Origin of the sequence: Algoriphagus alkaliphilus (assembly GCF_900103735.1) — a bacterium.
GTDB classification, from domain to species: domain Bacteria; phylum Bacteroidota; class Bacteroidia; order Cytophagales; family Cyclobacteriaceae; genus Algoriphagus; species Algoriphagus alkaliphilus.
On sequence record NZ_FMXE01000004.1, the window covers coordinates 1 to 115,343 of the forward strand.

Annotated in this window: 94 protein-coding genes, 1 other RNA gene and 1 pseudogene (1 of these 96 running past the window's edge); 52 read left to right on the forward strand and 44 right to left on the reverse strand. The window is 43.1% G+C overall.

The annotated features are described in order from the left end of the window. Positions 1-744: 744 nt before the first annotated feature. Positions 745-1,785, reverse strand: a complete 1,041-nt coding sequence (locus BLQ81_RS02565) for an NHL repeat-containing protein (protein ID WP_092728591.1) — start codon at positions 1,783-1,785, stop codon at positions 745-747. Between the two features lie 150 nt (positions 1,786-1,935). Between BLQ81_RS02565 and BLQ81_RS02570 the strand changes: the two genes are divergently transcribed. Together BLQ81_RS02570 and BLQ81_RS02575 are read left to right on the forward strand one after the other, a co-directional pair. Then, positions 1,936-2,763: a sugar phosphate isomerase/epimerase family protein gene (locus BLQ81_RS02570; protein ID WP_092728399.1), complete on the forward strand. Its 828-nt coding sequence runs from the start codon at positions 1,936-1,938 to the stop codon at positions 2,761-2,763. Positions 2,764-2,899: 136 nt separating this feature from the next. Next, a complete protein-coding gene (locus BLQ81_RS02575; protein WP_092728400.1) occupies positions 2,900-3,493 on the forward strand; it encodes a DUF2911 domain-containing protein in 594 nt (197 codons plus the stop codon). A 243-nt stretch (positions 3,494-3,736) separates the two neighbouring features. Here the strand turns inward: BLQ81_RS02575 and BLQ81_RS02580 are convergent, their stop codons facing one another. Next, positions 3,737-5,401, reverse strand: coding sequence for a M28 family metallopeptidase (locus BLQ81_RS02580; protein ID WP_092728401.1), 1,665 nt, complete (start codon positions 5,399-5,401; stop codon positions 3,737-3,739). A 138-nt stretch (positions 5,402-5,539) separates the two neighbouring features. Here BLQ81_RS02580 and ffs point away from each other — a divergent pair. The 5 genes from ffs (at position 5,540) to BLQ81_RS02605 (ending at position 8,768) form a co-directional block, all read left to right on the forward strand. Then, positions 5,540-5,626: signal recognition particle sRNA small type (ffs, locus tag BLQ81_RS02585), an RNA gene on the forward strand. Positions 5,627-5,764: 138 nt separating this feature from the next. Continuing rightward, a complete protein-coding gene (gene fsa / locus BLQ81_RS02590; RefSeq protein ID WP_092728402.1) occupies positions 5,765-6,424 on the forward strand; it encodes a fructose-6-phosphate aldolase in 660 nt (219 codons plus the stop codon). Positions 6,425-6,478: 54 nt separating this feature from the next. Beyond that, a complete protein-coding gene (locus BLQ81_RS02595; RefSeq protein WP_092728403.1) occupies positions 6,479-6,682 on the forward strand; it encodes a fructose-6-phosphate aldolase in 204 nt (67 codons plus the stop codon). Positions 6,683-6,685: 3 nt separating this feature from the next. After that, positions 6,686-7,396, forward strand: coding sequence for a cell division ATP-binding protein FtsE (locus BLQ81_RS02600; protein ID WP_092728404.1), 711 nt, complete (start codon positions 6,686-6,688; stop codon positions 7,394-7,396). Between the two features lie 151 nt (positions 7,397-7,547). After that, positions 7,548-8,768 carry a S8 family serine peptidase gene (locus tag BLQ81_RS02605; RefSeq protein WP_245693144.1) on the forward strand — a complete coding sequence of 407 codons (1,221 nt, stop codon included), beginning with the start codon at positions 7,548-7,550 and terminating at the stop codon, positions 8,766-8,768. A 336-nt stretch (positions 8,769-9,104) separates the two neighbouring features. On the opposite strand, the gene BLQ81_RS02615 is transcribed toward BLQ81_RS02605, so the two are convergent. From BLQ81_RS02615 to BLQ81_RS02630, 4 genes are all read right to left on the reverse strand, one after another. Further along, the gene (locus BLQ81_RS02615; protein ID WP_092728406.1) at positions 9,105-10,493 is read right to left on the reverse strand and encodes a purple acid phosphatase family protein; all 1,389 of its coding nucleotides are present in this window, start codon (positions 10,491-10,493) and stop codon (positions 9,105-9,107) included. Positions 10,494-10,774: 281 nt separating this feature from the next. After that, a complete protein-coding gene (locus tag BLQ81_RS02620; protein ID WP_092728407.1) occupies positions 10,775-11,482 on the reverse strand; it encodes a tetratricopeptide repeat protein in 708 nt (235 codons plus the stop codon). A 6-nt stretch (positions 11,483-11,488) separates the two neighbouring features. Beyond that, positions 11,489-12,934: a CCA tRNA nucleotidyltransferase gene (locus tag BLQ81_RS02625; protein WP_092728408.1), complete on the reverse strand. Its 1,446-nt coding sequence runs from the start codon at positions 12,932-12,934 to the stop codon at positions 11,489-11,491. After that, the gene (locus BLQ81_RS02630) at positions 12,931-13,404 is read right to left on the reverse strand and encodes a hypothetical protein (RefSeq protein ID WP_092728409.1); all 474 of its coding nucleotides are present in this window, start codon (positions 13,402-13,404) and stop codon (positions 12,931-12,933) included. The genes BLQ81_RS02625 and BLQ81_RS02630 overlap by 4 nt, the downstream gene beginning before the upstream one ends. 580 nt (positions 13,405-13,984) lie before the next feature. On the opposite strand from BLQ81_RS02630, the gene BLQ81_RS02640 reads away from it, so the two are divergent. The 3 genes from BLQ81_RS02640 to BLQ81_RS02650 all read left to right on the forward strand — a co-directional run bounded on the left by BLQ81_RS02640 (position 13,985) and on the right by BLQ81_RS02650 (position 18,165). Further along, on the forward strand, positions 13,985-16,945 hold the full coding sequence (locus BLQ81_RS02640) for a DNA polymerase III subunit alpha (protein WP_092728411.1): 2,961 nt from the start codon (positions 13,985-13,987) through the stop codon (positions 16,943-16,945). 297 nt (positions 16,946-17,242) lie between these two features. Further along, positions 17,243-17,704, forward strand: coding sequence for an antitoxin Xre/MbcA/ParS toxin-binding domain-containing protein (locus tag BLQ81_RS02645; protein ID WP_092728412.1), 462 nt, complete (start codon positions 17,243-17,245; stop codon positions 17,702-17,704). Between the two features lie 5 nt (positions 17,705-17,709). Then, complete coding sequence (locus BLQ81_RS02650) at positions 17,710-18,165, forward strand: RES family NAD+ phosphorylase (protein WP_092728413.1); 456 nt, start codon at positions 17,710-17,712, stop codon at positions 18,163-18,165. A gap of 197 nt (positions 18,166-18,362) precedes the next feature. Here the strand turns inward: BLQ81_RS02650 and BLQ81_RS02655 are convergent, their stop codons facing one another. The 5 genes from BLQ81_RS02655 to BLQ81_RS02675 form a co-directional block, all read right to left on the reverse strand. Further along, complete coding sequence (locus tag BLQ81_RS02655; RefSeq protein ID WP_092728414.1) at positions 18,363-19,034, reverse strand: 3-keto-disaccharide hydrolase; 672 nt, start codon at positions 19,032-19,034, stop codon at positions 18,363-18,365. Positions 19,035-19,087: 53 nt separating this feature from the next. Next, positions 19,088-19,333 carry a hypothetical protein gene (locus BLQ81_RS02660; RefSeq protein WP_092728415.1) on the reverse strand — a complete coding sequence of 82 codons (246 nt, stop codon included), beginning with the start codon at positions 19,331-19,333 and terminating at the stop codon, positions 19,088-19,090. 374 nt (positions 19,334-19,707) lie between these two features. Beyond that, entirely contained in the window at positions 19,708-20,640 is a 933-nt protein-coding gene (locus BLQ81_RS02665; protein ID WP_139183551.1) for a hypothetical protein, read from the reverse strand. Positions 20,641-20,881: 241 nt separating this feature from the next. Beyond that, positions 20,882-21,277 carry a group III truncated hemoglobin gene (locus tag BLQ81_RS02670; RefSeq protein ID WP_092728417.1) on the reverse strand — a complete coding sequence of 132 codons (396 nt, stop codon included), beginning with the start codon at positions 21,275-21,277 and terminating at the stop codon, positions 20,882-20,884. 1 nt (position 21,278) lies between these two features. Continuing rightward, positions 21,279-22,520, reverse strand: a complete 1,242-nt coding sequence (locus BLQ81_RS02675) for an alkaline phosphatase family protein (RefSeq protein WP_092728418.1) — start codon at positions 22,518-22,520, stop codon at positions 21,279-21,281. 225 nt (positions 22,521-22,745) lie between these two features. On the opposite strand from BLQ81_RS02675, the gene BLQ81_RS02685 reads away from it, so the two are divergent. Continuing rightward, the gene (locus BLQ81_RS02685) at positions 22,746-23,426 is read left to right on the forward strand and encodes an OmpA family protein (protein WP_092728420.1); all 681 of its coding nucleotides are present in this window, start codon (positions 22,746-22,748) and stop codon (positions 23,424-23,426) included. 180 nt (positions 23,427-23,606) lie between these two features. Next, positions 23,607-24,278 (forward strand): OmpA family protein, encoded by a 672-nt coding sequence (locus BLQ81_RS02690; protein ID WP_092728421.1) that lies wholly within the window; start codon positions 23,607-23,609, stop codon positions 24,276-24,278. 177 nt (positions 24,279-24,455) lie between these two features. On the opposite strand, the gene BLQ81_RS02695 is transcribed toward BLQ81_RS02690, so the two are convergent. The 3 genes from BLQ81_RS02695 to BLQ81_RS02705 are packed head-to-tail and all read right to left on the reverse strand — an operon-like array spanning position 24,456 to position 28,037. Beyond that, positions 24,456-26,837 carry a tetratricopeptide repeat protein gene (locus tag BLQ81_RS02695; RefSeq protein WP_092728422.1) on the reverse strand — a complete coding sequence of 794 codons (2,382 nt, stop codon included), beginning with the start codon at positions 26,835-26,837 and terminating at the stop codon, positions 24,456-24,458. A 53-nt stretch (positions 26,838-26,890) separates the two neighbouring features. Beyond that, entirely contained in the window at positions 26,891-27,433 is a 543-nt protein-coding gene (locus tag BLQ81_RS02700; RefSeq protein WP_092728423.1) for a GNAT family N-acetyltransferase, read from the reverse strand. Between the two features lies 1 nt (position 27,434). Continuing rightward, positions 27,435-28,037 carry a hypothetical protein gene (locus BLQ81_RS02705; RefSeq protein ID WP_092728424.1) on the reverse strand — a complete coding sequence of 201 codons (603 nt, stop codon included), beginning with the start codon at positions 28,035-28,037 and terminating at the stop codon, positions 27,435-27,437. 97 nt (positions 28,038-28,134) lie between these two features. Between BLQ81_RS02705 and BLQ81_RS02710 the strand changes: the two genes are divergently transcribed. Genes BLQ81_RS02710 through BLQ81_RS02730 form a run of 5 tightly spaced genes read left to right on the forward strand, consistent with a single transcriptional unit; the run spans position 28,135 to position 31,150 of the window. Continuing rightward, the gene (locus BLQ81_RS02710; RefSeq protein ID WP_092728425.1) at positions 28,135-28,482 is read left to right on the forward strand and encodes a PadR family transcriptional regulator; all 348 of its coding nucleotides are present in this window, start codon (positions 28,135-28,137) and stop codon (positions 28,480-28,482) included. Positions 28,483-28,492: 10 nt separating this feature from the next. Further along, positions 28,493-29,176: a hypothetical protein gene (locus BLQ81_RS02715; RefSeq protein WP_092728426.1), complete on the forward strand. Its 684-nt coding sequence runs from the start codon at positions 28,493-28,495 to the stop codon at positions 29,174-29,176. Next, positions 29,173-29,835 carry a hypothetical protein gene (locus BLQ81_RS02720; RefSeq protein WP_092728427.1) on the forward strand — a complete coding sequence of 221 codons (663 nt, stop codon included), beginning with the start codon at positions 29,173-29,175 and terminating at the stop codon, positions 29,833-29,835. The genes BLQ81_RS02715 and BLQ81_RS02720 overlap by 4 nt, the downstream gene beginning before the upstream one ends. Beyond that, a complete protein-coding gene (locus tag BLQ81_RS02725; protein WP_175454156.1) occupies positions 29,835-30,455 on the forward strand; it encodes a hypothetical protein in 621 nt (206 codons plus the stop codon). Before BLQ81_RS02720 ends, BLQ81_RS02725 begins: the two co-directional genes overlap by 1 nt. Further along, complete coding sequence (locus BLQ81_RS02730; protein ID WP_092728429.1) at positions 30,452-31,150, forward strand: hypothetical protein; 699 nt, start codon at positions 30,452-30,454, stop codon at positions 31,148-31,150. The genes BLQ81_RS02725 and BLQ81_RS02730 overlap by 4 nt, the downstream gene beginning before the upstream one ends. Positions 31,151-31,352: 202 nt before the next feature. Here BLQ81_RS02730 and BLQ81_RS02735 read toward each other — a convergent pair whose 3' ends face one another. The 6 genes from BLQ81_RS02735 to BLQ81_RS02760 all read right to left on the reverse strand — a co-directional run bounded on the left by BLQ81_RS02735 (position 31,353) and on the right by BLQ81_RS02760 (position 40,055). Next, entirely contained in the window at positions 31,353-32,216 is an 864-nt protein-coding gene (locus BLQ81_RS02735) for a bile acid:sodium symporter family protein (RefSeq protein ID WP_092728430.1), read from the reverse strand. Between the two features lie 149 nt (positions 32,217-32,365). After that, a complete protein-coding gene (locus BLQ81_RS02740) occupies positions 32,366-33,499 on the reverse strand; it encodes a DUF819 family protein (protein WP_092728431.1) in 1,134 nt (377 codons plus the stop codon). 51 nt (positions 33,500-33,550) lie between these two features. Next, a complete protein-coding gene (locus tag BLQ81_RS02745; RefSeq protein WP_092728432.1) occupies positions 33,551-35,995 on the reverse strand; it encodes an outer membrane beta-barrel family protein in 2,445 nt (814 codons plus the stop codon). A 92-nt stretch (positions 35,996-36,087) separates the two neighbouring features. Continuing rightward, positions 36,088-37,173, reverse strand: coding sequence for a DegT/DnrJ/EryC1/StrS family aminotransferase (locus BLQ81_RS02750; RefSeq protein ID WP_092728433.1), 1,086 nt, complete (start codon positions 37,171-37,173; stop codon positions 36,088-36,090). Continuing rightward, a complete protein-coding gene (locus BLQ81_RS02755; protein ID WP_092728593.1) occupies positions 37,154-38,443 on the reverse strand; it encodes a glycosyltransferase family 4 protein in 1,290 nt (429 codons plus the stop codon). The genes BLQ81_RS02750 and BLQ81_RS02755 overlap by 20 nt, the downstream gene beginning before the upstream one ends. 157 nt (positions 38,444-38,600) lie before the next feature. After that, complete coding sequence (locus BLQ81_RS02760) at positions 38,601-40,055, reverse strand: NADP-dependent isocitrate dehydrogenase (RefSeq protein WP_092728434.1); 1,455 nt, start codon at positions 40,053-40,055, stop codon at positions 38,601-38,603. Between the two features lie 210 nt (positions 40,056-40,265). On the opposite strand from BLQ81_RS02760, the gene BLQ81_RS02765 reads away from it, so the two are divergent. From BLQ81_RS02765 to BLQ81_RS02840, 16 genes are all read left to right on the forward strand, one after another. Continuing rightward, positions 40,266-41,048, forward strand: a complete 783-nt coding sequence (locus BLQ81_RS02765) for an enoyl-CoA hydratase/isomerase family protein (protein WP_092728435.1) — start codon at positions 40,266-40,268, stop codon at positions 41,046-41,048. Between the two features lie 15 nt (positions 41,049-41,063). Then, a complete protein-coding gene (locus tag BLQ81_RS02770; protein WP_092728436.1) occupies positions 41,064-42,569 on the forward strand; it encodes a lipopolysaccharide biosynthesis protein in 1,506 nt (501 codons plus the stop codon). 96 nt (positions 42,570-42,665) lie between these two features. After that, a complete protein-coding gene (locus tag BLQ81_RS02775; protein WP_245693145.1) occupies positions 42,666-44,393 on the forward strand; it encodes a tetratricopeptide repeat protein in 1,728 nt (575 codons plus the stop codon). A gap of 61 nt (positions 44,394-44,454) precedes the next feature. Beyond that, positions 44,455-45,123 carry a DUF4292 domain-containing protein gene (locus BLQ81_RS02780; protein WP_245693146.1) on the forward strand — a complete coding sequence of 223 codons (669 nt, stop codon included), beginning with the start codon at positions 44,455-44,457 and terminating at the stop codon, positions 45,121-45,123. 11 nt (positions 45,124-45,134) lie between these two features. Beyond that, positions 45,135-46,370, forward strand: coding sequence for a murein hydrolase activator EnvC family protein (locus BLQ81_RS02785; protein WP_092728438.1), 1,236 nt, complete (start codon positions 45,135-45,137; stop codon positions 46,368-46,370). Positions 46,371-46,482: 112 nt separating this feature from the next. Beyond that, complete coding sequence (tatA, locus tag BLQ81_RS02790; RefSeq protein ID WP_077353614.1) at positions 46,483-46,680, forward strand: twin-arginine translocase TatA/TatE family subunit; 198 nt, start codon at positions 46,483-46,485, stop codon at positions 46,678-46,680. 18 nt (positions 46,681-46,698) lie between these two features. Continuing rightward, on the forward strand, positions 46,699-48,126 hold the full coding sequence (gene gatA / locus BLQ81_RS02795; RefSeq protein WP_092728439.1) for an Asp-tRNA(Asn)/Glu-tRNA(Gln) amidotransferase subunit GatA: 1,428 nt from the start codon (positions 46,699-46,701) through the stop codon (positions 48,124-48,126). Between the two features lie 11 nt (positions 48,127-48,137). Beyond that, positions 48,138-49,532 carry a LysM peptidoglycan-binding domain-containing protein gene (locus BLQ81_RS02800; protein WP_092728595.1) on the forward strand — a complete coding sequence of 465 codons (1,395 nt, stop codon included), beginning with the start codon at positions 48,138-48,140 and terminating at the stop codon, positions 49,530-49,532. A 112-nt stretch (positions 49,533-49,644) separates the two neighbouring features. Continuing rightward, positions 49,645-50,739: a DUF4837 family protein gene (locus BLQ81_RS02805; RefSeq protein WP_092728596.1), complete on the forward strand. Its 1,095-nt coding sequence runs from the start codon at positions 49,645-49,647 to the stop codon at positions 50,737-50,739. A 20-nt stretch (positions 50,740-50,759) separates the two neighbouring features. Next, positions 50,760-53,033, forward strand: a complete 2,274-nt coding sequence (locus tag BLQ81_RS02810; RefSeq protein WP_092728440.1) for an NADP-dependent malic enzyme — start codon at positions 50,760-50,762, stop codon at positions 53,031-53,033. Further along, a complete protein-coding gene (gene ruvA / locus BLQ81_RS02815; protein ID WP_092728441.1) occupies positions 53,030-53,626 on the forward strand; it encodes a Holliday junction branch migration protein RuvA in 597 nt (198 codons plus the stop codon). Before BLQ81_RS02810 ends, ruvA begins: the two co-directional genes overlap by 4 nt. Positions 53,627-53,833: 207 nt before the next feature. Then, positions 53,834-60,769, forward strand: a complete 6,936-nt coding sequence (sov, locus tag BLQ81_RS02820; protein ID WP_245693147.1) for a T9SS outer membrane translocon Sov/SprA — start codon at positions 53,834-53,836, stop codon at positions 60,767-60,769. A 52-nt stretch (positions 60,770-60,821) separates the two neighbouring features. Then, a complete protein-coding gene (gene gcvH, locus BLQ81_RS02825) occupies positions 60,822-61,199 on the forward strand; it encodes a glycine cleavage system protein GcvH (protein ID WP_092728598.1) in 378 nt (125 codons plus the stop codon). A gap of 11 nt (positions 61,200-61,210) precedes the next feature. After that, positions 61,211-61,582 (forward strand): VanZ family protein, encoded by a 372-nt coding sequence (locus BLQ81_RS02830; RefSeq protein ID WP_139183552.1) that lies wholly within the window; start codon positions 61,211-61,213, stop codon positions 61,580-61,582. A 71-nt stretch (positions 61,583-61,653) separates the two neighbouring features. Next, complete coding sequence (locus tag BLQ81_RS02835; RefSeq protein ID WP_092728443.1) at positions 61,654-62,334, forward strand: energy transducer TonB; 681 nt, start codon at positions 61,654-61,656, stop codon at positions 62,332-62,334. A 135-nt stretch (positions 62,335-62,469) separates the two neighbouring features. Next, positions 62,470-63,138: an energy transducer TonB gene (locus BLQ81_RS02840; RefSeq protein WP_092728444.1), complete on the forward strand. Its 669-nt coding sequence runs from the start codon at positions 62,470-62,472 to the stop codon at positions 63,136-63,138. Between the two features lie 315 nt (positions 63,139-63,453). Here the strand turns inward: BLQ81_RS02840 and BLQ81_RS02845 are convergent, their stop codons facing one another. After that, entirely contained in the window at positions 63,454-63,945 is a 492-nt protein-coding gene (locus BLQ81_RS02845; protein ID WP_092728445.1) for a DUF4494 domain-containing protein, read from the reverse strand. A gap of 198 nt (positions 63,946-64,143) precedes the next feature. On the opposite strand from BLQ81_RS02845, the gene BLQ81_RS02850 reads away from it, so the two are divergent. Further along, positions 64,144-66,411, forward strand: a complete 2,268-nt coding sequence (locus BLQ81_RS02850; RefSeq protein WP_092728446.1) for a patatin-like phospholipase family protein — start codon at positions 64,144-64,146, stop codon at positions 66,409-66,411. 6 nt (positions 66,412-66,417) lie between these two features. On the opposite strand, the gene BLQ81_RS02855 is transcribed toward BLQ81_RS02850, so the two are convergent. Beyond that, the gene (locus BLQ81_RS02855) at positions 66,418-66,897 is read right to left on the reverse strand and encodes an Mpo1 family 2-hydroxy fatty acid dioxygenase (RefSeq protein ID WP_092728447.1); all 480 of its coding nucleotides are present in this window, start codon (positions 66,895-66,897) and stop codon (positions 66,418-66,420) included. A gap of 77 nt (positions 66,898-66,974) precedes the next feature. Between BLQ81_RS02855 and BLQ81_RS02860 the strand changes: the two genes are divergently transcribed. From BLQ81_RS02860 to BLQ81_RS02870, 3 genes are read left to right on the forward strand one after another with little or no spacing between them, the layout of a single operon-like run. Continuing rightward, a complete protein-coding gene (locus tag BLQ81_RS02860; protein WP_092728448.1) occupies positions 66,975-68,102 on the forward strand; it encodes an NAD(P)/FAD-dependent oxidoreductase in 1,128 nt (375 codons plus the stop codon). Positions 68,103-68,152: 50 nt separating this feature from the next. After that, entirely contained in the window at positions 68,153-69,610 is a 1,458-nt protein-coding gene (gene nhaC / locus BLQ81_RS02865; RefSeq protein ID WP_092728449.1) for a Na+/H+ antiporter NhaC, read from the forward strand. Continuing rightward, a complete protein-coding gene (locus BLQ81_RS02870) occupies positions 69,607-70,212 on the forward strand; it encodes a 3'-5' exonuclease (protein WP_092728450.1) in 606 nt (201 codons plus the stop codon). Before nhaC ends, BLQ81_RS02870 begins: the two co-directional genes overlap by 4 nt. Here BLQ81_RS02870 and BLQ81_RS22180 read toward each other — a convergent pair. Continuing rightward, the gene (locus BLQ81_RS22180) at positions 70,199-70,369 is read right to left on the reverse strand and encodes a hypothetical protein (protein ID WP_175454157.1); all 171 of its coding nucleotides are present in this window, start codon (positions 70,367-70,369) and stop codon (positions 70,199-70,201) included. The two genes, BLQ81_RS02870 and BLQ81_RS22180, sit on opposite strands and share 14 nt — an antisense overlap. Positions 70,370-70,445: 76 nt before the next feature. On the opposite strand from BLQ81_RS22180, the gene BLQ81_RS02875 reads away from it, so the two are divergent. From BLQ81_RS02875 to BLQ81_RS02885, 3 genes are read left to right on the forward strand one after another with little or no spacing between them, the layout of a single operon-like run. Further along, positions 70,446-70,877, forward strand: a complete 432-nt coding sequence (locus tag BLQ81_RS02875) for a sugar 3,4-ketoisomerase (RefSeq protein WP_092728451.1) — start codon at positions 70,446-70,448, stop codon at positions 70,875-70,877. Continuing rightward, entirely contained in the window at positions 70,792-71,790 is a 999-nt protein-coding gene (locus BLQ81_RS02880) for a hypothetical protein (protein WP_175454158.1), read from the forward strand. Before BLQ81_RS02875 ends, BLQ81_RS02880 begins: the two co-directional genes overlap by 86 nt. Before the next feature lie 2 nt (positions 71,791-71,792). After that, positions 71,793-72,743 (forward strand): glycosyltransferase family 2 protein, encoded by a 951-nt coding sequence (locus tag BLQ81_RS02885; protein ID WP_139183553.1) that lies wholly within the window; start codon positions 71,793-71,795, stop codon positions 72,741-72,743. Here the strand turns inward: BLQ81_RS02885 and BLQ81_RS02890 are convergent, their stop codons facing one another. The 5 genes from BLQ81_RS02890 to BLQ81_RS02910 are packed head-to-tail and all read right to left on the reverse strand — an operon-like array spanning position 72,744 to position 79,816. Beyond that, complete coding sequence (locus tag BLQ81_RS02890) at positions 72,744-74,015, reverse strand: M16 family metallopeptidase (protein WP_092728453.1); 1,272 nt, start codon at positions 74,013-74,015, stop codon at positions 72,744-72,746. After that, positions 74,015-75,229 (reverse strand): type IX secretion system outer membrane channel protein PorV, encoded by a 1,215-nt coding sequence (gene porV, locus BLQ81_RS02895; protein WP_092728454.1) that lies wholly within the window; start codon positions 75,227-75,229, stop codon positions 74,015-74,017. The genes BLQ81_RS02890 and porV overlap by 1 nt, the downstream gene beginning before the upstream one ends. Continuing rightward, positions 75,226-78,474, reverse strand: a complete 3,249-nt coding sequence (gene porU, locus BLQ81_RS02900) for a type IX secretion system sortase PorU (protein WP_092728455.1) — start codon at positions 78,472-78,474, stop codon at positions 75,226-75,228. Before porU ends, porV begins: the two co-directional genes overlap by 4 nt. Continuing rightward, a complete protein-coding gene (gene pssA / locus BLQ81_RS02905) occupies positions 78,471-79,166 on the reverse strand; it encodes a CDP-diacylglycerol--serine O-phosphatidyltransferase (protein ID WP_092728456.1) in 696 nt (231 codons plus the stop codon). The genes porU and pssA overlap by 4 nt, the downstream gene beginning before the upstream one ends. After that, a complete protein-coding gene (locus tag BLQ81_RS02910) occupies positions 79,163-79,816 on the reverse strand; it encodes an MBL fold metallo-hydrolase (RefSeq protein WP_092728599.1) in 654 nt (217 codons plus the stop codon). The genes pssA and BLQ81_RS02910 overlap by 4 nt, the downstream gene beginning before the upstream one ends. A gap of 55 nt (positions 79,817-79,871) precedes the next feature. On the opposite strand from BLQ81_RS02910, the gene BLQ81_RS02915 reads away from it, so the two are divergent. The 5 genes from BLQ81_RS02915 (at position 79,872) to BLQ81_RS02935 (ending at position 87,359) form a co-directional block, all read left to right on the forward strand. Next, positions 79,872-80,918, forward strand: coding sequence for an NAD(P)/FAD-dependent oxidoreductase (locus tag BLQ81_RS02915; protein WP_092728457.1), 1,047 nt, complete (start codon positions 79,872-79,874; stop codon positions 80,916-80,918). Positions 80,919-80,939: 21 nt separating this feature from the next. After that, complete coding sequence (locus BLQ81_RS02920; RefSeq protein ID WP_092728458.1) at positions 80,940-84,227, forward strand: BamA/TamA family outer membrane protein; 3,288 nt, start codon at positions 80,940-80,942, stop codon at positions 84,225-84,227. Positions 84,228-84,240: 13 nt separating this feature from the next. After that, positions 84,241-85,119, forward strand: coding sequence for a YicC/YloC family endoribonuclease (locus BLQ81_RS02925; protein WP_092728459.1), 879 nt, complete (start codon positions 84,241-84,243; stop codon positions 85,117-85,119). A 487-nt stretch (positions 85,120-85,606) separates the two neighbouring features. After that, a complete protein-coding gene (locus BLQ81_RS02930; protein WP_092728460.1) occupies positions 85,607-87,007 on the forward strand; it encodes an aminopeptidase P family protein in 1,401 nt (466 codons plus the stop codon). A gap of 160 nt (positions 87,008-87,167) precedes the next feature. Beyond that, positions 87,168-87,359 (forward strand): hypothetical protein, encoded by a 192-nt coding sequence (locus tag BLQ81_RS02935; protein ID WP_092728461.1) that lies wholly within the window; start codon positions 87,168-87,170, stop codon positions 87,357-87,359. Positions 87,360-87,574: 215 nt separating this feature from the next. Here the strand turns inward: BLQ81_RS02935 and BLQ81_RS02940 are convergent, their stop codons facing one another. Further along, the gene (locus BLQ81_RS02940) at positions 87,575-89,143 is read right to left on the reverse strand and encodes a sulfatase family protein (protein ID WP_092728462.1); all 1,569 of its coding nucleotides are present in this window, start codon (positions 89,141-89,143) and stop codon (positions 87,575-87,577) included. Between the two features lie 244 nt (positions 89,144-89,387). Between BLQ81_RS02940 and BLQ81_RS02950 the strand changes: the two genes are divergently transcribed. Both BLQ81_RS02950 and BLQ81_RS02955 read left to right on the forward strand, forming a co-directional pair. Then, positions 89,388-90,263: a PIG-L deacetylase family protein gene (locus BLQ81_RS02950; protein ID WP_092728464.1), complete on the forward strand. Its 876-nt coding sequence runs from the start codon at positions 89,388-89,390 to the stop codon at positions 90,261-90,263. 78 nt (positions 90,264-90,341) lie between these two features. Next, the gene (locus BLQ81_RS02955) at positions 90,342-91,682 is read left to right on the forward strand and encodes a hypothetical protein (RefSeq protein ID WP_245693148.1); all 1,341 of its coding nucleotides are present in this window, start codon (positions 90,342-90,344) and stop codon (positions 91,680-91,682) included. A 1,122-nt stretch (positions 91,683-92,804) separates the two neighbouring features. Here the strand turns inward: BLQ81_RS02955 and BLQ81_RS02960 are convergent. From BLQ81_RS02960 to BLQ81_RS02980, 6 genes and pseudogenes are all read right to left on the reverse strand, one after another. Then, entirely contained in the window at positions 92,805-94,274 is a 1,470-nt protein-coding gene (locus BLQ81_RS02960; protein WP_092728465.1) for a CotH kinase family protein, read from the reverse strand. 221 nt (positions 94,275-94,495) lie between these two features. Further along, positions 94,496-94,885, reverse strand: a complete 390-nt coding sequence (locus BLQ81_RS02965) for a DUF302 domain-containing protein (protein WP_092728466.1) — start codon at positions 94,883-94,885, stop codon at positions 94,496-94,498. A gap of 112 nt (positions 94,886-94,997) precedes the next feature. Next, positions 94,998-95,174 (reverse strand): hypothetical protein, encoded by a 177-nt coding sequence (locus tag BLQ81_RS22185; RefSeq protein WP_175454159.1) that lies wholly within the window; start codon positions 95,172-95,174, stop codon positions 94,998-95,000. A gap of 206 nt (positions 95,175-95,380) precedes the next feature. Next, a complete protein-coding gene (locus tag BLQ81_RS02970; RefSeq protein WP_092728467.1) occupies positions 95,381-97,069 on the reverse strand; it encodes a SusD/RagB family nutrient-binding outer membrane lipoprotein in 1,689 nt (562 codons plus the stop codon). A 21-nt stretch (positions 97,070-97,090) separates the two neighbouring features. Further along, positions 97,091-99,118: a SusC/RagA family TonB-linked outer membrane protein gene (locus BLQ81_RS02975; RefSeq protein ID WP_092728468.1), complete on the reverse strand. Its 2,028-nt coding sequence runs from the start codon at positions 99,116-99,118 to the stop codon at positions 97,091-97,093. 7 nt (positions 99,119-99,125) lie between these two features. Then, positions 99,126-99,449: pseudogene (locus tag BLQ81_RS02980) on the reverse strand (MFS transporter); the annotation flags it as partial. 176 nt (positions 99,450-99,625) lie between these two features. Here BLQ81_RS02980 and BLQ81_RS02985 point away from each other — a divergent pair. The 5 genes from BLQ81_RS02985 to BLQ81_RS03005 all read left to right on the forward strand — a co-directional run bounded on the left by BLQ81_RS02985 (position 99,626) and on the right by BLQ81_RS03005 (position 106,301). Continuing rightward, the gene (locus tag BLQ81_RS02985; RefSeq protein ID WP_092728469.1) at positions 99,626-100,720 is read left to right on the forward strand and encodes a sialidase family protein; all 1,095 of its coding nucleotides are present in this window, start codon (positions 99,626-99,628) and stop codon (positions 100,718-100,720) included. Between the two features lie 12 nt (positions 100,721-100,732). Then, on the forward strand, positions 100,733-101,794 hold the full coding sequence (locus BLQ81_RS02990) for a polysaccharide deacetylase family protein (protein WP_092728470.1): 1,062 nt from the start codon (positions 100,733-100,735) through the stop codon (positions 101,792-101,794). Further along, positions 101,791-102,990, forward strand: a complete 1,200-nt coding sequence (locus BLQ81_RS02995; protein WP_245693149.1) for a sialidase family protein — start codon at positions 101,791-101,793, stop codon at positions 102,988-102,990. Before BLQ81_RS02990 ends, BLQ81_RS02995 begins: the two co-directional genes overlap by 4 nt. 2 nt (positions 102,991-102,992) lie before the next feature. Beyond that, positions 102,993-105,191 carry a hypothetical protein gene (locus BLQ81_RS03000; RefSeq protein ID WP_092728471.1) on the forward strand — a complete coding sequence of 733 codons (2,199 nt, stop codon included), beginning with the start codon at positions 102,993-102,995 and terminating at the stop codon, positions 105,189-105,191. A 579-nt stretch (positions 105,192-105,770) separates the two neighbouring features. Continuing rightward, positions 105,771-106,301, forward strand: a complete 531-nt coding sequence (locus BLQ81_RS03005) for an RNA polymerase sigma factor (protein ID WP_092728472.1) — start codon at positions 105,771-105,773, stop codon at positions 106,299-106,301. Positions 106,302-106,550: 249 nt separating this feature from the next. Here BLQ81_RS03005 and BLQ81_RS03010 read toward each other — a convergent pair whose 3' ends face one another. The 9 genes in view from BLQ81_RS03010 to BLQ81_RS03050 are tightly spaced (at most 57 nt apart) and all read right to left on the reverse strand, a layout consistent with a single transcriptional unit that may run on beyond the window. Beyond that, complete coding sequence (locus BLQ81_RS03010; RefSeq protein ID WP_092728473.1) at positions 106,551-107,318, reverse strand: ABC transporter permease; 768 nt, start codon at positions 107,316-107,318, stop codon at positions 106,551-106,553. After that, positions 107,311-108,054, reverse strand: a complete 744-nt coding sequence (locus BLQ81_RS03015) for an ABC transporter ATP-binding protein (RefSeq protein ID WP_092728474.1) — start codon at positions 108,052-108,054, stop codon at positions 107,311-107,313. Before BLQ81_RS03015 ends, BLQ81_RS03010 begins: the two co-directional genes overlap by 8 nt. Beyond that, positions 108,041-109,282 (reverse strand): nitrous oxide reductase family maturation protein NosD, encoded by a 1,242-nt coding sequence (locus tag BLQ81_RS03020; RefSeq protein WP_092728475.1) that lies wholly within the window; start codon positions 109,280-109,282, stop codon positions 108,041-108,043. Before BLQ81_RS03020 ends, BLQ81_RS03015 begins: the two co-directional genes overlap by 14 nt. A 24-nt stretch (positions 109,283-109,306) precedes the next feature. Next, positions 109,307-109,741, reverse strand: a complete 435-nt coding sequence (locus BLQ81_RS03025) for a nitrous oxide reductase accessory protein NosL (RefSeq protein ID WP_092728476.1) — start codon at positions 109,739-109,741, stop codon at positions 109,307-109,309. A 27-nt stretch (positions 109,742-109,768) separates the two neighbouring features. Continuing rightward, on the reverse strand, positions 109,769-110,350 hold the full coding sequence (locus BLQ81_RS03030; RefSeq protein ID WP_092728477.1) for a hypothetical protein: 582 nt from the start codon (positions 110,348-110,350) through the stop codon (positions 109,769-109,771). A 57-nt stretch (positions 110,351-110,407) separates the two neighbouring features. Then, positions 110,408-112,366, reverse strand: coding sequence for a Sec-dependent nitrous-oxide reductase (gene nosZ, locus BLQ81_RS03035; RefSeq protein WP_092728478.1), 1,959 nt, complete (start codon positions 112,364-112,366; stop codon positions 110,408-110,410). A 26-nt stretch (positions 112,367-112,392) separates the two neighbouring features. Then, positions 112,393-114,189 carry a c-type cytochrome gene (locus BLQ81_RS22605; RefSeq protein ID WP_245693150.1) on the reverse strand — a complete coding sequence of 599 codons (1,797 nt, stop codon included), beginning with the start codon at positions 114,187-114,189 and terminating at the stop codon, positions 112,393-112,395. A gap of 3 nt (positions 114,190-114,192) precedes the next feature. Beyond that, positions 114,193-114,912, reverse strand: a complete 720-nt coding sequence (gene ric, locus BLQ81_RS03045; protein ID WP_175454160.1) for an iron-sulfur cluster repair di-iron protein — start codon at positions 114,910-114,912, stop codon at positions 114,193-114,195. A gap of 50 nt (positions 114,913-114,962) precedes the next feature. After that, a protein-coding gene (locus BLQ81_RS03050) for an RrF2 family transcriptional regulator (protein ID WP_092728479.1) crosses the window boundary here: on the reverse strand, positions 114,963-115,343 show its 3' portion. Its footprint extends 51 nt past the window's final position; 381 of the gene's 432 nt are visible here — the last part of the coding sequence; the start codon falls outside the window, past its right edge; the stop codon is at positions 114,963-114,965.

The following is a 115,343-nucleotide window of genomic DNA, read 5'->3' on the forward strand; positions in this document are numbered from 1 at the left end:
TACGTTCCAGATAGGTTTTGACCACCTATGGAATCCGCCCCCTTTCAGTATTTCGGTATTCGCCTTACAGGTTCTCTGCTCGTACTTTCCCTTAGCACTGCTGAAAGAGTTCCCTTGTTCCGTTGAAAAGCCTGTAACGGGTTCCTGCCTCCTTTACACCGCATACTGTCCGGCCGGTAACAGCTTACTTCTGCCGAACTTTATTCCTGAGGACTCATATACCCCCTCAGTTTCAGTATGAGCTATGAATATATCGATGTTTTACTATGGAGGTTCACTTTCGTTCAGCTCCCCGTTACCCACCTGACAGATGACCTCTGCTTTTTCTTTATCGCTCAATACGAATGCCTTTCGGTCAAACGCACCATAAAGTGGTTTGTGAAGTCTGGATGACAGCTTTCACGATGGGCCTTCCACCATCTTTTCAACAGCATGCGTTGGACTTATTCCTCCGCTTCAAGGCAAACTTATGATTATACGCAATGATGCCAGTTTGCTAAAATTGAAATTGCAAAAAGCGGATAATCGTCGACAGACGACCGTCCACAGTCCACAGCTCGTCTCATCGGACTTCTATCCTTATTTCCTATGGCTACTGGTAAGAAAGCGGATATACAGATTTGGTTATTTTAAATAATCAATTCTCAAACTCATCCCGATAACTATCGGGACAATTTTCAAGGATTCCTGGAATCCGAGCCATACTTGAGAATTGTAAATTGATCATTGTCCATTGATCATTTTTTAAACTCTGGTGAGCCTAACAGGATACGTTTTCCCTGCATTCCACTGACAGACGTAGATATTTTCATCCTGATCAATACACACATCGTGGCAATGCTTGAACACCGGCTCTTTTTGCACCATCAGTTGAAGTTCCCCATTTCGGTATTCAGGGGCTGTTCCACCCGGATTGGAGACTACTTTGTTGTCTTTGTCCAAAATCGTCACAAAGCCGGAATTGTCCGTCTGCTCCAGGTATCTCAATCTCGACCAACATACCCCTGCATAGAGATTCTCACCATGGATCACCGGACGGCAAACGAATGCCCCGGGAAGAAAAATCGTCTCCAGATATTCTCCATCCATGGTAAACCGCTTGAAGGAATTGTGTCCTCGAGAGGTGCAGAGCAAAGTTGGAGCTTTCCTCCCACGCTGATCGATTGCTATGCCATGCGCTGTGCTAAACTGTGCATCGCCTTTCCCACTTCCCCCAAATTTGCGAATGAAATTCCCGTTTTTATCGTACTGAAGGAAATATTGAGAACCATATCCATCTGCGATGTAGAGGTCTCCATTTGGCCCAACAGCTGTTTCTGTTGGAACCCAAGGCATTTTTTCAGTATAAATCCCGGAAGTCAGAGGAGACGGGATTTCAGTGACGACTTTTCCATCGAGCGTAGTTTTCACCACTTTCCCACCATTATCCACTACCCAGAGATACTCCGAGTCGCCTTCATCTACCAAAGAAAGCCCGTGAGCCCGATCCAGGTTGAGTGTCCAAGTCGCCAAAAGTTTCCCCGATTGATCATAGATGATGATGTTGTTTTTCACCTCATCCGTCACCATAATCATTCGGCCTTTTCGGTCCATGACCATTTCGTGGCAGTTGACCACAGGCACTTTTGCAGGATCGAGATTGCCCCAAGTGGGATCAATTTTATATTTGAAATCACCGTGTCCGAGAATGGTTTCCCGAGCGGCGAAAAGTGAAACATTAGGGTTGATGCTCATAGCTAATCCTAAAAAGGAGGTATTTTGGATGAATTTTCTTCGTGAGTTCATGGGCAAATTGATTAGCATAAGGTAATCTTTTCTGGAAAGATTGAAAAATTGGAAGCGCATAAATTCAACATGTCCGAAGCCCTGATTAGAAAAATTTTGCATTTGGCATATGGAAATGCCTAAATTGGATCAACTCAAAATCAACCTACTATGAAGACCAAACACCTGTTGATAGGACTTTTGCTCATAAGCCCAATGGGCCTAAGCGCTCAGGAAATTGCGCTGCAACTCTACTCCCTCAGAAACGAAATGAAAGTCGATCCGGTCAAATACCATCAAATGATCGCCGAATGGGGAATCTCTGCCCTCGAAGGTGGAGGAGGATACGGAATGTCGGATGCAGAGTACCAAAAACTCCTAGCTGATAATAACCTGAAAATCGTCGGAGTAGGTGCGGATTATAATCGATTAAAGACAGATCCTGCAGGTATCATCGCTGATGCCAAAAAGTACGGCGCAAAATACGCAACCTGCTATTGGATTCCTCACGCAGAAGGCCCAATCTCTATGGAGGAGATGAAAGCAGCCACGGATCTTTTCAATCAGACCGGAGAAATGCTGGCAAAAGAAGGTATTACACTGACTTATCATCCGCATGGCTACGAGTTTTCCAACTCGGGGAGTGTAACTCCAATGGATTATATGCTGAAAAATGCAAATCACTTTAAATTTAACATGGATGTCTTTTGGGTAAAAATGGGCGGAGGAGATCCTTTGGACATCATGAAGGCTCATCCGGGTAAATTTCCTCAACTCCACCTCAAAGACCGAAAGATAGGGACTCCGGGTTCGCCTGACGGACGAGGGGACGTAGAAGCAAATGTTGTCTTGGGCACAGGCGACATCGATATTGCAGGCTTGATACAGGAAGCCAAAAAACAGGGAACTAAGTATCTGGTGATTGAGGATGAGAGTTCGAGATCTGTTGCCCAAATTCCACAAAGCGTGGCATTTATAAGAAGCGAGTTGAAAAAGTGATTTTGCTAAACAACGTAATTTAGCTAAACTCAGCGTAACGAGCCCTTTCAGAGAATTATCCTGAAAGGGTTTTTATTTGAACATTCAACCTGTTTTTTGATTAGCTTTAAATCTAAATCCAAATACAAAAAAACTTATGAAAAATTCAAAACACCTTTTACTAGCTTTAGCCCTATTTATTTCTTCTACATTTGCAGCTTTTGCGCAGCTACAAACCCCTGCTGCCAGCCCTGCTGCCTTCGTTTCCCAAGTTGTTGGCTTTACCAAAATCAGCATTGATTACTCATCGCCTGCCGTGAAAGGCAGAAAAATCTTCGGTGAAATCGAAAAATACGGTGTGACCTGGAGAGCAGGAGCAAATGCTCAAACGATTATCGAATTCAGTACTCCTGTAAGTGTGGGTGGCAAAAACCTTCGTGCTGGAAAGTATTCCATCTTCATGACACCAGCTGCTTCGGGTGAGTGGACTGTACATTTGAACAGCAAAGCTGCATCTGTATTTGCCTACATGAAAGAAGGTGCAATCGACGAGGAAGCTGTGGCAGCTGATAACGCGGTATCCTTCAAAGTAGCTCCTTCTGCCGGAAATACCGAGCGACTACAGTATCACATCTCTGCCGAAAACAACAAAGTAGCGAAAGTGACTATGGCATGGGAAAAAGTTGTGATCTCATTCATGGTTGACACGCAAGTGGATCAGAAAATGGAAGGCTTTAAGTCTGCTTTTTAATCAATTAAAATTAGTCTAAAGGCTAGTCCCTACTCAAACAAAACACAAAGCCCATGGAGAAATCCATGGGCTTTTTTGGTGCTTCTTTTTCTGTATATCCGTTTTCTTTCCGATAGCCTAAGAAAATAAGGTAGGAAGTTCGATAAAACGTGCCTTGCATCGTGGACAGTCTATTGTCGAGGATAATCCGCCGTATCCAAGATCATATTTGACCTACAGGCAGAATTTCAGCTAATCCTAGAATCATTTATCTGTTGATTGAGTCGGACTCGATTTCATATACCTATCCCTAACAGACTTAAATTCTGAGCTTGCCTTCCATTGAGGCCAATTGCCTGAATTGGCTAAGCTTTTTCCCACATTATAAAGGAGCTGCACATCATCCACCGCTCCGGCAAGATTCCATCGAGAGGCATCGTATTCATCAGAGGGTTTATGGTAATAATTAGCTGTGTAGTCGTCCTGGAGCTGCTTCCCAAACACTTTTCCCTTTTCGGCATGGTCAATACCTGTCCCGAAGTAAAGGGCAGGAATTCCAATTTTTGCAAAATTGAAGTGATCAGACCGATAGTAGTACCCTGCAACAGGATTAGGTTCCGGAGCACTATATCGCCCCAGTTTTTCGAGTTCCACATTGAGTAAATCCTCCATTTCAGATTGTCCCGCACCAATGATGGATACGTCCTTCATTTTTCCGTATGGGTTGATTCCATCCATATTAATGTTTGCAACGGTTTTTTCTTTGGGGAAAATCGGATTTTGGGCATAGTAAGCAGAACCCCAAAGCCCTTGTTCTTCGGCTGTCACTGCAAGAAATACCACCGTTCGGTTCGGTTGAGCGTCAGATTTAAAGGCTTTAGCCAATGCCAATAATGCAGCTGTACCGGATGCATTATCCAGGGCACCGTTGTAGATACTGTCCCCAGTCTCATCTGGTTTGCCAATCCCCAAATGATCCCAATGCGCTGAATAAATGATCACTTCCTCGGGATTGGTTTTTCCAGTTACCTTAGCCACGAGATTTTGAGAAACATTATACTTGGCCTCCACCCGGATTGAAGCACTAGCAGCCACTCCCAAGGACAATGCTTGAAAGTCAGCTTTTCGGGCTTTGGCAAGCAATTCGGAATCTTTCATTCCTGCCAATTCAAATAATTTATTTGCCGAAGGCAAAGTAATCCAGCCCTCAAAACCCAATTTATAAGGCTCCTTTCCACGGTCATCCAAGTAAAGCTTAGAGGAATTCCAGCTATTTTGGATCACGTTAAATCCATATCCAGCCGGAATTGTATTGTGGACGATCAGGCAACCCAAAGCTCCTTGCCTCGCCGCTTCCTCATATTTATAGGTCCAGCGCCCGTAATAGGTCATGGTGTTTCCCTTGAAAAGCGAGACATCCTCTGTCCCGAAGCCTGGATCGTTGACTAGGAGGACGACGATTTTTCCTTTGACGTCAATATTTTTATAATCGTTCCATCCGTACTCAGGTGCGACTATCCCAAAGCCTGCAAATATCAACTCGGCATCTTTGACCTCCACCACTGAATCTGTTCGTTGGGTCCAAATAACGAAATCCTTTAATCCATCGAGGATTAGATTCCCTTTTGAAGATTTCATTTCCATGGATTGGGAAGGCTGACTGGATATGGAAACCATGGGAACATTCTGAAAGAAGGAATCACCATTTCCAGGTTCAAGACCTAATTTCTTGAATTCTGATTCTAAAAAAGCGGTGGTTATTTTTTCTCCTTCGGTAAATGGCATCCTGCCCATAAATTTGTCGGAAGAGAGCGTGATTAGATTTGGCTCCAAATCTGAAACCTGAAATTGGTAAGTTGGACTTTTTGGAGCTTGGCAAGCCGAAAGCCAGAAAGCAGTCAGAAAACCTATAAGATGCGATTTTTTCATGTTCTAAATTGAAATTGGAGGGTAGACAAATGGGTATTCTTGCCTAAGTTAAAACATTTAGCAGTTGATTTCCTGAGGTATAGGTTGAATTTAGAAATGACTTGTTGCTTGGAGTGAATTTTGCCTTAACTTTGTGACCTAGCGGCACGACCAGCTCCTGCTGAATCCCCCAGGTCCGGAAGGAAGCAAGGGTAAGCAGTTGTAGCGGTGCGATGCCGCTTCTTTTTTGCCTTAAATTTTCCAAATTGGCTACTTTTAAGAATTCCTAATCCTGATTTAAATCCTAACTTTGTTCGTTAGCCTATTGTAAATCAAAAATCCGCTTGGGTATTTTACTCAAGCATTCAACAAAAACCTATTCCTATGAAATTCTTTATTGATACAGCCAATTTGGACGAAATCCGCGAAGCCTATGATCTTGGCGTTTTGGATGGTGTGACTACTAATCCCTCACTTATGGCCAAAGAAGGCATCAGCGGTGAAGCCAACGTTAGAGCTCACTACAAGGCGATCTGTGATATAGTGGACGACAAAGTCTCCGCTGAAGTAATCGCTACAGACTACGCAGGCATGATCAGCGAAGGAAAAGAACTGGCGAAAATCGATGACAAAATAGTAGTGAAGATCCCGATGATCAAAGACGGGATCAAAGCGATCAAATACTTCCACAGCGAGGGAATCCGCACCAATTGTACCCTGGTTTTTTCCGCAGGTCAAGCTATCCTTGCCGCCAAAGCTGGGGCTTCTTACCTCTCTCCTTTTATCGGAAGACTGGACGATATTTCTTACGACGGCCTGGAGCTGATCGGTCAGATCGTTCATATCTACCAGAATTACGGATTCGAAACAGAAATTCTTGCTGCATCTGTCCGTCACAGCATGCACCTCATCAAATGCGCCGAGCTTGGTGCTGACGTGGTGACATGTCCACTAAAAGTAATCACCGGATTGCTCAAGCATCCACTTACAGACTCGGGTCTTGCACAGTTTCTGGCTGATCATGCTAAAGCGGCCGGAAAATAAAACACCAAAGAGGCTGTTTCTACAAGGATGCAGCCTCTTTTTCAATCCCAACGTATGTATATCATTAAAGTAAAAGGAAAAGCTAAGATTCCGGATTACATTCAGATCCGAGACGAAAACTTTGTTTTGGTCGCTTATTTCCGGGCAGACAGGCCGCTTAAAAACATTGAAAAGTTTGGTTTGGAAGGAAAAGAAACACAACTGGAAGAAGTGATTAAAAATTTAGCCTTCGGAAAACTTCAAAAACTAGATCTCTAAATAATGGATTTCAGCACCAAACCAGTGCTTCAGGTCATTCAGGCCACAATTTTCCAAGGAGAAACGCCTGTATTGTCCGATGTCAACTTTTCTGTCGAACAGCATGAATTTGTATTCCTTATCGGTCGGACAGGAAGTGGTAAAAGCTCCCTTCTCAAAACACTCTACGCAGATCTAAAACTTCAATCTGGTCTTGCCGAAATTGTAGGCTATTCACTCACCAAAATTAAAAATAGTGAAGTCCCTTTTCTCCGCCGCAAAATCGGGATTATTTTTCAGGACTTTCAGCTTTTTAGTGACCGCACAGTCTGGGAGAATCTCTTGTTCGTTCTAAAAGCCACAGGCTGGACTGATCCAGTTAAAATCAAAGAACGAATCAGTGAGGTATTGATACAGGTAGGCTTGACGGACTCATTGCAAAAAATGCCCCATCAGCTGTCAGGCGGGGAGCAGCAGCGGGTGGTGATTGCAAGGGCACTACTCAACAAACCATCTATTTTATTGGCTGATGAACCTACAGGAAATCTTGACCCTGACGTGGCCGATGGGATTTTTAAACTTTTTCAGGATATCAACAAAAAAGGAACAGCCATTCTTATGGCAACACATAATCATGAGTTGTTGCGTAAATTTCCTTATCGGGTTTTGAAATGTGAAAAAGGAAGATTACTGGACAGTCAGCTGCATGATGTATCCTTTGGATCTTCTTTTTGACAGATTAAAAACTAAAAAAACAATTGACACTAGCCTATCGGCAAGAACGGTTGACCCCTAAATTTTGATTTTTTTCTAGGATATATGACGTGATTTAGGAATATTAAGAATGCAAATGACTTAATATCAACCACTATCAAAACCTTATCCTATGAAAAAGCTGTTTTACTCGACCACTTTCCGGGGAATTGCACTCGCAATTTCCATGGGAGTAGCATTAGTAGCTTGTCAATCCGAACAAGATTTATCGCTACCTGATTCACAGGAATTGGAAATCATCAAGTATCAAAATGGTGATATCATTCCGGGAAAATACATCGTAACGCTGAATCCCACCGGCCTCAATTTACGGAAAGACATGAGCTATGAGTCTGTCCAGTCGTCCATGAGAAAATCAGGAACTACGATTTTAGCTAAGTACCGAATCGCTGATGCCAATATCGAGCATGTCTACGGCAGTACAATTGAGGGTTTTTCTGTAAGCTTAACGGATGAACAATATCAATTGCTTGTAAAAGATCCTTCTGTAAAATATATCGAACCTGACCGGATTATTTCCATTGCCCAAGGAAAAGGTAAGCCCGGAGGTGGAGGCGGAGGTAGCACCGGACAAACTACTCCATGGGGAATCACAAGAGTGGGCGGAGCGGCAAACTACACTGGTTCAGGCAAAGCTTATATAGTAGATACCGGAATTGACTTGGATCATCCGGACTTGAATGTATCAAATGAAGGTTTCAATGCCTTTACTTCTGGCCGAGATGCCGGTTCACTCGATGATGGCAATGGCCATGGAACGCATGTAGCGGGTGCCGTAGCCGCCATCAACAATACTGAAGGCGTCGTGGGTGTAGCAGCCGGGGCTCTTGTCGTCCCTGTAAAAGTTCTTGATTCAAGAGGTTCCGGATCTTATTCAGGTGTCATTGCCGGTGTTAATTATGTTGGTGCAAATGGCGGCACAGGAGATGTTGCAAATATGAGTTTAGGCGGTCCTGTTTCACAAGCTTTGGATGATGCGGTCTTAGCCGCTTCCTCCAAAGTGAAATTTGCAATTGCGGCAGGAAATAGCTCAGCTAATGCAGCCAATTATTCTCCTGCACGGGTAAATGGGACAAATATTTACACCGTCTCATCAATGGCACAAGGGGATAAATGGTCTTCATTTTCAAACTTTGGAAATCCTCCGATAGATTATTGCGCTCCAGGCTCTTCGATTCTTTCAACATGGAAAGGAGGAGGATACAATACCATCAGTGGCACCTCAATGGCGGCACCCCATGTTGCCGGAATTTTATTACTGGGCACGGTTAAATCAGGCGGAACAGTTTCCGGTGATCCAGATGGAAATCCTGACACAATCGCGGTCAGGTAACACTGCAATCCCATTATAATTAAAGGCGACCCTAACAGTCGCCTTTAATTATTTCAGGTTAAGAAAATGTTAAACCTGTCTAAAATTATTTTTCTTTTTCAATGCTAAGCTTACTTTGGGATGATGGAAGCGATCGCCTCTTTTTTAATCCTCTTTATTATCTATTTCCTCGGCATTCTCGCAATAGTTCAATTAGCTATTAGGCCGATGAAGCGAATGGTTGATAATGGCGATGGAACCAATAAACAATGGGAGACCAATCACTTGAAAATTTTGGCTTTAAGCTTTTTGCTTTCACTCATCACGACTACTATTGCCTATCTGATTTTTCCCTGATCAGTCCTTGTAGGGGATCGTGTTCGTGTGAGTCTTTTCAGGAACTGCATTTACTCTGAGCTCGATAAATTGATTGAGATCATTCTCCCCTTTTACCAGTTCAAAGGCATCATACAATTCTCCCACAGCAGTGAAGGATTCAAATTTCAGGCGATTCCCTTCCACCGTTATCACCTGAAAAAGCTGGGTGTTTTCGGCAGTTCGGTCACGCTGACCTCCCTTTTCGGTCCAGTCATCTCCGATATCGTACATTTTTCCTCCTGAAACAGAAACGACATAAACCGTCCCTGTCAAGTCTTTCATATTCAATCCATTCATTACATTCTCTCCAGGTGCCACTCTGCCGCGGGCATAGGCGTGATCGTGGCCCTGCAGCGCAATGTCAACTTTGTATTTGTCAAATATCGGCTTCCAGAGATTTCTTAATGCCTCATTGTCTCTTCCGTTGGAGGCTGAAAAAAGTGGATGGTGATAACTCACAATTGTCCAGCTTTTTGGGTTTTTGGACAGAATCTCTTCGAGCCAGGTGGCCTGAAGCTCATGGTCCCGGTTGGAGTCCAGAAAGATAAATCGGACATCCTGATAATCCATGTAGTAAGCGGTCTCTTCCAGCCCCTTGGGCCCATTGAGTGGCAAGGTGAATTGTGGCTTCCACTGAACCGAAAGGCTTCTCACTTTTTGATCTATCTCTTCCTGATTTTTTGCACGGTATTCATGATTGCCGGGAACAGGCATAGACGGAACCATACTGTGAATGAAACCTCCTGCTGTAAACCATTCGTGCCATTCCTGCTCGCGATGCGCAGTATTGATCAGGTCTCCGGCGTGAATGATGAATTTCGAATCGGGGGCCTTTCTGAATCCCTCCCGAATCAGGCGAGCCCAAAGTTCCAGCACATAATTCTGCGCATCTCCCACATACAGAAAAGAAAATTTATCTCCCGGGTTAGCAGAAGCCGTCTTAAACTGAAACCACTCACTCCAACGCTCTCCATCTCCAACCCGATAAGCATAAGTAGTATCAGGTAACAAATCCCTGAATTCAACCGAATGATAATTGGCAATCACTTCTGCAGTTTGGATCGAATTGGCATCCAAAACTTCGGTTTTGGCAGTCAGCGTTTTTCCGTTTCTCCAAAACTTCGGAGCCGCAGTGGCAACTGCGATTTCTGCATAACCTGCTTTAATCTCCGTATTTGTTCGCCAGGTCACATTGACTTCAGTGGTAGGATTCTGCCCAAAGTTCAGAACTATTCGATCGGGATATTCAGAAGGCTTTGACCAATCAAAATGAAATTTGGGTTCTTTGTAAATCCTTGCCTCCTGAGCAAAAAGCTGAAAGGAGGAAATCAGAAAAAGCGACAGGCAGATTAGTGTTCGTGATTGCATGGAGATTATTGAAATCAGTTAAAATTTTTTGAAAATTTAAAAACAACCCAATCTATTCAATTTCTACTTTTTGCCTATCCCGATCAAAAAAAATAACAATTCCATCATTGGCAATTGACTTTTAAAAAGTTCAAAAAAAAACCGGCGAATGGCCGGCTTTTAAATTTCAAATTAGATTACTAAATCTTTATATCTGATTTCAATACAGCAACAAACAAACTGTATTGAAGTTCATCTTTGCTTTCTTTGGACAGTTGACCGTCGGCTGATGACAATTAAAATCAATTCGTCTTCATAAGATTATCTTTAGCCTGAACGAAATTCGCATCCAATGCGATTGCTTCATTAAAGGCTGTTTTAGCTTCAACTTTTGAATTTTGATCCAAATAAATCAATCCTTTCAAATTGAGCGCAGCAGCTTTCATACTGACTTCCTGTGTTTCGGTCTGAGATTTTGGAAATCCGATTTTCTCATCCGCTTTAGAGTTTTTCACCAACATATTCACAGAATTCATCGCTTCCTCATATCGCTTAAGATTGTATTGGAGAAATGCCGATTTATAAAGGCTGAAATTATCTCCTGTCAACAAATAAAGGCTTTCGAAATGTGGCAAGGCACGGTCCAAAGCTCCCAATTGCTCTAAGGAGTAGGCGGCAATTTCCAAAGCAACGACATTTTTGCTGTTGCCCTGAAGCAAATCCAAGGATACCAGAGCGGCAGAGGCAAATTGACTGTTGTCAAAATAAATATTGCCCAAAGCCTCCATGTAGCGGGGATTCTCCGGGTTACGGATCATGAGATCGTATAATTTGGTTTTTGCCATTTCCAGATCACTATACCGAATTGCCGCTTGATAGGCCGTTTGGTCTGCTGCGTTAAGTGCGGCTTTGATTTTTGGATCCAGTTTTGGAATAGAATCAGTTGCTGTTTGGGCAGCAAGATTTCCGGCACAAATGGCCAGGAGCAGCAGTAGGAATGTGCGCTTCATTGTCAATCAGTTGTTTTTTTTGGTGATGTGATGTGTATCCTTAGGAGCAATGCCTTTGCTACGGGCAATGTCCAACATTAGTTTTCGTGCGGATTCAGGATTGTTTTGAATTTTGCCCTCCAATATAGCTTCTTTTATTTCTTCCTTGATTTCACCGATGATTTTTGAAGGTGAAAGCCCAAAAGTTTTCATGATTTCTTCACCGCTGACCGGAGGCTGAAAGTTCCGAACTTGATCTTTTTCTTCCACTTCCTTCATTTTTTCCTCCACCTTGTCGAAGTTTTCAAGGTAGCGCTTGACTTTTTTGTTGTTTTTGGAAGTGATATCTGCGCGACAGAGGGTCATTAAGTCCTCGATATCATCGCCCGCATCAAAAAGCAATCTTCGCATGGCCGAATCAGTCACTTCGTCTTTGACCAAAGCAATAGGCCTCAAATGGAGCCGAACGAGCTTTTGTACATACTTCATCCGATCATCCATCGGAAGCTTCAAGCGGCGAAAGATATTCGGAGTCATTCGGGCTCCCCGATCTTCATGTCCATGAAAGGTCCAGCCTACTTTGGGATTGAAACGCTTGGTCGCAGGCTTGGCAATGTCATGCATAATCGCAGCCCAGCGAAGCCAGAGATTATCGGTCATGAGACACACATTATCCAATACTTGGAGCGTGTGGTAGAAATTATCTTTATGCGACTTGTCATCGACCGAATCCACTCCCTGCAGTTCGACCATTTCAGGAAAAAACTCATGCAAAAGCTTCGAGGCAAACAGAAGCTTAAATCCATAGGAAGGCTTTGGGGTAGCAACGATTTTATTTAATTCATCAATTATTCGCTCTGCGGAAATAATCTGAAGCCTTGCCGCGTTTTCGGAAATGGCAAAAAAAGTATCCGCATCTATATCGAAGTTCAGTTGGGCTGCAAATCGCACTGCACGCATCATCCGCAAAGGATCATCTGAAAAGGTGATTCCCGGCTCAAGTGGGGTTTTAATGATTTTTCGCTTCATATCACCCAAACCGTCAAAAGGATCAATCAAATCGCCATAATCTTCCCGATTAAGTGAAATCGCCAATGCATTGATCGTGAAATCCCTACGCTCCAAGTCCTCCTGCAAAGTTCCGTCTTCCACGATTGGCTTTCTGGATTCCAGCCGGTAGGACTCTTTTCTAGCTCCCACAAACTCTATCTCCCAGTCATCGAGTTTGAGCATCGCCGTACCGAAATTTTTGAAAACCGAAAGCGGGACATGCTGATCAAATGATTTGGCAACCTCCTGGGCCAGTTTGATCCCGCTTCCCACGCAGGTAAAATCGATATCCTTGCTTGGACGGCCTAATACAAGGTCACGGACATAGCCGCCGACGACGTAGGATTTAATGCCTAGCGTAGCACTTGCTTTCGCAACTTTTTTGAATATTTCGAGCTCGTCTAGCTTGGCTTTTAAATTCATCCAACAATAATTTTTACATCACCTTCCGGACCCAGAAACATTTCTTTAGTACTTGGACCCAGAAGCGGGAAATAAAGTTCGGTTTGCGAATCAGCCTCATTTTTCTCATGATCAATCTTTGCCAAAACCGGCTGCGAGATCTGAAAAAGCAATTTGTTCCAATTAGGCTCCCGGATCAATGAAAAACGGATGTTACCATCTTGGATAGGTGCGCTTCTAATCACCCGGCTGACCGGACTATGGTAGATCGTCGGCTTGGAGGAGAAATCCACTATGTCCAGCGAAACCTCTGCAAATGGCTCACACACAGTACGGATCTGAAAGGTATCAAACAAGAGGAACGTCCAGTCATAGCCCATTTCAGGTTTCCAATTCTCCGTTTTCAGGAGTGTGAGATTCTTTCCGTTTCCTTCACGGATGGTGACCTGCCCTTTTTCACGGAAGGTTTTGACGATAGCTTGCTGATCCAAAATTTTATATTTTGACGTAAAAATAATCAGATTATCCGGCCTGAGTTGCTAAAATCTAAAACACAGGATAATCAACCGCATTTTTGGTGGATTTTTTCGCTTGTGTGTGATGGGTTAATCAAAACGTCCTCCTCCCTTCCCCGACATTTTCCTCCAAAAATCAGTGAAGCCCTTGACATGGTTTCAATTCTTTTGTCTAATTTATAAACATAAAAATGTTAATATAATTAACATTTTTGCCCAGCCCAACTTTTCCAAAGTTTGAAACTTTGGAAAAGTTGGGCTCCTCGGGATTTGTAATCCCGAGGTCTGATTCCTGGACTTCCAATCCAAATTCAATCGTTAGCTGCTTTTCCCGAGCGACCCGATATGTCCAGCCCCGATGGATATATCGGAGGAGAAGCAGGACAACAAAAACAAAATAACTATTAACTGCGGCAGTGGAGACACTGCCTTGGGCGACCCTCAAGCATTAACTGCTGGAACTATCTCGCTTCCGCAGGAAACCTATTTCGCAACGCATATTTCACGAAGCGTATTTCCGCTCTTCGTATTTCGTACTTCATATTTCTTACTTCCAATGTTTCTCAATTGCCATTCTCACTTCAGCTTCAAATACGGGACGATGTCTGTGGAAGCGCTGATCGCTGAGGCGAAAGGTAAAAAACTCGATGCCCTCGCCCTCACCGACATCAACTGCACGGCAGGGATTTTTCCCTTTATCCGTGCTGCGCAAAAATCCGGAATCCATCCCGTGATCGGCATCGACTTCCGCAATGGAATCCAACAGCAATACATCGGCTTGGCCCGGAATCAGGAAGGACTCTATGAACTCAACCGGCATCTCTCCGATCATCTCGTCTACAAAAGGGAGTTCACCTCCAAAGCTCCTGCATTTGAAAACAGCTTCGTCATTTATCCTTTACCGGAGAAGTTGATTCCCCTGCGGGAAAATGAATTCATCGGCGTGCATCCCGGACAGCTCAACCGCTTGATTTCCTCTCCCTGGTTTCGAAAAAAGGAAAAGCTCGTTCTACTCCAACCTGCGACTTTTTCGTCCAAAGTCCAGTTTAGCGCGCATCGCCTTTTGCGGAGCATCGATCTAAACACACTCCTGAGCAAGCTCCCTAAAGAAGCGCAAGGTGACGCCACCGATCAATTCTACACCTATGCCGACTTGGTCTCCCGCTGCGAAAGCCACAGCTACCTGCTCGTCAACGCCCAAAAGCTCCTCGAACAGTGCCAGTTTTCGTTCTACTTTCAGGCTGTCAAAAACCGACGCGATATCTTGGGTTCGGACTGGGAAGACTTCGACTTTCTCCGACAGGAGGCATTCAAAGGCGCACTGCGACGCTATCCCGCCCTACAGCCGGAAGTCAGCACACGCATCGAAAAAGAGCTCGAACTCATCCAGCAAAAGGGCTTCGTGTCCTACTTTCTGATCAATTACGACATCATCACCTTTGCACAGCACCGCAACTTCTACCATGTCGGTCGGGGTTCCGGTGCCAACAGCATCGTGGCCTATTGTCTCGGAATCACCGATGTGGATCCGATCGAGCTGGACTTGTACTTCGAGCGATTTATCAATCTCTATCGGGAAAATCCCCCTGACTTTGACATCGACTTCAGCTGGACGGATCGGGATGAGGTCACCGATTACATTTTCCAAAAGTACAATCGGGGCAAGGTCGAACATGTTGCGCTTTTGGGTTCCTACAGCACCTTTCAGTACAACTCCGTCTTTCGGGAACTGGGAAAGGTCTTCGGCTTGCCCAAGTCAGACATCGAATCACTGATCCATTTTGCGAATAAGGAAGGCTACGAGCCCGATCAATTCGGGAAGCTGATCATTAAATACAGTCAGGTGATGCACGACATGCCTTCGCATCTGACGATACACGCCTGCGGGATCTTGATTTCGCACAAACCCATCCATTATTATACTGCCACGGACATGCCGCCAAAGGGCTTCCCTCTCGCCCATATCGACATGCACATCGCTGAGGATATAGGCTTGCATAAGTTTGACATTCTCAGTCAGCGGGGACTTGGACACATCAAGTCCGCCATCGAGACGATCTATCAGAATCAGGGTGTAAAAGTGGATATCCGCGAAGTCGATAAGTTTAAAAAAGACCCGAAAATCAAGAAAATGCTGCGAACGGGTCACACGATCGGTGCCTTCTACGTGGAATCTCCGGCGATGCGGATGCTACTGTCCAAGATGAAAGCGGATGAATACCTGGAGCTCGTGGCGGCCAGCTCCATCATCCGACCCGGAGTCGCCCGATCCGGAATGATGCGGGAGTACATCCTGCGTCATGTGGATGAAGAGCGAAGGAAAATGGCTCATCCTGTCCTCGCCGACGTCATGCCCGAGACCTATGGGATCATGGTCTATCAGGAAGATGTGATCAAAGTCGCCCATTACTTTGCTGGTCTCAGTCTGGGCGAAGCCGATGTCCTGCGAAGAGGAATGAGCGGAAAATCCCGCTCCAAGGATGAGTTTCAGCGGATCAGGGAGAAGTTTTTCAGCAACTGCAAGGAAATGGGTCGGGAGGACAAAGTCGCCGCCGAGGTCTGGTATCAGATCGAGAGCTTTGCGGGGTATTCCTTTGCCAAAGGCCACTCGGCTTCCTTTGCTGTAGAAAGCTACCAAAGCCTTTACCTCAAGGCCCATTTCCCGCTGGAATTCATGGTGGGCGTGGTGAATAACTTCGGGGGATTTTACCACACCGAGTTCTACATTCATGAGCTTCGGATGAACGGTGCGGACATTCAGGCTCCACACATCAACGAAAGTGATTACCTGACTCGCATCACAGGAAAGACCGTGTACTTGGGCCTGATCCACATAAAATTTTTGGAAAAAGCGACTGTAGAAAAGCTTCTCGTAGAGCGTCTGGAAAATGGACCCTTTCTGGGTTTGGCAGGCTTTGTGGCGCGGGTTGCGATCAGTCTGGAGCAATTGCTGATCCTGATCCGCATTACTTGCTTTCGCTTTACGGGAAAAGCCAAGCAGGAATTACTCTGGGAAGCGCATTTTATCCTCAACAAGCGGAAAGCTATTCCTGCCATGAATGAGCTTTTCCGCTCAGGAGGACTTTCTTTTGGCAATCGTCAACCAGAAATCCCGGTCTTGGAAGCGGTGGATATTCGGCAAGAAATTCTCGATCAGATCGATATCCTGGAGTTTCCGCTGGACTCCCCTTTTCACCTGGTCAAAGATCAACGTACCCAAGGCATCAAAGCACGGGATTTGGAAAGTCACTTGGGGAAAACGGTGATGATCCTCGGCTATCTAGTGACAGTCAAATACACCCGGACCGTCAAGGGCGAGGTAATGAACTTTGGGACTTTTCTGGATCGGGAAGGTGACTGGATCGACACAGTGCATTTCCCTCCTGTGGTAAAAAAACATCCCTTCAAGGGCCGGGCGATCTACCGGATCGAGGGAAAAGTGACAGAGGAGTTTGGCTTCTATTCGATCGAAGTGAATCTTCTGGAGCGAATGGCGTATTGGAATGCGGCCGATTAAGATTGTTTGCCACAAAGACTGAAAGACACCAAAAAGAGTTATTGAGAAATAGTTAATAAGTTATTGGCTATTAAGCTATAGAAAAAGGCCTTGCAAAGCAGCAAAAAGAAGTCTTGGATATTAAATTTTGCCTTTCATTTGATATCTGTGTCATCTGTGAGAAACTTCTCAAGACACTTTCCCTCCAAGGAAACTAATTCTGACCCCACGAAAGAGGCATAATAAAAAAATCGAGGAAAAATTATTCAAATTAGGACAAATTACGTTATCTTAGAAGACAAATTACTGAGTTCAACCATGGCAAAGAAATCATCTAAAGTCAGCGAGCCTGCAGTAGCTGTCTACCAAAAAGCTCATTTGTCTGTTCAAGATATTCTTAGAGTGGATTTTGATTGGCTGGATGAGCCGCTCAATCGGGTTGATACTTTTCGCAATGGCCTCGAAAAAAGCTCATTCGAGAGCTTCAAGGAGCTTTCTGGCCTGGATTACAATACCCTTGCCGATGCCTTGGGAGTTTCTGCCAAAACCTTGCAGCGCAAGGATATTTTTGATACAGGTCAGTCTGAGCGGCTCTACGAGTTGGCTGAGCTATATGCGATTGGAGTCAATTACTTTGGACGCGAGGGTTTCCGTAGATGGATGGAGCGTCCGCTTTTCTCACTCGGCAATCGGATCCCCCTGGATCTGATCGATGTCTCGGCAGGTCTTGACCTCCTCAAGGCAGAGATCATGCGATTACAGCACGGGATTGCTATTTGACAGACATGAAAGTCTACCGACTGGCGCTAACCCAATACTGCGACGCAAGCGGTGAAGGAGCCAAAATCTACGGAGGCAGGTGGAATCTTCCGGGTACTCCGGCAGTCTATGCCGGATCAAGTGTCTCAGCTTCCTTACTCGAGCGTTTGACAATTGATCCCGAACTACTGTCTGCTGATCGCTATATTCGCTATGCTGTCATGGAAATCAACATTCCAGACCAACTCATTTTTATGCCCAAAACTGATGAGTTACCCTTGGGATGGAATCAAATCCCGGCAGTCAGAGCATCAATGGAATATGGCACCTACTTGTTGAAATCAGGCCTTCTTTGCTTTGCTGTACCTTCGGTGGTGGATCAGAGTTCCCAGAATTATGTAATCAACCCACTTTCCGGCAATTTCAATTCGCTTGAATTTAAAAGCTATCCTCTTGAACTTGACAGGAGGATTTTGAGATGACTTTATTGATGCATTTTGCCGATTTCCTGCTCGGGGTTAAATGCAGGGTGACTGTAATGTTTTTTCAAAAAATCCAATTCAAACCCTCAGAATTAGGATCTCCAAAAAATGACCTAAACCCTCAAATGGGTTTTAGTCACAGCCCTAAGAAAAAATAGTATGAGACTATAAACTCCAATAAGCTATCAATCCTATTTTTATTTCAAGGATGTCAAAATCAATCCTTTAAATTCCACCTCTGCCCCTTCGGCCTGAAGTGCAATTTGACCTTTCTGAGCAGTGGCACCAAATCCGTCATTGACTAGATCTCCGTTAACCCACACGGTAATTCTATCGCCCTCACATTTGATTTTCATCCGATTCCATTCTCCAAGTGGTTTTTCGGAACCATCCGTCAAATTGATGATCCGCCGCTCCTTGCCTTCTGTTACTCCCCAGTTTTCCCTCGGGCCCCTTCTTTCCTCCATATCCTCCACTTGGATATTTTCTTGAATACACCAAAAATCTCCTGCGTTGCTGTGCATCATTTGCACCTCTATGGATTTTGGAAACATCCCGTACAAAGCTCTGGGTGTGGAGGCATGGACTAAAACCCCGCAATTGCCCGGATCTCCAACAAATCGATATTCAAATTCCAGAATGTAGTCTACATAGCTTTTATCCGAAATCAAATGGCCTCCCGGAGTCCCCAAGCTGACCAATAATCCATCCCTCACAATAAATGGTTTTCTTAAGCTGCTGTCTTTTTGAAGATCAGGCACATCCATGTACCAACCTGAAAGGCTTTTTCCGTCAAAAAGTGAAACTTGTGAAAAAGAGACGCCTTGAAGGCAGGTAAGCAGAACGAGTATTGAAAGTAGATTTTTCATTGGGCTATTTGTCCATACAATCTACCCAAAAGTTCTTTGATGCCAAATGGTAATCAGGCAATGTCTTTATCCTTAAAAGAACGAATCACATCCAGGGGAGAATCAATCTGCTGATTATCTTCATCGTCCAGCAAAACTCCAAGTCTGCATTCCAATTCGAAAAGGATTCCCTCAACATAAAATTTGTCCACCGGGATTTCGGAATAAAATCGCATTTGCTTTCTGGATCCGGTGATGGGAATGCCAAACTCCCTGAAAACTGCAATCATTATCCTGGATTTTTCTATTTGGTTTTGCATAACGACTAAAAAGGTTTGATGTCAGAATTTATTTGGTTACTTACAGTTAAAATTGTCGAACAGGAAAAATCAAAAAATAAAGTTCAAAAATCAGAAATCATCAGGAGTCTACTCCTTTTCTACACGGTTGAGCCACAAAAGTTAAGTTGCACATAAAAAATCCCCTTATCTTTTTTGAATTGACCATTCAAAAGATTTAGGAAATTTACCGTGCAAACCGTTTCAAATCACCCAAAGTCGATCAAGCTGCCTGCTTTTTATAATTGAAATTCAAAAAAAGCGACTTGCAATCCAATCTTGAATTGCAGTGTATGCAAACTAACTTAACTGTGGCTCCAGAATTAGTAAAATCTGCAAAAATGACAATTCAGTTCTTATCTACCTTGAACTGCACCGTCGCTACCTCTACATGCGGTCAGTATTTGATCCCGAAAAAGTCTGTCGTTTTTTAATACATCAAAAAACCCCTTCAGAAAGGTTTTTGTCATCTTCATATCTGTATCCGACATATAGTGCTGTTGGCGTTCGACAGTACTCCAGAATTGAGACTCCTTTGCCAAAAACTCCTGTCTGATCGCCTGAACAAAGGCCTCATCTCTACAAAATCCCCGGTACAGGCGGTCCGTCACTGACTTGATGTTTAACTGAGGACTAACTTGAGCATATGGGGGACTAACCAGTCCACACATGTCAAAATCGTAAGCTAAAGGAATGATCGTTTTTTCATCCAACTGAAGTACTTTTTGGTTGTGGAGAAAAAGTGTTGAAAAATCCGTATTGCCAATCATGAATTGAAAAAAGTCCTGTCTGACAGTTGCAGAATCTTGCATGACTGTAGGGAGAATTTTTCTTCCTACTACAATTTTTCCACCAAATCGGGCAGCTACCTCATCATCGTCCTGAATCAAAAAGCCCAAAAGAGAAGTCTCTCCTCCTTTCTTATCATCAAGGTTAGTGAAATTGACTTGAACCAATCGAGTATCAAAATAGTACTGGGTGATGTCTTCCAAAAGCTGATAAGCCAAATACTCCTTCCCAATATAGGAATCAGCACCTTTTCCTTTTTGGCAGGGAAGGACCAACTTCAAACTTTTATTATTTTCAAAAACAGTCCCGTTGATTTTCTTATTCTTGAATTTGATTCTGATAGGGGGATAAAGGCAATTGGCAAGACGAAAATTACCACGGGTTCGCATTTCTAAAGGAATGGTGTCCCACTGTCCCGGGCTCGACTCCAGCATAAGAAATGAATCCATGTAGGTGGAGTCATTGGTATTTTTCCTCAATTCTTTAATCGAGAATGACATCTTGATTGGCAGGGGTTCTTGGCTTGAAAACAGAGGACTGGTTTGAAACCCAAAACTTATTGAGACTGCTGAAAAAAGGAGAATAAAGTGAATAAAAAGAGTTTTTTTCATCGTATGGTGTGGAAAATACACTTTTAAATTACGATTTATTTTAATCCATAAAATCATTTCGAAAGATTAAAAATGTATTTCGAATTATTTTGTTCAAAAACCTACTCCTACTATCCGTAGGAATTGGCTATTACTTCGATCTCGCTTCCCAAATCCGAATAAACAGCATATGAGCCATCCGACGGGCGTGTTCTTTGGCATAATCTGCCGTATCACCTTCAAAATACGCATCAATAGTTGAAAACCACAGTTCCAGCCAATTGCCAAAATGAGCCTGTTCTATACTATGATCTACAGATTTGTCAACTTCACGATGAACTTTGACGGGATTGAATTTCCCAGCTCCCGGCCCGGTCTGGAGCAAAATCATTTCCCAAAAATCCGAAAGGTGAACCAAATGGATCTCCCAATCCTGGACTACGCTATTGAAAATTGGTCCGAGCGAAGGATGAAGCCTGACGCGATCATAAAATCTTCGCACCAGAAAATCAACCTCCATTCGACTTTGGATTGCTGATCTTTTCATTTCAATCACGTAATACTGGAGCTAATACTTCCTTTTTGCCATCTATTCCAGCCGGAATTTCCAATCCTAAAAGCTGACAAAGAAGTGGGTAAATATGGATATTCTGAAAAGGCTTAATTTGATGTCCAACTTTAATTCTTGGCCCCTTAGCATAAAAAATTCCCCACATTTCTTGGTTTTTGGGACTAAAACCATGCTCCCCGTAGACATCTGTTTTCAGCATCGCGGACCGATTTTGATAGCGGAGCATTCCTCTGTTGTCAACAAGGTAATAGCCAAACTCCGGTATAATCATCAAGTCTCCGATCCGCTGGGGAAAACGGGAGATGTCCGTGTAATTTTCATTTTTGGACAGATCATCAACGCTGAAATTTGATCCACGGGACTTGAGTAATTCAATCACTTTTATTTTTTCAGAAGGATCCTCCAAATACAGATGAGCCAAGGCACCATTATTCACTATTCGGGCATTTATCCCTTCGGTCAATTGATCCAAATTAATCAGCTTGTCTTTAGGCACATCCGCCATTCCGTGATCGGATACCAAAATTACAGTAATCGGTAAATCAAAGCTTTTCAGACCTTCAAAAAGCACCCCCAATTCCCGATCAAGTTTATCAAGTCTTTCCTTTAATTTTTCATCATTAGAAGGTCCGTATGCATGACCAACATCGTCCATGTCTGAAAAATAGAGTGTAATCATACTTGGCCGTTCATTATCCGGTAACAGCATCCATGAGAAAACCTGTGAAATCCGGGTAAGATTTGGCACATTCCCGTCATAGTCAAAGTATTCACTTGGCCGGATTCCTTTCACAGGTGCCTCCGAACCCACAAAAAAGTAACTCACTGCTTTGATGCCGTTTTCTTCAGCCAATACCCAAATCGGCGTACCTCCATACCAATATCCATCTTGTACTATGTTCCGATTTCCCATGTTATAAACCTGATCTTTGAAAGGCTCATAAAAAGAATTGTCCACCAATCCGTGATTTTCGGGAAGCATTCCCGTAGCAATGGTGTAGTGATTGGGGAAAGTCTTGCTGGGAAAAGAAGGAATCAAGCCTTCTGCTGCTGCTCCCTCAGAAATGAACTTAAGTAGGTTTTCCGGCTGAAATCGCTCCACGTAGTCGTATCGGAATCCATCCAGTGAAATCATAATTACAATGGGTTCTTTCTGTTGAGCAAAAATATTGAAAAGGACACCCGCATAACCTACGGCAAAAAGAAGAAATCGGCGCATGATGCTTTTTTCTTCAAAATTACCCGAATCACCTTTGCAAACCAATCCATTCAAGGAATTGCTTTCAAACTGGGGAATGTTCCCGAAATCGGGGCTTTATTCCCCAGTTTTTAATCTTAAATCAAGCCTCATTCATTCAATTCATGATGGTACAGCAATTGAACTGGAAGCCAATGCCCAATCGCTGCAATTACAAACACACAGGGAGGGGTTAAATCACAAACTATGAAAACGAACAATAAAATCTTGGGTCTATTCCTGATCTCCATTCTGGCGGTAGCTTCTATCGGTTGTAAGACAAGCAATGCACTGAAAGGCGGTGCAATCGGTGGGGCTGCAGGAGGAGTGCTAGGCGGGTTAATTTCCAAAAACAATACGGCAACGGGTATAATCGTAGGCGCAGCGATCGGCGGGTCAGCCGGGGCCATTATCGGAAGACAGATGGATAAGCAAGCCGAAGAACTGGAGAGAGAATTGGAGAAAGCTGAAGTGGAACGGGTTGGCGAAGGAATCAAAGTGACCTTCGATTCAGGATTGTTGTTTGATATCAACAAAGCATCGCTTAATCCTTCTTCCAGAGCCAATTTGGACAGCCTTGCCAAAACATTGAACAAATACCCAGACACCAATATCATTATTGATGGTCATACCGATGATACCGGAACTGAAAAACACAACTTGAAACTCTCCTTGGAGCGCGCTACTTCTGTGGAAACATACTTGAAAAACAAAGGAGTAAGTGGTACAAGAATTACAACCCATGGATTTGGGGAGGCAATGCCCAAATCTGACAATACTACCGTAGCCGGAAGAAGTGAAAACCGTAGAGTAGAAATCGGAATTGTTGCAAATGAAAAAATGCAGGAAGAGGCAAAGAAAGCTGAAGGCGGATCAACTCAGCCATAAGCTGGACTTCAAAAACAAAACTTCTTTTATTTTTAAAGTGGGGAATTCTGGTCTAATATGATGCAGGATTCCCCATTTTTTTTTGCTTTGGACTAGTAGAATTGATGGGAAAAGGTTGGAATAGGAATTGATCTTTTGACACCAGTAAAACATACCAAAATTTCACAAATCAAAACACTCATGAAAACGCGAAATCAATTTTTATTACTGATTCTCATCACCAGCCTTTCCTTGGCCTCTATAGGTTGCAAAACCAGCAATGCTGTCAAAGGTGGTGCAATCGGAGGTACAGCCGGTGGGGTAATCGGCGGACTGATCTCTAAAAACAATACGGCGACAGGAATAATAGTGGGTGCTGCCATCGGAGGATCTGCCGGGGCCATTATCGGAAGAGAAATGGACAAACAAGCCGAAGAATTAAGAAGAGACCTCAAAGGCGCCAAAGTCGAACGCGTAGGTGAGGGAATCAAAATCACCTTCGATTCAGGAATTCTCTTTGCGGTAGATCAGGCTTCATTGAATTCAAACTCCCGGAACAATCTGGAAAATCTGGCAACGACTTTAAAAAAATATCCTGACACCAAAGTAGTAATCGAGGGACATACCGACGACACCGGGACAGCCGAATACAACCAAACTTTGTCTCAACGAAGAGCTTTGAACGTAGAACAATTCCTGAGTAATTCCGGCGTGGCAACTAAACGGTTACGAAGTCGGGGATTCGGGGAAGAAATGCCAGCAGTACCCAATACTTCAGCTGCAGCCAGAGCACAAAACCGCCGGGTTGAGGTGGCCATTTTCGCGAACAAAAAGATGCAAAGAATGGCAAGAAAAGGAGAATTGGGCAGCTAAAAATCAACACGCATCAACTAATCCGATAGAATTTCATCTCCGAAAGGAAAGGGATGGCTTCCGAAAATTCGGAGGCCATTTTTTTTTGATAAGCCCGATTTTTCCTGCACCTTTAAAAATATCAAATGGGAAATTTTCAGGTTTAGGAATTTCCTTTATTTGGCTATTGATAATCTGTCAGTTTGATTTAGGAGTACCAAGAAGGCCTTGGTAGTAGTTGGCTTTCTCCACATTACCGAGCGATCTGTTCAACAAATAGAGGTTTCCAATAACAGATCTACTGCTCCCAAATTCCAACGCTTTTTCAAAAGTTACAGAAGCCTCTTTCTCTTTCTTTTGTGCGAGTTGGGTCATTCCAATGTTGGAATAACCGCTAAATTTATCTTCAACACCATATTCCATGGCTTTTTTATAATAGTTCTCCGCCAGTGAGAAGTTTTTGTCTTTTAGAAAAGCTATCGTCCCCAAGTTGGTATAAACTACAGGATCTTGACTTTTCATTTTCTCTACGGCTTTGAGAAAATTAATTTTGGCACCAGTGGTATCCCCAGTCTCGAGAAGTGCTTTTCCGAAGGCTGAGAAAAAAGAAGGAAACTTAGACTGGCCGTCTACCTGATCATATACTTGTTCTATTTTAAGGTATTCACCCAAAGCCGTCTTGTAATCTTTCTTTTCAAACGCCGAATTTCCCTTAATCAAAGCACTGACAAATTGAATTTCTTCAGGAGTGCTAACTTCATCGCTTATAAGATATTGGGAGGCTTTCTCCGTTTGACCAAGTTCGGAATACAAAAAACCCAATACTTTTTTGATTTCCGGATCTTCAGAATATTGGAGCGACTTTTCTAAAGCAACTACGGCTTTTTCTTTTTGAAACATCCTTGAATAAGTGAGACCTAAATTTTTGTACAGAGGACCAAGACTAGCCTTATCCGCCTGAAGTGCCTTGAGATAAAAAATTTCAGCCTCACTATAATTACCCTTATCAAAATTAAATCTACCCAACTGGAATAAGGGATAAAATGATCTGGGGTTCTTCTCAATCGCTGTTTCCAGAGTTGAAATAGCTTTTGTGCTATCCCCAAGCAGAATCAATACCTCTGCATAGGCACTCAAGTATTGAGAGACCGGCATATTTTTACCTAGGATACCCAGCATGATTTCATATTCCTTTTTTGCTTCCAAAAAGTTGTTTCTTGCGGAATCAGGTTGATCTTTTTTCATTTCCAAACCCAATTTTCTCAGCTCATCTGCGTAAAAAGCATGCGTTCTCCAGCTTTTTGGAGCACTTTTAACATCGTTTTTAGTTATGGTGAAGTTGTTTTTCCACACCTTCGTCCGGTCAAAAGTTTTCCAAGAGAATCCAAGCAAAACAGGAATCAATAGCAAAATCGGAAAAAGGTTTGCCCATTTGCCCGGTAATCTCTTACACAGCACAAAAAGCAGGTAAACTACCAGAAAAGAAAAGGCCAAAGACGGGACGAACAGAAATCGCTCTCCAAGATTCGAACCTATGATCAACGCAGGCACTATATTGGAAAATATCGAAAAAGTGGCCAGGTAGAAAATAATACCAAAACTGAACAAATTTCTTTCCTTGAACCCTTTGACAGCGAAGTAAATCACTGCACCAAAAATAAAAATACTGAGCCAAACTTGCATACTTTGGAAATTCTGAACAGTTAACTGACTAAAGGAATAATCCCAAGATAAAGGATGGGGAAAAATCAACAACTTCAAGTATTGCAGATAGATGTAGAAGTTGGTAGCCAATCTTTCAGATCCGTTGGCCATATACATCACACTGTTGACATAAGAGTCATAAGCAGTTGAAGCACTGTCAAGTATTAACCCTCGAATTAACAAGTAAACAAGAGCTACTGCAGCAAAAGGCAAAGTAGATTTCGCTGCTTCCCAAGGCGTTTTCCCCAGAAAAAAATAGGCAATTAACCCGACTAAGGCTATCAAAGGGATACTCTCTTCTTTTGATAACAGGGAGAAAAAATACAAACTCAGTAGCACTATCCAGTGACCTGCCTTCAGGTTTTTATAATTTTGAACCCAAATCAAAATGGCACTAAACGCAAATAATGCTGAAAGTAATGTGTCTCTGCTTTTTGCAGATGCCACCACTTCCACATGCACAGGATGCACTGCAAATAGAAATAGGGTCAAGCCAGCTACCCACCATGGAAGCGAACGTTTCTGAATGAGAAAAACCAGAATCCATCCCACGATCATCAAAAGGGAAAAATAAAGAATCAAATTAATTGAGTGGCTGACCATTGGATTAAACTTCCCCACCAGCTCATTTTCCAAAGCAAAAGTTAGCAGAGTAAAAGGACGATAAATCCCGGAATTAACCGGACTAATCTCTATGAAATTCATGGAACCGTACTTGAAGAGTTCAGTCCACTCTTCCATTCCTTTGGTGGTTATTCGATTGGAAATAATAAAAAGACCATCATCTAAGGTGTAGTCAAAGCATATCGACTGAAAGTAAAGACCCGATCCAAAAATCGCGATGCAAACTATCCAAATCCAATTCTTTTCTTTCATTTGAGTGTTGACTAAAAGTATTTAAAGTTAATGTTCCGAATAAAAAAATAAAGCTAAGCAATCTGTTGAAAATCAACACGCATCAAATAATCCGTTTGAATTTCATCTCCGAAAGGAAAGGGATGGCTCCCGAAAATTCGGAGGCCATTTTTTTCATAAAATCGGATCGCACGTGCATTCTTTTCCCATACTCCCAGCCAGAGGTATTTTTTTTGATTTTGCTTCGCAAAGTCAATTGCTGTTTCCAAAAGCCTTTTTCCTAATCCCAGTCCCAAAAAATCTTCGAGTACGTAAAGTCTGGAGATTTCCAGACTCTCCGGATCATGTACATCCGTTTGCGCAGGCACCTGATTGACCTTGGTGTATCCAATTAAGTCACCGTCATGTTCAGCTACAAAAAATGTGGATGCGGAGTTGGTTAGTTCAATTTCGAATTGATCAAGCGTAAATACCTCATTGAGATAGGCTTGTACATTTTCGGGTTTGTTGCCAGCGGTGAAGGCCTGTAAAAATGAAGTTCGGGCCAAATGCAATAAATCTCCCAAATCCGCTGCTGTCGCCAATCTGATTTTAGGCTCTTGATAATTGGTTTCCATTTCAAAGTTTTTTTAGTGCTACATCGATTTGCGAAATCGGATACTCCCCCAATATGGCCCGGAATTTTCCTTTTGGACTGATCACCACAAAGCTTCCACAGGGATAATGAAAAGGAAAAAACTGATTCTCAAAAAGCCCATCCGGATCAGCTGTCCATTGTTGGATTCCCTGATATTTTTCCAAGCCATGAGGATTTTTGTAAAAATACAAAGGAGCGACTGCATCATGCTTTTCGGCATAGCGGGATATAGCCTTTACTTTTTTTCTCAGACTTTCAGGGGTATTGCCCAAACCTGTCGAATTACATTCGTCTTTACCCGGATAGTAGAGCACGATCAGCGGTCTGCCTGCTGAGTAAGCATCCTCCAAACCCAATTTTTGATAAATGAACTTTGCGTCGACTAGTCCAGCGGGCATTCGATGTACCAATTTCATCACACCTTCTTCATCGCCCGGAACTCCAAAATAAGGGCCGTTTAAGATCTTTTCCTCATAGTCACCTTGAAGGATTCGCTTGCCCGTTTCATTGTAATAGGTCTGACCAAAACATGGAATTGACGCAAGAAAGGATAGGCAGAAAATGAGTTGAAGGATGAATTTCATTGGTTCAAAATTGCTTCTATTTTTTTGAAAAAAAATAATGCATCAGTTTCTTATGTATAAAAGGAATTAATATATTCGAAGCAAGATTTAACACACCATGTCCAACAGTAATCTAATCAAAGGAAGTCTTCAGACCATTATCCTCAAACTACTCGAGGAAAATGAAAAGATGTATGGCTACGAAATCACCCAAAAAGTGAAGGAGCTCACCGCCGGCGAGATCAAAATCACCGAGGGAGCCCTCTACCCTGCCCTACACAAACTGGAAGCTGAAGGACTTCTCACGACCGAAATACAGCAGGTGGACAACCGAGTGCGGAAATACTACAGCTTGACCAAAGACGGTCAAAAAGAAGTCAGTTCCAAACTAGCAGAACTTCAGGCCTTTGTGGAAAATATGCAACGAATCATCAATCCGGGATTGAAGCCGGAATTGGGATTTTAATTTTTGAAAAATGAGGCAATTGAACCAATCAGAACTCAAGGAAATCCAACAAGCGATTTTTCATAAAGAAATCTCCTCGGCGGAAGTACTAGCGGAAATCTATGACCATTATGTCAGTCACCTGCAAGATTACCCGGATAAAGAATTTAACAATCAACTTTTTGAGTTAGACCAAAAGTTCACCTATGCCTACTGCCATACCCTCCAATCCAAGTTCAACAAGTCAGTAAGGGAAGACATCGGCAAAACCCAATGGAAAGTTCTCCAAAGCTACTTTTGCACATCCCGATGGATCTATGCAGCGGGGATTTTAGCAATTATCTTTTTTGTAGCGAATCAAGCTAAGTCTCAGCAAGAAATCGGAATCCTCTTATTATCCCCTTTGATTTTGTTGGTGATCATGAGTTTTGTCTTTGATTGGAGAGTCAGACAAAAAACCCGACCCATCAAGAGGATTTTCAAAGAAATGGGCATTCCAATTACATCAAGTGCTTCCACGCCCATTTCTGAGCGATTTTATTTGCCCGTCATGCTTGCTCAGGTTCTGATTTACTTTCCGACGCTGTTATCAATAGAATTGCCCTTTTCGGACTTGGCGCCTGGTATAGCGGCAGTGATTACTGACTTGTTGATCCTATATATGCTTTCTCTTCTAGAAGTATGGAAACTCAAATCTAAAACTGCTTTTATATGAGAACACTTTCCCCTCAAGAAATCGCCCGAATTGATCAGCGACTGGAAAGCCTTAAAATCCAGTATCTCGAAATCTACCACGAGCTGCGGGACCATTATTTCACCGAATTGGAGAAAAAGCCAACCGAAGAGTTTGAAGTCAATTTCCAGCAACTCAATGAGACTTTTGCTTGGTCGGTGGTGAAAAAGATGGAAAAGGAATTAGAAAAAAATGTTTCCAAGCAAGTATTAGTAGCACAGTTGAAATTTCTAAAGTTCTGGAATCGAGGAATAAACGGACTGTTGATCAGTTTTGCATCACTTTCTATCCTAGTAATTTGCATTATCGCTATTCCTGCATCTGAATTACTACTCGTTTTTTTAGCAATAATTATTTGCACGTCCGCTGGAGTATTTATTATAAAAAGAGATGCACTTTCCTTCAGTCTCCGTCATAAACCAATCTCCGTCAGGTCAACAACTGTCTTGAAAAGAGTTGGGATATTGAATAATCTTTTTGTTTGGATTTATGTGATGCCAAATATTTTTTCTGATGGGGCCATCCTTACAAATACATTGTTTGTGGTGGGAATGGGAATCGTTACCGTATTCAGTCTTCTATACTCGATTAGCCTGTTGGCAATTTCCTCTGATTTATCAGTTAAAAGAAATACTCAATGATGCTATCTCCTGAACAAATTATCCGAATCAACCAAAAAATCAGATTGCGCCGTGTCAAATACAATGACATCTGCGCCGAAATGACAGACCATATCGCTTGCAAAATTGAGGCGGAGCTCAAAAATGAAATTGACTTTGAAAGATTACTTCATAAGACAATGATGGAAGTCAATCCTCGAAAATTCCAACGAAATCTCCTGATACAAGCTAACTTAAATGCTGTAAAAGAGTTTTTTGGAAATATTGGTGACTTGAGACTTGTGGTGAAATCTATAGCAATGACTTTTATCATCGGCTCTTTCATCAATCTTTTCTCGAAAAACACCCCAGAATTTGCAGAGACAGCACTCAAATCCGCTTTTTCAATTGCCTATTTCCTCGGGTTCATTCTGATACTTTGGGCAAATAAATATATTAGAAACTCCCGATTGCTTACCACCGGTACTGTATTTTTTTTCATTGCCACCTTTTCACAGTTTTTCTTAAAACTGGAGCGATTGGCTTGGACCGGAGCATCTAATCATCAACTCCTGTTTTTCATGACAGCTTGCTTCTCTTTCATATTATGTTCTGGCTACGCTAACCTTTTCCGCCAATTCAAAAAACTGAAAACAGCATGAACCTTTCCCCCGACCAAATCTCTGCCCTCAAAAAACTCATTTCCTTCAAAGGCTATGATGAGATCGATGTGCAGTATGAGATTCTCGATCATGTGGCCTGTCGGGTTGAGGTGCTGATGGAAGAAAATCCAAAACTAAGTCTGGAAGAAGCTTTTCGAAAAACACATTCAGAGTTTGGAATCTTTGGTTTCAGCGACTTGGAAGAATCCTACAAAAAAGGTATCCAAAAGAAGTTTCAGTCCAGATATTGGGCTATTCTGAGGGCTTTCTTTACCTCCTATCGAGTCATCTATTTATTCTTATTGGGTTGGGCTTTAAACTTTATAAGCAAGAATTTTACGCTTTTCGGGGAAAAATTAACTGCTCCGGGATGGGGTGTAATTGGATTGGTGATCACTGTGATCTTTTTCCTAATCTACTATTATCGAGTCGGAAGACAATTTAAAAACTACGCAGTTTTCAAACACGCTTTTAGCTTTATGTGGGGAATGCATTTAATACTGCAACTAGTATTTCACGGAACCAAATACCTGACAGGAACTCAAATCCCTATGGAAGTAAGTTTTGAAGGAATCATGGCATGGATTACCATTTCAGCAATGGCAATCGGCTGGATTTCTATTTTTCTTTTGCCAAAAATAATCCAAGAAGCCGCTGAAGAAACTCAAAAGTTGAAAACTATTTATGAAAGTTAAAGCTTCAGCAAATGGAGGTTTTTCCAGTGGAAAACTGTGAGTGAAGACCTAGGACGCTTCAATTTGTAACCAAAGCAGTTGTATTGTCTGTGAGTGAGGACACTCACAGAGGCGTTGAAATTACCATAAACCAAATGGAAGGAACTCAGCCCATCGCAATTTCCGTCTCGCTTCTTGTCTCTTGTTTCTCGCCTCTTGCATCTTAAGATTTGCCTTTTCTATTCCCCAAAAATATAAGTATCCCTGCTGTCCCAAACATCAGCAAACCATAAATCGCAGATGGTATCGTCATCGTGGAGTTCACCAGAAGTGTAGCCGCAATGGTAATGCCCAGCGTTCCGTTTTGAATCCCAGACTCGATGGCGATGGTAGTGCTTTGCTTTTTACTCAAGCCCAGGATTTTTCCACTGAAATATCCCAAGGCCAAGGTGGCAAGATTAAGTACCAAAGCAACGGGGCCTGCCTCAGCGAAGTATTCAATCAGATTTTCCCGCTCCTTGAGGATCGCAGCAAGTAGAATAATTACAAAGAAAACCGCGGAGATTTTTCGAAACGGCGCATCCCACTTTTGCGCCAGTTGAGGAGATTTTTTCAACACCATCATACCGATCGCTACAGGAATTATGGTAATGAATATAACCGAAATGACCGTCCCGAATACATTTAGTGGCTGGGACTCTCCACTTGGGATAAAATACAAAATGGCAAAATTAACAATGAAGGGAATAGTAAAAACGGCAATCAACGAAGAAAACGCGGTCAGAGTGATCGAAAGTGCGGAATCACCTTTGGCCAAATGAGTGATCAAATTGGAGGTTGCTCCTCCGGGACAAGCCGCCAAAATCATCAGTCCCACCGCAAGTTCTGTCTGCAAGCCAAAAAGCTTGATCAGACCAAAAGCCACCAAAGGCAACAAAATGAGTTGATTGGTCAGCCCAATTGCCACTGCTTTGGGATAGATCAAAATCCGCTTGAAATCATCAAACCGGAGACTGAGCCCCATTCCAAACATGATGACTGCCAAGGCAAGAGGCAAGAAGAGTTGGGTGAGAATACTGGCTTCCATGGTATTTGGCTTATTGGTTATTGGGTTATTAAGTTATTGGGTTCTTCAAAAATTGAAAATTGAGTTTGATTATTGGTCATTGATCATTTTAATCAGCTTTTTGGCTTTTGTCTCCACTTCTTGGCACTAAAATCTAGCTACTTGATACTTTACAAAATTCCCGCTACCGCAAACCCCACATACGTCCCAAGCGCATTTCCCAAACTCCCCATCAACACACCGGGAATCAACAAATCAGGCCGGTTCAAACTCTCAGCAGCTGCGAACGCAGTCGTGTTTCCTCCCACATTCGCCTGTGAAGCTACAGCTATCACATCCCAGTCCATTTTGAACAGTGCTCCAACCCCGAATATCACCAACCCATGAATCAATACCAGTAAACCGACAAACAAAATCAGCGTCCCTGCCAGGCTTCCCACGCCAGCCAATGCCCTAAAGTCGCACAAGGTCCCAATCACGGCCAGAAAGATCAAAATAAAGAAAAAGCCAAGGGTATGCTTTCCGTACAATTGCTGAACTGCCGGAAACTGCGCAAGAATCAATGCCAAGGTCGTCAGGAAAATAATCTCCGGAACCAGCGGAAAGTAAGAAACCAACACTTTGCTGACAGTCATTCCCAGCAATCCCAGGGCTAAAATGGAAGCTAAGGAACTGATCGAAATGGATTCAATTCCGTCGTTTTTAACAGTCGTAGCTGCTGAAGCCAGTTTCATTCTGGGAAACCATTTCTGTAAATATTTCGGCAAAATCAATGTGGCAATGATCCAGGGTGTTCCGATCAGATTATCTACGACCGTCGTTGCAGCAAACAGATTTCCGGCTTCGTTTACCTTGTAATGAAGCGCAACTGCATTGAAATTGATCGAACCTCCGATGTAGGTGCCTGTAAACATCCCAGCTACCGCTGGTGCTAAATCCCCTATTTCCACGGCTGGATTGACTACAAACCAAGCCACTAATACACCCACAACAGTTCCGAGCCCTCCCAACAGAAACATGGATAAAAGAGGCAGGCCTGCTTTTTTCACGGTTTTCAGATCCACTTCCAATAAGGCGATAAAAATCCCCAAAGGAGCCAAATAAAGGAATACCCCATCATAAACCGGACTTCCATCCATCGCACTGGGAATAATTCCGAGATTAGAAAAAAGCGCGCATTGCAAGATGACCAGAATGGGAGTTCCGATCGTTTTCCCCCAAGGAAACCGAGTCATCCAATTGGCAAAAAAGACAGAAACACAGAGCGTTGCCGCTATAAAAATCGGCTCTTGGGTGAAAGTCATGAGGGAAAATAGGGAAAATTCAATTTAAATATTCGACTTTTCGTTCCCTATTTAAAACTTATAACTATACCCAAGTCGAACCACTTGCGTTTCGTAATAATCCGAACTGAAGAGATTAAACGTTGTTCCGTTTATTTCCTTCCTGATCACCATCGTATTCAGGACATCTGTGGCATTGAAAAACACCTCACCGTTGCCTTTTTGAATCATTCGTTTAACTCCCAAATCGAGCGAAAATCGGCTATCAATCCTTCCTTGAGGAATCAGATCAGGAGCCAGATATACGGCTGAAATCTGAGTATCAAAGTTTTTAGCAAATTTGAAAACCCCATTCCATTTGAAATTTCCCGAAAAAATATCCTGCTCTTTAACAGTAATAGTACTTGGGATCGGATACTTATTTTCAACTGTGAAGGCATCAATTTGATTGTAATATCCAATCAAATTCAAATTGAAAGAAAACCACGGAGTGACCTCTTGTGACCATAGCATTTCCATACCTGAATTGAAGCTTTTGTCCGCATTTTGAAAAACGGCATAGATCAAATTGCTTCCCGGAACTTGAGAAACTATTCGGGTGATTGTCTGATTGATGCTGCGATGGTATAAGGCAGAATAGAAATATCCTGACTCCCAGCTCGTCTTGAAGCCCAATTCCATTAATGAAGTGAACTGCGGCTGCAATCCTGGATTTCCAACTTTGATGATCTCCGCATCGTCATATTTTGGGAAAACACGAATGTCCACTTCCGACGGCCGATCTACCCTTCGGTTGAAGGAAAATGAAAGTTTATTGTTCTCAGACAGGTTATAACCCAAGCGGATATTTGGAAATGGCTGTGCATATTGATAGCCATCGCTTTCGTAGGTGTTGTGGTTGGGATCCACTTTATAGTTTACATCCACGTACTCAAATCTCATCCCGATTTCAGCATCAAACTTCTTCTTCTCGATTACATAATTCCCATATACAGCCGGAATAATCTCAGAATAAGTGGCCCGCCCATCTGCATGAGTATCGAGTGGAGAGGAATCCCCACTTGCGAAAAACCGCATATCTGTCGGGATCGAACGCTGCCGAAATTTGATTCCTGTTTCGAGTTTTCCATGCTTCAGCGGCTTGGTATAATCCAGATTGAAATCGAACACATTTTGATCTGCGATTAGAAAAAATGCCTCATTACTAAAGAATCCCGGCAAGGTATTATCAAAGAAATACTTCTCATCCTCCCTGTTAAAACTGTAATTGAAGCCCACATCCAGGAATCTACCCGGCTGATCGTATCGATGGCGAAGTGCAGCCGAGAAGGCAATAGTGGTAAGCACTTCATCCTCTAAGAATTGCCAAAGTCTAAGCTTTTCGCTCAATTCTTCATTATAAAACGGTTGATCTCCCCGATCTATGATTTTTTCAAGCCCATATAACCCGGAGACTGTCAGACTGTTTTTCTCGTTGATCTCCCAGTCCATTCCCGCTTTGGCTGTCAAAAAATGCGTGTTCCGGTTTCTTTTCAACTGCTGATTGATTACCAACCCCTTGCTATATTCCCGTTTGGTAAACTCATTTTTGTTCAAGGTTTCCGTGTAGAGGTAGTCCCCTTGGAAGAATACATTTATATTGTTGCGTTTGGAATTGAGCGACAAAGAGGGATTGATTTTAGGTGTCATTTGGTATTGCGGTCTGATCCCCTCATAATTTTCCTTCTTCACCCACAAGGCCCCCAAGCCTCCAGCTAGTCCCACTTTGCCGTTAAATCCTTCTTGTTTTTCCTTTTTATAAATGATGTTGATAATTCCTGCATTTCCATTGGCATCGTATCGGGAGGAAGGATTATTGATGATTTCAATTTTCTCAATGGATGAAGCCGGGATATTGTCTAACCCAGCCTGATTATTGAAACCTGTCAAAGCTGTCTGCTTCCCATCTACCAAAATCATCACCCGTTCATTTCCTCGAAGCAACACTTTGCCATCTTGAATAGTCACTCCAGGCAGATTCTGCATGGATTGTAAAACAGAGCCTCCACTTTGACTGATGTTATCTGCAACAATAAAGGTCTTTTTATCCAATTTGAAATCTACTTCATCCTGCTTTCCACTCACTGTCACTTCCGAAAGGTCGTTGACTTCCGGTGATAGAATGAAATCTTTGAGATCCAAAAAAGAGGCTAAACTACCGACAAACACAGGCGATTTGAGGGTATGATATCCGATGAAGGAGATCTGAACTATATAAGATCCGGGCTGGATTGCATCAAAAACAAACCTTCCATTGGCATCAGAAACCATTCCCTTGACAAGGGAAGAATCTTTTTCAGCTAATAGAACCACATTGACATATTCCAAAGGAGTAGAGCTGCCCTGCTCCTTAACTGCTCCTGAAATAGTGACTTGGCTAACCTGTGCATAACCGGTAATTGAAAAACAGAATACTAAATGAAGAAGCAAAAATCGCTTAGTTAACAAGCCGGAAAACACAGATTTCAATTGACTCATTTTTATTTTAAGACTTCAGTTTTACTTTTGAAAACTTTCCACTCAAGATGAAAAAGGCTCTCTCGTGAATGATAAATGACTGAAAACAATTCTTACCGAAAAAACTTTTTTATAACTTCTACCACTGTTTCTACTTCAATGGGCTGAATAAAAGGGTTCAGTGGTATCGAAAGACATCTATCAGCCAAACTCCTTGCATTTTTATAGAGTCCTTCACTAAAAAACGGCTTCATTTTCGGTAGTATTCTGGGATAATGTATCGCAGTTCCGATACTATGCTCTGCCAAAAAAGCTTTCAGTTCATCCCTTCTTTCCGTTTGAATCACAAAAAGATGAGCGTTGTGATCTTCCTCCAAAATTCCTGATGGCAAACCCAGTTCCTCAATCCCGGAAAAAGCGTCCAAATACCGCTTTGCAATTGTTTTTCGCTTTTGTTGATTTTCTTTAAAATCTTTCAGCATCACATTCAAAAAAGCGGCCTGAAGCGTATCGATTCGGCTATTTCGCCCGACCAGTTCATGCTGATCCCTTATGGGCTGACCATGGTTAAGAAGGAGTCGGATTTTCTTGGCTAATTCTGCCTCCTGAGTAAGGCACATTCCTGCTTCTCCCAGTGCTCCGATATTTTTGGTAGGATAAAAACTTAGGCAACCCACATCTCCCCAGGTACCTGCGGCTCTGCCATATTGGAATGCTCCAAAAGCTTGTGCAGCATCTTCGATCACGAAAAGACCGAGAGATTTGGCCTTCTCATCTAATTCTTTCATATCCACCATTTTACCATAAAGGTGAACAGGGATCACTGCTTTGGACTTTGAGACAACGGCTTTTCCCCAGTCTTTTCGCAACAAACCTTCTTCATCGGTATCCCAGAAAACAGGTTTGGCACCAACCATCACGACCGCTTCGGCAGTCGAAACCCAAGTCATGGCAGGGACAATCACTTCATCTCCAGACCCAATTCCCAAAGCACGAAGTGCCAATTCCAAGGCATCTGTTCCATTGGCGCAGGGAATCGAAAAGCTGGATTTTAAAAAGTCGCAAACTGAATTTTCCAATGCCTCCACTTCCTTTCCTCCTGAAAAAATTCCGGCATCTATCAGGTCGGAAAACCGCTCCTTCAAACGGTGTTTGAGGCTTGCCTCCATCCTGCCCAGATCAAGAAAGGGTATGTTCATCGAGAATTTTACCTAGTTGGATACTCAAACTTCGTCTGGAATACTTAACCAAACCTGTGGGATTTACCGCGAAAGATCCCGAATTCATGAGCGATTGAAGTTTGTTACGGATTCCGGCTGAATCAACATGTGCAATCACTTCACTTGCTCCTGAACCCATCAAAATCTGAGCAGAATCTCCATTGGGATCTCCTAAGGCCAACACAGGAATCCCTGTAGCAAGGTATTCAAACAGCTTTCCGGGGATATTTCCTTTGGCATTTTTGGAGTCCGTGAGAATCAAAACCAAAGCATCAGCCTTTGCATAAAAACCAAAAACCTCGTGATGAGAGACGTATCCTGCAAAATGAATCCGGCTTTTCAGCCAATCATCTGCCTGTACATAATTAATTACCACATCACTGACTTTCCCTACAAAGGTCAGTGCTACCGACTCTTCCTTTTCAAAAAATTCAGCTTTCATCGCTACCAACAGGGGAATCGGATTTCGGATCGAATCGATGATTCCGGAATAGACCAAATGGAGCTTCCCCGGCTCTTTTTTCTTTGGAGAAAAACCCAAAGGGATATCCGTAGGATCGTAACCATTGGTGAGCAACTTGATTTTTCGATGAGCTAGTTTTTCCAGGTCTTTTTGAAAAGTCGGAGAAATCGTCATCACCGCATCGGCTTCTTTGAGTACGCTCTGCTCAAGTTTCTCGTGCTTTCTCCGAACGAACGAACTCATGGGGAGCGTATCCAAAAATTCCCATTGCGACCAGGGATCACGAAAATCCGCAATCCACGAAATGCCTGTTTTTCGCTTCAATTCCCGGCCTATCAGGTGCACACTATGCGGAGGACCTGTCGTGATCACTGCCTGAAACTGACCGCTTTTCACCAAATCAGTCAAAAACTTAACGGAGGGTTTGACCCAATAAACCCTAGGGTCAGGCACAATCAGATTGGCTCGCATCCAAATGGCAATTTTTTCCAAAACCCCCTTTTCCTTCTGCTCCAGAAGCCTTCCGGGATGAGTATTGGAAGTGCCTTTTATTTTTGAGAAAAGCTGGTAAGGTTCCCAAATCGGAAATTTCATCACCTCAAGCTGCTGAGGAACTTCCCCTAGCAAACTCTCATCTTTCAGATCAAAATCAGGGTTTTCCGGTGTAAAAATCACAGACTCCCATCCCGCTTCGGGAAGATATTTGGCAAATTTCAGCCAACGCTGTACCCCAGAACCTCCACTCGGAGGCCAATAATAGGTGATGATGAGAACACGTTTTTGCATCGGAATACAAAGTACCATGTACAAAGTACAAAGTACAAGTGAGGAGAAAGAAAAAGGAGAAAGTTTCCCTTCTCCCCTTATAATTCGATATTCATTATTCGACGTTTGAAATTCGATATTCTTCAAACCTTCGAGTACGCCACGGCGCACTCAAAGGTCATTCTCCTTGTGCCAGGGAATATCCTCTAACCCCATCAAATGTGTAGAGATGCTCAGTTTTGATGAAATCATATCCTAAGTTTTCAATCTGCAGAAGCAAATCCAAGACTTGTGAATGAGTTACAGTGCTGCCGTCATCTGTTTTGAATCTGCATCTCCAGTGATCTGTACAGAACGTTTCGCGCATGCCTTCTGGAAACACCTTCACACCACGATTAGTGATCAGATGCAGCTGTAACCCATTTGCATTGGCTTGGCGAAGTCTTTCTCCGATCACATTAGGATTTCTTGCATCCTGATCCCAATCGATAAACACATCAACACCTGTCAATTCTTTTTTGGCTTTGGTACGTGGTCTAAGTTTGACATCCATCGGCATCACTTCATCCTTGTCAAAGCTTGCAGGAATCATCGTGGTAGGAAGTTGACCCAATCGCTCAATTACAGCCTGTGCAAATTCCTGCGTACCGACTTTCTTACTTGATAGTCCTTCCTGATAGATGTCTCCCGTGTGGATTCCATCTTCCAAGGTTTTCATCCAAGCATTTGAAATCTTCTCTGCAATCTCCGGCTGTCCAATGTGTACCAGCATCATGATGGCACCATTCAACAATCCCGACGGATTTGCGATGTCCATTCCTGCAATATCAGGTGCCGAACCGTGAATTGCCTCAAACATGGCCACTTCCTCACCCACATTGGCAGAGCCACCAAGTCCTACCGAACCCGTAACCTGTGCAGCCACGTCGGAAATGATGTCACCATAGAGATTCAAGGTCACGATAACGTCAAAAACTTCAGGTCTATCAGCGATCAGTGCCGTACCGATATCAATGATTTTATGGTCATTTTGGATTGTTGGATATTCTTTTGCAATATCATCAAAGGTCTTGTGAAAAAGCCCGTCAGCCAACTTCATGATGTTGTCCTTGGTCATACAGGTCACCTTTTTTCTGCCATACTTTTTGGCATATTCAAAGGCATATCGAATGATCTTTTCAGAACCTGGCTGAGAGATAATTTTCAAACACTGATACACTTCGTCGGTCTGTCTATGCTCGATTCCTGCGTAGAGGTCTTCTTCATTTTCGCGGATGATCACCAGGTCGGTTTTTGGAAAATGGGTTTTGACAAAAGGTGAAAAAGCTTTACATGGTCTAACATTGGCGTAAAGGCCGAATGACTTCCGCGTAGTGACATTCAAAGACTTAAATCCGCCACCCTGTGGAGTGGTAATGGGCGACTTAAGAAAAACTTTGGTTTCGCGAAGCGACTCAAATGCGCTAGGTTCCATACCCGAACTGATCCCCTTCAAGTAAACTTGCTCCCCAATTTCGATCACGTTATACTCAAGTTGAGCACCAGCCGCATCCAAAATATTGATGGTAGCTTTCATGATCTCCGGACCGATTCCGTCACCATAAGCTACTGTGATTTTTCTTTTTGAAGACATATTAATAGCGGATTTAGTTGAAAATTTGATGCTGCAAAAGTAATCAAAAATGCCTGAACTCGACCGCTATCCGCAATTATTTACCCCTGTAATCCTGTTAAAAATTCTTGGGTAAAGTCAAATCCTAACCTTCATATAGATTTTTCTAAGTGCTCAAATTTGGCTTTGTATCCCCTAAGCGTATATTTGTTTCCACACATTCAAACGTATATGGCAGATTATCTGAATATCCTGACCGAAGAAAAAAATGGCGTACTCTACCTTACCATCAACAGGGAGGATAAAATGAATGCGCTAAATCATGCTACTTTGGAGGAATTGAAAGGTATTTTCGAGGAGGTGATAGACAACCGCGGCATCAAGGCCGTAATCCTGACTGGTTCAGGAGAAAAAGCATTCGTTGCTGGAGCAGATATCAGCGAAATCGCTTCGTTGAATGAAGTAAACGCAAGGAAATTTGCAGAAAATGGGCAGGAGATTTTTGCCATGATCGAAAACTGTCACAAGCCAATAGTCGCCGTAACCAATGGCTACACACTTGGTGGAGGCTGTGAATTGGCGATGGCTTGTCACATGCGAATCGCTACTGCCAATGCAAAATTTGGACAACCTGAGGTAAACCTGGGAATCATTCCGGGATATGGAGGCACTCAACGTCTCACCCAACTTATTGGCCGAGGCAAGGCCAACGAACTCATGATGACCGGCGACATGATTGGCGCTGAAGATGCCTTGGCTTTAGGCCTTGTTAATCATGTTCTTCCAACTAAATCAGAGGCAATGGGAAAAGCCGAAGAAATCATTACCAAGATAATTGGAAAAGCTCCCTTAGCCATTGGGATGATCGTAGATTGTGTCAATGCAGCATTTTTACCGGAAGACGGTTATCAAACCGAAGCAAACAGCTTTGCCAGATGCGCCAAATCCGGTGATTACAAAGAAGGAACCTCCGCATTTTTGGAAAAAAGAAAACCAGTTTTCAAAGGAGAGTAAGCTCCTTGCTCTCAAATGAGTACTCTCAAAAAATTAGCCGGACAAACTGCCATTTACGGGCTGAGCAGTATTCTTGCCAGATCCATCAATTTTTTGATGATTTTCATTTACACCTCCTATCTCAATAAGGAAGTAGTAGGCTCTTTTACGGGGATTTATGCACTGATAGGCTTTCTGAATATCATTTTCACCTACGGAATGGAAACTTCGTTTTTCCGATTTTCCACCGGCAAAAATTTAGATCCGGACAAAGTCTACAATACTACCCAGTCACTTTTGATTACGTCCACCCTGATTTTGGGAAGCGGGTTATTTCTGGCTGCACCCTGGCTGGCCGAATTGCTGAACTATCCGGGTCAGGCCTATCTCTTTCGGTGGACGGCATTGATTCTGTCTTTTGATGCAATTTTGGCAATTCCATTTGCCAAACTTAGGCTGAGCAATCGGGCATTTGCTTTTGCAGGTGCTAAAATGATCAATGTCCTGCTGAATGTTTTTTTCAATCTGCTGCTGATCGTCTGGTTTCCTTTATTAATCTCCGGCGGTTTCATGGAAAATGGTTTTCTTGGATACAAGCTCGACTGGGGAGTGGAATACATCCTTTTGGCAAACCTTTTTGCCAATGGCCTGATCATCCCCTATGTGTGGTGGAAAGTAGGTTTTTTCAGTTTTTCACTGGATAAGGAAATCATAAGACCGATGTGGAAGTATTCGATTCCATTGCTTTTTATGGGTTTGGCAGGCGTGACCAACGAGCTCGTTTCCAGACTGTTGTTTGAATATCTTCTCCCTGCAAACTTCTACCCCGGCCTCAGTGCAAGAGCAGCAGCGGGAATTTTCGGAACCAGCATCAAACTGGCAATTCTGATGAATTTGGTGATACAAGCCTTCAAATATGCCGCAGAACCTTTCTTTTTCGGGAAGTCTTCGGACAAAAATTCACCTCAGCTCTACGCAAAAGTGATGCATGCATTCATTATTTTTTGTTCTGCGCTCATGATCGCCATTTCGGTCAATCTCGATCTGATCGCTTATTTATTTCCCAAAGGGGAAGGATACGATTCTGCCTTTTTTATTGTGCCAATTCTGCTGATGGGGTATTTGCTTTTGGGAATTTACTTCAATCTCTCCATTTGGTTCAAAGTCACCGATAAAACCAAATTCAGTTTTTGGATCACCTTGGTCGGGGCATTTGTCAGTCTGATTGCCATTTTCACTTTGGTTCCAGTGTTGGGATACCTGGGAGGCGCATTGAGCACCTTGACCTGCTACCTGGTGATGACTGCCCTTTGCTATTATTACGGACAAAAACATTACCCAATACCCTATCAGACGGGCAGGAGCATAGTCTATTTACTCCTCGCTTTTGGGCTGAGTTACGCGGGATTTTTCCTGACTTTGGACTCTTCCATCTTTGGTTTTTTGGCCAAAAACAGTTTGATCGTCCTGTTTTTGATTTTGGTTGGATTTTTGGAGAAGGACGAGCTCTCGGCCTTACTTGGACGGAAAAAATTAAGTTAATTTCCTCTTGCTGTTTCTGGCATTAGAAGAAATAGTCCATCCATTTTGAGCAAAAGGCATTATGTTTGTGAATTGATATTGCTTTCCCAAATCCCCGTGAGAATTTCCCCTTTCTTTTTTCTGTTTTCAATTCTGTTTTTAGGCTGGATCCCCAGTTTTTCCCAGCAGGCTCCCGCAAAAAAAGAGGCTAACATTCAGGACAAAAGAACCAAAACAAGTCGATATTTTATCGAGGGGAAAAAAGCACTGGTACTCGGAGATCTTGAAAAAGCCTATTTTTACTTTCAACGCTCCTTGGAATTTTCCCCGATGGAACCTGCCATTAATTACAAAATAGCTGAGGTGTTGGTGCGGTCCAATCAAGCCGAAAAGGGGCTTCCGTATGCAGAAAAGGCGGCTTTGACTGACCCAAACAATAAATACTTTGCGCTGATGGTGGCGGAGATTTATACCAATCTCAAACAACCTCTCAAAGCTGCAGAAATTCTGGATCGACTGACAGCCGATGGTGAAGAAAATCAACAGTATAATCTTGACCTCGCTTCTATTTACCTGAACGCAGGAGAATTTGATAAAGCATTGGTCGTGCTGGATAGGGCGGAGGCTTATTTTGGAGTTCGGGAGCCCTTTACTGCCCAAAAACAACGAATTTATCTTCGAAAGAATGATTTAAGAAGCGCAATCAGGGAGGGCGAAGTCTTAATTGAATCTTTTCCAGGCAATCCCAACTTCGTATTAAATCTTGTTGAAATACTGTACAACAATGCCCGTTTGGATGAGGCATTGGACTTGGTATTGGAGGAGATTCAAAAATACCCCAATCAGCCTGAGCTCCACATGGCAGCCTATACCCTTCTGAGAGAAAAGAGCGAAATTGTCCGCGCCAATGAATTTCTGATGCTTGCCTTTAAAAATTCGGATCTTGACGGTGAAATAAAAGCAAAGACATACAAATCCATACTTTCAGAAAAGAAGACATCCAACCGAGACTCCCTTCTGGATCAGATGGAGGAACTCATGTTGGAACTGAACTCAAATGATGCGATGGTTTTGGAGGTAATTGGCGAACGAAAAAAAATGAATGGGGCAATGGACGCTGCCATGGATTTTTACAAAAAATCACTCCATATCCAGCCAAAAAATGCACCCTTGTTGGAGCAGGTTATTTTAAATTCGTTCGGAGACAATCCTGATTTTGCAGAAGTGGAGACATTCACCATCATGGGGGTCGATGAATTTCCGGCAGCACCTGAGTTTTGGTTTTATGATGGAGTAGTGAAGTCTGCGCGCAAAAAAGATTCATTAGCCGTCGTCTCCCTGCGTCGAGCAATCGAACTCAATGCCGGTAAAAATCCACAGTTGGATCAAGTGGCCTTTGGTTCTATAGCAAATTCGCTTTATAACCTTGGTGAAAAGGACTCTGCATTTGTCTTTTTTGACAAAGCACTGAAGCTCAATCCAGAAGATGAGCAGGTACTGAACAATTACGCCTATTTTCTTTCGTTGGAAAAAAGAGACTTGGAAAAAGCGCGAGTCATGTCTGAAAAAGTGGTAAAAAAACATCCTAAAAACGCTACCTATTTAGACACTTATGCTTGGGTGCTCTTCCAAATGGGACGCTACGAAGAAGCAGCCCAATACATGGAAAAGGCTCTGGCAAATGAAACTAAACCAAGCGGAGTAATGCTGGAACATTACGGAGATATATTATATCACCTTGGCAAAGTCGCTGAGGCGATGACTTGGTGGAAAAAAGCGGAGGGGAGTTCGGAAGCTTCTGACAAACTGGAACAAAAAATAAAAGAAGGGAAATACCATGAATAGGCTTTTTGTAGTTTTTTTGACGTTTTTTGTGATTTGCCTTTCTGGCTGCGCAAAAAAAATTGTGATCTATGAAGGCGATAGACAGATGGAAGAGTTTCAGCCAATAGCGGCTGAATATGATTACCTCAGTGCCAAAGCCAAAATCGTAATCGAAGAAGAATCGGGAAAGATCACTCGGGGAACTTTAAATTTACGTGCTAAAAAAGACAGTGCCCTTTGGTTTACCATGACGCCTGGAATGGGAATGGAAGCAATCCGGGGGTTTTTCACCAAAGAAAGAATTCAAATTCGGGATAGAGTTGGAAACGAGAATATCAACCTCAGTTATGCGGAGTTTGAACAGTTTTATGGCATTAAGCTTACTCTTGAATTATTTCAAAATGTCCTTTGGGCAAATGTTCCTTTTGCATTTGACTATCAGGACAGACTTTTGAGAGTTGGGAGAAAATTTGAGTTGACCCAAGTCAGAGACAATGTCCGTTACTTTTCTAAAGTTGAGACCAGTCATGGAAAACTATCCGAGCTCGTCAGCACCTCCCTGGATGACAGAGGTTCCGTTTTGGCCAGTTTTCCCAAATTCCAAGATGCCGCTTCTCAGCCATTCCCGGCCGCAGTGCTATTCAAGCTCGCTTACCAGCTTCCCGGAGGAAGTCAAAATACAATAATCTACCTGGAGTGGACTTCCATCGATCCCAATTCCGAACCTCTTAGCTTTCCTTTCAGATTCTAAGCGCTATCCGGATGTACAGACTTATCTCATTTTTAGCAGTATTCCTTTTCTTGGGGAGTTTTGAATCTTTTTCGCAAACAAAAAAAACAAGAGAAGAACTTGAGCGAGAGAAGGCTGAGGTGCAGGCGCGCTTAAGAGAATTTGATATTATTCTCAAACAAACTACGGCAACTAAACAAACTTCGCTTGGCGAATTAAATGCAATCACCAGCCAGTTTCAGTCCCAAACACGTCTTGTCAATACCCTCGACAGGGAAGTACGCCTGATCAATCAGGAAATCAGCGAAACCGAAAAAAAAATCAAGGGGCTGGAAGTGCAGCTACAAGATCTAAAGTCGGAGTATTCCCGGATGATATACAATTCATCCAAACTCAACCGAGGACTTTCCATTGTAGCATTTGTTTTTAGTTCTGGTAATTTTAATCAGCTATACATGCGGTTGAAATACCTGAAGCAATACAGTGACAGCAGGAAGCAGCAAGCCGAGCAAATCGAAAAACTTTCAAATGAATTGGTTAGTCAACGGGTGCTATTAGACCAAAAAAAGATAGATAAGGTGACCGTCCTCTCCGAGGAGCAAAAAGAAAAAGGAGAATTAGAGCGGCTACGAAAAAGCCAGCAAGGTGTGGTCAATACCCTTACAAAAAAAGAAAAGGATATTCAGCGTCAGATTACCGCAACTAAAAAACAACAAGAGCAGCTCAACCGGATGATCAAGCAGGTGATCGAAGATGAAATTCGTCGTGCCGAAGCTGAATCTCAAAGAGCAAATTCCACTACAACCAAAACAGCTGGCACCAGTATGCCAATGACTCCTGAGGCAGCAGCACTTTCTAGTTCCTTTGCGGGAAACAGGGGGAAATTACCTTGGCCAGTGGAGACGGGGTTTGTTTCGCAGGGCTATGGAACTTACCCGCACCCCACTTTGAAAGGAATCGTTCAGGATAGCGATGGACTGGAGATCCGTACACAGCCCAATGCAAATGTTAGGACGGTGTTTGACGGTACAGTAAGTAAAATATCCACTATCCCCGGATATGGCTTGACCGTAATCATCAAGCACGGTGAATACTTCACCATGTATAGCCGTCTAAAAGACATAAGTGTCAAAGTGGGGCAAACAGTCAAAGCCAAAGAAACGATCGGAAAAGTGGCAATAAATCCAAACGGTGAGTCAGAAGTTCACTTCCAAACCTGGAAGGGACTTCAGATCATGGACCCTGCAACATGGATAACGTCCAAATAGAATTTAATATCGTATGTTCATAAAAAATAGCAATTGTCTTGCAATGGAACTTTGCCTAAGCGCGTGACAATTGTATCTTTGTAACACTGTATATCCTTAAACATACACCATCATGACTACATTAGGTTTTATTCAAAACATGGGCGGAGGCTCGATCGTCTTGATCATCGTCGTTATCCTCCTGCTATTTGGTGCTAAAAGGATCCCTGAATTGGCCCGCGGATTGGGCCGTGGCATCAGAGAATTCAAAGATGCCACCAAAGAAATTCAGAACGATCTTGAAGATGGGCTGAAAGATAAAAAGAAGTAATCCCTTAATCCAATACCATTGGAAAAATTTAGTTCATTCGGCGAAATCAAGAAATCGCTCGAAAACAGAGAGGCTGATTGCCGTGCAATCGTCACCCATTACTTAGAAAACATCACGACGAAGGCGCATTTAAACGCCTTCGTTGAAGTTTATAAGCAATCCGCTCTGGAGCAAGCTGACTGGGTCGACGAAAAAATCACCAAGGGTAAAGCCGGCAAACTTGCCGGAATGGTCATCGGAATCAAAGACGTCCTGTGCTATGCAGGTCATGAGGCTAACGCTTCCTCCAATATACTTAAAGGGTTTCAATCCCAATTTACTGCCACTGCAGTTCAACGACTAATTGACGAAGATGCCATCATCATCGGAAGGTTGAATTGTGATGAGTTTGGAATGGGAAGCTCAAATGAGCACTCTGCCCACGGCAAAGTGCTCAATGCACTGGACGAAACACGGGTCCCTGGTGGATCATCCGGCGGTTCAGCAGTAGCTGTACAGGCAAATCTATGTACCGTTTCTCTGGGAACGGATACCGGTGGTTCGGTTCGCCAACCTGCTGCATTCACTGGAATCATTGGGATGAAACCAACCTATTCGAGAGTATCGCGCTGGGGTTTGATCGCTTACGCATCCACATTTGATACCATCGGGGTTTTTTCAAAGACCGTCAGAGACAATGCTTTGGTCATGGAGATAATGGCTGGTCATGATGAGTTTGACAGCACTTCTTCCCGTAAGCCGGTGCTGCATTATAGCGAGCTTTTGCATTTTGGAAAAAAAGCCAAGGTAGCTTATCTTAAAGAGACTCTGGAATCGCCTGCCTTACAACAAGAGATTAAAGAAAATACACGAGCCGTGTTAGAAAAACTTCAATCCGAAGGACACGAAGTAACAGAGGTTCAGTTTCCACTATTAAAATACCTATTACCCACCTATTATATTCTCACCACTGCAGAAGCTAGCTCCAATCTTTCCCGTTTTGATGGTGTGAAATACGGCTATCGCTCTCCAAATGCAAATAATCTGGAGAGCATGTACAAGCTTACCCGAAGTGAAGGGTTTGGTGAAGAGGTCAAAAGGAGAATTATGCTGGGTACTTTTGTGCTTTCTGCAAGCTACTATGATGCTTATTTCACAAAGGCACAACAGGTAAGAAGACTAATAAAAGACTTTACAGAAAATCTTTTGAACGAATTTGACTACATTATCATGCCGACTACGCCATCTACAGCGTTTAAGTTTGGCGAGCATAGTGGTGATCCCGTGGCGATGTATCTGGAAGATCTCTTTACAGTACAAGCTTCAGTATCAGGAGTTCCGGCGATTTCGATTCCAAACGGAAAGGATAAATCTGGTATGCCTATTGGGCTTCAGGTAATCTCCAACTCCTTCAAAGAAGCGGAGCTATATGCGTTTAGTAATTACCTGACAGAATTGACCTCTTAACTCTAAAAATGATGGAAAAGCCTTTATACAACACAATCATTCCAGTAATCATTACCTGCATGATATCGTTTTCCGAAGTCTTTTCACAAGAGTCACCTCAAGAATCTGCCGTTTTGATTTCCGAAAATATCCAACCAAACTATCATTACGAATACATCCCCGATTTTACTTATGAAGAAGTAAATCGGCGAATTAAGGCAATGGATACTGAGATGCCCTTTGCATTGAATGATCGGATATTTTCCTTTATCCAATACTTCACGGTAAGAAATCGGGATTACACGAAAATGGTTTTAGCAAGAAAAGACAAGTTTTTCCCACTTTTCGAAGAAACGCTCAAAAAACATGAAATGCCCTCCGAGATCGAATACCTTTCGATTGTAGAATCGGGATTGGATCCTCAGATCAAAAGCCGAGTCGGTGCCATGGGACTATGGCAGTTTATGCCTGCCACGGGAAAGATGTATGGCATGAATGTGAATTCGGACGTAGATGATCGAATGGACCCGGAATTATCCACTGACGCTGCTGCCAAATACCTCAAGTCACTTTATCGCATGTTTGGGGATTGGGAAGTGGCTATGGCAGCATACAACTGTGGACCGGGGAATGTACGCAAGGCTATTCGAAAATCTGGCGGTAAGACTACTTTCTGGGGAATCTATGACCACCTTCCAAAAGAAACCCGAAGCTATGTTCCTCAGGTACAGGCTTTTTTATATGTACTCAATCATCTCGAAGAACATAACTTTAACCTCGAAGAGCCAACTTACCCAATTGAGTATGATAAAATCAGATTTGACCGAGCACTTAACTTAGGAAAACTTGCAGCCTTGACCGACATCTGCCTCAAAGAGTTGGAGGAATTAAACCCCTCTGTGAAAAATGGATCCATTCCTCTTTCCAATAGAAGTATGGAGGTGAAAATCCCAAAATCCCGCGCAATTTTCATCAAAGAGAATTTGGCTTGGATCAGCGATTCGCTTGGAAATCAGCCCACTTTTCTTCTTACTTCCAACACCCCGCATGCAATAATTCCTGTTGAAAAAGCAGTTGCCAATTCCAACTCAGGGAGGATCGCTTACCAAGTCAAATCAGGGGATGTCCTTGGATCAATAGCCTCGAAACATGGTGTAAGTGTGACCCAGGTTAAGGAATGGAATAACCTGAGCTCAAACCTCATTAAAGTTGGACAGACGCTATACATCCATTCTGGGAAGGCCGGTACAGCTCCAACACTGGCTGACAATTCCAAATCTACTGAGCAGAGAACCTATACTGTGCGTCCAGGGGATTCCCTTTGGATTATATCCCAAAAACACGCGCTCTCCATAGAACAGATCAAACGACTCAATAATTTGAATTCCAATAACATTAAGCCAGGTCAAAAGCTTATAATTGGCTAATTCACGGAAGTTTATTTTTTTAAAGTAATTTAACTCATAATCTAATTGCTAAAACAAGCTTGACTGACTTTTAGTAATTATATTGTCACTAATGCTCCAAACGCGAAAAATCATGAAATCACTATCTCATATCCTTCTATTCCTTGTTTCCATCGCCCTTTTTTCATGTGGAGAGAATGGTAATGCATCTGATAGTGCCAAACCTAAAGCCAGAGGCTCTATTGGGGAAATTATGATAGCGATCGACTCCACCAAATGGGCAGGACCAGTCGGGGAAGAGTTGCGGGATATTTTCGAAGCGGATTTGCCTGGCATGCTGAGATCAGAAAGCATGTTTAAAGTTCACCGAGTTGATCCGAGGGCAATGAACAGAATGCTCAAGATGTACACTAATCTGATCTATGTAACTACTTTTGACGACAAAAGAGGAGGCAGCCAAATCATCAATGCGCAATTTTCCAAAGAATCAAAAGAAAAAGCCCTAGCTGATCCAAATCTCTATTCACTTAGAATGGAAGATGAATATGCCATCGGTCAGGAAGTCCTTTATTTATTTGGAAATACCGAGGAGGAACTGATCGCCAACTTAAGGAAAAACAAGGATCGACTTCAAAACCTATTTGAAGTAAGAGAGCGTGGAAGATTGGAAAAGCCGCTTTTTTCAAGAAAAAATTCAACGGCAGAATATGAGGCAAGAACCAAACTAGGAATTAAAATAAGTGCACCTGCTTCCTACCAAATTGCAAAAACAACCGAAGACTTCCTCTGGTTGAGATCCCCTACACCCACAGAACGAAGGCCGGATATCAGCATCTTTTTTTACGAAACAGATTATATTTCTGAGGAGCAAACCTTTCCTGCAAACATACTGACCCTCAGAGATTCCATCACCAAAAAACACATTTTTGGTGATCCTGATGACCCCACCTCTTTTGTGGTAAGTGAAAAACAAATTCCACCTGCTTTCAGAAACATGGTGATAAATGATAATTTTACCGTGGAAATCAGGGGCACCTGGAAGACCAACAATCTCAGTATGGGAGGAACTTATCTCGGATACTTAATGGTGGATGAAGCCAAAGGCAAACTGTATTACATGGAGGGTTTTATCTATTTCCCCAATGAAATACACCGGGATGCGCTTCGCGAGATCCAAACCATTTTGCTCAATACTGACATTAGCTGGAAAGAGGACCAGGGTGCCTGACTTTTGTCAAACCACCATCTATGACCATCAAAATCAGAAAACAAGACGCGTTAAATTACCATAGCCAAGGTTCTCCGGGAAAAATTGAAGTCATCCCAACTAAACCTGTATCAAGTCAGATTGACCTTGCGCTTGCCTATTCACCCGGTGTGGCTGAGCCATGCAAGGAAATCGCAGCGGACATGGAAAATGTCTACAAATACACTGCAAAAGGAAATCTTGTAGCCGTCATTACAAACGGAACGGCTGTTTTAGGCCTAGGTGATATCGGCCCCGAAGCTTCCAAACCTGTGATGGAGGGCAAAGCAGTACTTTTCAAAAAATTTGCCGGGATTGACGTGTTCGATCTGGAAATCGATGAGAAAGATCCTAAAAAACTTATCCAGATTATCAAATCCCTAGAACCGACTTTTGGAGGGATAAATCTGGAGGACATTAAAGCGCCCGAGTGCTTTGAGATTGAGCAAACACTCAGACAGCAGATGAAAATTCCCGTAATGCACGATGATCAGCATGGGACAGCCATCATCTCAGGTGCCGCACTAATGAACGGACTTGAAATTGTAAACAAAAAGATCGGTGATATAAAACTCGTGGTAAGTGGTGCAGGTGCTGCTGCAATTTCCTGCATACGATTTTATGTCAGCTTGGGTGTCAAAAAAGAAAACATCATTGTCTGTGATAAGGATGGGGTCATCCGATTGGATCGACAGGATTTGACAGACATACACAGAGATTTTGCAACAAATATAAATATCCATCATATCCGTGAGGCTTTGCCTGGAGCAGACGTGTTTTTAGGCCTTTCTGCGGGAAACATCATCACACAGGAGATGATTAAGTCTATGGCTCCCAATCCGATAGTTTTTGCACTTGCAAATCCGGATCCGGAGATCACCTACGATCTGGCAATAGCCGCTCGGGAGGATGTGATTATGGCTACAGGCCGTTCTGATCATCCTAACCAGGTGAACAACGTGTTGGGATTCCCATACATTTTCCGTGGTGCCTTGGATGTAAGAGCTACAGTTATCAACGAGGAAATGAAGCTCGCTGCGGCAATGGCCATCGCCAAACTGGCCAAAGAACCAGTTCCTGAAATTGTAAATAAGGCCTATGGGGATCTCAACATGGCCTTTGGACGACTTTATTTGATTCCAAAACCTGTAGATCCAAGACTGATAACGACTATAGCCCCTGCCGTAGCCAAAGCTGCTATCGAATCGGGAGTTGCCAAAAAGATGATTCACGACTGGGAAGCTTACGAATTGGAGCTCCAAAAGCGAATAGGAATCGATCAAAGGCTGATGTCAATAGTCATCGGAAGAGCAAAAAAAGATCCAAAACGGGTTGTTTTTGGTGAAGCGGATAATCTGAAAATTCTAAAAGCGGCTCAATCCCTGCGAGATGAAAAAATCGCCGTTCCTATCTTACTCGGTAATCGGGAAAAGATCCTGAGCATGATTGAAAATAATGCCCTGGATTTGGCAAATGTGATCATCATTGATCCTATGGAAGAAACCGAAATGATCAAAAATTTTGGCAAATTCCTTTATGAAAAACGCATGCGTAAGGGGATGACGTTGCACGATGCGAACAGACTGGTCAAAGAGCGAAATTACTTTGGGGCCATGATGGTCGAAACAGGCTCAGCGGATGCATTTATTTCAGGATTGACTCGGGACTATCCTAAAACCATCTTACCTTCTCTTCAGACGATCGGTGTGAAAAAAGGGGTAAACCGAGTGGCAGGGATGTACATTATGAATACGCCAAAAGGCCCCTATTTCTTTGCTGATGCTACAGTGAACCTGAACCCCTCCGCTGAGGAACTCGTAGAAATCATTGGATTGACAGCAAATGCGGTGAAATTTTTCAACATGGAGCCCAGAATTGCACTCCTCTCCTATTCTAATTTCGGTTCAGCACAGGGCGATATCCCGACCAAAATGTCCAAAGCTACAGCTTTGGCAAAGGTAAAATATCCTGATCTCATCATCGAAGGAGAAATGCAAGCTAATGTGGCCTTCAATCAAGAACTGCAACGTGAAATCTACCCTTTCTCCGCCTTGGCACAAAATCAGGTCAATACACTGATTTTTCCGGATCTTGCCTCAAGTAACATTGCTTATAAACTACTCGCAGAACTGGGAAATGCAGAAGCCATTGGTCCAATTTTGCTTGGTATGGGCAAGCCTGTTCATATTTTACAATTGGGAAGCTCTATTCGCGAAATAGTGAACATGGTGGCTATTGCTGTGGTGGATGCTCAATCTTCTGAAGGAATCTTATGATTGCATACCTGAGTGGTAAACTTGTCTTCAAGGATCCAACCTATGTTATTATAGATGTGGGAGGTATTGGTTATCAGGTGAAAATCTCCCTCCAGACCTACAGCAGAATCAAAGATGAGGAGCAGATTCGACTCCTCACCTTTTTGCATATCAAAGAAGATGCACATACTCTTTACGGTTTTAAGGAAGAAACGGAAAAAAGACTTTTCCTTCTGTTGATAACCATCAATGGGGTTGGACCAAATACCGGATTAATGATACTTTCATCCTTGGATTCAGGGGAAATTGAGCAAGCCATCCTTTCCGGTGATGTGGGTACCCTTCAGGCAGTGAAAGGAATCGGGGTCAAGACTGCTCAGCGAATTATCTTAGAGCTAAAGGATAAAATCGGGAAATCGGGGGGCAACGAACTCAGCACGCCGCTTGGATTCCTAAAGTCCAGCAATAAAATCCGCGAGGAGGCGTTACAAGCCTTGGTTACTCTAGGATTCCCCAAAGCCATGGCAGAGAAAAGTATCACTCAGATTCTCAAAAAAACCGAAGGGGAAATTTCCTTAGAAGATTTAATTAAAGCATCTTTAAAGACACCTTAACTTTAAGCTGGATTGGACTTTCAGGAGTTACTGACTTTTTGCAAGGGAAAATTTAGAAGTCACGGGCCTGTTCTCCTAGTCATATTGGGATTTGTATTAGCTGTAACACCAGCTAAAGCCCAACAAGTCGCAGCAGACAGCACCAAATCCCGAATAGATTCCCTAAATATTCGTAGACTTTTGCCCTCATTTTTGCTTTGGCAAAACATGAGAACTAATCCCTTGTACCCCTATAGGAATCCTTTTCTTCTTCCTAAGTCTCCATTTATACCAGCTCCACCACTAGCTCAGGAAGTAACTGTACTGATCGATTCCACCCTTCGATACAATATTGTCGATCAACTTGACACCACAAGATTCGGAAATGAGCAAGAATATGATTTCGAACGATTTTCTGAAATCCAGCAATATCAGGTCAGGCAAGACTACTGGCGATCTAGAGCGAGGGCAATGGACGGCGAAAGTGCTGTCGAAGGTCGGAGCCTGATCCCTCCGCTGACTGTCAGTCCATCATTTGACCGGATTTTCGGAGGTAGTGAAATCAATATCGTCCCGACGGGTTATGTCAACCTCGACTTTGGGGCGATCTTCCGCCGAATTGACAATCCAACACTCCCTATACGTCAGCAGCAGAACGGAGGCTTTAATTTTCAGCAACAGATCCAAATGGCCGTCAACGGGTCGATGGGTGAAAAGATGAAAATCGCTGCCAACTTTGATTCCAACAATTCCTTCGATTTTCAAAATCAGCTAAAAGTCGAGTATGATGGCTTCGATGAGGACATTCTCCAATCTGTAGAAATAGGGAATGTAAGTATGCCTATTCAGAACAGGTTGATTCAAGGCGCTCAGAATCTCTTCGGTGTAAAGACACAAATGCGTTTTGGAAAATTAAATGTCACCGCTGTGGCCTCTACTCAAAGAGGCCGGCGAGATAATTTGGTGATTGATGCAAATGGACAAGGCAGAGCCTTCGATATTCAGGCATCGCGATATGATGAAAACCGCCACTTTTTCTTGTCCCATTTCTTTAGAGATAATTACGAACGCTGGCTAAGAGGACTTCCTCAGGTGCTTTCGGGAGTGAATGTGACCAGAATAGAAGTGTATATCATGAACAGGGCGACAAATACGGAAACACTCCGAAATTTTGCCGCCTTTATGGATTTAGGAGAAGGACGTGTGCTTTTGAATCCTTCAAACCCAGCAATCGGTACAGGCATACCCGGAGCCCCAGCAGGCAACAACGCCAATTTGCTCTATTCTAATATCGGTAAAAATCCTTCTTTCCGCCCTTTCGACACCGGTTCAAGAGCCATAGAATCAAGCCTCGGAATAAGAAAAGGGGTCGACTTTGAGCAGATCAACGGAGCAAGAAAACTAGATCAGACGGAATTCTTCTTTAACCCACAGTTGGGTTATGTTTCACTTTTCAGAAGACTCCAGAACGATGAAGTACTGGCGGTTTCTTACGAATACACCTACAATGGTCAAGTCTATAAAGTCGGTGAACTGACCGAAGATTACCAAACACGAAGGGAAGACGAACTCATTTTCCTCAAACTTCTCCGCCCTGCACGGATTAACACCCGAGTTCCCACCTGGGATCTGATGATGAAAAACGTGTATAGTCTGAATGCCAGCCAGATTTTGCGGGATGGTTTCCAGCTTCAGGTGATTTACAGGGATGACCGCACAGGTTTGGATAATCCATCTCTTTTAGAAGGCGCAAATGTCAAAGACAAACCCCTGATTCGACTGACAGGACTGGACAATCTCAATCCTCAGAACGATCCTGCTCCGGATGGAAATTTTGATTTTGTGGAAGGGCTGACCATGATCTCCAATCGGGGTTTATTGATTTTCCCTGTCCTGGAACCCTTTGGGTCTAATTTGGCGAAAAATTTTCTTCCCGGGGAACTGGTCCTGAAGGATAAGTATGTCTATGACACACTTTACCGTACCACTCAGGCAGATGCAGAACTTGTGACCAGATTGAATAAATATTTTATCAAAGGAAGACTCACGGCTGGTTCAGCAAGTGAAATTCAGCTTCCGGGATTGAATATCGCTCCGGGATCTGTAATAGTACAAGCGGGCAACATTCCATTGACCGAAGGGGTGGATTTCACCATTGATTACAACGTTGGAAGATTGGTAATCATCAACGACGCCATTTTACAATCCGGAAAGCAAATCAATGTGAGCTTCGAAAAAGCCGATTTGGTATCCTTCCAGACGCGAAGTCTTCTGGGCACCAGACTGGATTATTTGGCCAGTCAAAAACTCAATATCGGTGGTACGTTTTTGTTTCTCAATGAGCGTCCAAACATCACCCGAATTGCCACAGGGAATGAGACCCTGAGAAACAGCCTTTGGGGCTTGGATGTTAATTTCAATGATGAATCAAGGTGGCTTACTAAGCTCGCGGATGCATTACCATTCACCAACACCAAAGAGAAATCACTTGTACAATTCAATGCTGAATTCGCCCACTTGATTCCCGGCACTTCCAATACGGTAGATGGAGACGCTGCTTCTTACATCGATGACTTTGAAGCCGCTGTCACACCGTTCTACTTAGGGGCCGCCGCAAACCAGAATTGGAAACTTTCATCCACCCCTAAAACGCAAGACAACAAGTTTGACCTAAGCAACCAAACCGAAGATAATCTTGGAAACGCATTTCGAAGAGCTCGCCTAGCATGGTATACCATTGATAATATTTTTTATAGAGATAGCGGTCCCGGAGTACCTGCCAATTTGAGCTCTCAAGACCGGAGAAACCATTACGTAAGGCGAGTAATCCCGCAGGAAATTTTCAAAAACCAAGACCGGGATGTAATTGTGGTTCCTCAGCCGCTTTTTGAATTAGCTTTTTTCCCAAGCGAACGGGGAATGTTTAATTACAATCCAAACTTGGATTTCAACGGTTTTTTACCAAATCCTAGATTAAACTATGGTGGGGTCACCCGCGCAATAACTACGGAAGTTGACTTTGATAGAACTAATATCGAGTACATTGAATTCTGGCTCATGGACCCATTTCTAAAAGGAGAAAATGGGCGGGTATTGGACGGCATTTTCAATCAAAATAACACCACAGGAGGAAAACTCTTCATCAATCTTGGCGACATATCCGAAGATGTGATGAAGGATGGCAGCCATGCCTTTGAAAACGGCCTGCCTGCGGACGGAAATCCAACTGAAACTGGTCAAAATGAATGGGGACGTATCACACGAAAGCAATTTTTGATTCCTGCTTTTGACAATTCACAATCTTCCCGAGTCAATCAAGATGTGGGCTTGGATGGATTGAAAAACGAGGATGAACCTGCTTTTTTTCAAAGCAGATTCGTGGATCGCCTCAATGTATCGCAACAGGCTCGCAATGCCATTTTGCAAGATGTGTCTGCTGACTCTTTTCAGTACTATTTGGATGATAAATTCGATCAGGCCGACATAAAAATCCTAGAGCGTTACAAGAAATTCAACGGGATGGAAGGCAACACGCCTGTCTCAGCTGATCCCAGTCTTCCCTACACCGCCTCAGGTGGCAATACGCCTGACAACGAGGATTTGAATGCCGACAACACCATCAATGAACTGGAAAACTACTATGAATATGAAGTAGATCTCAGGCCAGGACAGCTAAATGTAGGTGAAAATTACATCGTGGATCAGGTCACAAACAATGAGGGAGGGGAAGAAATCAATTGGTACCTTTTCAGGATTCCTGTCCGCCAGCCTGACCGCGTACAAGGTGACATCGTAGGATTCAAATCCATCCGGTGGATGCGAACCTATTTGACGGACTTTGCACAACCTGTCGTACTTCGCATGGCCGAATTCAGAATGGTAGCCAGTCAATGGAGGGTATTTCAGGAATCGCTCTTCGAAAAAGGATTCTTCGAAATCCCCGAACCGGACTTTTCCAATGTGGTGGTGGATGTGGTCAATATTGAGCAAAATGCCCAAGGAAGTGACAAACACAGTCCCTATGTATTACCCCCAGGAATTATCCGAGACCGTGACAATACTTCTACTGTTGAAAGAAGACTGAATGAACAATCCTTGAGAGTATGCGTGGAGGATTTGGCACCGAAAGATGCCCGGGCAGTATTCCGAAATCTCACCATAGATCTCGTACAATATGAGCGTATTAAAATGTTCTTCCATGCCAATAGTCTTGATGCCCAAGATGGAGAAATTTCCGCTTTCTTACGATTAGGGACTGATTACACAGACAATTACTATGAAATCGAAGTGCCGCTTGTCGTTTCTCCTTTGGGTACAAATGACCCAAGAGCAGTATGGCCACTTGAAAATGAGATAGACATCGCAATCCAGGAGATCGTCGGGGTAAAAGTAGAGCGGGACAACAACCGGGTCCCCTTGAATTTGCCTTTTTCTCAGAATATTAGACAATACAAAGTTACCGTAGTCGGACGACCGGAATTGAGTATGGTACAAGGCATGATGCTTGGCGCAAGAAATCCGGGTACAGGTATCGGGTCTTCAAAATCCTTTTGTTTTTGGGCGAATGAGCTTCGTGTAACAGGTTTTACCAAAAGTAATGGATGGGCTGCAAATGCTTATTTGAATGCGAAAATTGCCGATGTGGCTGTTGTATCAGCGTCTATTCGACATAATTCCATTGGCTTTGGAGGATTGGAAACAAGGCTTTCCCAAAGAACCAGACAAGCAACTACGCAGTACGATATATCCACAAACGTAGAAGTAAACAAACTCCTTCCCGAAGCACTTGGAGTCAGCATACCAATGTATTTCTCAATCGAGAATTCAAACACAAGACCGGAATACGACCCATTGAATCCAGATGTACCATTTGAAGTTGCTTTGGGCAAATATGAAACTGACGCACAACGGGAGGCATACCGGGAAATCGCCCAGGATCAGCTGAAAAGAAGAAATATCAGTTTCAATAATGTCAGGAAAATCAAAAAGAACACGGATTCTCCAAATCGAGTCTATGACCTTTCGAATTTTGCTTTCTCCTATGCGATGGGATCAGTGACTCAGACCAATGCACAGATTGAAAATTACAATTTCAAGACTAACCGTGGTAATGCCACCTATAGCTTCCAGCCAAAGGAATGGAAAATCGCCCCGTTTCAAAATTCGGAAGGGATGACTTCCCCATTCCTCAAATTGATCAAGGATTTCAACTTAAATCTTTCCCCTACCCTGCTATTGGCCAGAGTGGACGTGGATCGACGCTTCCTGAGATCTCAGTACAGAAACGATCAACTTGGCACCAGCGGGGTTGATCCACTTTTTCAGAAGTCTTTCTTTATAAATCGGTCTTTCATTATCAACTGGGATCTTTCGGATAACTTAAGAGTTGATTTTGAATCCCAAGCCAGCGCTGTAGTTGACGAACCTAAAGGAGATCTGGATACGGAAGCCAAACGCGATTCGGTAAAATACAATGCCTGGAGATTCGGAAGAACTATGAATTACAATCATAGGGCTACATTAAACTATTCGCTTCCGCTGAATAAACTTCCAATGACAGATTGGATTCAGACCGACTATCGATACGTAACCACTTACAATTGGAAAACTGGCGCAATTGGCCAAAAAGACACCTTAGGAAACATCATTCAAAACACCCGGGATCAAAATTTGACCGGAAAGTTTGATCTGATGAAGCTCTACAATAAGAATAAGAAATTGGCGGCCTTGAATGCGCCCAAACGTCCCGGCATACCCGGACGGACGACAGTAAATGCCGAGGATACGATCGGCACACCCTTCAGCAATAAGCTGTTGAAATTTCTGATGATGACGAAGGAGATCACCTTCAATTATGGAGTAATCGATGGGACTTTTCTGCCTGGATATATGCCAAATACCGGACTATTGGGAATGGACAGAGCATGGAACAATCCCGGGTGGGCATTCCTTTTTGGCAGTCAAAATCCAAACATCAGACACGATCTTGCTGGAAACGGAAATATTGCACCAAGTGCTGAGTTGACACAGACCTTCAAGCAGAATCGAGCCATGAACCTAAGACTGACCGGAATTTTGGAGCCGATACGGGACTTTAGAGTCACGCTGGAGGCAAGAAAAAGGGAAGTTGGGGATTACCAAGAAATCTTCAGAAACTCACTGGAAAACCCCGGCGAATACCAAAGTATCAGTCCCAACCGATTGGGCTCATATTCCATCACAGGCATTATGATAGGGACTGCTTTTGCAAAAGACGACAGTCAGAACAACTCCCCTCTTTTCAGAAATTTTGAAAAGTACCGTTCAATCATCAAGGAAAGATTGGATGGAGAAACTGTAGGTGGTGTTTATGGAATAAATGGACAAGATGTCTTAATCCCGTCATTTCTTGCAGCCTATTTGGGAAAAGACCCGAATGAGGTCAGCCTGAATCCTTTCCCGAAAACACCGCTTCCCAACTGGAGAGTGGATTATCGAGGATTATCCCGATTGAAAGGACTGAGTGACAAATTCAGCAGCATTAATCTCACCCATGCATATTCTTCCACTTATGATGTGAGTAATTTTTCCAACTCCCTACAATATCAACAAGGTCTTGAACTCTTCAATACCCTACAAAGTGCTCGCCGTCCTGATATTACCAATGATGACGGGCAGTTTATCCCCATTTACGTGTTGAATCAGGTAGTCCTATCCGAGAGATTTTCACCACTCATAGGGATTGACATCCTGACAAAAGACCGTCTGAATGTGGCCATCAATTATAACAGGGAAAGAAATCTTGGTTTGAATTTCTCCAACTCCCAAGTAACCGAGCAGAAAAGCAGTGACTTTGGCCTGACACTGGGCTACACAAAAGCCGGCGTGAAAATCCCGTTTAGTATACAGGGAAGTCAAAAGGTACTTAAAAACGACCTCCAATTGCGATTGGATTCCAAGGTTGTGGATGTACGCCAAGTTCAGCGAAAAATTGAAGAAGGCAGCACCGTAACCAATGGCAACCTAAATATTCAAATCCGCCCAACCATAGGATATGTGATCAATCAGAACCTGAATCTGACCATTTACTTTGAGCGAACGATCAATGATCCTCGTGTAACCACAGCCTTCAGGAGAACCTCCACAGCTTTTGGTGGACAGTTACGATTTAATTTATCTCAATAGATTTCAAACTCAAGCGATTCCTTTTAATTTTGACTCAAACAAAGAACAAATCATGAATTTTCCACAAGAACTAAAGTACACCAAAGACCACGAATGGATTAAAATCGAGGGAGACATAGCTACCATCGGTATCACAGAATTTGCACAAAAAGAATTGGGAGATATCGTCTATGTAGAAGTTGAAACAGTGGGTGAGACGATTGAAGCAGGTGAAGTATTTGGATCTGTGGAAGCTGTAAAAACTGTTTCTGATCTTTTCATGCCGATCACGGGTGAAATCATTGAATTCAACGACAAATTGGAATCTGAGCCAGAACTGGTAAATGAAGCACCTTACGAAGCGGGATGGATGGTAAAAGTGAAAATCTCAAATGACTCTTTCACAGAACTGTTGGACGCATCGGAATATGCTGAATTAGTTGGTGCTTAATTTCTGAATCATTGAGGATTTTCTTTGCTATTTCCTGGATGATCGTATTGGCATTTGCCATGCTCACACCCGGAACAAAGTTTCCTGAAACTGATCTATTTGATTTTCAAGACAAGGCCGTCCATATTATTTTGTTTTTGATCCAGGGCTATCTCTGGAGTGGAGTAGGGATAGACAAAAACGAAGTTTCATCCAAGAATCCGAAGATTTGGCGAAATTTCATTTTGTTTGGAGTCTTAGTTGGAATTGGTTTTGAATATTTACAACAATTTATCTCTTATCGATCGTTTGAATTAATGGATATGATTGCCAATGCATTAGGTGCTGGTCTAGGATTGTTAGGATATTTAAAATGGCCGTACATTAAATACATTTTGGATTAATCTTCAATAATTCTTACACTTGTTATTCAAAATTTGAAAAAATAAATTAACCTGTATAAACCAAATTCACCATGGAAGCAAAAAAGTCTCCAAGTGCTGATATAACCAAGAAGGTGGGTATGTTTACCAATCTTGGTTTAGCAGTAGCTGTAGGTCTTACTCTTGCTGCCTTCGAATACAAGTCATTTGATGACTCAGGGCTTAAAAACCTGGGTGATTTGAATGACAATTTCGAGGAGCTGCTAGATATACCTATCACCGAACAGCCACCGCCACCGCCACCGCCACCTCCAATGGAGCAGCCTATCATCGAGGAAATTCCAGATGAGGTTAAAATTGAAGAAAAAATCGACGTGAATTTTGACGTAGATGTCAAAGAAACGACCGTGATCAAGGAAGTGGTGATTTCTGAAGCTCCCGTTGTAGAAAAAGCAGATCAGATCTTTGACGTCGTAGAAACTCAGCCAAACCCTCCAGGGGGAATGGCAGGATGGAATGCATACCTTTCCAAAAACCTAAAATACCCTACTCAAGCAAGAAGAATGGGCATTGAAGGAACTGTGATTGTTGTATTCGTAATCAACACTGATGGATCCATTCAAGACGTAGAAGTTTTGAGAGGTATTGGTGGGGGTTGTGACGAGGAAGCTGTTAAAGTTGTTCAAGAAGCTCCAAAGTGGGAACCTGGTAAGCAAAGAGGCCGTCCGGTTCGTACTCGAATGAGACTTCCAATTCGATTCAAACTTAGCTAACACATACTAGACCCGAGAAATCGGGTCTTTTTTTGCCCTCACCGATCCTCCTTTTCAACTAGTTAATAAACATTAGAGAAATAGCTTATACCAAAAATTCTTTGGTGATTTTTTTTAAACATTTCTCTAACAATCATGGAATTAAAAAAGAATCCCAAATCAGACCTTCTCAAGTGGTCAGGCGCAATCTCCAACCTTGGATTGGCGATTTCGATTGCATTCGTTTTGGTGGCTTTCGAATGGAAAGCTTATGAGGAAAAACCTCTTCTTAATATTTCAAATGCTAATTCGAATTGGGAATCGGAAGTAATCCCGATCACTATTGAAGTACCTCCGGGGACACCACCTCCTGTAATAGCCCCCCAAATCAAAGTGATAGATGACGATATCGAACTTGATGACATCTTGACTATTGATATCCATTTTCCAGGGGATGAGGTAATTCCAGAGATCAAGCTAGCCGGTCGTCCGATTATAGATGTTGCTGCGGAGATATTGGATTTCACAGAAGTACAAGCGCAGTTTCCAGGTGGAATGTATGCTTGGTACACCTACTTAAAAGCTAATCTCACCTATCCGAAACAGTCACAACGAATGGGAATTGAAGGAAGCGTATTTCTCAGATTTGTCATCAACACAGATATAGGAATACAGGATGTGGAAGTTGTGAGATCAGTCTATTCTTTTCTCGATAAAGTAGCCTTAGAAGTGGTCCAAAATTCGCCTAGATGGAAATCTGCCCTGCATCATGGTAGACCAGTGAGGTCTCGAATGACTATGCCAATCAAATTCAAGCTTAACTAACCCTACCTATTTTGAATATTAATTGAATTGGTAAGGAAACTGAATTATTTTATCCAAATGAGAATGCTCTGCAAGTATGCAGCTTAAAAAATAAAAATTGTACTATTCCACTTGATTTAACCTTAGAATACAGGCAGGGGCAAATCCTCCCACCGCGCCCTTCCGATCGATATTTTGTCTAGGCAGCTAAAATTCAATCGTAGATCAAGATTTTTATGGCTTTGGGCTTCAAAAATCCTGTCATTTCCATTTTGTATGTTCGCAGAATATTTAAGACTCAATGTGACAAGCAACAGTTATGAGACAGCCCCTTTTCTATTCTTCTTCTATTGGTGTGACAGGTCTGAAATTACCAGGAGGTAGTTGATCTGCTACCTCGTCTTTTTCGAATGGGAAAACTTCTACAATTGGACTTTCGGTAATATCCGGGACACGGAAACTCACCAGCATGTTACTTAGACTTTCCTGAATTCTGTCATAAGCTTGTTTGACATCCTCAGCAGTGACAATCATGTATTGGGTGACTTTTTTCTCCTTTCCATTGTCTCCATCTGCAATCAAATATGTGATTTTACACTTATGCCATTGGTCAGCATCCTCATAGAAAAATACGTCCACGATATTACTTTTGCTGATGCCGGTTACTTGAAAGTCTCCTCTGATTTGAGATCCCAGGCGATCATAAAGAATCGCTTCGGCCTCCGTAAAAGATACCGCATCTACCAAATATTGCTCGGAAATGCTCTTCAGCAAGCCTTCCTCATTTTCTTTTGCGTATTTGACTTTGCACAAAAACCAGGTTCTCATTTTTTTCTGTTTTAAAGTCCCGAAGGTACTTTTTCTATTTTAAAGCGTCGAATGAATTCTGCGGATATCTTTTGTATTTACAGTAGTGGATCTATCAATTCATTGATTGTCAGTCGAAAAACTTATAATAAACTAATCCTGCCGTGTGAGTAAAGTGAATTTCTCAAAAAAGATTAACTTGTTCTCAATAATAAACCTATGCGAGAAAGAATTTTATACAGCTTCCCTGTCCAGCTTTTCCTTCTTCACCTTCGGAAAAATCTTGCATTGGTTTTTGTTTGGGGGATTTTGTTGGGTGTAATTCTTGAGCAGTTTGGAGTTGTTCTTGGGATACCATTTCTTTTTTTGGATCCGGAATACCTGTATGAGGTTTCTTGGTTGAGTTTTTTTTTGATGGGAGTAGGATTGGCCATTCTCACGATGGCATTTCATATGACCACCTATATCATGGACGGGAGGCAGTTCAAGTTTTTGGCTATTATTCCGAAACCCTTCATTCATTTTTGTTTAAATAACTCGATAGTTCCACTGATTTTTTATTTGGTGTACATTGTAAAGTTTGTCGTCTTCCAGCTGGATAATGACCTACCGTCAGACTGGGTCGTGCTGAAATATTTTTTTGGTTTTTCCCTGGGAAGCATATTTAGCTTTGGGTTGATCTTCGGATATTTTGCGTTCACAAACAAAGACTTTTTCATCCTTTTTGCAGGTAGTTTGGATATGAGACTTCGCAAAGTCCGGATGACTCGGGCCACAGTTCTCAGCCAATACAAAGAATTAAAAATCAGGAAAGATAAGGTATTCACGTATCTGGATCTTGGATTGAAATTGAAGGATGTCCGACCGGATATTGCACGATTTGAGACACAACAATTGCTTCGGGTATTTGATCAAAATCACCTCAATCTCTTTCTGATTCAAATCTTCCTAACATTTGTCGTCTTGTTTTTGGGGATTTTCAAAGAGAATGAAATTCTGCAGTTTCCCGCTGCGATGAGTGTGACCTTGCTATTGGCGATTCTGATCATGTTGGTAGGGGCAATGAGCTTTTGGTTGAGGAGTTGGGCTACGCTGGTGGCAGTTGTGATTATTTTTTCAGTCAATTATTTCTCGAATTTTTCTTTTTTAAATCGTCCTCACGAAGCATATGGAATCAATTATGAAATTCAACCTGCAATCTACTCTTTGGCAAGATTGGATTCGCTTATTCATCGGGATACGCTGCAAAAGGACAGGGAAAACACCCTACGAATCCTCGAAAATTGGAAATCCAAATTCCCGAATGATTCCCTGCCAAAATTGGTACTAGTGGCTGCCAGCGGAGGAGGACAGCGCGCGGCACTTTGGACGCTTCATGTCCTTCAGACCATGCATCATGCGACAAATGGGGTAATCACCAAGCATACCGAGTTGTACACTGGAGCTTCCGGGGGAGTTTTGGGGGAAGCTTTTTTCAGAGAGATTTACTTGAGGTCTCTTTCAGATTCGGCTTTCAATCCGACAGACACCAAGTTTTTGGATCAGATTTCTGCTGATAATCTCAACCCAATCATTTTTACGTTGCTGGTAAATGATTTGCTGATTCGAAACCAGCGGTTTGAATATGGAGGATATAGCCACCTGAAAGACCGTGGTTTTGCCTTTGAAAATCAGCTGAACATCAACACACATGGGATATTGGATAAACCCCTAAATGCGTATCGTGATCCTGAATTTCTGGCAAAAATCCCATTGCTTCCGGTCACCACACTGGTGACCAATGATGGACGGAAATTGGTCATTTCCCCTCACTCCATGTCTTTTTTGGGGAGTTCAACTTTAGGGAAAACCGGGATGGATGAAAAAAAGCAAAGCATCGACTTTCTCCGTTTTTTCGCTGCCCATGACGCAGGAAATCTCAGGTTTTTAAGTGCACTAAGAATGAGTGCGACATTCCCATTTATCACTCCCAATGTCGAATTGCCCTCGGAGCCGGCTATGGAGACGATGGATACTGGATTGTCTGATAATTTTGGTATCCAGGATGCTTTGCGCTTCCTGTACGTATTTCAGGAGTGGGTTGCGAAAAATACCAGTGGAGTGGTCTTGGTCTCTATCCGTGATTCCGAAAAATCAATTGAAATTCCAAAAACGGAACCACCCCGGATTTTTGAAAAAATCTTTACCCCATTGAAAAATATTTACATCAATTGGGACAATGTTCAGACCATCCAAAATGAGGTACTTTTTAATTACATGAATGAATCCATGCCTTTTGAGATGGAACGAATCGAATTTGAATATGCTCCTGAGCATGTTCAGATTGGAGAATTAACAGGTTCGCAGGAGACAATGCAGCGGGCATCCTTGAATTGGCGATTGACTGCTCGGGAGAAAAAGTCAATTTTAACCAGTATTTATTCCTCTAAAAACAGGCTTGCCATGGATCGGATTCAGGAGATTTTCCCCAATTCACCAGAGGATTGAGAGAATTCAATAAGCAATTCCGATTTTTTTGTATATAAAATGCATGAGCCAAGCAGGACCAATGAGTAGAAACTGGAGGTCTTTGAAAAAGGAAGGTCTTTTTCCTTCGATTTTATGGCCTAAAAACTGAATGATCCAAGCAATAACAAAAACTCCAATGCTTATAATCCAAAGCTTTCCCGGAAAAGCGATGTTTAGGAAATTGGCCAAAGCAAGACACAAGGCTGAAAAAAACAGCATTCCCATACTCAAAGGCACAGAAAGCGAAATGTAATAGATAAGAGTAAGTGCCAATGCAATGGTAGCCCAGTTGGCGAAGTTGTGTAAAAACGACAAGGGCTCAAGCAAGAGGCCGGCTGGAACGCTGAAGATCAACCCCACTACACTGAAGAAAATCGCCGGCACGCAAAACCAATGAATCAATTTGTTGGTTTGATTGCGGTGACTTTCGCCATATTCTTCGAGAAGTAAATCAATTTTTCTCATGGTTTATTGGGTTTAAATGAGGTAGTTTCGATTCAAATTAGGCAACTCATTTCAAATTTTAAACTTTCCGCTGAAAGATGTTTAGTTATTGGGAACAAAAAAACTTTTTTGGCTATGACCTGATCGTGATCGGATCAGGTTTTACAGGGCTTTCTACTGCGATCAATTACAAAAAGAAAAAGCCCAAAGCGAGTGTGCTGGTCCTGGAGAAAGGTGTTTTTCCGACCGGTGCGAGCACCAAAAATGCAGGTTTTGCCTGTTTTGGAAGCTTGACAGAAATATTGGATGACTTTTGGGGTATGAGTCCCAAAGAAGTCACTGCCTTGGTGGAAAGGCGATACATGGGGCTTCAGCAGATCCGTAAAAATTTTGGTGACGCAAGGCTTCGGTATCAGCATACGCATGGTTTCGAGCTTTTGGAGGCTGAAAATATAGCCGCAGCAGATCAAATAGGTGAAGTCAACAAGATGCTCAAAAAGCTTTTTAAGAAAGATGTCTTTTCCCTCGTCAAAAGGCCTGAAAAATTAGGTTTTTCTGACCGGGTCAAACTGGTCGTTGAAAATAATTTTGAAGGTGAACTCGACCCCGGAGCCTATTTGGGAGCACTCTGGGAAAAAGCTTCATTAATGGGGATTAGAATATTGACAGGCGTGTCAGTAGTGGAAGTGCAGAAAGATGAGGGAATCGTTTTGGCTGAAAACTCCGGAAAAAATAAAGTCTTTGAGTTCAAGGGAGAAAAAGTTGCGATATGTACAAATGCTTTTTCTAAAAAACTTTGGCCAGAGTCAGAATTGGAACCCGGGCGAGGACTCGTATTGCTGAGTAAGCCTCTGGCAGAAAAGTTACCTTGGAAAGGGTCTTTTCACATGGACAAGGGATTTGTTTATTTCCGGGAAATTGACGGGCGACTTTTATTGGGAGGAGCGCGAAACAAAGATTTTGAGAAGGAAAAATCGCTCGATTTTGAGACTAATCCAAAAATCAAAAGCCACCTCGAAAATCTCGCAAAAGAAGTGATTTTACCCGGAAAGAATTTCGAATGGGATATGGAATGGACTGGTATTATGGCTTTCGGGCCGAAGAAAAGTCCCCTGATTCAATCGATTGGTAAGAAAACGGCTGTCGCTGTACGGCTTGGAGGAATGGGTGTTGCGATTGGCTGGCAAGTAGGAAAAGAACTTTCCCAGCTACTTTCAAAAATGTAATTGATTTTTTTTACTTAGATTCAAAGCCTTTAAACTTCCGAATAAACTGAATGAAAGTACAGCAAAGAACTCCGCGTATTATTGATGCGCTGATACCAATTATTTTTCTAATTATCCTTCTGGTTATTAATATTCAGATTTTTGGTACTGATAGTTTAGCTGGCTCCAATCAATTGGTTTTGGTTTTATCATCTGCTGTGGCAGGGTCTATTGCGATTTTCAGACTTAAAATCCAATGGGAAGCGCTGCAGGATGGCATCGTGAAGAGCATCAGCGCTGCAATGAGTGCCATTCTGATATTGTTTTTGATAGGTTCACTGGCAGGTACATGGTTATTGAGCGGAATAGTGCCTGCGATGATTTACTATGGATTGAAAATCCTCAGTCCCGAAATATTCCTTGTGGCTGCCTGCATTATCAGTGCAGTTGTATCAGTAGCCACAGGTAGCAGTTGGACGACCGTAGCGACGGTAGGTGTGGCATTATTGGGAATCGGTAAAGCATTGGGTTTCGAAGAAGGGATAATCGCCGGAGCGATTATTTCAGGGGCCTATTTTGGGGATAAAATGTCGCCACTCAGCGATACCACAAATCTTGCACCTGCTATGGCCGGAACGGATCTTTTTACACATATTCGGTATATGGCAAAAACCACAATACCTTCCATTTCAATCACGCTGATCTTATTTGTGGTCATCGGGTTGAACTATGAGACTGCCGGCAGTGTGGATGATGTGAAGTCTATTTCAGATACCATATCCGGGAAATTTAATATTTCAGGCTGGCTTTTTCTTGTTCCTTTAGCTGTTTTGGGGATGATTGTAAAAAAAGTCCCTGCGATTCCCGCTTTACTTGCAGGAGCACTTCTAGGAGGAGTTTTTGCACTTATTTTTCAACCCGAAATCGTAGTCGCCATTGCCAATGATTCTGGTTCCTATGCCTATTTGGGATTCAAGGCAGTGATGATGTCACTCTATGGGGAGACAGCAATAGTGACAGACAATGACATTGTGAATGAACTGCTGGTCACAGGAGGAATGTCAGGAATGTTGAATACTATTTGGTTGATTGTTTGCGCGATGGTTTTTGGAGGAGTAATGGAGGTAAGTGGTATGCTGCAGGTACTGGCTGAAGCTGTGATTAAAAAAGTACATTCGGCAGGTTCTCTGATTGCTTCTACTGCCGCAACTTGCGTGTTTTTCAATATCACCACTTCGGATCAGTATCTGGCGATTCTCGTGCCGGGTAGAATGTACGCAGATATCTATCGGAAGCGAGGACTCAAACCTGAAAATCTCAGTAGAACTTTGGAGGATTCAGCGACAGTGACTTCTGTTTTAGTCCCCTGGAACACCTGTGGTGCAACACAAGCCTCAGTATTGGGTGTGGCCACATTGACTTACGCGCCTTATTGTTTTTTCAATATTATCAGTCCGTTTATGACCATTTTATATGGTTATTTGAAGATCGGGATCCACTATTATGAGCCGGAAGAAGAGTTGGTATGATTCCTTATAGTATTAGTAAAGAAGAAGTCAACGAATTGCCTTTAGGGCAGTTTGAGGGAGATATTTATTTAATAGATCATCCAGATCAGGTGGAGGAGGCTGTTGACTTTTTAGAAGATCAGCACCTTATTGGTTTTGACACCGAGACCAAACCTTCCTTCAAAAAGGGGCAGTTTAACCACGTTTCGTTGCTTCAGCTGTCTACTTCAGAGCAGGCATTTCTTTTCAGACTCAATAAAATCGGTTTCCCCGGATCCCTTCGCAACTTGATGGAGAAGGAAAATCTGGTAAAAATTGGTGCTGCAGTCAATGATGATCTGAAAGGATTGGGGAAATTGACGGATAGTTTTTATCCGCAATCTTTTTTTGATCTCAATGATGAGCTGAAGAAAGTTGGGTTTCACAATGTAGGTGTGCGAAATCTCAGTGGAATGGTGCTGAAAATCCGGATTTCCAAATCAGAGCAAGTTTCTAACTGGGAATCCGAAATCCTTACAGAAAGGCAGCAGCGCTATGCTGCAACGGATGCTTGGGCTTGTCTGAAGATCTTCAATGTACTCAGGGAAGAGGGATTCCTTGATGAGTTATTCAATCCAATCTGACCGATAGCGATTTGATTTCTTCCTCAGGATTCACAGGAAGAGCAAAGTAAAGGAACTTGCTGCCCCGGTCTTTGTAGTTCCCCTCACTTGTCCCTGCCAAAGTCAGAAAGGAATCTGATTGCGTTTCATTTTCGGAGAAGTGGCCCATAAGTGTCATGTGAGATGAAGACTTGAAAATATAAAATTAACAGTAGGCTAACTTCGCCTTTACCTGAATTGTCTTATTTTTAGCTATGGCAACTACAGAATTGAATAACAAGAGGCTAGAGTACCATGCTCCTTGGCAAATCGAGATTCCCGGTCATGCCAATGAAAGCGGATCGGTTCATTTTTGGGAAAATTTTCAACTCTTTCCAAATGGAGTACTTCGCTGTTTTTGGATTTCGGGGGTAAAGGAAGGCGAATCCCGTGGGAATCACGCGCATTGGCAAGAGTCACAGGTAATTGTGTCGATAGCGGGAAAGCTTGAAATCAAAGTGATTGGCCTTGACGGCAATACGACAGTATTTATTCTTGAAAGGCCAGGTGTTGGCCTTTACATTCCTCCCTTAAATTGGATTGAAATCCATTTTTCAGCAGATGCTGTACTTTTGGGACTTGGTGACAGGGCTTTTTCAGAAGCGGATTACATCCGAGACAAAAACTACTTTGGAAGCCTTCAATAAAGAAACTGCCAACCGGCATGAATTACGCGTAGTCTCTTCTTTGGGAGAGCGGGATGCTTATTTTCTAAGGAACTTCCCTTCAGCCGGATATTCGAATCCACTTGATTTCAGGTGGGTTAAAAAGGGAAAGACCAAGGCCTCTCTAACCTTGGCAATTTCTGAAAACCTGGAGGCAGTTTCACTCCCGCTGTGTCCTTTTGGTGGACTTTGGGTTGAAGAAAATCTGTCATCAGCCGAGGTGGATGAGTTTATCAAAGCAGTTTTGGATGTTTTGAGACAACGGGGAGTTTCTGCAATCCGGATTGTTCAAGCTCCAAAACCTTACCAAGCCAATTTTGACTTGATCAATTATCTCTTATTTAAAAATGGTTTCGAGCTTGAATCCCTTCTTAGTCACCATTTTTTCATTGGGAAGAAGAAAATCAAAAAGTTTGTCCAAAAAGACCACGCCAAGTTTCTTGCCAAATCCAAGGAACTTGGATTAAGTATTCAGACTGGCCCGATTTCGAATTTTGGTTTCCTTCAAGAAATCAAATCCTGGAATCAGGAAAGAGGCTATACTATTTTATTTGATGAAAAGCGGTTGATTTCTCAGGTTTCAAATTTTCCGGAAAGGTACTTTCTGATCAGTATTATTAAAGAAGGCAAAGCCCTTGCTCATACACTGGGTGTGAAACTCTGGCCTGATTCTATTTATTATTTTCTCGCTGCGATTCAACCCAAAACTTCGGTCAAGAATCTTGGAGAAATTTGTCTTTACCAGCTTTTTCAGCTGGCCTCAGACCAAAGGCTGAATTTTATTGATTTGGGATCTTCAGATCTAAATTTGGGTGCCAATCATAATTTAATGTTCTTCAAATCCCGTTTTTCAAACGATATTAGCAATAAAGTCACTTGGACTTTAAAACTTTAAAAATGGAAACCTCAGATTTGGTCACGGTAATTTGTATTGCATACAATCACGGGGAATGGATTGAACAGACTTTGGAAAGTGTCTGCGCACAGGATTATTATGCCAAAGAGCTAATCGTTGTTGATAATGGAAGTACGGATGATACAGGTGAAAAAATCCGAAACTGGGTGAAAATATCCGCAGGCGAAATGTCTATTGAAACTATTTTTCATGAGGAAATGCAGTCTTATTGTCGATTGTTCAATGATGTGCTAGCCCAAGTCAACAGTCAATACCTCGTGGATTTATCTGGCGATGATATCTTATATCCGGAGCATCTCAGCTATTCAATCCGTGAATTGAAAATGGCACCATATGCAGGATTTGTCTTCTCAGACGCATATGTTTTGGATCAAAAGGGTGAGGTCAGGACATTCTACAAAAGAAATACGGGTGGGGACTTGATCGAAGAAATAGAGCTTAGCAATATCTATGCAACATTGATTCAACGAAATTTCATTTGCTCTCCTACGGTCGTTTTTAATACCGCTGTGCTACGAAAAGAGGGGGGCTATGATGAGTCACTGTACTACGAGGACTTCGATATCCAAATAAGGATGGCAAGATATCATCCGGCGGTATTTTCGGATCACATAGGAGTGCTCAAACGAAAACATGAAAACTCCATGTCTTCTTCTCAGTATCAAAATCACCAATCCAAAATGCTTCCAAGTACAGTTAAAGTCTGTTTTAAGATTCACCTGATGAACATCTATCCAGAAGAAAACCGTGCTTTGAAAAGAAGAATCCTGTACGAACTAAAACATGCACTTTGGTCGGCTAATTTTATTCCAGCACGCGAATTGGTGGACTTGGGAGAAAGTTTGAAGATGAAAAGTCTTCGGTTTTTTATTTATAAAATTTGGGCAAAACAGGAATGGGACATTTCTTGGCTGTATGTCCGGCTGACTTGATTACCCGACCACCACTTCTACAAAGGGCAGATTAGAAAAGTATTTTTTACCGATTTCCAGAATGTCTTCGGCAGTAAACTTTCTGAGAAATGCCAACTTTTCCATGTAAAAATGAAAATCCAAGCCTGAATGATGCACTGATCGAAAGCGATCAATTAAATCAAAAGACGAGCTAAATCTGCCCAGCATTTGCCCAATGAGGTAATTTCTTACTACTTCAAGTTCTTCTTCGGAAACAGCCTCTTGGCTGAGTATTCGTATTTCATTGTAAATTTCAGTAAGAACGTCTCCTGTGTATGCTTTTTGTACATCTGCACCCACTACCCAATAATTGATGTCACCAATCTCAGCTAAGGAAGAACTGATCCCATAAGTGTGGCCTTTGTCTTCTCGGATATTTTTGATCAATCGTGACCCAAAATACCCCCCTAAAATTGTATTGAAAACAGCCAGTGCCTGAAAATCCGGATGAGATTTTGGGATGGACCAATTGCCAATTCTGATACTGGATTGCAAGGCCTGTTGACGCTCCTCATGAATTTTTGGGTTCATCGTGACAGGTGGAAGTATTCCCGGAGTTCCTTCGGTTCTGGATGGGATTTTGTTGAGTATAGACTCGATTATAAGAAGTTCATCCGAGTCAAGATTACCGCAGAGGAAGAACTCCGTGTCTGTCAGTAAATTATTTCGGTAATAGTCGATAAGATCGTTTCGTTGAACATTATCTACATGTTCTTCGGTGATTTCCAGTCCGAAAGGGTGATTTTCTCCAAAAAGAGCCTTTCGAAACAAATGGCTTGCCCGTGAAGCTGATTTTTCCTTTTCCAAGCGTAGGCTGAGCTTTCGCTGGGATTTCCTTTTTTCAAGACTTTCCTCCGGAAAAACCGCCTGATCAAAAAGGGAACTAAATACAGGTAATACCTCAGATAGATGCTTTCTGGTGGTGACGAGACTCATCCCCTCATGTGAATAAGTCAGTAGCGGATGAACTTCCGTGGCGTGGAAATCGAAAAATTCAGAAAGTTGGGATTCAGAGTACGTGTGTGTGCCTTCTGTGAGCATTTGCAAGGTAAAGGACGAGACCAGCGATTTTCCCAAGGAGAGGATTAATCGTTGGCTTTTTCCGATGACTTCAAGTTTTACCGCATCCAGATTTGGAGTTGGGATAAAAAACAGAGTCCTGCTTCCTGTGAGTTTCCGCGCTTGTGGAGCGGGCAATACAAAGTCTTCCGGAATGATGAATTCAGGCGCTTTTGATCTGTTTAGATGCATTAATTGCTGTTAATCGTGTAAAGCAGGGAGAATCGGAGCGTCTCAGCCAAGGGGTGGTTTTGTACTTGGGGCACTAAATAAGAAAAGTCGAAACCAATCTTTTTGAGAGTCATTCCCAGTCCCATGGTGAAATATCTTCGTCCACCCTTGCTTGGATTTTCATAAAAATAGCCCGTTCGTAAAGCGAATTTTTCAGCGTATTTGTATTCTACGCCAAATGAAATGTTGAATTCTCTTAGCTCCTCATTAAACCCGTCAGGTGCATCCGAAAATGATCCAAACATGCCTGAAATCAAGGCCCTGTTAGGGTCTTCTCCCGCCTTTATGATCAAGTTTCCATTTTCGTCTGTAGCAAGAGAACCGTCCTGATTGGTCTCATACAGTGGGGGAGTAGGTACCATTAGTTTGTTGAAATCCAGTGCAAAAGTGATCGAATTGACCGGATCAAAATTGATTGAATAGGCAGTGCCTATGCGGAAGTTGGTCGGGATATAGTCCAGATCTTCAGCACTGTTGTAAGTGATTTTAGGACCAATATTGGTAATAGCAGCACCCCAAGACCAAGTCCCGTCTTTTGCGCCGATGAAGATGGGTTTTTGATAATAGAGTCCGATATCAGTTCCGACACTGATTCCAGGCTTAGCTTCTGATCCTCCGGCAGAGGAGATATTTCCTGAAAGATTGGAATGAATGAATCGAGCTGAAATCCCCAAACCAAAGTTTTGCGATAGTTTTCGGGAGTAAGTGCCTCCTATGGCAATATCTCTTGGGTTAAATTCCCCCAATGGATTACCGACTCCATCAGTCAGTTGAATATTGCCCATATTGAAATAGCGCATATCAAATCCAAAAGCAGAATTTTCATCAATTTTTTTGAATCCTGTCAAATAACTGACCGACATATCATTGACTAACCTGCCAAGCCATGGAGAGTAAGAAAGTGAAAAACCCAAATCATCTTTAATAAATGCAAGCTTTCCTGAATTCCAATGCGCAGAATTAGCGTCAGGGGATGTAGCTACTCCCACGTCACCCATTCCGGAATGTCGGGAATCAGGGGCGAAATTTAAAAAAGGAACAGCTGTGGTGATTACACGTCTGTTTGGATCTTGGCCGGATATAATTACACTGTTTTGGGCATAGGAAGAAAAACCACCCAAGGCGAAGACGATTAAAAGAGTGCTTTTCCAGCTTTCTATAGCCTTTATTTTCATCGAATAATTATTTTTCCACTGACCGAATCCGAGGAAAAGTCAGATTCTGACTGCAGCGCTAATTTGTAAATATAAGTTCCTTTTGCTGGATATTTTGATCGGCTTTGCAAAAATATCCATGACAAAATATGAACATTCTCTTCAGCTCCTACCAAACGAAATGATTCCGAAAATAGTATTTGACCGGTTAGCGAGTAAACTTCCAAAGTAAGATTTAGGTTTTTCCCCGGACGATTGTGTTTGATTTCAAAATTACTTTCAACTGATGTGGGATTTGGATAAACTTTATGATCCAGAATTTGCATCAGATTGCTTCCTTTAATTTCAACTTCCAGACTAAGCGAATTTTCATTCCCAACAGTATCCCAAGCTCTGATCAGAATGCTATTTTTTCCTTCCAACAAACCTTCCAAGAAAACTTTAAAGCTTCCTTCCCTGTAATCGCCATTTTTTGCAAGGTATATTTCATTCAGGATGATGGGAGACTGATCATTGACTTGAATGCTGAGGTCCTGACCAGGGATAAATCCGGAGACATTGATTCCACTTTGGTCAACAAGCAACGCTTCAATTTCGATTCTTGTAGCAGGAAACAAAAAAGGGCCTGCTTCTTGACCGTTGAGAATTGGTCTAATTTCCGGTCCGGTCGTATCCGTGTTCGGGTTAGGTTGTATTCCTCCTATTACAGGTTTTTTGCTGCCGATGGCTTGTAGGCCTGTTCGGGTATCCCAAGCTCGGATTCTGAGATTTCCATTTCCAAATTTCGGATTGATACCCCTTGGAATAAGGAATTTGGCTTCTAGAATTCCAGCCTCAATTTTCCCTTGACCCTTAAAAATCAATACTTTTTCTTCTTCAAATTCATAGGGACTGCTTTCATCTCCCAGAGTTTGCTGAGTCACAGGTTTGTCCCGGACTTCAATTTGATATTCCCCATTGAATCCGGACTGGAATGCCTGAGTCAATGGATCGATGACTTCTGCTTTTAAAACTATTTCCTGAAATGCCTTCAGCGTGTCTGCCGGTGTACCACTTTTCCCATCTGTGATAGCTGTTATTTTTAGCTCAAGGTCGGGAATGGCAAGCTTGAGGCTAGGATCTCCCAGAAGTGAAAAGTTTCGATTTAGTGCGCCGTTGAGGCTTTGGTTTTTTGTGTTTTTGAAAATTGCTCCAAAAGTTTGGTGTTGCCCTTCATTTTTCCGGAAAACTTCTTTGATAAAAACCTCATTCAATGCAAAATTGACACTGCTAAATACAGGCCTTCCCGTAGTCAATAAAGCAACAGCGCCTTTTTCCCGGGCGAAAAGTAATTCTTCGGCGGCCGACCTTACAAATGGACTGTCATGTCTTCCAAATTCACAAGTTGCCGTGACCCATAGCGCCAGTTCCTTTTGTCTAGCCCAATCTGCAATGTCGGGGACTCTGAATATCTCCTCTGCCGTCAACGTGGTTTCATTTCCGTGACCGATGTAATTGAGTATCAAAGTGCCCTCTTCCAATGTCTTTGCCAAGGCTGCCTTTGCTTGTGGAGCGCTCTGTCTTGTCCCTGATCTCTCTTGCTCGAACCTGTCCAAATAAAGCTTTTGAACCAGAAATTCGGGATGATTTTTCGTCAAATAGGCCGCGTGTGCTTCTGCATCCCTGACGTGGATATTGTTGTCCGCATCGTCAGCTAAAAAAGTAACCCGAGAGGATTTGGGCGAACGAATGGGGTTTGTCTCATAGCGAATGATTTTTTCGACCATCTCATTCGCTTCCGTAAAGTTGATCGCCGGAAGCCTTCCCACGCCGATTTGCATCGGTTCATCGCCTTCGCGTGATTCTTCCCAAATGCCCTGTCCCCAATCAATCAAGCCATAATAGTCATCTGAACTGAATGTAGTAAGGGGATTCAAGCTTTCGCGACTTGTGTAGATCGGAACCAGATTCGGTCTTCCTCCCAGTTTTCTCTTATAATCAAACGTGCCTTTGCCAAGGAGTAGCACGTTCTCGATTTTTTTATCCTTTTGGTATTGATAAGCAATGAAATTTCTGATTGCGTTGAGATCAGGATTACCATAGCCGAAGCTTTGATAGATTTGGTCAGTAGTTACTACTGAGGTTTTGACCCCCATTCGTTCCTTGTGAGTACGCAGTTTGGTTGCTGACGATAGCAAAAGCGGGGAAGTGATAATCAGGAGTTCAGGAGAATTATCCGAATCTCTTAAATCTGGGAAGACAGGTTTTAATTTCTCGATTTCGGTCACCTTTGTGGGTGAGAAGATTACCCACTTTTTACCCAAAGCAATGCGCCCTGAGCTGGGATTGAATGCTGTTGGATTGAAAAAATCACTTACTTCCCATGTTTGAAAACGCGGGTCTAAAGTTATGGTGCCCGGGTTTTCTGCTTCAAAAATCCCTTCTGTCAGGTTTGAATTTGAAAATGGAACGCCGACCACGAAATAATCCAAATAACCGGCCGATTCTGAGCCTGAACCCTGAAATGTAAATCTGATTTGTGAAAGTAAATTCCCGTTTGGATTGATTCTCAAATCAAAAATTGCCTCGCGTCCTTTCGTTCCAAAAGTGGAATTTGGAATGGAATTAAATGCAAGTTCTCCCAAAAGCTCGTTTCCCGTGAGTATCCTCATGGTGGAATTGGAAAAAGATTGGGCCATCAATTTCCCATGCAGAATCCAGGGCAGTGAGGCCTCCGATCTCAAGGCTAGGTTGACATTGAGACTTTGTCCCTGACGGATGGGGGCCGAAAACCAATTCCTGCCAGAGTTAAGAATATTAGTTTTCTCCTCTTTGAATGTAGTGAACCTATACCAGACTTGGTTTGGGTTTGAAGCTTGTGAATTGGCAGACTTTTGCGGAATTCTTAGCGGATTCGTTTTTTTTCCAATGAGAAAACTCAGGGAATCAGAAAATAAATGGTGGGAATAACTCAATCCATTTGGAGAAAAAGTGAGTGTATTTGGACCTGAGAGAAAAAAATAAAGATTACTGCCGCTTTGTAAGGCCGGAATTTCCTGAAGATCCATTTGATCGGCTTGGACTTGTTGGGGAAGCATGCCGGGGAATCCGTAGACGCTGACTTCAGAAAGGTTGGCAAAGCCAAGTTTTGCGGCCTGTTCCGCAGAGATTCTATAGACTCCCTGATTTATGGTTTTAAACTGAAAAAAATTTGATTGCGCAAAAGAGAGCCTCGCGAAAAGACTTAAAAAAAGACCAATACCCCAAACTGTAACATTCCACCTCATTCACTTCCTATTGCATTTTCGATCACAGATAGTCCAATATACGCCAAAATCACCAGAGGGATGCCTGCCAATTGGAGCCAGGCGAATATACTTATGCTGAGAATGATAAGAATATAGCGAAAGCGATTTTTAGGAAAAGAAAGACTTTTGAATTTCAAAGCGATAAGGGGAAGTTCGCTTATCAATAGAATAGCGAAAATCCATGCTAAAAAGATCAATAAAACCGGGGAGTAAAGCCAGCTTCCAAGGGTTGGCCATGTAAGTGCCAAATAGGGAAGGGTACTCAGAAATAAGGCATTTGCAGGAGTCGGTAGCCCGATGAATCGGTCGCTCTGTCTGGTATCCAGGTTGAATTTGGCAAGGCGATAAGCTGAAAGCATGGGGACAATCAAGGTCAAATAAGGAAGTAAAGACGCCGATTGAACTTCATTTTTTGTCATCATAAAGAGAATCAAACCCGGCAATACTCCAAATGAGACAACATCCGCGAGCGAGTCCAATTCTTTTCCAATAGCACTCTGAACTTTGAGTAGTCGGGCAACAAACCCATCCAAAAAATCAAATACTGCGGCAATCAGTACAAAGTAAGCACCGGAAAGAATATTCCCATTTAACACCCATATAATCCCCACGACTCCAAAAAGTAAATTGAGGAGTGTAAGTAAATTTGGGATTTGGGCTTTGATCTTCATTGGATGGCCCGTTCTCCTACAAACGGATTGTAGATTTTTTCGAAGGCTATTTTGGTTTCCGGGCCGTGACCTGAGTAAATAACCGTTTCAGCAGGAAGGGAGAAGAGCTGGGTTTTAATTTTCTCCAACAATAAGGCATGATTTCCTCCCGTGAGATCTGTTCTGCCAATGCTTCCACGGAAAAGCGTGTCCCCGGCGATGCACTGCTTGCTTTTTTCATGATAAAAAACCACGTGGCCCGGTGCATGTCCCGGTACAAAGAGTACTTTAAGTAATTCTTCTCCCACCTTGAATTCCTGTCCTTCTGTTAAGAAGTAATCTGCCTCTGAGGATTCATAGCCTTGAAAACCATAATTAGGAGCATAGACTTCCACTGACTTCAGTACAGGGATTTCTTTTTCATGAATCCATAGTGGTATTCCGAATCGCTTCTTTGCCCAGGCATTGCCTAGAACATGGTCGATGTGGCAGTGCGTATTGAGAAGGTGAAGTACTTTCAATTCCTTTGAAATTACAAAGTCCTCGAGATCCTTTCGTTCACCCACAGTATGACATCCCGGATCAATCAATACAGCGCTCCCCAGGTCATCATAAGCCAAATAGGTGTTTTCTTGAAAAGGGTTGAATGTGAAGGACTTGATATAAAGCATTGCAAAAGTTGATGTGATCGCAGCAAAGTAATGAATTATGCCTTTAATTTGGGTTATGGAAATTGATTTTTTGATCATTGGACAAGGCATCGCCGGTACAGCACTGGGCTACAGACTGGAGCATCTAGGTCAAAGGATTGTGATTTTGGATCAACCGGAATCAAACAAAAGCAGCCGTGTGGCAGCGGGCTTATATAATCCTGTGACAGGTCGGAAAATGGTGAAATCCTGGATTGCCGAATATCTTTTTCCGGAAATTGAACCGTTTTATGAGGAATTGGAACGAGTCAGCGGGAGGGAATTTCTGACGAGAAAAAAGATTTATCGCCCTTTTCACTCCATCGAAGAACAAAATGAGTGGATGGGTCATTCAAGTGATCCTAAAATCGGGATGTTTATCGAGGAGATTTTTACAAAAAGTCAATATCCCGAGTTGCGAGATCCATTTGGCGGGGTACTTTTAAAGATGTCCGGCTGGTTGAATATCAATGAATTTCTCGATGGAATGGCTTCATACTTTGGGGAGCGATTGATTTTGCAGGAGTTTGATGAAAAATTGCTTGAAAAGTGCGCAGATGGCTGGAAGTATAAAACTATGACTGCTAAAAATCTGGTTTTTTGTAATGGACTTGGTGCGTTAAAAACTCAGTTTTTCAATTATTTACCCTTTGCTCCTGTGAAAGGAGAAATTCTCGAGGTAGCGCAAGACTTTGATCCTGATTTCATCGTAAATAGAGGAGTGTTTAGAGTGCAATTGAGCAAAGGGATTTATCGGGTAGGATCCACGTATACTTGGCATGATTTGGACATTGGGCCCACCGAGACCGCTAGAAATGAGATTATAAGTAAGCTCTCTGATGTAGTAAAGGTGCCGATTGGAGCAATAAAAAGTCACAAAACAGGGATTCGTCCGGCGACTAAAGATCGAAAACCATTTCTCGGCAAACATCCTACTGAAGACGGCGTTTACATTTTCAATGGATTCGGCGCTAAGGGTGTATCTCTTGTGCCGTATTTTAGTAAAATAATGACCCAATACCTGATAAAATCTCAACCTATCCAAACTGAGGTGGATATAGCTCGGTATTTTAAGTATATTTAAAACCTATCAATCCTGATCCGAATGCGATATATAGTCTTTCGACTTTTGATCTTATGTCTCTTCATCGGAAGTTCTTCCATTTCTTGGGCTCAGTTTGACCAAGAGCGATTTGGTAAAAACCGTATTCAGCACAAAGAACTTCAGTGGTATTTTTATTCGTCCAATAATTTTGAGGTTTACTATTATGATCGAGGGGGTGCTAATGCCAAAATGGCAATTGAATATCTAGAGGCCGAGTTTGATAAACTCACGCAAATGATCGGCTATGTAGCCTATACCAAGCCTAGGATTTATATCTATAACTCTCCTGAAGAAGGTCTTCAAAGTAACCTGAATCTCAATAGTCAGAAATACACTGAAGATGGTCAGACAAGGTTTACAAGACTGATAGCTGAGGTCTCGTACAAAGGGCGAGTGGACCAATTCAAAGCGGATATTATTTATGCCACTTCCAAGGTCATCATCAAGGAGATGCTATACGGCGCTTCGGTTGCTGATGCGTTCCAGGCTAATCTGGTCAATGATTTTCCGGCTTGGTATATTGACGGGGCGGCACTTTATCTTGCCAAAGGTTGGAGTAGGGAAATGGATGACTTCATCCGGCAATATTTAAGAGATAATAAAAATCCGAAAATCCTGAATCTAACAGGAATAGAGGCCGGTTTGGTAGGACAATCCATCTGGAATTACATCTCTGAAAAATATGGCCGTAGATATGTCTCCAGTATACTCAACTTATCACGAATCAATAGAAACGAGGAAAACAGCATAGCCAATACGATTGGTGTAAACGCGAAGGTGTTTTTTGAAGACTGGAAAAACTATTATCTAAAAATTAATGAACCCGTCTTTGCCTCCTTCAAAAGCGTTTCTCCAGAGTCGGCAATCGCAAGAACATCTTCAAGGGTAGATGGTGCAATCAGCGACATTAAATTTAGTCCCGATGGACTTTTGCTCGGATATGTGCTCAACAATGCCGGGAAATTTAAAGTAATTGTACGAGATCTCTCCAATGGTACCGAGCAGACCATTTTCCAGGGAGGAGCAAGCTATGATGAACTTTCTCCTAATCTGCATTCTCCGATCATAGCCTGGAGAGACTCTGCTAATTTGGCAATAGCTTCCTTCAAGAGAGGTTTTACGACTTTGAGACTTCGGTCGATTGACGGATCAAATCAGGATAAGATTTTTCTTAGAAATATCACTCAGATCTTAAGTCTCGATTTTAATGAATCAGGCAAGAATATGGTTCTTTCAGCCATCTCCAATGGAAAATCTGATATTTATACACTCAATGTAAGGGGCCAAGGCAAACGGCTGACAAACGATATTTTTGATGATTTAACTCCTGTTTTTCTGAACGATTCAGTCATTGTTTACTCATCAAATTACGTGGTTTTTCCTGATTCAGTCTTGACGGCTACTCCTGATATTAATGTTTTACCTAATCAGTATAACCTGATTAGAGTGGATGTATTGAAGGATACCACCATTTTCACAAAGCTCACTAACTCCAATAGCAAAAACATCCATCCGCGTAGATTAAACAGTAATACCCTGCTCTACTTGAGTGATTTGAGCGGAATCACGAATTTGATGCGTTTCAGCATCGGTAATCAGGTTTCCAATCAAATATCAGCGTTTGACAAGAGCATAGAGGTTTTTGACGTGACCAGCAGAATGAATAAAATAGCCTACGCGCTGAGAAGTGGGAAAGAATCACTTTTGTATGTGGAAGGCTATAGTGGCGTGGACCAATTTACTCCCAGTACGCCCCGGGTCCAACTCGCTCAAGCTAAAGACTTAAACGAACGCTTGGCAGCGAGGAGATTGCTCGAGCAAAGAACAAATGCTGCAGCGCAATCGCCATCAATACCCGCTCCAATTCAAGAGCCTGCACCAATCGATACACTTCAAATAAACAGGACTTCTTCAATTAATCTGGATCGATTGAGATTTGAGTCTGGAAAAGGTATCGATACAGAAAATTACACTTTTGACACGCTTCCACAGCTTAAAACCCCAGCAGAAACTAACCGTCCTGATTTGACGCGAACGAATCTCCTGGAATCTTTCAGAAGGCAATCTTTACAAAAGAGGGTGACGGGGCCAAGGAGAATGGAACCCCAGTTTTTCACCAATCATATCAATACCAGGGCCGTTGTTGATCCACTTAGAGGGTTTGGCATCAGCCTCAACGGGAAAATGAGTGATGTTCTCGATAATCACATTTTTTCTGCCGGGATAATGACTGCATTGAATTTTACTTCCGGAGGAGATGTTTGGTTTGAATACGATTATTTGAAAAGTAGACTTGATTTTAGAGGTAGGTTTGACAGAAAAACCATCCGAGTTTCTGAAAATGATATCTCTTTTCAAAAGTATGTATTGACCCAAATTGAAGCGGGTGTTTCCTATCCTTTAAATATCAATTCGAGATTTTATGTTGCGCCCTTAATTGCAAAAACCCAATATTTTAATCTAAATGCAGATTCCTTGATCTTTGGCCAAGTTCCCGATCAAAACCGTTTGGACGTCAATTATGCCGGAGGAAAGGCAGAATTTGTTTACGATCGAACGGAGCCAATGGGACTTTATTCCTTTACTGGTCTAAAAGCCAAGGTTGGCTTTATGCATTACCAAGGCTTGAATCATGCGAATCGTTCATTCAGTAATTTTTACTTAGATCTTCGCAATTATCAAAAGATTCACAAAAACATCACCTTGGCCTCCAAGCTATATGTAGGGTCTTTTATGGGGAAAAATCCACAAAATTACCTCATTGGCGGAATGGACAATTGGTTGTTTAATGAGTTTTACAATCCACCATCCAACAGACCCGAACCTTCTCCGGTGAGAAATCCCTCCGGCGCGGAAAATTCAAATATTCTCTTTGCTGATTTTGTAGATCTAAGAGGATATGACTATGACGAAATCAGGGGTAGAAACGTGATTACTTTTACTACAGAATTAAGAATTCCGCTATTCTCATATCTGTCCCGAGGTAATATTACTTCCAACTTTGTAAGAAACTTCCAGCTAGTCGGGTTTTATGATATCGGATCTGCATGGAATGATTTTGCACCATGGGAGCGTGTCAATGATCAAAACACAGAAGTGATCAATACACCGGGGTCCCCTTTTGTGGTGGTGCTCAACAATTTCAATAATCCATGGCTCCAAAGTTATGGAGCGGGATTGAGGACTGTTTTAATGAATTATTACGTCAAATTCGACGTAGCCCGTCCAATCCGAAATTATGAGACCGAAAACCTGAAGTTTTACTTTACTTTAGGTTATAATTTCTAATTGCTAATAATTTATGATCAAATCAATGACCGGCTTTGGTGTTGCCGGATTTGAGAATGAGCAAATGATGATTCAAATCGAAGTTCGGTCGCTCAACTCAAAAATTTTGGATTTATCCATCCGTAGCCCACGACAATTTTCTGATAAAGAGTCTGAAATTCGGGGATTAGCCCAATCCATTCTAGATCGTGGAAAAGTAAGTGTCTCCATCGAATTTGTTCCGAGAGGAAGTGAAAATCTTCCCATCACAATTAATCAGGGCCTTTTTAAGGCTTATTTTGAGGAATTCAAAAACCTGGCTGAGTTAGTTGGGACTCCTTCAAATGACTTATTTAAGCTTGCCTTACAGTCTCCAAATGTAATCACTTCGATTCCAATGGAAAGAGAAGATGGTGATGATTGGGAGCAGACTAAATTGGTGTTGGAAGAAGCGTTGAAAAAATGTGACGGCTTCAGAATAGACGAGGGCGCTTCATTGTATTCCAAACTCGAGGAAAATATTACGGTGATCAGATCCGCTTTTGAGCGGGTCAAACAGGAGGAACCTATCCGAAAAGAGCGAATCAGACAACGGATCCGCAATCATTTTACCCAATGGATGGATGAGAATTCTTTTGATGCCAATCGATTTGAGCAGGAACTGATCTATTATTTCGAAAAACTTGATATCACTGAAGAGCTCGTAAGGTTAGAAACCCACCTAGATTACTTCATGAAATCGCTGAGCGAAGAAAATGGTCAAGGTAAAAAACTAGGGTTCATCAGTCAGGAAATTGGTAGAGAGATTAATACCATCGGATCCAAAGCAAATGATGCGGAAATTCAAAAGCATGTCATCCTAATGAAGGATGAACTGGAAAAAATCAAAGAGCAATCACTTAATGTGTTATAGTAAAGGGGCTGTCTCATAACTGTTTCTTGTCACATTGAGTCTTAAATATTCCGGGAACATACAAAAAGGGAATGACAGGGTTTTCCATGCGAAAGGCGGTAGGCAGGGTTGGAGCTTTGGCAAATCTTGTCCCGATAGCTATCGGGATTGGTTCTTTTGGGTCAAGCCAAAAGAACGAAGAAAAAGAATAGGCTAACCAAAATGCGATGGCCTTTTAACTTGTTGAAGGGAAAATAGTAATGCATATAACCGGAATAGAATTTCGAATTATTAATATTTTCAAAACAAAATATACCCTGTCATCGGTAAAAGAGTGAAAGCGGTTACTATTGAACCAGGCCACATTTCGACTTCCTGCCCTCCGGGAGGCGGGTGTTCAATGTGCCATACAGGACTTATGAAACAGCATCTTGGGGGGATTTTAATTCGGAACAAGTCGGGGAAGTCCTATTTAAAAATACAGTAAGTCTCAAATAGAAAAACTTTTATGAATATTTTTCCAAAAGAAACTTACATCGAAAGAAGGAATCAGCTGAAGAAGAAAATGGGCTCCGGTCTGCTTCTTTTTTTAGGAAATGAAGAAAGCAGCGTCAACTTCAAAGACAACTGGTATCCGTTCAGGCAGGACAGTACCTTCCTTTATTTCTTTGGTTTGAATATGCCGGGTCTTGCCGCAATGATCGACATAGACCGGGACGTGGAGATCATTTTTGGAGACAATCTGACTATAGAAGAATCAATCTGGCAGGGATCTCATCCGGCTCTTCTTGACTTGGCATCAGAGATTGGAGTGGAAAAAACAATTTCCAAAAGTGAAATCTCCAAGTTTTTGTCATTATTGGATAACCAGCGCATCCATTTTCTACCTCCCTATCGCCCGGAAAATTCTCAAAAACTTGCCGAATGGCTGGAAAAATCGCCAGTAGAAATTCAGTCACAGGCCTCAGTGGATTTTATCAAGGCCGTTGTTTCCCTCAGATCAGTCAAGTCAGAAGAAGAAATCCAAGAGTTGACCAAAGCGGTGAACATCAGCGTCAGCATGCACAAAAAATTGATGCTTGAAGCCAAACCGGGAATGAAGGAACACGAGCTCCTTGGCTTGGTGACAGGTCAGGTCCTTTCCTTAGGCGGCAGCTTATCTTTTCCACCTATCATTACCATAGACGGGCAAATCCTCCACAATCACAACTATTCCAATACGCTGGTAGAGGGGAAAATGCTCTTGGGGGATTTTGGAGCCGAGTCAGGGATGCATTATGCCGGTGACATCACCCGGACTATCCCCGTGGGTTCAAGATTTACGGACAGCCAACGGGAGGTCTATCAAATCGTACTCCATGCCTATCAGACCGCTGTGGACGCATTAAAACCCGGGATCCGATTTAAGGAAGTTCACCTCCTGGCATGCAGAAAACTGGCAGAAGGGCTTAAAGACTTGGGGCTGATGAAAGGAGATTTGGATGAAGCTGTCAATCAAGGTGCCCATGCCTTGTTTTTTCAGTGTGGCTTGGGACACATGATGGGCATGGATGTCCACGATATGGAAGATTTGGGTGAAGAATATGTGGGATATACCGAGGATCTCAAAAAAAGCACGCAATTTGGGCTGAAGTCACTTCGATTGGGAAGAGAATTGGAAAAAGGATTTGTGCTTACCATTGAACCCGGGATTTATTTTATACCCAAACTGATCGATCTATGGCAGGCCAAAAAATTACACCGCGAATACATTGATTACGAAAAACTGGCTCGGTATCGGGATTTCGGCGGGATTCGGGTGGAAGATGCCTATGTCATTACCGAAACCGGATCAATGCTCTTGGGTGATCCACTGGAAATAGAGATCAAAGCTGTGGAAGGTATCAGGAAAGGAAAAACAAGCTTTTGATTTTCTGCTTCAAAAAGAACCCAGAACCCATTCGTCACTAAAATCCATTTCGAAATCATCATGAATAGAAACAGATTAACTGCAGCTTTATTTTTTTTCATAACAGCATATACCCCTTTCGACGGAATCGCCCAATACGAAGCAAAAAGACCCAAATGAGATGCACAATGTCTATGAAGCTCCTGAATATGCAGCTATACGCAGGGACTCACACGCCAAACTAAAAGAAGTGCGAGCCTCCTATGGGGATTCGGATGAAATGGATCAAAAGTTTATTGACCTTTTCAATTCATACTGGAAAGATGAAGTGCTCCTAAATAAAATTTATAGGAATTCCCTTTTAAATCAGTAGGCGAATTTTCAATGGTTTTTGGCAGGAAGACCGGAGACAGAAGAAGGCCTGAAATTAGATTTAAAGCCTATTTCCAGTATTTGTTTTTATGTACTGGAAAGATAGAGTGAATTCTCAATGGTTAATTTACTAAATACCTAAAAACTAGTATTACTTGGTGAATAGTTTAGACCTGTCAGGTTTTGAAAACCTGACAGGTCTTACTCTCTCCAAATTCAGTCCCGATTTGTGATTTTATTCATCAAATTACTCAATTCAGCAACTTTCTCAGGATATTTCAAAAACAGGTTTTCCTGCTCCCGTGGATCTGATGAAATTTGGTAAAGTTGCCCTGTTGGCCCTACGATTTCCGGGGTAATATGAGCAGGAACCGTAAATCCTCCGGAACCCAAGCCTTCAATGAATTTCCAGTCAACAACGCGAATTCCATACAGGTTTCCCGAGGAGTGATGAACCATGTCATTGCGATGCGGCTTGTCCCACTCAGCCCGAAACACCTGTGAAAAACTCTCACTGTCTCTGCCTTGATTTTCGGAAGATACCAGCCCAAGCAAATCAGACAGGGTAGCAAAAAAATCAGTCAGACTCAGTAAATGAGGGTATTGGGCATTTCCTGGAATTTCCTCCGGCCAGGACATAATCAATGGAATCCGGTGACCCCCATCCCATACGTCGCCTTTTTGGCCTTTGGTTCCGGAATTGGAATTGTGTCCCTGAAGTTTGATCTCTTCCTCCGGCCAATAGGCACCGTTATCACTGGCAAATATGATTAGGGTATTTTCATCGATCTTGTTTCGAATCAAGGTTTCCCTGATCTGCGCTACGATATCATCGATTTCCATTACAAAATCTCCATACAAGCCGATATCCGATTTCCCTCTAAATTTATCCCCTGGCATCCAGGGTGTATGCGGCCCGGTCAATGGCAGGTATAGGAAAAATGGCTGAGCGGCGTTTTTGCTCACCTGACTATCGATAAAGGCGATTCCTTCCCTGACAATGGTAGATTGGCAGGTTTCTATTCGGAATGATTTGGACATTTCTCCCTGTCTCCACCAGACCCCCTTCTCCCAATATACAGCTAAGCTATCCGTATGCTTTTTGTCCCAGGCATATAGGGCACGCTCTTTTCTGACCGGATATACTGATGTGGTCAGCACGATGTCCGGATCAATTACTTTATGATTTCTGAGAAAAACATAAGGCGGAATATCCAGGGAAGCGGGATGAATGAAGGAGTAATCAAATCCAACATTGTTGGGACCTTTCTTGACTTCTTTGGAATAATCGACATTCGAGTACCCTGTCTTTTGATCAAGCTTAGCCGGCAAGCCGTCTTTGGTTTGCCAATCAAGTCCCAAGTGCCATTTGCCAATGACAGCAGTCGCATAGCCGGATTTTTTAAGAGTCGAAGCCAAGGTCTCTCTTTCTTCCTCAATCACCGGCCGATCGAATCCTCCGATTCCGTAAGCAGCTGTTTTTGATCTGAAAGCATAGCGTCCTGTCAGCAATCCATACCGGGAAGGAGTACAAACGGATGCACTTGAATGGGCATTGGTAAAGGAAATTCCTTGTTGTACCAGCTTGTCGAGCGAGGGTGTTCGAATCTTGGAATCAGGATTTAAGGTGCTGATATCCCCGTAACCCATGTCATCGGCAAGGATTATTATAATATTAGGCGACTTTGCTGACACCGCTTTCTTTTGCGCCAAACAAGGATGTACCAGCCCAATCAGGATAAATATTAATCTGAAAAAACCAAAACTACTGTTTTTTAATTGCATGAATTATTCGTGACAACAAACTTTAAAGGAATATACGCTTTCTTATGAACAGTCGAAATCTCTTCAGGTTTTGGGCAAGAAACTTATACCTCATCAATTGCTGCATCCGACAAAAAAATCAAAATCTATCGTTCGTACCTCAGGGCTCTACCAGACAACAATTAATCAACAATAAAATTGGGATCCTCAGAATATTGGTTTTAACCAATGTTTTCTTTAGCTTTTTCTTTCAAAATCAAAATCCATGAAACCATTCTTAAGCCTATTTCTATTTCTGACTTTCCTTTTTCAGCAAGTATCCTTCTCCCAGGAAAAACCACTCCGCATCATGTTTATCGGAGCTCACCCGGATGATTGCGATATCAAAGGAGGAGGCACTGCCGCCCTCTTCGCTGCCATGGGCCATCAGGTGAAGTTTCTTTCTATCACCAACGGAGATGCCGGACATATGGAAATGGGTGGCGGAATGCTCGCCAAGCGACGCTACGCAGAAACTCAAGAAGTGGCCAAGCGATTGGGCATCACCTATGATGTCCTGGACAACCATGACGGCGAACTCCTGCCCAATTTGGAAATCCGCCTGGATGTGATCCGGAAAATACGCGAATGGGATGCCGACGTGGTGATTTCGCACCGATCCAATGACTACCACCCTGATCACCGCTATACCGGGATTCTGGTGCAGGATGCAGCCTTTATGGTTGGTGTTCCCAACATCGCCGCTGATACTCCTCCCCTTCGCAAAAATCCAGTTTTCCTGTACTATCAGGATAATTTTCAGAAACCCAACCCCTTCCATCCACACATTGCCATCGACATCACATCTGTGATTGACAAAAAAATAGATGCCTTGGATGCCCATGTGTCGCAGTTTTACGAGTGGCTTCCCTGGATCGCCAATGATCCCGATGTCATCCCTGCCGGAGCGGCAGAACGCAAAGCATGGCTGAAATCCAAGCGCACTTCAGCACCGAATCCAAGTGTGATGAAAGCCTTGGAAGAATGGTATGGGAAGGAAAAAGCAGCTCAGGTGAAATTTGCTGAAGCCTTTGAGATCTGTGAATACGGAACTCAGCCCAATAAAGCCGAGATAATAAGACTGTTCCCGATGTTGCGATAGGTTACCTACAAAAATCCATGCACTATCCTTGTCAAATTTGGAAGTTTTGAAAAATTGAAAAAATCTACTCTAATCACTATGGATACTATTAAAAACCCGACCTACCCTGTCCTTTTTCTTTTATCCCTGATTTTTCAATACTCTTGTAGTCAGAGAAGTGCTTCCAACGAAGAAGAAATCTTTGGAATCGACTTCAAAACTCCAAAATTCAGATTAGTAGAAACTGACACCTTTTTCTTCAACAACTTCGTGGATTGCAACATGGCAGAAGCTTGGATTGGGGATACGCTGAGAATTTTTCCCGGAAAATATGGTGAAGATCCGGTTTGGGGGTTTTCGGATGAACTCAAATTTGCAAGTGGAGCAAATGCTGATGAAGTTTTCAGCACTGCGGCTTCGGAATACATTGCCCCTACCATTACAAAAAATGCCCCTATTGGTCAGCCCGGACTTCATGGAGCTGTCTGGTTTGAAACAGTCTATCAGGACTCCAAAGATCCAAGCGGACAAACACTTTACGCCATTTACCACAACGAAAATTATCCGGAGACCCTTCCATTTAACCCGAAAACAGGCGAAGGATATATCGATAAAAATTGGCCTCTTGGGCTGACAGACAGAATCACACCAGCAGCTGTTCCCAGAATCGGAATAATGAAATCAACTGATGGTGGCTGGAATTGGGAAAACAAAGGGCTCTTACTTGAAGACAAACAAGATCGAATGATCCTCAAACCTCACAATACGTCCAAGACTTTTGCCGGCGGTGTTGGAGATCCCTCTGCAGTGGCAGTTGGAGATTATTTATACCTTTTCTATGGTGAATATGGCTATCCTGCGACCTATGACTCCCTTAATTATGATCCTCAAAAAGAATGGGAAGGCCAATGTATCAGCGTTGCACGAATCCGAATCGATGAGCTGGAGAATCCTCAAGGTAAGGCTAGGCGTTGGGACGGAGTCGGATTTAATGCCGATTGGGATGGAATCGGAAAGCCAGTTTCATCACTGCAAATTCAGAGAACAGAAGGCGGTGGCCCAGCTTCTTCACCAACAGGGGGATTCCATTGGGGTCCATCTGTAAGTTGGAATACCTACCTCGAGTGCTGGGTTATGCTCATGGGAAAAGTGGAGGGACAATCCTGGATAGGGGATGAGTTATACATTTCATTTAATCCTCATAAAGAACTCGGGGAAGGAGCAAACTCTCAAGCCTGGACCAAGCCTGAGTTATTGGTAACAAAACCTGGACATGTACTTTGGTATCCATCCCTTCAGCCTTTGAATACGCCCGATGATATTAAGAATAAATACACAAGTTTGAAATTAGGGCAAAAAGCAAGGCTTTTCTTCAAATATTCGGATCTTGGTAAATACATGTCAGAATATATTATTGAATTTGAAAAACCAAAATATTAAATCTGATTATCCGCAATCCTGCCAGTAATTAAGAAATATGCTATAGAAGTTGCGGATAATCGTCCACAGACGACGGTCGACGGTCCGCAGCATGTTCTAAGGAACTTCAAACGATATTTAACAGGGATACTGGTAAAAAAGCGGATATACAAAATATTAAATATGTATGTACGGAACTTTGCCAGTAGATTTTGAATAGACTTAAAATTACCTGAAAACACCAAAAGTTAGGCTTCATCGGACATCGGACACCCGACATCCGGCCCAAATGAGTTATTAAATTTGCTTACTGGCAGAATAGCGTATAATCATAATATTAAAATTATTCAACCCAAGTCCCAAATGAAATCAAAGCCTAGATCTGGGATTTTTTGGTTCTCCGCACTCCTGTTTTCCATTTCCTCATTTGCGCAAACAACAAGCGAATGGTTGCCGGGGAAAAAACATCAATCTTCTACCATTCTTGCTGATTATGTACACTAGCCTGACTCGCCTTTTCGATATGAACTCATGAAGACTATCAAGGTCATTTTGTTGAAGTGACTTTCCCCGGTAAATTACCGTTTAAAATTACATCCGGTATTGAGGTTCTGCCTCGAACATATCCCTTTGAGAATTATGTGCCTGTCAAAAAAATGAGCTCGGTAAATTAATATCCGCACCTTTTAAATCGTAATCACCATTACTTTCATCGGTTTATAATTTGATTTTTATGGTCTGATAGAATGCCCTGATCCCCCATAGTTATCGGGGCATCCCCCTGAGTGATCCCGTAAATACGGGATCATGCTCGATTTCATCTGTTTATAATTGATTTTTTATGGTCAGATGGAATCTCGCATGGTATATAATCATCCCTCTGTGTGACACCGAAAGGGTCATGCTTGATTTCATCTGTTTATATTTTGTTTTTTAATGGTCAGATGGAATGCCCCGGATAATCATTCCCCTGTGTGAGAAGCCTTTCTCATGGGCATTTCATCTGTTTATAATTTGATTTTTATTGGTCAGATGGAATCTTCGCATGAATTATAATCATCCCAGTGTGTGACGCTTTGGGTCATGCTTGATTTCATGTATTTATAATTCGACTCTCAATGAGCAATTTTCAATGGACAATTCTCACCATCCTCCAATCTGCCCATCCATCCAGGATGACCGATCAATCAGGAATTGTTTAAGGCTCTGAATGGACTGATCATAGTTGACTCCGATTCCTTGGTCCCATTTTGCATAGTTGCGCTTCACTGCACCGTTTTTCTGTAATAAGGCAACCATTTCATCCACAGTGGATGCGAGCGTAGCTGTACTCAATTCACTTTTTCTCAGAGCTGTCCATCTCTCTTTCACCGCTCTCTTAAACTGAGGATCTGCCAAAAGCCTGTCCCACCAAAAGGGAACCATCCAGGGGTCATTTTTGACATAGTCATTGTAATTAATCACAAAATCTGTGTCGGGAATTCGCTTTGCCTCATCAAAGCCGATATTAAAATCCCATACAGGTCCCATGGCAAGCTTTCCGTCTCTGTCTTTTTGTAGAAAAGTACTGATGCGATAGGCGTCGACATTGCGACAGAGCTCATTGATGATGAAATAGTCTACGAAAGATCTTACATCGATGAATTGGGTATATGTCCGTACCTCGATTCCGAAATCGTCGGCCAACAATGCCTTTTCGAAGTCTAAAATGTAATTTGAAATAAAGGTTTTTTGGGCAGGGGTAATGTTTTCAGCATTGGGATATTCGTAATTGAAATAAGTCTCCAAAAATTGCTGTGGATGATAAGGGGGCTGAAAGGCCGGAAAACTGAGCGGTTTCCCAAAAATATCAAAAGCACTTCTAAAACTATTTTGCGAGGTATATCGCGCATCGTCATTCCAATTGCTCATGAAGTAAGACAGAGGCTTCCCGTCATGTTCCGGCCCTGCATCGCTTTTATCTATTTTGAGAATGTAGCCCCCTGTCAGATTTGTTGCTGTGGCATTCAGGGATTTGATATCGATCCGATTGGAATCCCGTTTCAGCTTTTCACAGAAAAAATAGAGCCCAAGGTATTCTCCGTTTACCTCCACTTCTACAAATTTGCCGCGGCTGGCATACTTTCCGATTTTCCGGCTCAACTCATAGGCAAGAGGATTATAAATCAATGATTTATCCCAAATGTATTTATCCTTGAAATTGACCACATGTCCGATCAGTCTCCAGTCCTCCTCCTCCGGCATACCGAAAAATGAAACATCCATCCCTTCTCCTGAGGCATCCACCGTTTCTAAATTGAACCCCCTTTTGTCCGAAAGCCGAAATGAGGTCTTTCCCCTGAACTCGATGTCAATCTTTTGCTCCTGAACCAGTTTTTTGCGTTGATAGATTTTCATCGTAGCCAGCACCCCCGGCTCGTAGGGAATTTCTGCACCTCGGGTGTCAATCACCAAATAGGGCAACTCACTTTGCTCGGTATCAATCGCGAACAGCTGTCCATCATCACCTTTTGATACAGGCTGTTCAAATGGCTCTTTACAATTGACAAAAAGCAAAAGTGAAACTAGCCAAATCAGCCAATAAGAGGAATGAAGCGAACTTTTCTTGCGCATGGATTTATTTTTTCGGGAAAATTAAAACTTCTTAGGCAAAGAGACAGGGAATAGACTTTGACTTTTCAAAAATCCCTGAGTTATTTTGGAAACGTAGCATTCAGAGATAAGTTGAAAAATCCCCCGATCAAAAAATGAAAATAATCACGTATTTGATTTTGCCCAAAACTCCAACTTTTAAAGAAATCCTAGTTCAACAAAGAAGTTTGAAAACATTCTTACTACAGGCTTTCCAGCATACTCATCAACTTACCTCTGACCTCTCCTGCCAAAGGTTCAATTGCAGGATTCTGTACAGCTGACATCGCCGCAATTGGGTCCATAATAGTTACCTCAAACTCTGAATTTCCCAATCCACGGATCGTCACATTGCAGGGCAAAAGCGTGCCGATATGAGGCTCGGCTGTTAAGACTTTATCTGCAAAAACCGGATTGCAGGCCCCCAAAATCAGATAAGGAGGATAGTCCTTGTCTAATTTTTTCTTCATAGTTGCCTGGATGTCGATTTCGGTCAGAATCCCAAAGCCTACCTCTTTTAAGGCGGCTTCCACTTTACTTCTTAAAGAAGCCAAGTCTTGGGATGTTACGGTTTTGGACTGATAGTATGACATGGTATTTTTGGTTTAATGTGTGAAAATTCAGATTCTTTGAAATAAGCAAACGGTATAATTTTGAGGTATGCCCGCAGGGGTGATGTGGTCGTAATTGATTCCTTCCATCAGACTAAATTCCTGAGAAAAAAACTCCTCCACCCACATCGATAATCGGATCTTCTGGAGAAACTTTGGATTTGGCGATGAAATCCAAGGAAATCTGAGGCCTCTCCTGATGCCAGCCTACCTTAGTGGTGTCCTTGGCTTGGTAGATATTTTGCCAATGTTCTACAAGGTTTTGTCCCATAAACCGGTGAATTAATCACCAAGTTGGCTATCAAATAATTGATTTACCGTAACCCAAATCACATAGGGGAAAAAATTCTTAATTCATCGACTTCTTTGGTAGAAATAAAAAACTTGAACTATCCGAAGAGTTTCGGACTTGAAATAAAAAAAATGGGCCCCCGGATAAACCGAAAGCCCGTTATATTTATTCAAAAAAATTAACTTTTACCAAGGCTTATTTGTCCCTTGTGTAATCCAGGTTTTTGACCATTGATTATTAGCTCCGCGACCACCTTCATACGGGGTCACTTCCAGGCGATTGATAGCTTTAGTCACTTCATTGTTATTGAAGTTGATTTCATTGCCACCATAGATAAATCGGACAGGCAATACTGGTTCGGGAGAGGCCGGACCGGGTTTAAGTTCCGGGAAACCAGTTCTTCGGAAGTCAAACCAAGCCTCCCCGGCGTTGGTCCAGCTAGCGATCCATTTTTGCTCAATGACTTGCTTGATAGTGCCATTGAATTTTACTTTTGGCTGCACGATAAAGTCAGCAAATCTGATTTCTACACCCCAAGTTTTGAGTGAGGCCCGGATTCCATTTTGATAGTGGCTTTCTGCATTTCCTGCCGAATAACCTTTCAAAGCCGCCTCAGCCAAAATAAAATATACTTCCGAGGCAGAAATAATTCTTGCTTTAAGCAGGGCATGTTTAGCCTGACGATATACATCGGCCAGTTGTGAGGCATGTTGATTTTCCAGCGTTTGACCCGGAGTTGGGTTTCGATTATGCTCAGATGGTGCTACCAGTCCGGGTGGTAAACCCACATAGTTGCGTGTGTCCAGCTTATATCCTAAAAGATCGGGGTTATAATGCCGTGTAAACTTATTTCCTGCTGCAATTTGGGCTACATATTGATCATCTGTAAGTGACACAGTGCCTTGCTGGAGTACTCCATTTCTCCGGATAAAAGGGTCTGTTGCAGTGCTTAGTGTTTTATCCTCTACCCATTGGCAGTGAACTTCTCTAAACCAAACCCGAACTCTTGGGTCCTGATTTTCCAACATCGGATTGAGAAGGGTAGTACTAGGTTTCAGTCGTCGAAAGTTTGAACCGGCATCAAATGACGCGGCAGTTGGCCAAGAATCTCCAGCAGAAGCTCCGATGAAATCCATCACCACGTCCTCAGAGGCATCCGAAATGTAGACTCCCGAACTTACCACCTGCTCGACTCCGGATTTGGCTAGTGCAGGAATTTTTTCAGACAAACGCATGGAGTATCGAAGTAGCAGCGAATTGGTGAATTTATGCCAGCGAGTCACATTGCCCCCAAAGTAAACATCATACTGCGCAATCACTGAGGCGTTATTTGCAGATGCAAAAATGACTGAGGCTGCCTTTAGATCTTCAATAATCCCCCTATAAATCACTTCCTGACTATCAAATGCAGGTAACTGATTTTCAAGTCCAGGCTGACTGCCTTGCAGTGCTTTGGTATAAGGAGCATCGCCCCACAGATCTGTAATCATCCCGAAAATCAAAGATTTCATCGTCAACCCAACAGCTTTGTGAAAAGGTGAATTAGTCTCTTCAGCCCGCTGGATCATAAATTGATTGGTTCGAAGAAGACCATACCAACCGCTCCAGTCCTGCAAGCCCCAATCGTAGTGATTGTGTCCTCCATTCCAGCCATCTTTTTGTGTATGCTGGACTACCCCAGCCAAATCCTGATAACCCAGATTAAGAATGTTCTGCCCTACTCCGACCAAAACCGTAGGCATCAGCATGTTCACATTCGCATTGGATGGAGAGACACCGTTAGGGTTATCGTTGATTTCATCAAGGTCTTTACATCCTCCTACGAGAGAAAAAACCAAGACCAAGGTTCCTAATTTTATATTTAAATTGTTCATGACTTGTGATTTTTCAGGTGATTAAAAGTTTGCGCTGAACTTGAATCCAAATGGCATGGTCCAAGGATTGACATTTTGAAGCTCAATACCCTGCCGGAAAAGATTGGCCGAGTCTCCTTGCTTAGAACCTGTTACCTGGAAAGCACGCTCCGGATCGATACCGATGTCAGCCTTGGTCCACAGGATCAGGTTTCGGGTATACACCGAGATATGAGCACTTTGAAACCCTTTGAGATTGGGAAGCTGATACCCTATGGAAAATTCACGCATTTTCAAAAAAGAAGCATCGAAAGTAATCTGCTCGTTATAACTCCAAGGGTAGCCTGAGGAGGCAGGATAAATCCGGGTACCCGGTCCCCCGAGATGCTCCACATATTCCCCGTTAGAATTGAGGATAACTCCAGGCACAAATACTCCATCATATCCGGGAGCTCCCATATTGACCGGCATTCCTCCTGTTGCCTGGGTATATCCACCTACTCTCGGGAAATTCCCGTTTCGGGGGATAATGTATTTTCCCGGATTTGACTTGAGCAGCTTGCTCAATTCCTCTTGGGAATACAAGCCCCCAGGTATCAGGAGCCCCATCTGTCGGGCAGATTTCCAGTCAGACTCTCCATATCGATAGGTATATGACATAAAGTCCCCCCCTAGTCTGAGGTCAAAACTTGCATCCAAAGTAAATCGCTTATAGCTCAATTTGGATTGAGCTCCGATGATGACGTCTGGATTGAAATTCCCCACTTTCCGACGATCTTCCCGACCATTTTTCGGAATCCAAGAACCATTGGCATTCAAAATCGGCCAACCGTAATACGGAGAGTTTTTATCCTCCACTGTAGCAAATCCTCTACTGTACAAATCGCCGATTTGCCCCCCTACAAAAGTGGAAGCACCTCCATTATTATCCTCCCATAAGGTGATGAAGTCCATGCCGTCAGCCAGCCTATCCAAGGTAGTCCGGATTCGCGTAAAGTTGGCGTTTACATCCCAAGTCAGGCCGTTTGTACGCTTAATCGGCGTAACACCGATCTGGATCTCCCAGCCTTTTGATGAAATCAGACCTGCATTGACCTGCTTCTGTGCAAACCCTGATGAAGCCGGGGTAGGAACGCTCAGAATTTGGTTTTCATTTTTCTGGTAAAAGTAGGTTCCCTCGAATCTCACCCGATTATTCCACAGGTTGAAATCTAAGCCCAACTCCTGTGAGGTATTTATCTCCGGTTTCAAATTAGGATTAAGGAGAGTCCCGGGGTAATTGGTAGTAATGAGGGTGCCCCAATTGGAAGTTCCTAAGATCGGATCCAAAGCGTAAGGGTTGGTATCGTTGCCTGCTTGCGCAAAACCAGCTCTAAACTTCAGCATTGAAATGGATTCCGGAAGATTGAAGGTGTAGTTTGCAAGCCAGCTGAGCGATACTGAAGGGTAAAAATAGGATCGGTTATTGGCAGGAAGTGTACTGGAACAGTCGTTTCTACCCGATATATCCAAGTACAATTGATCCATATAACCCAATGAAGCAACTCCAAAAACAGAATAAATGGCTTTTTCGGAATCAAAATTGGAATACCTCAAACCTGTATTGGGAATGTTGCTGATTCGATACAGTCCCGGTACGATCAGGCCAGCATTAGGAGCGCTCCCCATGTAGTTGTCCCGATAAAACTGCCGCATGATGTTACCCCCTCCATTTAACGAAAGGTTGAATTTGGAAAAGGACTTGGTATAGGTGGTCAGAAATTCAATATTGCTTTCTGTTCGTCCGATATCCTGCAGGTGATAGGCACCTCTTCTTTCCCGGGTGTAGGACCAAGGAATTTTGGTTTCCCTGTTTTCAGTATAGGTATCCAGCGTCATTCTTACATAGGAGGACAGGGTCTCTGTCCACTTATAGTCCATTTTGACATTTCCAAAAACCCTGTCTCTGACGAATCCATTATTGATTCCATAGGCAATGAAATAAGGATTATCATGATTGACGGAAACAGTTTTCTGTTGAATCCCCTCCTGTCCTTCCAGCCAGTAATCTTTGAGATCATTAATATTCACATGGGACCATGCCTACTCCGATTATAAAGAGGGAAATCAAGGCAAACTGAAACTCCGGATTAAGTGCAAAAATCAAAGCTCCCAAGGCCCCCAGGAAAAACGCCGACATAAGGATACGCTTTTCCCGATATTTCTCTACCAATAGTCCCGATGGCAAAGACATCACTCCATACGCAACAAAAAAAGAAAAAGGTAAAAATCCCGCTAGTCCCAGGCTCAGAGAGAAACTCGAAATCAGATCCGGAATGATCGGCCCAAGGATATTAGACATCAGCGAAATGACGAAAAATATCAAAAAGATCAACAGCAGGATCAGGGCTCGTTGTTTCATAGTGCCGGGATTGAGGGTGTGCACCGTCAATATACAAAAGCCCAGAAGTAAAAAAATCCTGACTGGGCAGGAGATTTGATTTTTAGCATTAAAATAAAATTTCGACAAAAGAATAGCCTGATTTGGAAACAATAAAGTAATATTCAAGACAAACCATCCATATTCCCCGATTTCGCATGCATTCAAAAAGGTATTTAGCTTCATTTTCCATGATCCTTGCCAGCCTTGCTTTGGCTTGCTCCTCTCCCAAATCAGAATCTGAATCCAGCGCGATTCCACCCATAGTAACACTTCAGGAAGTAAGCCGGAGCATGATCTTTGATTCCCATCCGGGTTTTGCTCAGGCCCATGCCTCTACTGTGGAGTCTCTCGGAAATGGAAGCTACCTCGTGGCTTGGTTTGGGGGCTCCTATGAAAAACACGACGATGTGGGCATTTGGATGGCCAAAGGAGATGGCAACACCTGGTCTGAACCCCGAGTAATAGCCAAAGTCCGAAATGATCCGCATTGGAACCCGGTGTTTCACAAGGATAAGGATGGCAAAATGATTCTATTCTTCAAAGTCGGCAAAGAAATCGACCATTGGGAAACTTGGACCCAATACTCGGAAGATGCCGGTGAAACTTGGTCCGCCGCCACCGAACTCGTACCCGGAGACAAGGGCGGACGAGGACCCGTTCGAAATCACTTGACCATATTATCAGACGGCACTTGGTTGGCACCCGCTTCCCATGAATTGAACAAAGTCTGGAATGCCTTTGTCGACCGCAGCACCGATCAGGGAAAAACCTGGGAACGTACTCCCTATTTCGAAATCGACCGAAACCTGATTCCTGAGGAAGGAATAATTCAACCCTCTGCTTGGGAATCCGCTCCTGGCCAAGTTCACCTGTTGATCCGTAGTTCTGCCGGTAAAATCGCCCGTACAGATTCCAATGACGGAGGCAAAACTTGGGCTCCTGTGTACCTCACCGACCTGCCAAATAACAACAGTGCAATTGAAGTCGCTCATCTGGGTGGAGAAAAAATCGCACTGCTCTACAATCCCGTGGAAGGCAATTGGGGCGACCGAAACATCATCGAGTTGGCGATTTCCTTGGACAACGGAAAAACTTGGCCTATTCGACATACCGTGGAAGAAACTCCCGATCCGGATGGTGAGTTTTCCTATCCATCGCTGATTTTGGATGGGAACCATCTGGTCTACACCTATACTTGGAACCGCAAGAAAGTGGCCTTTGGCAAAGTGAAAATCAAAGAACTGAAATAACTACTACCACCGATGAGAAAACACCTTTTTCTATGTCTGCTCACTTGTAACCTCTTTTGGGCAATTCCAAACTCCTCTTTTGGGCAAACCTATGCCGAAAAATTGGGCTACCCCAAGGGTAAAAAAGTGGTTATATTCCATGTAGACGATGCGGGCATGTCCTATGAATCCAACCAAGGCACCATTCAGTCCCTTGATTACGGCATCGCTACCTCTTGCAGCATCATGATGCCCTGCCCGTGGGCAGCTAATTTTATCCATCAGGCCAAAGACCACCCGCATTGGGATTTAGGTTTGCACCTCGTCCTTACCTCCGAGTGGAAAACCTACCGCTGGGAACCTCTTGCAGGGAAAAGTCTGGTCCCCGGACTACATGACCCGGATGGAGCTTTTTGGCACACCGTAGAGCAAGTCGTCCAACACGCCACTCCTGAAGAAGTCTATATCGAACTCAAAGCCCAAATTGACCGGGCGCTGGGACTTGGCCTGAAACCCAGCCATCTGGACTCGCACATGGGGACACTTTTTGCCCATGATAAATTCCTGGAAAAATACATTCAAGTCGGCCTGGAATACGACATCCCGGTGATGTTTCCCGGAGGCAACAATGTGCTCCTGGAAGAAAGCCTCACCGCTCCGATCATCAAAAAACTTAAAGCAGAAGGAAAATACACGGAAGGAATGGCCATCCCCAAACCTGAATTACTTCTAAAAAGCAAAGCCCTTGGTGAACAAGTCTGGAAAAGTGGACTTCCCGTTTTGGATGATTTGCACACCATCAGCGGAGATTGGAAGCCGGAAAAGTCAGCAACACACGCAGAGCTCGGCAAATATAAAGTCGAGCAGTTTAAACGCATCCTCCACAAAATGGAGCCTGGGCTAGCGATGATCATTATCCACAGCATCGAATATTCCGACTTTTTCAAACGGTTTTCAGGCTCGGGAGACTCCCGATACGGGGATCTTTTGGCGATGACGGATCCTGATTTGAAAGCTTTCATCGAGCAAGAGGGAATCATTCTGACTACTTGGAGGGAAGTGATGGAAAGAAGAAAGAACCTCATTCAAAAATGAAAAAAATATTCAAGGCACCCATTCATTGCTGGATAGGTAGATTGGTGATGTGGCTTTGGGCAGGCCCGGTGCTTGCCCAGACCACTCTCCTTCCAAGCGATGTGAATCAGGCTATTTTCCCGCCTCAAGCACTGCATGTCCACGGCAGCAGTTTGGTATATCTTCCTGATGGCGACATTTTGGCTGTCTGGTTTCAAGGCTCTGGTGAGCGAACTGCCGATGATGTACTCCTCATGGGATCGAGAAAATCCAAAACTTCTGATTCCTGGTCTGTTCCTTTTCTCATGGCCGATACGCCTGGCATCCCGGATTGCAATCCGGTAGTATTTCTCAATCAAAAAAACGAGCTTTTTCTGGTGTGGATTGCCGTTTTGGGAAATCGATGGGAGCAGTCTGTGTTGCGGATGCGCCGGAGTACTGATTTCAATAATCCGGGAGCCCCCAATTGGTATTGGCAAGACAATATCCTACTAAACCCCGGAGATGAATTTGTCGAAGAAGTGAAAGCCCGATTCAAGGAACTGCCCGATTCACACCAAGCTTGGGCTGAATATGCCCCTTCCTACGAAAAGCTGATTTTGGAAGCTATTACGGATTCCAGAAAGCGGAGCATCGGCTGGATGACCCGGATCAAGCCTTTGGTCACTGACGAAAAAATCATCCTTCCACTGTATTCTGATGGGTTTAATTTTTCCCTGATGGCCATCTCCGAAGATGAGGGAGAAACTTGGAAACCCAGCAAGCCTGTGGTTGGAAAAGGGCCCATTCAACCGGCATTGGCCAAGCGGAAAAACGGGGACATCGTCGCCATGATGCGAGATTCAGGGGATGCCCCTACGAGGATTCAGCAAAGCATTTCTAAAGACGGAGGCATCTCCTGGACCTCCGCCCAAAAGACCTCCTTTCCCAATACCGCAAGCGTGGAGCTGTTGGTATTGCAGGATGGTCGCTGGTGGATGGTCGGCAATGACCTGGAGGATGGGCGCTATCGGCTGGCGCTTTGGATTTCTCTAGATGAAGGCCAAACCTGGTCCTCCCCGCAATATTTAGCGATTGATCCAGAGAAAAAGGGTGGTTTTTCCTATCCAAGCTTAATTCAGGATTCATCCGGACGAGTTCACCTGAGCTATTCCCGACATCTGCCAATCGGAAAGACCATTCAATACATTCTGCTAGACACTCAAAAAATCCAATAGTTATGACCTTCCGCCTTAGACTGCTCATTTCAAGTCTCTTTTTTCCGTTTTTACTTCAGGCCCAAACTTCCAAACAAGTGCATCAGGACCGGGTATTTCAGCAGGACTATGCTGTCAAATATGTTGGAGAAAATGAAGCGAAAGAGCGTTTCAGTCTGGCAGTGGACCGGAATGGCACCATTCAGATTTTGGAGCAAGGGAAACTGCTCCGGCCGGCCTTTGGGGCCTTCCAGCAGGATGGCAAGTTAGTTGCGGATCAGTCCTATTTGCCTATGAAGGACAAGACTATCCTCGCCATTCTTTCCTATCAGAATCAATTGGTCTATCTCGATGACAATGCAGTGCTGAGCAATGCCTGGGCAGGGGATCTTTACCTGATGCACGACTTAAAAAATCCTCATGCACTGGCAGGAGGAAAGGACATGGATTTTGTTGCGGTAGGTCCAAGTCAGCTTCAATACCTGAAAAAAGGCCAAAAGACCAATCCTATCACGATAAGGGAACCGATTTTGGACATCCGGTTTGACACCAAAAGAAACCGATTTTTGCTTTTGCAGGCCTCGGGAATTACAGCCTATTCCCCGGGCGGAACGCAGATTTCCCCGGTTGCCAAAGGCGAAAAACTCAGCGCTTTTGCCCTGGATAGCCAAAAAGACCTTGCTGTCATCGGGACAGAAAACGGCTATTTCACTCTTGATCTAGCAAACAATCAAGCCGGTACACTTCAGACCAAACTACCTTGGACCGAAATCACAGCAGTGGAGGTGAATGGAACTGACTATTGGTTTGGAAGCAAAAAGGGAGCATTTCGCTTGGATCAAAACGGAACCTTTTCCTATTATTTCGGAGACCGATGGCTTTCCGGGGAGCAAGTTAGGGATATGGCTTTGGACAAAAACCGGGTGCATATCCTGACCGAAAAGGGACTTTCTACCTTGGTTTTTGAAGAAATGACTTTGGCGAAAAAGGCCGAAATTCTGGAAGACCAAGTACGGAAAATGCATATCCGAAACGGATTCAATGCCTCACTTCAGCTCAGCGAAAAAGGCAACCTTAGCTCCGGAAGACTAAAGGACTCTGACAATGACGGGCTTTGGACTTCGATGTATCTGGGAGGACAGGCTTTCCGATACGCCGTCACCAAAGATCCTGAAGCTCTCGCCAACTGCAAAGAGTCTCTTTTGGCCATGGAACGACTTTACACCATAAATCCGGTCGAGGGCTTTCCTTCCCGATCTTTTGAACGAAGTGGCTATATCAATCAGCTTTCGGACCCGGATCGCTGGCAACATGCCTCCGATCCTGAATGGGACTGGAAAGCCACCACAAGCAGTGACGAGGCCATCGGACATGTATTTGTATTTGGCGTATTGGCGGAGATAGTAGATGATCCCTGGATCAAAGCCAAGTCCATTGAGCTCCTCGATGCGCTGATGAATCACATCGTCAAAAATGACATGTACCTCATTGACTACGACGGCAAACCCACCCTTTGGGGCAAGTGGCATCCTGACTATGTCAATGGATTTCCGGTGCAAGTCGGTGATCGCAAGCTCAATTCCTCCAATATCATCGCCATGCTACAGACAGCCTTTCACTTTACCGGAAAGGCGATTTACAAGGAAAAAGCATACGAACTCATGGAAAAACACGGCTATCTCGAGAACCTGATGAGGCCCATGGCAATCATCGGTCAATCCGGTGATGGAAGTGATGACTGGAGCAAAATGCTCTCCGAATCCTGGAATCACTCCGACGACGAAATGTACTTCTTGGGCTATTGGGGTTTGTATCGGTATGCTTTTTCCCCGGAGCTCAAAGCTCAATTCAAGAAATCCATCCTCGACCACTGGGAAGCTGAACGCCCGGAAAAGGAAGCACTTTGGAATATTTTTACGGCGCTAGTTCAGCCTGAACACTTCGATCTCGAGCCTTCCATTTGGTTTCTGGAGCGGCATCCCATCGATCTGATCAGCTGGCACACCCAAAACAGCCATCGCAAAGACATCGCCATCATCCCGGCGAATTTTCGCAGACAGTCCACCGAGACGGTACTTTCGCCTTCCGAAACCCGAATCATGAGGCACAATGCCAACCGGTTTACCCTCGATGGAGGAAGTCAGGGCACGACAGTTTACAGTGCCGGTGACATTTGGTTATTGCCCTATTGGATGGGAAAGTATTTGGGGGTGATTGAGTGAACTAGGATTTGGGAGGAGGCAGAAAGTTGACCGCTGTCGGATGTACGATGTCAGGCTGAACGGAGTCGAAGCCTAGGGTTGGAAGCAGGAAGCGAATTTTAGACCGGTGCCGGATAGCCTGCCCCGTCCGCCGCGGCGGATCGGGGACCGATGACCGATGTGTTGAGCTCCATTCTAAACATATAGAGTCTTTTTAGTACAAAGACCGGAGAGAGAGTGATGAGGTTTTACCAATTCAAACGGTCTAACATCTGGAGAAGCAGGATAACACAGATAAATCAGCGCTCATCAATGTCTCCTGTCTGCACCTAGCAGGTCTGTGGGAAAACTACTTCATTTACAATTTGATAACATCCGAGAGCTTTTATTGAATTTTTTCAAGAAAAGTAAACCGATCTTAGTCAATTTTCACCCAAAATTTATGGAGAAATGATCTTGGGATAATCTATTCATTTTGAATCAAATAGAAACATTTTTACAAAAGTAAAATTTTCGCAAATCGAGGATTTTTATTCGCAATAGGCGTAAAAACTCGGCTGGATTTTTTCAAAATTTCACTTCCTAATCCAGCCCAGCACTATGAATACTTTAGATCCAACTTTATTAAAGGATTTCAAAAATGGAGAAACCCAGGCCATTGAGGATTTCTATTTCCTCTTCAAAAAACCCGTACTGCGCTTTATCCTCTCCATGGTCAAAGACCCCCTGGAATCTGAGGCGATATTTCACGAGGTATTCCTGAAAATCCTGAGAAAACGTTGTGAACTTGAATCCGAAGACCGAATCCGCGCTTATATCTTCACAATTACCAAAAACGAGGTGATTGACTATTTTAAATCTCTAAAGCGGGACCGTGAACGTCTGGAAAATTATTTTATCACAAGAATGCACGAATCCTCACCCGAAATGATAGATGCGGAGGAAAACATTCTAAACAGACTAGAAGGCGCGCTCCATACGCTACCCTTCCAACGAAAAAAAGTCCTTGAACTTTCCTACTATCAGGACAAATCCTATCAGGAAATCGCAGAAGAATTGGGAATTTCGAAAAACACTGTAAAAAACCACCTGATCAAGGCCCGTGTCAACCTCCGCGACCGACTTTCTTGATTAGAAAATGCGATTCAAGACATCAAGAAATTAGCCATTGGAGAGTTCGCAATTGCTAATTTTCTTTTTCTATGAAAAATTCCCTGCTGCAGGCATTTTTGCAACTTTTTCTGCCCCAGCCTATACTAATCCCTTTTTAGAAAATTCATTAAAAACCCCCGATTCACAGCAGGGAAAACTACATGCTTGACCTATTCCATTTTTATGGCATCTGTGCACTTCTGAGTGACCTGTGTACCAAATCCGAGTTCAAAAATCCCTTTTCCTAAAAACTCTCAGTGCAAAGAAATTGGGAAATAGCATCCAAACCATCAAGGTCCCTCCTGCGATAAGCAAACCCATACTGCTGGAAAAGAATTTTTGAAAAAAAGCACCGGTGTAGCCCATTAGAGCTGAAATATCCAATTGCATCAACATCAAAATCCTCCCCAAATCCACCGGATTGAGCATTACCAAAGCAAGGGTCGCCTTTTCCAAAGGATAATCCGCAAAGCTGTAAATGAAGTAAAGTACAAATCCATCATACACCAATGAGAAATAAATCCATAAACCAAGGCTGATCCCGATTGCCTTCGCCTTGTCCCGAGTCATCACACTCGCCAAAAATGCGAAACCGGTGAATACCGCACTGAGAATAATCCCAACTGCCAAGAGCGTAATGAGACTGCTATCTGCTCCCCACAGCATCATCGGCAAGCCAAAACCGATCAAAATCGACAAACTCAGCATGATGATCACTGCAAACAACTGACTGAGGAAAACCTGGGATCGCTTCACCGGCTGGGCAAGCATCAATTCGATAAATTCCAGATTGTTGTAAAAATGCGTGGTGGCAAAAACTGCTGAAATCAGCGGAACAATCATGATCATGATATTCATCAGACTCAGGGAAACTTTACTCAAGTCGTCTGATACCTGGTAAATTGAAATGGCTACCAATGCCAGAAATACCGTGTAGATGAGGGCAAATCTGGATTTTAGGATGTCATATAGCGCGTATTTGAGCAACTTAAGCATAGGTCATAGCTTTAGTGGTTGACTTTTTTTTTAAGCTCCATTGCATCAGTTTGGCAATGGCAGGGGAAAATTTCTCTTCAGAAGTAATCTCTTTAAGACTTTCGATGGAATCATTGAAGAAAACCTCCCCTTCGAAAATGTAAATGGCGTGATTGGTCAATTCCTCCAAATCACTCAAAATATGGGAAGTGACGAGTATGAGTTTTCCGGCTTCCCGCTCATTTTTGATTTTCGATTTCAGGATTTCGACAGCGATCGGGTCTAGTCCTGCCGTCGGTTCATCCAAAATAAGTATTTCGGGATTGAAAAGGAAGGCCAAGGCAGCACTCACTTTTTGCACAGTGCCACCGGAAAGGGTACCCAGGGATTTGTCTTTGATTTTGTCCAATTCATAGGCCTCCACCAGATCCAAATCATAGGTTTTGATTTCAGGCCGCATGTCTTTCATCATCGAAAAAAGCTGCCCAATTTTCATATTCTGGGGATAGCGGCCGATTTGGGGCATATATCCAAGGTATTTGCGATAGTCATTGCTGCCTTTGATGGATAAGCCTTTTACCAGGATTTCACCTTTATCCGGCAGTACCATCCCAAGAATCGATTTGATCAGGGTGGTCTTTCCGCTTCCATTCGGACCCATGATAGCATAGCTGTTACCTCTTTCAAAATTCAGGGTAAAGTCTTTCAGTACTTCCAGCTTGCCAAATTTTTTGAATATAGAATTAACCGTAATCATAAGGTCTCATTTTAGGGGATTGATCGATCATCTGATCGGGAGTCATGGTAGGCAGGATTTTTTCCATCCGATCCAACAGTGTCACCATAAAACTTCTCCAGAGCATCACCGCTGCGGGAATTTTCTCTACAATGACACTATATAAATTGATCGGTCGATAGGGCACATCGCCTATCATGTCCTTGTCCAGATCGTAGCCTTCGTATTTGTCCCAATAGTTTTCAGTGATGGTATTCAGCACCACCGATCCGTTAGAACTCATATCAAAGGTGTTTTGCGTAAAATTATTTGCTCTGAAGGTGTTCTGATCACAGCTTGCCATGAGCTTAAGTGCCCAACCGTTTTCACGAAAAGTATTTCCGGTAAACTGGATTCTGCTGCTGCCCTCCATATATATTCCTACTGTGTTTTTTAGAAAAACATTACCGATGACTTCGCTGTCGCTGATGTCTTTGAGTAATATTCCGTAAGCGCTCGAACCCCAATTTTCCTCAAATCGGTTTTCCTTCATCAGTACATTTTTGGTGTACATCACGGCAACTCCGGCACCGTTATTTTTGAAAGTATTCCGAATGTAGCTGTTGTCATGGGAAAACATAAAATGCAATCCATAGCGCATGTTTTTCTCCACATAGTTTTCTTCAGCCTTGGTTTTGGTTACAAATTCAAGGTAAATCCCATCCCGGTGTCCCGATACTTTATTTTTGCTGATCAAGGAGTTTTTACACTTCCAAAGATGAATCCCATTGCCCACTTCAAATTCTCGAATAGCATTCGCATGAATTTGGTTTCCCGTGATCGTCATTCCTGAAGAATTGGAAAAGTGAAGACCAAAAAAGGTGTTTTCCAAGATGTTGTCTTTGATGACACAGTTTTTTGAATCAAAAAATTTAATCGCTGCCGAATCGTCCATGTTGGATTTGCCGGTATTGATGATTTTTAATCCTTGAATCGTGAGGTTTTCAGCCGCTATAATCAGGACATTGCCTTCCATATTCCCGTCCAAAACCGGATACCCTTCCCCGATCAACGTGAGGGACTTTCGGATGACTATACCTGACTGTTTGTAAACTCCCGCAGTGATTTGCAGCGTGTCTCCCGGTGAGGCTTTGTCCACGGCACTTTGGATGGATTGCCCCGGTACCAAGCGAATGACTGCCGAATGTCCCTCCACAGCGGCGAGGAGTCCAATCAAGGAAAAACAGAATATTCTAATGTAAGGCCCCATGGTTAGTATCATTTATCCACCAAATCATTTAAACTGAGTCGTCAATTCTCCCCAGGCGAGATATACTCCACCTGTTTTGTTTTTGTATTCTTTAAGCAAATCATACTCTGGAAATGCAACAATTTGACTCGCCATGGGCGTTTTGAATTCTTCTGATTTAAGATAAAAAGCATACTTAGCGTCCAACAATACGCCCGGGTTTAGATAGTCAATGACCAGAATGTGCTTATACATTTGGGATTTTCCATCCTCGGAATCCATGTAATGCAGCATACAATTCACATCATCAAATACAAAAACCTTCCCCTTTTCAGTCACCAGCTCGGCACCAAATTTGGGATCCATCAGTGTCATTTTGCAGTGATGACATCCATCCTGACCATAGGCAATGGGTCTTGGGTCTGCCGAGCATGATGCCAGGAAAACCAAAAGTGCGAATATTGACAGATAGCGCTTCATAAGTATTAGGTTTTAAGTGTTTACAAATCAATTTATTACAGTTTTATCAAATCTATCTCTTATTATAGCTACGATCAGCAGTCCAACACCTCCCATTAATATCCAGCTTCCTGTGTCAGGTCCGGAGTAGGCAAGGAAATTCAAGAGCTCCTTGTATCCGATCAAGGGGGGCTGGTAACTCATTCCTTCCACTTTTATAGCGGCTTTGGGATCCAGATTATGGCCATACTTATAGCCCCATTGATACATGTCCGCCAAAACGGCCAATCCGAAGAGCATCATCAGACCAAAAAAGGCATATAAACTCCACCTTTTCCCGATCAGAAAAGCAATAATCCCCAAGGCAATCAAAGCTCCAATGATATAAATCAAGAAGCTAAATTCCGGAAACATCTCGTCTCCGATGTGCCTCATACCGATGTAATGATTGACCCCGTTGATTTGATCCACATTTCCGCTGAGGTGGTCAATCCAAATTTTCATATTAAGCCCTTCAGGGTACTGAGGTGCCCAAAGGCTAATTTGCCAAAGCGGAGTAAAATAGGCCGGAATGATCAGCAAGGCCACCAGCAGAATCATGATCCGATTTGAAAAATTGAGAGGTTTCATACTGATTGGGATATTTACCGCCGGCCCTTTTCGGAGCCGACGGTAGGATTTAGAGATTTACTCAACGTCTCCGGTTGAAAATTTCAAAGGCATATTCACCCCTTTAGGAGACACTCTCAGATATCCCTGCATTTCCTGATGAAGTGCAGAACAGAAGTCTGTACAATAGAATGGAAAAACTCCCACTCTGTCCGGCACCCACTTTAGGGTAGCAGTTTCACCCGGCATGATCAGTAGTTCTGCTGTATTGGCTCCTTTGATGGCAAATCCGTGGGGAACATCCCAGTCTTGCTCCAAGTTGGTCACGTGGAAGTATACCTCGTCCCCTACATTGACCCCTTCGATATTGTCAGGTCTAAAATTGGATCTGATCGAAGTCATATAGACGTGAATTTGATTGCCTTTACGCTCTACTCGGGCATCTTTGATTCCCTTCAGTACATAAGGGTGCATGTTTTTCTCGATTGGGTAAAACTTCACCTGACGGTCCTTGATCAGACTTGCCGGAAAGGACTCTGCATAGTGCGGCTCTCCGATGGTGGGGAAGTCCAGGAGAAGCTGCATTTTTTCTCCCGAGATATCATAGAGTTGAGCCGAATGGACCAATTCAGGGCCGGTTGGCAGATAGCGATCTTTGGTGATCTTATTGTAAGCCACCATGTATTTCCCATGCGGCTTACCTGTAGGTCCACCGGGGATACTCAAGTGGCCAACAGAATAATAAGTCGGTACGCGATCCACTACTTCAAGTGTCTCGATATTCCACTTCACAATCTCGGAGGACACGAACATGGAAGTATAGGCGAAACCTTTTCCGTCAAATTCGGTGTGCAAGGGACCTAAACCCGGCTTTACTACTTCCCCATGAAGTACTGACTCGTATTTCAGTACAGGCATCCCATTGATATCTCCCTCAAAGTCTTTCTTTTCAATTGCAGCTAGCATTTTGGTAAATGAGAATACCGGAATGACCGCTGCCAACTTACCACTGCCTACAATGTATTCTCCGGTTGGGTCAGTATCAGTACCGTGTGGAGACTTAGGACATGGGATGAAGTAGACAATGTCTTTCAAAATTGTCGGATCCAAGACTAAGACATCCTCCTTCATAGTAGAAGTTGCAGTGTGGGTTTCTTCGTGCCATTTATTGTGGACATAGTTCGCCTTTTTCTTTGTTCCCTTGCCTGCTTTCACGTATTCTTCAGCTTTTTTCCAGTTGATAGCCATGATGAAATCCTTGTCTTTTTGGGAAGCATTCACTTCCAAAAGCGTGTGGGCCATCTCGGTATTGTAAGTAGAAAAGAAGAACCAACCGTGTGATTTGTTTTTACCGGCACGGGCCAGGTCAAAATTGAACGGTGGTGCTTCGATCTGGAATGAGAGGTTCATTTCACCGGTTTTAGGCTCCACACCGATAAATGAGATGTATCCTTTAAAATTCTCCTTGTACGAATCAATGGAAACATCCGATTTATCTCCTACCGGGACTGAGAATCTTGTTCCTGCCACTACATACTCGGTATTTTGAGTAATGAAGGGAGAGGAGTGGTTACCCGCCGAATTTGGGATTTCGATGATCTCTACAGTTTTGAAGGTAGTCAAATCCACCCGGGCGATCCTTGGAGTGTTGTTTGCATTTCCAAAAGCCCATCTCGCATCATGCTCAGCATTCGTTGTGGAGATAGCGATGTGGTGCAAGTCATCCCAAGGTACAAATCCATGAGAGGTATTGAGCATTGGTTTGGACTCTTCTGAATATCCCCATCCATTCTCCGGATTTACAGAAAAGACTGGGAGGATCTTCAACACTCTGCCAGAAGGCAGGCCAACAACGGACATTTGACCGTTGAAACCACCCGAAACGATATTGTAAAACTCATCGTGATCTCCGGGTGCTACATAAACTTTGGATGCTGCATCTCCGGAAATGGCACTTTGTGCTCCCTTCGGTTTACAGCTTGGGGCCAAAACAACGGCTGTCAAACCGATTGCCAATAGCCAGACTTTCTTTTTCATAATGAAGGATTAATTTAAAAGGTGAATTATTTGGTAGCGGCGTCTCGTTCACCCGCCTTTTCTTCGTCATTTTTTCTGAGGAATTCCAAAATTCCGCGTGCATCCTGAACACTGATGTTCTGGTTTGGCATCCGTGTAAGGCATTCCTCAAGCAGTTGCTGTGCAATGGGATCCTGATCAAGCATGATGTCCACATTGGTAATCATATTCATGACCCATTCAGGTTTTCTTCGGTTGGTCACCCCTTGAAAGCCGGGACCAACGAGCCGCTTGTCATTCAATTGATGACAGGCAGTGCATTTCATATCGACGATTGCTTTTCCAGTCTCGGCCAGAGAAGCGTCGATTCCTGTACCCAGATCTACAGATGTCACTTCACCGATTCCTTTTGGATCGGCTTGAACCTCATTTTTAGGCGTGGACTCGGTAGTAGAAGTGCTTTCACCACTTCCTCCGCCACACGAAGTCAGGAGTATCCCCAGGATACCCATCGACATAATCAGCGTTTTTTTCATAGTTTCTCGTTTGATTCGTTCTTGTAATTGGACTTTTGGATTTGATATAGATTGGTTGGAGAATTCATTGGATCGCAAGCCTGCCAATAAAAAGGCAATGCTTAGCGGAAAAAGGCAGGAGGCAAGAAAAAGCCAAAGGTTGTATTCGGGCAGAAAACCCATTTTCAACCAAATCAAGGTACCTTGGACAAAGAGCAGCAACTGTGTCAATACAAAGGCGGAGATCAAAAGAATCCAGCCCAATTTGGTACCCGAATGCGCATTGATCCAGCCTTTGGCTATCACTAAAGCGCAGACACCCATGGTCATGGCTCCGAGCAAAACCAGATGAAGGAAGCCGATCACATACATTCGGATCGAATAGGAAATCACTGCAATCGAAGGAAATACAAGCAGTCCCTGAAGGATCGCCTTTGCAACCAGACTGGCCAAGGCCAGCAGCAGAAGCAACCTTGCAAAACCCAGAAGTTGATCAGTTTGATCCAGACGAAACACTGATTTTAGAATCCAGAAATAAGCCACTAGCTGAATGATGACTGCCAATCCATTGATTTGAAAGAAAATCGGTTGTGGCGCTGCCCAAGTCACAGCCAGCATAAAAGTCAGCGCCACAGAAATCGCCAACACCCATTCCTGGTAGGCTTGCCAGTGGATTTTAAACCCCTTCTCCTCAAAGTGCAGCAGAATCAACCCCAGGACACCCAAGACAAACCAGCCGTTCAGATGAAAATGCAGGAACCATTGGATAGCCATAAAGTAAAGCTCATGCATCCTTCCCAATGAGGATGAAATGGGGCCAAGTGCCCAAAGTCCAAAGGTGGAAATCACCATAAACCAAATCGACAGACGAAGCAATCGGGTGGCAGGTGTTTTCTTGGCGGACTTTATTACACGAAGCAGCTTATAAGCAAAACCATAAGAAAGCAAAACATGAAGTGTGGAGAAACTGATGCTGACAGCTCCGTATCCCTGAAAAGGGAACGAAAACAACATGCCCAGCAAAGCAATTACCGTCCCCAGAAAAAGAAATTTATAATCCTTGACCCGGTCTTTTTCTTTGACCAAACCAAAAACCATCCCTCCTATCAGCATCAGGTATCCCCAACCCAGCAAAGCGAGGTGCGAATGCGTATGGAGGATATTCCGGTATTCGAAATACGGAATTTCAACTACATGAAATGAACGCATCACCAAGCCCAGGCAAACAGAAAGAAAGAAAAATCCAAACGCCCATCTTATCCAATTCTGGCGGAACCGAGTTCCGGAAGAGTCAAATAAAATGGGCGATATGGAATTATTAGGAATCATTGATCAGGCATTCATGCTTGTAAATACTTCTTTAGCCTCAGGAAACAGGATGTTGTTTTCCAGATGGATATGAGTGTGCAGGTCATTTTCAAACTCCTGAAGCATTGCAAATGCGACTTTATAAGTTTGACATGCATCTGAAGGAGGTGAGTATGAATTGCTGAGAGCTGAAATTTTCCGGAAACGCTCCCCTTCGGTATCGTGCTCCTCTTCCATCATGGCAATGGGATTTTCGATATCTCCGAAGTGTGCCGGTGAAAGTGGAAAGTTGCCTTTCCGGGAAGCTTCCATTGCTTTGATATAGGGAAAAAGAATAAACTCTTCCTTTTTCATATGCGCAGTAAGCGCGTCTGCTGTATTGAAAAACTCATCCCGGATTTCCAAAAGCTCCGGATGGTTGTCACCATGCACTTTGGAAATCTTATCCAGGTAGAATTTCAGAGCGGGGATTGTTGTCTCTACATACTTATGATGGACACCTACAATGTGATCTACCAGATCAGCCATACCGAAATCCTGATAGTGAGTCTCATCCTGTTGCTTCAGGACTTGCTCCAGCACAGCTGAGATTTCCTTTAAGTCCACTCCTTCTCGCTCACAGGCATCGCTCAACTTGACGCCTCCTTTACAGCAGAAATCAATCCCGTAATCGGTGAAAATTTTAGCAGTTCGAAAATTCTCCGCTACGATGCTACCTACTTTTTTTTCAGCTATCTGATTCATAATTCAATTATTTTAAAGGATATTTTTATCTTTTTTTGTGTTAAATTTTTTTAGTACTTTAAATACGAAACCCCCTGACGGATACCTTTTGCCATGTCCTCCAAGGTTGTTGTCATCATCATCCCGGTGAGATGATCCCGAATTGCTTTAAACTTATGATGTACGGCACAGGGTCTTTTTTCTGAACATTCCTGCAAGCCCAATGCACAACCCGTAAAAATTGAATCGCCGTCTACCACTTCCACTACACGGTGAAGCGATACCTTTTTCCCGGATTCAGAAATCCGGAACCCCCCATTTGGCCCTTTAATGGATTCCAAAAGATGCTCTCTAACCAAAGTCTGAAGAATCTTGGCTGTGAAGGCCTCCGGGGAGTTAATCGCAACGGCGATTTCTTTCAAGCCGATGCACTCCTCGCCCTCTGGCATTGT

Bases quoted from the DNA above. Each gene is read 5' to 3' on its own strand.
- BLQ81_RS02565 (WP_092728591.1), bottom strand. From the start codon at position 1,785: ATGAACTCACGAAGAAAATTCATCCAAAATACCTCCTTTTTAGGATTA.
- BLQ81_RS02570 (WP_092728399.1), top strand. From the start codon at position 1,936: ATGAAGACCAAACACCTGTTGATAGGACTTTTGCTCATAAGCCCAATG.
- BLQ81_RS02575 (WP_092728400.1), top strand. From the start codon at position 2,900: ATGAAAAATTCAAAACACCTTTTACTAGCTTTAGCCCTATTTATTTCT.
- BLQ81_RS02580 (WP_092728401.1), bottom strand. From the start codon at position 5,401: ATGAAAAAATCGCATCTTATAGGTTTTCTGACTGCTTTCTGGCTTTCG.
- fsa (WP_092728402.1), top strand. From the start codon at position 5,765: ATGAAATTCTTTATTGATACAGCCAATTTGGACGAAATCCGCGAAGCC.
- BLQ81_RS02595 (WP_092728403.1), top strand. From the start codon at position 6,479: ATGTATATCATTAAAGTAAAAGGAAAAGCTAAGATTCCGGATTACATT.
- BLQ81_RS02600 (WP_092728404.1), top strand. From the start codon at position 6,686: ATGGATTTCAGCACCAAACCAGTGCTTCAGGTCATTCAGGCCACAATT.
- BLQ81_RS02605 (WP_245693144.1), top strand. From the start codon at position 7,548: ATGAAAAAGCTGTTTTACTCGACCACTTTCCGGGGAATTGCACTCGCA.
- BLQ81_RS02615 (WP_092728406.1), bottom strand. From the start codon at position 10,493: ATGCAATCACGAACACTAATCTGCCTGTCGCTTTTTCTGATTTCCTCC.
- BLQ81_RS02620 (WP_092728407.1), bottom strand. From the start codon at position 11,482: ATGAAGCGCACATTCCTACTGCTGCTCCTGGCCATTTGTGCCGGAAAT.
- BLQ81_RS02625 (WP_092728408.1), bottom strand. From the start codon at position 12,934: ATGAATTTAAAAGCCAAGCTAGACGAGCTCGAAATATTCAAAAAAGTT.
- BLQ81_RS02640 (WP_092728411.1), top strand. From the start codon at position 13,985: ATGTTTCTCAATTGCCATTCTCACTTCAGCTTCAAATACGGGACGATG.
- BLQ81_RS02645 (WP_092728412.1), top strand. From the start codon at position 17,243: ATGGCAAAGAAATCATCTAAAGTCAGCGAGCCTGCAGTAGCTGTCTAC.
- BLQ81_RS02650 (WP_092728413.1), top strand. From the start codon at position 17,710: ATGAAAGTCTACCGACTGGCGCTAACCCAATACTGCGACGCAAGCGGT.
- BLQ81_RS02655 (WP_092728414.1), bottom strand. From the start codon at position 19,034: ATGAAAAATCTACTTTCAATACTCGTTCTGCTTACCTGCCTTCAAGGC.
- BLQ81_RS02660 (WP_092728415.1), bottom strand. From the start codon at position 19,333: ATGCAAAACCAAATAGAAAAATCCAGGATAATGATTGCAGTTTTCAGG.
- BLQ81_RS02665 (WP_139183551.1), bottom strand. From the start codon at position 20,640: ATGTCATTCTCGATTAAAGAATTGAGGAAAAATACCAATGACTCCACC.
- BLQ81_RS02670 (WP_092728417.1), bottom strand. From the start codon at position 21,277: ATGAAAAGATCAGCAATCCAAAGTCGAATGGAGGTTGATTTTCTGGTG.
- BLQ81_RS02675 (WP_092728418.1), bottom strand. From the start codon at position 22,520: ATGCGCCGATTTCTTCTTTTTGCCGTAGGTTATGCGGGTGTCCTTTTC.
- BLQ81_RS02685 (WP_092728420.1), top strand. From the start codon at position 22,746: ATGAAAACGAACAATAAAATCTTGGGTCTATTCCTGATCTCCATTCTG.
- BLQ81_RS02690 (WP_092728421.1), top strand. From the start codon at position 23,607: ATGAAAACGCGAAATCAATTTTTATTACTGATTCTCATCACCAGCCTT.
- BLQ81_RS02695 (WP_092728422.1), bottom strand. From the start codon at position 26,837: ATGAAAGAAAAGAATTGGATTTGGATAGTTTGCATCGCGATTTTTGGA.
- BLQ81_RS02700 (WP_092728423.1), bottom strand. From the start codon at position 27,433: ATGGAAACCAATTATCAAGAGCCTAAAATCAGATTGGCGACAGCAGCG.
- BLQ81_RS02705 (WP_092728424.1), bottom strand. From the start codon at position 28,037: ATGAAATTCATCCTTCAACTCATTTTCTGCCTATCCTTTCTTGCGTCA.
- BLQ81_RS02710 (WP_092728425.1), top strand. From the start codon at position 28,135: ATGTCCAACAGTAATCTAATCAAAGGAAGTCTTCAGACCATTATCCTC.
- BLQ81_RS02715 (WP_092728426.1), top strand. From the start codon at position 28,493: ATGAGGCAATTGAACCAATCAGAACTCAAGGAAATCCAACAAGCGATT.
- BLQ81_RS02720 (WP_092728427.1), top strand. From the start codon at position 29,173: ATGAGAACACTTTCCCCTCAAGAAATCGCCCGAATTGATCAGCGACTG.
- BLQ81_RS02725 (WP_175454156.1), top strand. From the start codon at position 29,835: ATGCTATCTCCTGAACAAATTATCCGAATCAACCAAAAAATCAGATTG.
- BLQ81_RS02730 (WP_092728429.1), top strand. From the start codon at position 30,452: ATGAACCTTTCCCCCGACCAAATCTCTGCCCTCAAAAAACTCATTTCC.
- BLQ81_RS02735 (WP_092728430.1), bottom strand. From the start codon at position 32,216: ATGGAAGCCAGTATTCTCACCCAACTCTTCTTGCCTCTTGCCTTGGCA.
- BLQ81_RS02740 (WP_092728431.1), bottom strand. From the start codon at position 33,499: ATGACTTTCACCCAAGAGCCGATTTTTATAGCGGCAACGCTCTGTGTT.
- BLQ81_RS02745 (WP_092728432.1), bottom strand. From the start codon at position 35,995: ATGAGTCAATTGAAATCTGTGTTTTCCGGCTTGTTAACTAAGCGATTT.
- BLQ81_RS02750 (WP_092728433.1), bottom strand. From the start codon at position 37,173: ATGAACATACCCTTTCTTGATCTGGGCAGGATGGAGGCAAGCCTCAAA.
- BLQ81_RS02755 (WP_092728593.1), bottom strand. From the start codon at position 38,443: ATGCAAAAACGTGTTCTCATCATCACCTATTATTGGCCTCCGAGTGGA.
- BLQ81_RS02760 (WP_092728434.1), bottom strand. From the start codon at position 40,055: ATGTCTTCAAAAAGAAAAATCACAGTAGCTTATGGTGACGGAATCGGT.
- BLQ81_RS02765 (WP_092728435.1), top strand. From the start codon at position 40,266: ATGGCAGATTATCTGAATATCCTGACCGAAGAAAAAAATGGCGTACTC.
- BLQ81_RS02770 (WP_092728436.1), top strand. From the start codon at position 41,064: ATGAGTACTCTCAAAAAATTAGCCGGACAAACTGCCATTTACGGGCTG.
- BLQ81_RS02785 (WP_092728438.1), top strand. From the start codon at position 45,135: ATGTACAGACTTATCTCATTTTTAGCAGTATTCCTTTTCTTGGGGAGT.
- tatA (WP_077353614.1), top strand. From the start codon at position 46,483: ATGACTACATTAGGTTTTATTCAAAACATGGGCGGAGGCTCGATCGTC.
- BLQ81_RS02800 (WP_092728595.1), top strand. From the start codon at position 48,138: ATGGAAAAGCCTTTATACAACACAATCATTCCAGTAATCATTACCTGC.
- BLQ81_RS02805 (WP_092728596.1), top strand. From the start codon at position 49,645: ATGAAATCACTATCTCATATCCTTCTATTCCTTGTTTCCATCGCCCTT.
- BLQ81_RS02810 (WP_092728440.1), top strand. From the start codon at position 50,760: ATGACCATCAAAATCAGAAAACAAGACGCGTTAAATTACCATAGCCAA.
- ruvA (WP_092728441.1), top strand. From the start codon at position 53,030: ATGATTGCATACCTGAGTGGTAAACTTGTCTTCAAGGATCCAACCTAT.
- sov (WP_245693147.1), top strand. From the start codon at position 53,834: ATGAGAACTAATCCCTTGTACCCCTATAGGAATCCTTTTCTTCTTCCT.
- gcvH (WP_092728598.1), top strand. From the start codon at position 60,822: ATGAATTTTCCACAAGAACTAAAGTACACCAAAGACCACGAATGGATT.
- BLQ81_RS02835 (WP_092728443.1), top strand. From the start codon at position 61,654: ATGGAAGCAAAAAAGTCTCCAAGTGCTGATATAACCAAGAAGGTGGGT.
- BLQ81_RS02840 (WP_092728444.1), top strand. From the start codon at position 62,470: ATGGAATTAAAAAAGAATCCCAAATCAGACCTTCTCAAGTGGTCAGGC.
- BLQ81_RS02845 (WP_092728445.1), bottom strand. From the start codon at position 63,945: ATGAGAACCTGGTTTTTGTGCAAAGTCAAATACGCAAAAGAAAATGAG.
- BLQ81_RS02850 (WP_092728446.1), top strand. From the start codon at position 64,144: ATGCGAGAAAGAATTTTATACAGCTTCCCTGTCCAGCTTTTCCTTCTT.
- BLQ81_RS02855 (WP_092728447.1), bottom strand. From the start codon at position 66,897: ATGAGAAAAATTGATTTACTTCTCGAAGAATATGGCGAAAGTCACCGC.
- BLQ81_RS02860 (WP_092728448.1), top strand. From the start codon at position 66,975: ATGTTTAGTTATTGGGAACAAAAAAACTTTTTTGGCTATGACCTGATC.
- nhaC (WP_092728449.1), top strand. From the start codon at position 68,153: ATGAAAGTACAGCAAAGAACTCCGCGTATTATTGATGCGCTGATACCA.
- BLQ81_RS02870 (WP_092728450.1), top strand. From the start codon at position 69,607: ATGATTCCTTATAGTATTAGTAAAGAAGAAGTCAACGAATTGCCTTTA.
- BLQ81_RS22180 (WP_175454157.1), bottom strand. From the start codon at position 70,369: ATGACACTTATGGGCCACTTCTCCGAAAATGAAACGCAATCAGATTCC.
- BLQ81_RS02875 (WP_092728451.1), top strand. From the start codon at position 70,446: ATGGCAACTACAGAATTGAATAACAAGAGGCTAGAGTACCATGCTCCT.
- BLQ81_RS02880 (WP_175454158.1), top strand. From the start codon at position 70,792: ATGCTGTACTTTTGGGACTTGGTGACAGGGCTTTTTCAGAAGCGGATT.
- BLQ81_RS02885 (WP_139183553.1), top strand. From the start codon at position 71,793: ATGGAAACCTCAGATTTGGTCACGGTAATTTGTATTGCATACAATCAC.
- BLQ81_RS02890 (WP_092728453.1), bottom strand. From the start codon at position 74,015: ATGCATCTAAACAGATCAAAAGCGCCTGAATTCATCATTCCGGAAGAC.
- porV (WP_092728454.1), bottom strand. From the start codon at position 75,229: ATGAAAATAAAGGCTATAGAAAGCTGGAAAAGCACTCTTTTAATCGTC.
- porU (WP_092728455.1), bottom strand. From the start codon at position 78,474: ATGAGGTGGAATGTTACAGTTTGGGGTATTGGTCTTTTTTTAAGTCTT.
- pssA (WP_092728456.1), bottom strand. From the start codon at position 79,166: ATGAAGATCAAAGCCCAAATCCCAAATTTACTTACACTCCTCAATTTA.
- BLQ81_RS02910 (WP_092728599.1), bottom strand. From the start codon at position 79,816: ATGCTTTATATCAAGTCCTTCACATTCAACCCTTTTCAAGAAAACACC.
- BLQ81_RS02915 (WP_092728457.1), top strand. From the start codon at position 79,872: ATGGAAATTGATTTTTTGATCATTGGACAAGGCATCGCCGGTACAGCA.
- BLQ81_RS02920 (WP_092728458.1), top strand. From the start codon at position 80,940: ATGCGATATATAGTCTTTCGACTTTTGATCTTATGTCTCTTCATCGGA.
- BLQ81_RS02925 (WP_092728459.1), top strand. From the start codon at position 84,241: ATGATCAAATCAATGACCGGCTTTGGTGTTGCCGGATTTGAGAATGAG.
- BLQ81_RS02930 (WP_092728460.1), top strand. From the start codon at position 85,607: ATGAATATTTTTCCAAAAGAAACTTACATCGAAAGAAGGAATCAGCTG.
- BLQ81_RS02935 (WP_092728461.1), top strand. From the start codon at position 87,168: ATGCACAATGTCTATGAAGCTCCTGAATATGCAGCTATACGCAGGGAC.
- BLQ81_RS02940 (WP_092728462.1), bottom strand. From the start codon at position 89,143: ATGCAATTAAAAAACAGTAGTTTTGGTTTTTTCAGATTAATATTTATC.
- BLQ81_RS02950 (WP_092728464.1), top strand. From the start codon at position 89,388: ATGAAACCATTCTTAAGCCTATTTCTATTTCTGACTTTCCTTTTTCAG.
- BLQ81_RS02955 (WP_245693148.1), top strand. From the start codon at position 90,342: ATGGATACTATTAAAAACCCGACCTACCCTGTCCTTTTTCTTTTATCC.
- BLQ81_RS02960 (WP_092728465.1), bottom strand. From the start codon at position 94,274: ATGCGCAAGAAAAGTTCGCTTCATTCCTCTTATTGGCTGATTTGGCTA.
- BLQ81_RS02965 (WP_092728466.1), bottom strand. From the start codon at position 94,885: ATGTCATACTATCAGTCCAAAACCGTAACATCCCAAGACTTGGCTTCT.
- BLQ81_RS22185 (WP_175454159.1), bottom strand. From the start codon at position 95,174: ATGGGACAAAACCTTGTAGAACATTGGCAAAATATCTACCAAGCCAAG.
- BLQ81_RS02970 (WP_092728467.1), bottom strand. From the start codon at position 97,069: ATGAACAATTTAAATATAAAATTAGGAACCTTGGTCTTGGTTTTTTCT.
- BLQ81_RS02985 (WP_092728469.1), top strand. From the start codon at position 99,626: ATGCATTCAAAAAGGTATTTAGCTTCATTTTCCATGATCCTTGCCAGC.
- BLQ81_RS02990 (WP_092728470.1), top strand. From the start codon at position 100,733: ATGAGAAAACACCTTTTTCTATGTCTGCTCACTTGTAACCTCTTTTGG.
- BLQ81_RS02995 (WP_245693149.1), top strand. From the start codon at position 101,791: ATGAAAAAAATATTCAAGGCACCCATTCATTGCTGGATAGGTAGATTG.
- BLQ81_RS03000 (WP_092728471.1), top strand. From the start codon at position 102,993: ATGACCTTCCGCCTTAGACTGCTCATTTCAAGTCTCTTTTTTCCGTTT.
- BLQ81_RS03005 (WP_092728472.1), top strand. From the start codon at position 105,771: ATGAATACTTTAGATCCAACTTTATTAAAGGATTTCAAAAATGGAGAA.
- BLQ81_RS03010 (WP_092728473.1), bottom strand. From the start codon at position 107,318: ATGCTTAAGTTGCTCAAATACGCGCTATATGACATCCTAAAATCCAGA.
- BLQ81_RS03015 (WP_092728474.1), bottom strand. From the start codon at position 108,054: ATGATTACGGTTAATTCTATATTCAAAAAATTTGGCAAGCTGGAAGTA.
- BLQ81_RS03020 (WP_092728475.1), bottom strand. From the start codon at position 109,282: ATGGGGCCTTACATTAGAATATTCTGTTTTTCCTTGATTGGACTCCTC.
- BLQ81_RS03025 (WP_092728476.1), bottom strand. From the start codon at position 109,741: ATGAAGCGCTATCTGTCAATATTCGCACTTTTGGTTTTCCTGGCATCA.
- BLQ81_RS03030 (WP_092728477.1), bottom strand. From the start codon at position 110,350: ATGAAACCTCTCAATTTTTCAAATCGGATCATGATTCTGCTGGTGGCC.
- nosZ (WP_092728478.1), bottom strand. From the start codon at position 112,366: ATGAAAAAGAAAGTCTGGCTATTGGCAATCGGTTTGACAGCCGTTGTT.
- BLQ81_RS22605 (WP_245693150.1), bottom strand. From the start codon at position 114,189: ATGATTCCTAATAATTCCATATCGCCCATTTTATTTGACTCTTCCGGA.
- ric (WP_175454160.1), bottom strand. From the start codon at position 114,912: ATGAATCAGATAGCTGAAAAAAAAGTAGGTAGCATCGTAGCGGAGAAT.